Origin of the sequence: Streptomyces sp. NPDC048417 (assembly GCF_040651615.1) — a bacterium.
Lineage (GTDB): Bacteria > Actinomycetota > Actinomycetes > Streptomycetales > Streptomycetaceae > Streptomyces.
The window spans coordinates 1-113,442 of record NZ_JBEZKI010000025.1; the positions used below are offsets into that span (position 1 = coordinate 1).

General features: G+C 70.3%; 98 protein-coding genes, 4 tRNA genes and 5 pseudogenes (1 of these 107 only partly in view). 51 read left to right on the top strand and 56 right to left on the bottom strand.

The genetic code is table 11. From position 1 onward, the window contains the following. The 5 genes from AB0D59_RS34065 to AB0D59_RS34085 form a co-directional block, all read left to right on the top strand. On the top strand, positions 1–4,278 hold a 4,278-nt coding region (locus tag AB0D59_RS34065; RefSeq protein WP_362573943.1), incomplete at its 5' end, for a DUF6531 domain-containing protein. Positions 4,279–4,294: 16 nt separating this feature from the next. After that, the gene (locus tag AB0D59_RS34070; RefSeq protein WP_362573946.1) at positions 4,295–4,843 is read left to right on the top strand and encodes a hypothetical protein; all 549 of its coding nucleotides are present in this window, start codon (positions 4,295–4,297) and stop codon (positions 4,841–4,843) included. A 106-nt stretch (positions 4,844–4,949) separates the two neighbouring features. Continuing rightward, entirely contained in the window at positions 4,950–5,651 is a 702-nt protein-coding gene (locus AB0D59_RS34075) for a hypothetical protein (protein WP_362573949.1), read from the top strand. 97 nt (positions 5,652–5,748) lie between these two features. Further along, complete coding sequence (locus tag AB0D59_RS34080) at positions 5,749–6,231, top strand: Imm50 family immunity protein (RefSeq protein WP_362573951.1); 483 nt, start codon at positions 5,749–5,751, stop codon at positions 6,229–6,231. Then, complete coding sequence (locus tag AB0D59_RS34085) at positions 6,221–6,598, top strand: hypothetical protein (protein ID WP_362573953.1); 378 nt, start codon at positions 6,221–6,223, stop codon at positions 6,596–6,598. Before AB0D59_RS34080 ends, AB0D59_RS34085 begins: the two co-directional genes overlap by 11 nt. Here AB0D59_RS34085 and AB0D59_RS34090 read toward each other — a convergent pair. Continuing rightward, positions 6,595–8,019, bottom strand: coding sequence for an MFS transporter (locus AB0D59_RS34090; RefSeq protein WP_362573956.1), 1,425 nt, complete (start codon positions 8,017–8,019; stop codon positions 6,595–6,597). The two genes, AB0D59_RS34085 and AB0D59_RS34090, sit on opposite strands and share 4 nt — an antisense overlap. Before the next feature lie 67 nt (positions 8,020–8,086). Between AB0D59_RS34090 and AB0D59_RS34095 the strand changes: the two genes are divergently transcribed. The 4 genes from AB0D59_RS34095 to AB0D59_RS34110 all read left to right on the top strand — a co-directional run bounded on the left by AB0D59_RS34095 (position 8,087) and on the right by AB0D59_RS34110 (position 10,772). Beyond that, a complete protein-coding gene (locus AB0D59_RS34095; RefSeq protein ID WP_362573958.1) occupies positions 8,087–8,614 on the top strand; it encodes a helix-turn-helix domain-containing protein in 528 nt (175 codons plus the stop codon). A 47-nt stretch (positions 8,615–8,661) separates the two neighbouring features. Continuing rightward, positions 8,662–8,982: a DUF6412 domain-containing protein gene (locus AB0D59_RS34100; protein WP_362573961.1), complete on the top strand. Its 321-nt coding sequence runs from the start codon at positions 8,662–8,664 to the stop codon at positions 8,980–8,982. 98 nt (positions 8,983–9,080) lie between these two features. Next, on the top strand, positions 9,081–9,785 hold the full coding sequence (gene yidC, locus AB0D59_RS34105; RefSeq protein WP_362573964.1) for a membrane protein insertase YidC: 705 nt from the start codon (positions 9,081–9,083) through the stop codon (positions 9,783–9,785). Positions 9,786–9,914: 129 nt separating this feature from the next. Next, complete coding sequence (locus AB0D59_RS34110) at positions 9,915–10,772, top strand: fumarylacetoacetate hydrolase family protein (RefSeq protein ID WP_362573966.1); 858 nt, start codon at positions 9,915–9,917, stop codon at positions 10,770–10,772. Positions 10,773–10,880: 108 nt separating this feature from the next. On the opposite strand, the gene AB0D59_RS34115 is transcribed toward AB0D59_RS34110, so the two are convergent. Together AB0D59_RS34115 and AB0D59_RS34120 are read right to left on the bottom strand one after the other, a co-directional pair. Next, complete coding sequence (locus AB0D59_RS34115) at positions 10,881–11,381, bottom strand: heme-degrading domain-containing protein (RefSeq protein ID WP_362573969.1); 501 nt, start codon at positions 11,379–11,381, stop codon at positions 10,881–10,883. Beyond that, the gene (locus AB0D59_RS34120; RefSeq protein ID WP_362573972.1) at positions 11,381–12,451 is read right to left on the bottom strand and encodes a Gfo/Idh/MocA family oxidoreductase; all 1,071 of its coding nucleotides are present in this window, start codon (positions 12,449–12,451) and stop codon (positions 11,381–11,383) included. The genes AB0D59_RS34115 and AB0D59_RS34120 overlap by 1 nt, the downstream gene beginning before the upstream one ends. A 48-nt stretch (positions 12,452–12,499) precedes the next feature. Here AB0D59_RS34120 and AB0D59_RS34125 point away from each other — a divergent pair, with 48 nt between their 5' ends. From AB0D59_RS34125 to AB0D59_RS34160, 8 genes and pseudogenes are all read left to right on the top strand, one after another. Further along, positions 12,500–13,618, top strand: a complete 1,119-nt coding sequence (locus AB0D59_RS34125) for an ROK family transcriptional regulator (RefSeq protein ID WP_362573974.1) — start codon at positions 12,500–12,502, stop codon at positions 13,616–13,618. Between the two features lie 133 nt (positions 13,619–13,751). Next, positions 13,752–14,678, top strand: coding sequence for a hypothetical protein (locus AB0D59_RS34130; RefSeq protein ID WP_362573977.1), 927 nt, complete (start codon positions 13,752–13,754; stop codon positions 14,676–14,678). Positions 14,679–14,692: 14 nt separating this feature from the next. Next, positions 14,693–14,785 (top strand): annotated as a pseudogene (locus AB0D59_RS34135) (haloacid dehalogenase); the annotation flags it as partial. A gap of 55 nt (positions 14,786–14,840) precedes the next feature. Beyond that, a pseudogene (locus AB0D59_RS34140) lies at positions 14,841–15,006 on the top strand (2-aminoethylphosphonate ABC transporter substrate-binding protein); the annotation flags it as partial. Positions 15,007–15,145: 139 nt separating this feature from the next. Beyond that, positions 15,146–15,925: an HAD-IIA family hydrolase gene (locus tag AB0D59_RS34145; RefSeq protein ID WP_362573980.1), complete on the top strand. Its 780-nt coding sequence runs from the start codon at positions 15,146–15,148 to the stop codon at positions 15,923–15,925. Between the two features lie 130 nt (positions 15,926–16,055). Then, a complete protein-coding gene (locus tag AB0D59_RS34150; protein WP_362573982.1) occupies positions 16,056–16,622 on the top strand; it encodes a hypothetical protein in 567 nt (188 codons plus the stop codon). Between the two features lie 15 nt (positions 16,623–16,637). Further along, positions 16,638–17,309: a class F sortase gene (locus AB0D59_RS34155; protein ID WP_362573985.1), complete on the top strand. Its 672-nt coding sequence runs from the start codon at positions 16,638–16,640 to the stop codon at positions 17,307–17,309. A gap of 329 nt (positions 17,310–17,638) precedes the next feature. Continuing rightward, a complete protein-coding gene (locus AB0D59_RS34160) occupies positions 17,639–18,667 on the top strand; it encodes a glycoside hydrolase family 6 protein (protein ID WP_362573988.1) in 1,029 nt (342 codons plus the stop codon). 103 nt (positions 18,668–18,770) lie between these two features. Here AB0D59_RS34160 and AB0D59_RS34165 read toward each other — a convergent pair whose 3' ends face one another. From AB0D59_RS34165 to AB0D59_RS34175, 3 genes are all read right to left on the bottom strand, one after another. Further along, positions 18,771–20,708 (bottom strand): kelch motif-containing protein, encoded by a 1,938-nt coding sequence (locus AB0D59_RS34165; RefSeq protein ID WP_362573991.1) that lies wholly within the window; start codon positions 20,706–20,708, stop codon positions 18,771–18,773. Continuing rightward, complete coding sequence (locus AB0D59_RS34170; RefSeq protein ID WP_362573994.1) at positions 20,705–22,684, bottom strand: glycosyltransferase family 2 protein; 1,980 nt, start codon at positions 22,682–22,684, stop codon at positions 20,705–20,707. Before AB0D59_RS34170 ends, AB0D59_RS34165 begins: the two co-directional genes overlap by 4 nt. A gap of 461 nt (positions 22,685–23,145) precedes the next feature. Next, a tRNA-Lys gene (locus AB0D59_RS34175) sits at positions 23,146–23,219 on the bottom strand. Between the two features lie 186 nt (positions 23,220–23,405). Between AB0D59_RS34175 and AB0D59_RS34180 the strand changes: the two genes are divergently transcribed. From AB0D59_RS34180 to AB0D59_RS34200, 5 genes are all read left to right on the top strand, one after another. Then, a complete protein-coding gene (locus AB0D59_RS34180; RefSeq protein WP_362573997.1) occupies positions 23,406–24,707 on the top strand; it encodes a peptidoglycan-binding protein in 1,302 nt (433 codons plus the stop codon). Between the two features lie 48 nt (positions 24,708–24,755). Beyond that, positions 24,756–25,886: an SPFH domain-containing protein gene (locus AB0D59_RS34185; protein ID WP_362574000.1), complete on the top strand. Its 1,131-nt coding sequence runs from the start codon at positions 24,756–24,758 to the stop codon at positions 25,884–25,886. A 114-nt stretch (positions 25,887–26,000) separates the two neighbouring features. Further along, complete coding sequence (locus AB0D59_RS34190; RefSeq protein ID WP_362574003.1) at positions 26,001–26,606, top strand: lytic polysaccharide monooxygenase; 606 nt, start codon at positions 26,001–26,003, stop codon at positions 26,604–26,606. A 129-nt stretch (positions 26,607–26,735) separates the two neighbouring features. After that, positions 26,736–27,209 (top strand): DUF3592 domain-containing protein, encoded by a 474-nt coding sequence (locus AB0D59_RS34195; protein ID WP_362574006.1) that lies wholly within the window; start codon positions 26,736–26,738, stop codon positions 27,207–27,209. Between the two features lie 108 nt (positions 27,210–27,317). After that, complete coding sequence (locus AB0D59_RS34200; RefSeq protein WP_362574008.1) at positions 27,318–29,024, top strand: long-chain-fatty-acid--CoA ligase; 1,707 nt, start codon at positions 27,318–27,320, stop codon at positions 29,022–29,024. A gap of 53 nt (positions 29,025–29,077) precedes the next feature. On the opposite strand, the gene AB0D59_RS34205 is transcribed toward AB0D59_RS34200, so the two are convergent. The 6 genes from AB0D59_RS34205 to ehuB form a co-directional block, all read right to left on the bottom strand. Continuing rightward, positions 29,078–29,154, bottom strand: a tRNA-Lys gene (locus AB0D59_RS34205). A gap of 106 nt (positions 29,155–29,260) precedes the next feature. After that, positions 29,261–30,019 (bottom strand): IclR family transcriptional regulator C-terminal domain-containing protein, encoded by a 759-nt coding sequence (locus AB0D59_RS34210; RefSeq protein WP_362574011.1) that lies wholly within the window; start codon positions 30,017–30,019, stop codon positions 29,261–29,263. 269 nt (positions 30,020–30,288) lie between these two features. After that, a complete protein-coding gene (gene ehuA, locus AB0D59_RS34215) occupies positions 30,289–31,071 on the bottom strand; it encodes an ectoine/hydroxyectoine ABC transporter ATP-binding protein EhuA (protein ID WP_362574014.1) in 783 nt (260 codons plus the stop codon). After that, complete coding sequence (ehuD, locus tag AB0D59_RS34220; protein ID WP_362574016.1) at positions 31,061–31,711, bottom strand: ectoine/hydroxyectoine ABC transporter permease subunit EhuD; 651 nt, start codon at positions 31,709–31,711, stop codon at positions 31,061–31,063. The genes ehuA and ehuD overlap by 11 nt, the downstream gene beginning before the upstream one ends. Next, positions 31,708–32,424 (bottom strand): ectoine/hydroxyectoine ABC transporter permease subunit EhuC, encoded by a 717-nt coding sequence (gene ehuC, locus AB0D59_RS34225; protein WP_362574019.1) that lies wholly within the window; start codon positions 32,422–32,424, stop codon positions 31,708–31,710. The genes ehuD and ehuC overlap by 4 nt, the downstream gene beginning before the upstream one ends. Continuing rightward, on the bottom strand, positions 32,421–33,350 hold the full coding sequence (gene ehuB / locus AB0D59_RS34230) for an ectoine/hydroxyectoine ABC transporter substrate-binding protein EhuB (RefSeq protein WP_362574022.1): 930 nt from the start codon (positions 33,348–33,350) through the stop codon (positions 32,421–32,423). Before ehuB ends, ehuC begins: the two co-directional genes overlap by 4 nt. A gap of 47 nt (positions 33,351–33,397) precedes the next feature. Here ehuB and AB0D59_RS34235 point away from each other — a divergent pair, with 47 nt between their 5' ends. Next, the gene (locus AB0D59_RS34235) at positions 33,398–33,892 is read left to right on the top strand and encodes a DUF3830 family protein (RefSeq protein WP_362574024.1); all 495 of its coding nucleotides are present in this window, start codon (positions 33,398–33,400) and stop codon (positions 33,890–33,892) included. Positions 33,893–33,919: 27 nt separating this feature from the next. Here the strand turns inward: AB0D59_RS34235 and AB0D59_RS34240 are convergent, their stop codons facing one another. Then, positions 33,920–35,773, bottom strand: coding sequence for a glycosyl hydrolase family 28-related protein (locus tag AB0D59_RS34240; RefSeq protein WP_362574027.1), 1,854 nt, complete (start codon positions 35,771–35,773; stop codon positions 33,920–33,922). A gap of 116 nt (positions 35,774–35,889) precedes the next feature. Beyond that, positions 35,890–36,900 (bottom strand): LacI family DNA-binding transcriptional regulator, encoded by a 1,011-nt coding sequence (locus AB0D59_RS34245; protein ID WP_362574030.1) that lies wholly within the window; start codon positions 36,898–36,900, stop codon positions 35,890–35,892. 200 nt (positions 36,901–37,100) lie between these two features. On the opposite strand from AB0D59_RS34245, the gene AB0D59_RS34250 reads away from it, so the two are divergent. Then, the gene (locus tag AB0D59_RS34250) at positions 37,101–39,059 is read left to right on the top strand and encodes a hypothetical protein (RefSeq protein WP_362574033.1); all 1,959 of its coding nucleotides are present in this window, start codon (positions 37,101–37,103) and stop codon (positions 39,057–39,059) included. 30 nt (positions 39,060–39,089) lie between these two features. On the opposite strand, the gene AB0D59_RS34255 is transcribed toward AB0D59_RS34250, so the two are convergent. Next, entirely contained in the window at positions 39,090–40,514 is a 1,425-nt protein-coding gene (locus AB0D59_RS34255; RefSeq protein ID WP_362574036.1) for an amidase, read from the bottom strand. 20 nt (positions 40,515–40,534) lie between these two features. Further along, the gene (locus AB0D59_RS34260) at positions 40,535–41,488 is read right to left on the bottom strand and encodes a D-2-hydroxyacid dehydrogenase (protein ID WP_362574038.1); all 954 of its coding nucleotides are present in this window, start codon (positions 41,486–41,488) and stop codon (positions 40,535–40,537) included. Between the two features lie 130 nt (positions 41,489–41,618). Between AB0D59_RS34260 and AB0D59_RS34265 the strand changes: the two genes are divergently transcribed. The 3 genes from AB0D59_RS34265 to AB0D59_RS34275 all read left to right on the top strand — a co-directional run bounded on the left by AB0D59_RS34265 (position 41,619) and on the right by AB0D59_RS34275 (position 44,710). Then, on the top strand, positions 41,619–42,416 hold the full coding sequence (locus AB0D59_RS34265) for an aspartate/glutamate racemase family protein (protein WP_362574041.1): 798 nt from the start codon (positions 41,619–41,621) through the stop codon (positions 42,414–42,416). After that, positions 42,413–43,144: an aspartate/glutamate racemase family protein gene (locus AB0D59_RS34270; RefSeq protein ID WP_362574044.1), complete on the top strand. Its 732-nt coding sequence runs from the start codon at positions 42,413–42,415 to the stop codon at positions 43,142–43,144. The genes AB0D59_RS34265 and AB0D59_RS34270 overlap by 4 nt, the downstream gene beginning before the upstream one ends. A 468-nt stretch (positions 43,145–43,612) precedes the next feature. Beyond that, positions 43,613–44,710: an LLM class flavin-dependent oxidoreductase gene (locus AB0D59_RS34275; RefSeq protein ID WP_362574047.1), complete on the top strand. Its 1,098-nt coding sequence runs from the start codon at positions 43,613–43,615 to the stop codon at positions 44,708–44,710. Here AB0D59_RS34275 and AB0D59_RS34280 read toward each other — a convergent pair. Then, a complete protein-coding gene (locus tag AB0D59_RS34280) occupies positions 44,680–46,605 on the bottom strand; it encodes an EAL domain-containing protein (protein WP_362574050.1) in 1,926 nt (641 codons plus the stop codon). The genes AB0D59_RS34275 and AB0D59_RS34280 overlap by 31 nt on opposite strands. A 350-nt stretch (positions 46,606–46,955) precedes the next feature. On the opposite strand from AB0D59_RS34280, the gene AB0D59_RS34285 reads away from it, so the two are divergent. Next, complete coding sequence (locus AB0D59_RS34285; RefSeq protein ID WP_362574336.1) at positions 46,956–48,170, top strand: M6 family metalloprotease domain-containing protein; 1,215 nt, start codon at positions 46,956–46,958, stop codon at positions 48,168–48,170. A gap of 70 nt (positions 48,171–48,240) precedes the next feature. On the opposite strand, the gene AB0D59_RS34290 is transcribed toward AB0D59_RS34285, so the two are convergent. From AB0D59_RS34290 to AB0D59_RS34320, 7 genes are all read right to left on the bottom strand, one after another. Continuing rightward, positions 48,241–48,314: transfer RNA gene (locus AB0D59_RS34290), tRNA-Lys, on the bottom strand. Continuing rightward, entirely contained in the window at positions 48,305–48,913 is a 609-nt protein-coding gene (locus tag AB0D59_RS34295; protein WP_362574053.1) for a bifunctional DNA primase/polymerase, read from the bottom strand. The genes AB0D59_RS34290 and AB0D59_RS34295 overlap by 10 nt, the downstream gene beginning before the upstream one ends. A 130-nt stretch (positions 48,914–49,043) precedes the next feature. Beyond that, positions 49,044–49,409, bottom strand: a complete 366-nt coding sequence (locus AB0D59_RS34300) for a hypothetical protein (RefSeq protein ID WP_362574056.1) — start codon at positions 49,407–49,409, stop codon at positions 49,044–49,046. A 375-nt stretch (positions 49,410–49,784) separates the two neighbouring features. Then, on the bottom strand, positions 49,785–51,125 hold the full coding sequence (locus AB0D59_RS34305) for an AAA family ATPase (RefSeq protein ID WP_362574059.1): 1,341 nt from the start codon (positions 51,123–51,125) through the stop codon (positions 49,785–49,787). Further along, positions 51,122–52,711: a hypothetical protein gene (locus AB0D59_RS34310; protein ID WP_362574062.1), complete on the bottom strand. Its 1,590-nt coding sequence runs from the start codon at positions 52,709–52,711 to the stop codon at positions 51,122–51,124. Before AB0D59_RS34310 ends, AB0D59_RS34305 begins: the two co-directional genes overlap by 4 nt. Next, positions 52,702–53,928: a hypothetical protein gene (locus AB0D59_RS34315; protein WP_362574065.1), complete on the bottom strand. Its 1,227-nt coding sequence runs from the start codon at positions 53,926–53,928 to the stop codon at positions 52,702–52,704. Before AB0D59_RS34315 ends, AB0D59_RS34310 begins: the two co-directional genes overlap by 10 nt. Beyond that, a complete protein-coding gene (locus AB0D59_RS34320; protein WP_362574068.1) occupies positions 53,825–54,778 on the bottom strand; it encodes a phosphatase PAP2 family protein in 954 nt (317 codons plus the stop codon). Before AB0D59_RS34320 ends, AB0D59_RS34315 begins: the two co-directional genes overlap by 104 nt. A gap of 211 nt (positions 54,779–54,989) precedes the next feature. Between AB0D59_RS34320 and AB0D59_RS34325 the strand changes: the two genes are divergently transcribed. Continuing rightward, positions 54,990–55,586 (top strand): histidine phosphatase family protein, encoded by a 597-nt coding sequence (locus AB0D59_RS34325; protein WP_362574071.1) that lies wholly within the window; start codon positions 54,990–54,992, stop codon positions 55,584–55,586. 178 nt (positions 55,587–55,764) lie between these two features. Here AB0D59_RS34325 and AB0D59_RS34330 read toward each other — a convergent pair whose 3' ends face one another. After that, positions 55,765–57,243: a hypothetical protein gene (locus AB0D59_RS34330; RefSeq protein WP_362574074.1), complete on the bottom strand. Its 1,479-nt coding sequence runs from the start codon at positions 57,241–57,243 to the stop codon at positions 55,765–55,767. 255 nt (positions 57,244–57,498) lie between these two features. On the opposite strand from AB0D59_RS34330, the gene AB0D59_RS34335 reads away from it, so the two are divergent. Continuing rightward, complete coding sequence (locus tag AB0D59_RS34335) at positions 57,499–57,903, top strand: hypothetical protein (RefSeq protein ID WP_362574077.1); 405 nt, start codon at positions 57,499–57,501, stop codon at positions 57,901–57,903. A gap of 36 nt (positions 57,904–57,939) precedes the next feature. Next, positions 57,940–58,809, top strand: coding sequence for a fused MFS/spermidine synthase (locus tag AB0D59_RS34340; RefSeq protein ID WP_362574080.1), 870 nt, complete (start codon positions 57,940–57,942; stop codon positions 58,807–58,809). 144 nt (positions 58,810–58,953) lie between these two features. Here the strand turns inward: AB0D59_RS34340 and AB0D59_RS34345 are convergent, their stop codons facing one another. Then, a complete protein-coding gene (locus tag AB0D59_RS34345) occupies positions 58,954–59,385 on the bottom strand; it encodes a MarR family transcriptional regulator (protein ID WP_362574084.1) in 432 nt (143 codons plus the stop codon). Between the two features lie 210 nt (positions 59,386–59,595). Between AB0D59_RS34345 and AB0D59_RS34350 the strand changes: the two genes are divergently transcribed. Together AB0D59_RS34350 and AB0D59_RS34355 are read left to right on the top strand one after the other, a co-directional pair. Beyond that, positions 59,596–60,561, top strand: coding sequence for a quinone oxidoreductase (locus tag AB0D59_RS34350; RefSeq protein WP_362574087.1), 966 nt, complete (start codon positions 59,596–59,598; stop codon positions 60,559–60,561). Between the two features lie 213 nt (positions 60,562–60,774). Further along, positions 60,775–63,396, top strand: coding sequence for an FUSC family protein (locus AB0D59_RS34355; protein WP_362574090.1), 2,622 nt, complete (start codon positions 60,775–60,777; stop codon positions 63,394–63,396). Positions 63,397–63,557: 161 nt separating this feature from the next. Here AB0D59_RS34355 and AB0D59_RS34360 read toward each other — a convergent pair whose 3' ends face one another. Then, complete coding sequence (locus AB0D59_RS34360; protein ID WP_362574093.1) at positions 63,558–64,076, bottom strand: hypothetical protein; 519 nt, start codon at positions 64,074–64,076, stop codon at positions 63,558–63,560. Positions 64,077–64,174: 98 nt separating this feature from the next. Here AB0D59_RS34360 and AB0D59_RS34365 point away from each other — a divergent pair, with 98 nt between their 5' ends. The 3 genes from AB0D59_RS34365 to AB0D59_RS34375 all read left to right on the top strand — a co-directional run bounded on the left by AB0D59_RS34365 (position 64,175) and on the right by AB0D59_RS34375 (position 67,922). Beyond that, positions 64,175–64,885, top strand: a complete 711-nt coding sequence (locus AB0D59_RS34365; protein WP_362574096.1) for a response regulator transcription factor — start codon at positions 64,175–64,177, stop codon at positions 64,883–64,885. Further along, a complete protein-coding gene (locus tag AB0D59_RS34370) occupies positions 64,882–66,309 on the top strand; it encodes a HAMP domain-containing sensor histidine kinase (protein ID WP_362574099.1) in 1,428 nt (475 codons plus the stop codon). Before AB0D59_RS34365 ends, AB0D59_RS34370 begins: the two co-directional genes overlap by 4 nt. 131 nt (positions 66,310–66,440) lie before the next feature. Beyond that, the gene (locus AB0D59_RS34375) at positions 66,441–67,922 is read left to right on the top strand and encodes a cellulose binding domain-containing protein (protein WP_362574102.1); all 1,482 of its coding nucleotides are present in this window, start codon (positions 66,441–66,443) and stop codon (positions 67,920–67,922) included. Positions 67,923–68,247: 325 nt separating this feature from the next. On the opposite strand, the gene AB0D59_RS34380 is transcribed toward AB0D59_RS34375, so the two are convergent. The 4 genes from AB0D59_RS34380 to AB0D59_RS34395 all read right to left on the bottom strand — a co-directional run bounded on the left by AB0D59_RS34380 (position 68,248) and on the right by AB0D59_RS34395 (position 73,078). Beyond that, positions 68,248–69,666: a GH1 family beta-glucosidase gene (locus tag AB0D59_RS34380; protein WP_362574105.1), complete on the bottom strand. Its 1,419-nt coding sequence runs from the start codon at positions 69,664–69,666 to the stop codon at positions 68,248–68,250. 157 nt (positions 69,667–69,823) lie between these two features. Next, positions 69,824–70,726 carry a carbohydrate ABC transporter permease gene (locus tag AB0D59_RS34385; RefSeq protein WP_362574108.1) on the bottom strand — a complete coding sequence of 301 codons (903 nt, stop codon included), beginning with the start codon at positions 70,724–70,726 and terminating at the stop codon, positions 69,824–69,826. 10 nt (positions 70,727–70,736) lie between these two features. Continuing rightward, entirely contained in the window at positions 70,737–71,747 is a 1,011-nt protein-coding gene (locus AB0D59_RS34390; protein WP_362574337.1) for a sugar ABC transporter permease, read from the bottom strand. A 5-nt stretch (positions 71,748–71,752) separates the two neighbouring features. Then, positions 71,753–73,078, bottom strand: a complete 1,326-nt coding sequence (locus AB0D59_RS34395; protein ID WP_362574111.1) for an extracellular solute-binding protein — start codon at positions 73,076–73,078, stop codon at positions 71,753–71,755. Positions 73,079–73,418: 340 nt separating this feature from the next. Between AB0D59_RS34395 and AB0D59_RS34400 the strand changes: the two genes are divergently transcribed. Then, positions 73,419–74,474, top strand: a complete 1,056-nt coding sequence (locus tag AB0D59_RS34400) for a LacI family DNA-binding transcriptional regulator (RefSeq protein WP_362574114.1) — start codon at positions 73,419–73,421, stop codon at positions 74,472–74,474. Positions 74,475–74,974: 500 nt separating this feature from the next. On the opposite strand, the gene AB0D59_RS34405 is transcribed toward AB0D59_RS34400, so the two are convergent. Continuing rightward, the gene (locus tag AB0D59_RS34405) at positions 74,975–76,747 is read right to left on the bottom strand and encodes a dihydroxy-acid dehydratase (protein ID WP_362574117.1); all 1,773 of its coding nucleotides are present in this window, start codon (positions 76,745–76,747) and stop codon (positions 74,975–74,977) included. Between the two features lie 410 nt (positions 76,748–77,157). After that, complete coding sequence (locus AB0D59_RS34410) at positions 77,158–77,508, bottom strand: hypothetical protein (RefSeq protein ID WP_362574120.1); 351 nt, start codon at positions 77,506–77,508, stop codon at positions 77,158–77,160. Positions 77,509–77,926: 418 nt separating this feature from the next. Between AB0D59_RS34410 and AB0D59_RS34415 the strand changes: the two genes are divergently transcribed. Then, entirely contained in the window at positions 77,927–78,223 is a 297-nt protein-coding gene (locus tag AB0D59_RS34415) for a hypothetical protein (RefSeq protein WP_362574123.1), read from the top strand. A 157-nt stretch (positions 78,224–78,380) separates the two neighbouring features. Here the strand turns inward: AB0D59_RS34415 and AB0D59_RS34420 are convergent, their stop codons facing one another. From AB0D59_RS34420 to AB0D59_RS34445, 6 genes are all read right to left on the bottom strand, one after another. Continuing rightward, complete coding sequence (locus tag AB0D59_RS34420) at positions 78,381–78,701, bottom strand: hypothetical protein (protein WP_362574126.1); 321 nt, start codon at positions 78,699–78,701, stop codon at positions 78,381–78,383. Between the two features lie 76 nt (positions 78,702–78,777). Then, a complete protein-coding gene (locus AB0D59_RS34425; protein WP_362574129.1) occupies positions 78,778–78,921 on the bottom strand; it encodes a hypothetical protein in 144 nt (47 codons plus the stop codon). Positions 78,922–79,034: 113 nt separating this feature from the next. After that, positions 79,035–79,107, bottom strand: a tRNA-His gene (locus AB0D59_RS34430). A gap of 114 nt (positions 79,108–79,221) precedes the next feature. Continuing rightward, complete coding sequence (orn, locus tag AB0D59_RS34435) at positions 79,222–79,824, bottom strand: oligoribonuclease (protein ID WP_362574132.1); 603 nt, start codon at positions 79,822–79,824, stop codon at positions 79,222–79,224. 492 nt (positions 79,825–80,316) lie between these two features. Continuing rightward, positions 80,317–81,489: a helix-turn-helix domain-containing protein gene (locus tag AB0D59_RS34440; RefSeq protein WP_362574134.1), complete on the bottom strand. Its 1,173-nt coding sequence runs from the start codon at positions 81,487–81,489 to the stop codon at positions 80,317–80,319. 377 nt (positions 81,490–81,866) lie between these two features. Next, positions 81,867–82,223 (bottom strand): hypothetical protein, encoded by a 357-nt coding sequence (locus AB0D59_RS34445; protein ID WP_362574136.1) that lies wholly within the window; start codon positions 82,221–82,223, stop codon positions 81,867–81,869. Between the two features lie 363 nt (positions 82,224–82,586). Here AB0D59_RS34445 and AB0D59_RS34450 point away from each other — a divergent pair, with 363 nt between their 5' ends. Together AB0D59_RS34450 and AB0D59_RS34455 are read left to right on the top strand one after the other, a co-directional pair. After that, a complete protein-coding gene (locus AB0D59_RS34450; protein ID WP_360490588.1) occupies positions 82,587–83,114 on the top strand; it encodes a universal stress protein in 528 nt (175 codons plus the stop codon). A 154-nt stretch (positions 83,115–83,268) separates the two neighbouring features. Further along, complete coding sequence (locus tag AB0D59_RS34455; RefSeq protein WP_362574139.1) at positions 83,269–83,835, top strand: GPR1/FUN34/YaaH family transporter; 567 nt, start codon at positions 83,269–83,271, stop codon at positions 83,833–83,835. Positions 83,836–84,094: 259 nt separating this feature from the next. Here the strand turns inward: AB0D59_RS34455 and glmS are convergent, their stop codons facing one another. After that, the gene (gene glmS, locus AB0D59_RS34460; RefSeq protein ID WP_362574142.1) at positions 84,095–85,912 is read right to left on the bottom strand and encodes a glutamine--fructose-6-phosphate transaminase (isomerizing); all 1,818 of its coding nucleotides are present in this window, start codon (positions 85,910–85,912) and stop codon (positions 84,095–84,097) included. Positions 85,913–85,932: 20 nt separating this feature from the next. Further along, on the bottom strand, positions 85,933–86,190 hold the full coding sequence (locus tag AB0D59_RS34465; protein WP_362574145.1) for a hypothetical protein: 258 nt from the start codon (positions 86,188–86,190) through the stop codon (positions 85,933–85,935). A 165-nt stretch (positions 86,191–86,355) separates the two neighbouring features. On the opposite strand from AB0D59_RS34465, the gene AB0D59_RS34470 reads away from it, so the two are divergent. Next, positions 86,356–87,921, top strand: a complete 1,566-nt coding sequence (locus tag AB0D59_RS34470; RefSeq protein ID WP_362574148.1) for a metallophosphoesterase family protein — start codon at positions 86,356–86,358, stop codon at positions 87,919–87,921. An 87-nt stretch (positions 87,922–88,008) separates the two neighbouring features. Here the strand turns inward: AB0D59_RS34470 and AB0D59_RS34475 are convergent, their stop codons facing one another. Further along, positions 88,009–88,866: a DUF4429 domain-containing protein gene (locus tag AB0D59_RS34475; RefSeq protein WP_362574151.1), complete on the bottom strand. Its 858-nt coding sequence runs from the start codon at positions 88,864–88,866 to the stop codon at positions 88,009–88,011. A 168-nt stretch (positions 88,867–89,034) separates the two neighbouring features. Between AB0D59_RS34475 and AB0D59_RS34480 the strand changes: the two genes are divergently transcribed. Continuing rightward, on the top strand, positions 89,035–90,606 hold the full coding sequence (locus AB0D59_RS34480; protein ID WP_362574338.1) for a beta-N-acetylhexosaminidase: 1,572 nt from the start codon (positions 89,035–89,037) through the stop codon (positions 90,604–90,606). Positions 90,607–90,670: 64 nt separating this feature from the next. Here the strand turns inward: AB0D59_RS34480 and AB0D59_RS34485 are convergent, their stop codons facing one another. From AB0D59_RS34485 to AB0D59_RS34510, 6 genes are all read right to left on the bottom strand, one after another. Beyond that, positions 90,671–92,440 carry an IucA/IucC family siderophore biosynthesis protein gene (locus AB0D59_RS34485; RefSeq protein WP_362574153.1) on the bottom strand — a complete coding sequence of 590 codons (1,770 nt, stop codon included), beginning with the start codon at positions 92,438–92,440 and terminating at the stop codon, positions 90,671–90,673. Then, the gene (locus tag AB0D59_RS34490) at positions 92,437–92,982 is read right to left on the bottom strand and encodes a GNAT family N-acetyltransferase (RefSeq protein WP_362574156.1); all 546 of its coding nucleotides are present in this window, start codon (positions 92,980–92,982) and stop codon (positions 92,437–92,439) included. Before AB0D59_RS34490 ends, AB0D59_RS34485 begins: the two co-directional genes overlap by 4 nt. Beyond that, on the bottom strand, positions 92,979–94,256 hold the full coding sequence (locus tag AB0D59_RS34495) for a SidA/IucD/PvdA family monooxygenase (RefSeq protein WP_362574159.1): 1,278 nt from the start codon (positions 94,254–94,256) through the stop codon (positions 92,979–92,981). The genes AB0D59_RS34490 and AB0D59_RS34495 overlap by 4 nt, the downstream gene beginning before the upstream one ends. Next, positions 94,240–95,682: a lysine decarboxylase DesA gene (gene desA / locus AB0D59_RS34500; RefSeq protein WP_362574162.1), complete on the bottom strand. Its 1,443-nt coding sequence runs from the start codon at positions 95,680–95,682 to the stop codon at positions 94,240–94,242. The genes AB0D59_RS34495 and desA overlap by 17 nt, the downstream gene beginning before the upstream one ends. A gap of 125 nt (positions 95,683–95,807) precedes the next feature. Continuing rightward, entirely contained in the window at positions 95,808–96,677 is an 870-nt protein-coding gene (locus AB0D59_RS34505; RefSeq protein ID WP_362574164.1) for a siderophore-interacting protein, read from the bottom strand. Between the two features lie 50 nt (positions 96,678–96,727). Continuing rightward, complete coding sequence (locus AB0D59_RS34510; RefSeq protein ID WP_362574167.1) at positions 96,728–97,777, bottom strand: ABC transporter substrate-binding protein; 1,050 nt, start codon at positions 97,775–97,777, stop codon at positions 96,728–96,730. Positions 97,778–98,026: 249 nt separating this feature from the next. Here AB0D59_RS34510 and AB0D59_RS34515 point away from each other — a divergent pair, with 249 nt between their 5' ends. Continuing rightward, entirely contained in the window at positions 98,027–98,524 is a 498-nt protein-coding gene (locus AB0D59_RS34515; RefSeq protein ID WP_362574169.1) for a hypothetical protein, read from the top strand. 299 nt (positions 98,525–98,823) lie between these two features. Here the strand turns inward: AB0D59_RS34515 and AB0D59_RS34520 are convergent, their stop codons facing one another. After that, entirely contained in the window at positions 98,824–100,161 is a 1,338-nt protein-coding gene (locus AB0D59_RS34520; protein WP_362574172.1) for an FAD-dependent monooxygenase, read from the bottom strand. Between the two features lie 251 nt (positions 100,162–100,412). Here AB0D59_RS34520 and AB0D59_RS34525 point away from each other — a divergent pair, with 251 nt between their 5' ends. Next, a complete protein-coding gene (locus AB0D59_RS34525) occupies positions 100,413–100,556 on the top strand; it encodes a hypothetical protein (RefSeq protein WP_362574175.1) in 144 nt (47 codons plus the stop codon). Positions 100,557–100,713: 157 nt separating this feature from the next. On the opposite strand, the gene AB0D59_RS34530 is transcribed toward AB0D59_RS34525, so the two are convergent. Both AB0D59_RS34530 and AB0D59_RS34535 read right to left on the bottom strand, forming a co-directional pair. Next, on the bottom strand, positions 100,714–101,028 hold the full coding sequence (locus tag AB0D59_RS34530; protein ID WP_362574178.1) for a DUF6415 family natural product biosynthesis protein: 315 nt from the start codon (positions 101,026–101,028) through the stop codon (positions 100,714–100,716). Positions 101,029–101,208: 180 nt separating this feature from the next. Next, positions 101,209–102,411, bottom strand: coding sequence for a helix-turn-helix transcriptional regulator (locus AB0D59_RS34535; RefSeq protein WP_362574181.1), 1,203 nt, complete (start codon positions 102,409–102,411; stop codon positions 101,209–101,211). Positions 102,412–102,491: 80 nt separating this feature from the next. Here AB0D59_RS34535 and AB0D59_RS34540 point away from each other — a divergent pair, with 80 nt between their 5' ends. From AB0D59_RS34540 to AB0D59_RS34550, 3 genes and pseudogenes are all read left to right on the top strand, one after another. After that, entirely contained in the window at positions 102,492–103,160 is a 669-nt protein-coding gene (locus AB0D59_RS34540) for an HAD hydrolase-like protein (protein ID WP_362574184.1), read from the top strand. Between the two features lie 684 nt (positions 103,161–103,844). Continuing rightward, positions 103,845–104,054: pseudogene (locus AB0D59_RS34545) on the top strand (hypothetical protein); the annotation flags it as partial. A gap of 53 nt (positions 104,055–104,107) precedes the next feature. Beyond that, positions 104,108–104,359 carry a hypothetical protein gene (locus AB0D59_RS34550; RefSeq protein WP_362574187.1) on the top strand — a complete coding sequence of 84 codons (252 nt, stop codon included), beginning with the start codon at positions 104,108–104,110 and terminating at the stop codon, positions 104,357–104,359. A gap of 144 nt (positions 104,360–104,503) precedes the next feature. Here AB0D59_RS34550 and AB0D59_RS34555 read toward each other — a convergent pair whose 3' ends face one another. Then, a complete protein-coding gene (locus tag AB0D59_RS34555) occupies positions 104,504–106,753 on the bottom strand; it encodes a caspase family protein (protein WP_362574190.1) in 2,250 nt (749 codons plus the stop codon). Between the two features lie 241 nt (positions 106,754–106,994). Between AB0D59_RS34555 and AB0D59_RS34560 the strand changes: the two genes are divergently transcribed. The 3 genes and pseudogenes from AB0D59_RS34560 to AB0D59_RS34570 all read left to right on the top strand — a co-directional run. Next, positions 106,995–107,300, top strand: a complete 306-nt coding sequence (locus AB0D59_RS34560) for a transposase (protein WP_362574193.1) — start codon at positions 106,995–106,997, stop codon at positions 107,298–107,300. After that, complete coding sequence (locus tag AB0D59_RS34565; RefSeq protein WP_362574196.1) at positions 107,230–108,174, top strand: IS3 family transposase; 945 nt, start codon at positions 107,230–107,232, stop codon at positions 108,172–108,174. Before AB0D59_RS34560 ends, AB0D59_RS34565 begins: the two co-directional genes overlap by 71 nt. A 38-nt stretch (positions 108,175–108,212) precedes the next feature. Then, a pseudogene (locus AB0D59_RS34570) lies at positions 108,213–108,461 on the top strand (transposase); the annotation flags it as partial. Between the two features lie 467 nt (positions 108,462–108,928). Here the strand turns inward: AB0D59_RS34570 and snpA are convergent. Together snpA and AB0D59_RS34580 are read right to left on the bottom strand one after the other, a co-directional pair. Next, a pseudogene (gene snpA / locus AB0D59_RS34575) lies at positions 108,929–109,576 on the bottom strand (snapalysin); the annotation flags it as partial. 604 nt (positions 109,577–110,180) lie between these two features. Next, on the bottom strand, positions 110,181–110,819 hold the full coding sequence (locus AB0D59_RS34580; protein WP_362574199.1) for a TetR/AcrR family transcriptional regulator: 639 nt from the start codon (positions 110,817–110,819) through the stop codon (positions 110,181–110,183). A gap of 74 nt (positions 110,820–110,893) precedes the next feature. Between AB0D59_RS34580 and AB0D59_RS34585 the strand changes: the two genes are divergently transcribed. Next, entirely contained in the window at positions 110,894–111,607 is a 714-nt protein-coding gene (locus AB0D59_RS34585; protein WP_362574202.1) for a carboxymuconolactone decarboxylase family protein, read from the top strand. A gap of 333 nt (positions 111,608–111,940) precedes the next feature. On the opposite strand, the gene AB0D59_RS34590 is transcribed toward AB0D59_RS34585, so the two are convergent. Both AB0D59_RS34590 and AB0D59_RS34595 read right to left on the bottom strand, forming a co-directional pair. Next, a complete protein-coding gene (locus AB0D59_RS34590; RefSeq protein WP_362574203.1) occupies positions 111,941–113,101 on the bottom strand; it encodes an acyl-CoA dehydrogenase family protein in 1,161 nt (386 codons plus the stop codon). A 5-nt stretch (positions 113,102–113,106) separates the two neighbouring features. Then, positions 113,107–113,442, bottom strand: the end of a protein-coding gene (locus AB0D59_RS34595; protein ID WP_362574205.1) for a hydroxymethylglutaryl-CoA lyase. The gene runs 612 nt beyond the window's last position; only the last 336 of its 948 coding nucleotides appear in the window; the start codon falls outside the window, past its right edge; its stop codon occupies positions 113,107–113,109.

The following is a 113,442-nucleotide window of genomic DNA, read 5'->3' on the forward strand; positions in this document are numbered from 1 at the left end:
CTGGCCTCGGGACTGGACGACGCGGCGACCGCTGCCGAGCGTGCGCTGCGGGGCGTGGAGTGGGAGGGCAAGACCGCCAAGGCGTTCGACAAGCGTTCCAAGGCGGCCCGCAAGCAGGCCACGGAGATGGCGCACGCGCTGCGCGAGGGTGCCAAGGCGCTGGACGACTTCGCGGACAAGGCGCACGAGTTGCTGTCCGAGATCGGCGTGATGCTCGCGGAGATCGTCGAGTTCGAGATCGCGGGCCTCGCGTTGTCGGTGCTGACCGCGGGAGCCTCGGAGGTGGCGTCCACGCTGATGGCCGGGGAGCGGGCGCTGAAGGTGCTGGCGCTGGTCGGGCGGATCGAGGAGGAGGGCACCGCCCTCGGGACCGCCGTGCGCGGGATCATGGAGGTCATCCGGGGGGTGGAGCGGGCGCTGAAGGCGCTGAAGGAGATCCGCGGGGTCGCCGAGGTGGCCAGGCTGGCCAAGGAGGGCGCGACGTTCTCCGCGTTCAGCACGCTGCTGGAGGATCCGGGGGCGTTCAAGGACCCGGAGAAGCTGGCCGGCATCCTCGCTGAGGGCGCGGTGATGGGCGTCGGGTTCGGGGTGCTGGGCAAGGCGCTGGGCAAGGGGTTGAAGGCGCTGGGGCCGGCGGCGCTGGCCAGGCTCAGCAAGTCGATGGGGCTGGACTGCGCGGCCTTCGAGCGGCTGAAGCTGAACCCGGGATTCAACAAGCTGCCCGCCTCGATCCGCAACCTGATCAAGACGTTTGTGCGGGACCCGATCGACGTGGCGACCGGCGACATGGCCCTGTCCCGCACCGACGTGTCCCTGCCGGGTGTGCTGTCTCTGGTCCTGGAACGCACGCACGTCTCGTCGTACCGGTGGGGCGGTTGGTTCGGGCCCAGTTGGGCGTCCACGCTCGACCAGCGCGTCCAGGCGGACGAGGAGGGCTTCGTGTACGCGGCGGCGGACGGCGCCCGCCTGTGCTTCCCCGTCCCCGACCCGGAGACCAACACCCCCGTCCGCCCACAGACGCCCGGCTCGCGCCTGACCCTGTCCTGGGACACCGAGACCGACGGCGCGGTCCGTGTCACCGACCCGGACACCGGCCTGGTCCACGTCTTCCACTCCCCGGTCGCCGCGGCCGGCGAGACCGCCGTCGACCTGCCCCTCCAGCACATCCTCGACCGCAACGGCAACCGCATCACCGTCGAGTACAAGGAAGGCGACATCCCCGGCGCCGTCGTGCACTCCGGCGGCTACCGCATCGCCCTCGACCACGACCCGGCCCGCTCCCGCATCACCGGCCTGCGCCTGCTCGACCCCGGTCGGCCGGACCGGACCGGCACCACCCTGCTCACCTTCACCTACGACGAGCACGGCCACCTGGCCGGGGAGACCAACTCCTCCGGCCTGCCCATGCGGTACGCCTACGACGCGGACGGCCGCATCACCTCCTGGACCGACCGCAACGACACCACGTACTGGTACCGGTACGACGACCAGGGCCGCGTGATCGCCACCGGAGGCACGGGCAACGCCCTCGCCTCCACCCTCGCCTACGACGACGCCAGCCGCACCACCCGTGTGACCGACTCCCTCGGCCACACCCGAGTCTACGAACACAACGAGAACCTGCGTCTCGTCCGCGAGACCGACCCACTCGGCAGCAGCATCGCGCAGGAATGGGACGAGGACCTCCAACTCACCTCGGTCAGCGATCCGTTGGGTGCGCTGCGCCGGTACGGCTACGACGAGCACGGCCGTGTGACGTCCGTGGTGCGCCCGGACGGTCGGGACTTGCGTTCCGAGTACGACGCACTCGGCCTGCCCACCGTCATCACAGGACCTGATGGCGCGGTCTGGCGTCAGGAGTACAACGAGCACGGCGACCGCGTCGCGGTGACCGACCCGGCCGGTGCCACCACCCGCTTCACCCACGATGCCAGGGGGCGGCTGACCGCAGTCACCGATGCCTTGGGGCACACCACACGCGTGCGGTGCGACGGCGCGGGACTCCCCGTCGAGATCACCGACCCTCTGGGGGCGCTCACCCGATACACGCGTGACTCCTTCGGCCGCCCGGGCGTGATCACCGACCCTCTCGGGCACGTGACCCGCCAGGAGTGGACCGTGGAGGGCAAGCTCGTCCGGCGCACCGGCGCAGACGGATCCAGTGAGACCTGGGCCTACGACGCCGAGGGCAACTGCACCGCGCACGAAGACGCCGCCGGAGCGGTCGCCCGGTTTGAATACACCCACTTCGACCTGCTGGCCGCCCGCACGGCGCCGGACGGCGTGCGTCACACCTATGCGTACGACACCGAGCTTCGTCTTGCACGGGTCACCAACCCCCGGGGGCTGACCTGGAGTTACGTGTATGACCCCACAGGTCGGCTCGTGGCCGAGACGGACTTCGACGGCCGTACCGTCACCTACGAACACGACGACGCGGGGCGTCTCACCGCCAGCACCGATGCCCTGGGCCACACCAGCAGGTTCGAGCGGGACGTGCTCGGACAGGTCACGCGAAAGACCGCCCCCGACCAGGTCACGGAGTTCACGTACACCTCGACGGGCCGTCTCGCCGGCGCCGTCACGGCTGAAGCGACCCTGCTGCGGACGTACGACGTCGCAGGCCAGGTGCTGTCCGAAACCGTCAACGGTCGCACCATCGCCTACGAATACGACCTGATGGGCCGCCGCACGAGGCGTACGACGCCCACCGGGGTCGTCAGCACCTGGAACCACGACGCTGCGGGAAACTGCGTCCAGGCGACCAGCGGCGGGCACACGATCAGCTTCACGCACGACGCGGCAGGCCAGGAACTGGGGCGTACGGTCGGTACCACCACGCTGACCCGCTCCGTCGACGCACGCGGCCGCCTCACCGCTCAGTCCGTGCTCGACGCCGCCGGCGACGCGGTCCTGGCGAGGGGCTACGCCTACCGGGCTGACGGCCACCTCGTCCGCGTCGATGACCGACTGAACGGCACGCGCCACTTCGATCTCGACGCCGTCGGCCGTGTCACGCAGGTCCGCGCCCTGGAGTGGACGGAACGCTACACATACGACGCGGCCGGCAACCAGACCAGCGCCGCCTGGCCGGACACGCACGCAGGCCACGACGCCACGGGCCCGCGTAGTTACGTCGGTACGCGGATCACCCGTGCCGGGAGCGTTCGTTACGAGCACGACGCTGCAGGCCGCATCGTGTTGCGACGGAAGACCCGTATGTCCCGCAGACCCGACACCTGGCGCTACACCTGGAACACCGAAGACCGCCTCACCTCGGTCACCACGCCGGACGGCATCCAGTGGCAGTACCTGTACGACCCGCTCGGGCGACGCATCGCGAAGATGCGGCTGGCCACGGACGGCGTCACGGTCGTCGAGCGGACGACGTTCGCCTGGGACGGTGCCATCCTCTGCGAACAGACCACCTCCGCCGTCGAGTTGCCCCGCCCGGTCACCCTCACCTGGGACCACAAGGGGCTGCACCCGGTCGCGCAGATCGAACGCGTAGGCGCGGCCGAGGCGACGCAGGACGAGATCGACGACCGCTTCTTCGCCATCGTCACCGACCTTGTCGGCACCCCCACCGAGCTGATCGACGAAGCAGGCCGCGTCGCCTGGCGTACCCGAGCCACCCTGTGGGGCACGACGACCTGGACGTCCGGCAGCACGACGTACACACCCTTGCGATTTCCGGGCCAGTACTTCGACCCGGAGACGGAACTCCACTACAACTACCACCGGCACTACGACCCGGAGACGGCCCGCTACCTCACCGCCGACCCCCTCGGCCTCGCACCGGCTCCCAATCCGTCCGCCTACGTCGACAACCCGCACGCGTGGACCGACCCACTGGGACTCGCCCCGCGCTGCGAAGACCTGATTCCCGGATTCCGCAAACAGACGGACCATCCGCTCAGCCGACGGATCCACATCGGCGAGGACGGCAAGGTCACGATCACTGGCAAGGGAGCGCTGTACGTCAACCTCAGTGGGGACATAGGACACACGGTACGGTTCCGTGGTGAGAGCGGGCAGATCGTAGAATTCCAGATCTCGTCGGAGTTCCGGGAGCAGATCAGAAGGACGGCGATCCCCCAGAAACAGCCGGACGGGCTGGGGTTCACCAAGGACGAGTGGAAACAACTCAAGAGGATCTGCCCTGAGATCTCGGACCCCACGATGGGTGACGACCTCTATGGAATTCCCAGTGGCATGCTCGATGAGTTCAGGCGTGAAGTGGCGAAGTATCCGGGCAGAATAGTCCAGGAAAGCTGATGGAGATATCCCCGAAATGATTCACGAAATCGAGGACATCGAGCAGGAGAGAGCCAGGCTGTCGGACCGGCCGGCTCCGGAGGACGCGCCTCCTGTCCTGTGTGCCTTCGAGGTGCGCACCAGCGGTACGGTTCCGGAGTTCCACGAGAGGCTGTGCTCCGTCCTGGACCCCGCTCTCCGGCTGGCGCTGTCGCAGTCGTTCGACGGCGAGGACCTTCCCGCCGACGCGATTCCCGACTGGTTCGCCGCTGCCGGTGAGGGGGGCGCGGTGCCCGATTTCACGAGAAGAGGTATGGATCGTTATGCCTCCGCGATCGGAGGGGGGCGGTGGGAGCTTCAGGAATGGCTTTACCAGTTCGACCCCGAATCCGAATTCCGGGGGTGGGCCTGGTGGGATCTGACGTCCTCGGGCGATCGTGAAGCCGTCATCTGGGTTGACACATGGGGCGAGTCCTTCTTCGCTTGCGATGAGCTGCGCTGGCTGGCATACGTCTCCGGCGGTGAGGAGGTGAGCGGTCCGAGGCTTGTCGGGGCCGATGGCTGGGTCGCCGCAGTCACACCCTGAACTCGGCGTCGGATCCTCGTATGCATGCGCGTGGCCACCCGTCAGTAAGGTGGCTGCCAGACGAAGGTCACCGACGATGCGTCCGCACGGGGATATCGGAGAGACAGTGGACAACCCTTTCGCCCCGCCGCCTCCTTCCGGCAACGGGCCTTCACCTGCCTGGTCCGAGCTGGACGAGTATCTGTGGCACTCGTGCGACATCGTCGCCGACCTGATCGAGAGGCGGATCGATCGGCGTCCGCTGGTCGCCACCGTCGCCCGGCTCGAACCCGGTGACCGCGCACTGGCCGTCGGCCCTGCGCAGCGTCTGACCTGGAGGGCTGCCGGCGACGGCCGCTACGCGCACCAGAACGTCGTCGCCTTCGGCAGCCCCGCGTTCGTGATCGGCAGCATGGTCGGCTCGGCGATCGGCAACTCCGCCCGGCGCCGTGCGGCGGCCGACGACGCCCAACTCCGCTGGACGGCCGACGGATCCGGCGAAATCACCGTCACCACACGCAAGGTCTACTTCGGTCACCCGCACTGTCCGCTCGACCTCGCCTGGGGCGGCCTCGACACCATCGACCTCGTCGCACCGGACGTCTTCCAGACCAGCTTCCAGAACATCAACAACGGCCGGTATACGACGGTCCAGCTCCGCACCCCGTGGGCGTCCCTGCTGTTCGTCCTGGCCGCGATCACGGCGTTCCCCGCTCACCCACGGTTGCTGGGGCGAGGCTGGCTTCTGCCGGACTTCGAGAGCCGGTGCACACAGATCGGCCGGCCATGCCGCCCGGCAGCCCGCCTCCTGCTGGAGAGAACCGTTTGATCCGCGCGTACGTCGACAGCGTCGAAGCCTTCCGGCACAGACCGCTGTCTGAGATCTCCGAGGAGGCTGCGGTCTCGTGGCCCTGGACGATCACCTCGTGAATGCGCAGGTACTGCGGTCCCTCTACGGGGAGGGGCTCCCTGATGCGCTGGCCGGTGTACGGATCCGCTCCGTCAACCTCAACTGGCGTGGGCCGACTGTGCGGTTGCGGATCGATCTGCCGGGATTCCCGCGGACGCCGCCCGCGGAATGGGGCGATGCCGACACCGTGCAGTGTCAGTTGGAGTTTCTCGCCGTGGAGCCGATCGCGGTGGCGGAGTGGGAGCCGCCGGTCGTCGGGGACGTGCGGATGGTGCGGGCCGGGGACGCCGGTGCGCGGCGGATGCGGGTCGAGGTGGTGGGGAGAGGGGTGGATCTGCGGTTCGAGTGCTACGAGAGGGCGACCGTGCGGCATGTGAGTGCGTTCCGATGCGGGGGTGACGGGGGTGACGGCGGGCCTCATCGGTTCGTCAGCAAGGTCGACTCACGGCTGTACACCTTCCTTCCCGCCACCGATGAGAAGACCTTCTATGAGCACTGATTGGAGAGAGGTCCTCGATGCCTACGACTGGTCCCTGTCCTACGTCCATCTCGACGAGCGTGAGGACTCGGTGACCCTCGGGTTCGGGCGGAGGGCGGGCAGCGAGGGGCTCGAATTCCATGTGGTGTTCACGGGAGTCGAGGGCCTGCGGGTCACCGGGTGGGGGGCCACAGAGGCCCAGCGGGTGCGTGTGTCCGGGGTGGAGGAGGGCGGGTACGACGTGCTGCTCGGGCGGGAGGAGTCCGGGATCCGGTTCCGGGCCGCCGGTGCCCGTCTCGGTGGCCGCCGTTCCGGTCCGGTGGGGTCTGACCAGGCGGCCGTCGACGAGGACGCCCCCGCCCCGGGCCGGTCGTACCGCTTCCTCTAGCGCTCCCGCTCCCGCTCCCGCAGCCCCAGCACCGCCACCGCCGCCAGCAGCGCCAGTCCCGCCGACACCGCGAGGGCGGTGTTCGCGCCGTGGCCCGGGCCGCCGCTCGACGAGGTCACGATGGCGATCGTCAGGGCGACGCCCGCGCAGGAGCCGATGTAGCGGAAGGTCTGCTGGGCGCCGGAGCCCATGGCGGCACGGGCCGCCGGGACCGATTCGACCGAGAGCAGGGGCAGGGCGGCGTTCAGGAGGCCGCTGCCGATGCCGCCCAGGGCCAGGCCCGGCAGCAGGCGTTGCCAGGAGCCCGAGTCGATGGCGCCGAGCATGGTCAGGACGCCGGCCGCGTGGAGGGTGAAGCCGACCGCCAGCTGCCGGCGGGGCGGGACGCGGCCGGCCAGGCGCTTGGCCTGGAGCGCCACCGTGAAGGACAGGCCGGACCAGAGCAGGAACAGCCACGCCGTGTCCAGCGGGGTCAGGCCGAGCACCTGCTGGAACAGGACCGGCAGGAAGCTGAAGAGACCGATCACCGCGAAGCCCGTGAACAGGCCGCCGGCGGAGGAGGCCAGGAAGCTCGGGCGGCGCAGCAGGCTCAGGTCGATCATGGGGGTCGTGGTGCGGCGCTCCACCAGGACGAAGACGGCTATGAGGACCACCGCGGCCAGGAACAGCAGGCCCACCTCTGACCGTAGCCAGCCGTCGCGGCCCAGGGTGAGCGCGGCCACCAGGGAGACCAGCGCCAGGCCGAAGGTGAGGGCGCCCAGGATGTCGGGGCGGCCGCCCCTCGGGGAGCGGGATTCGGTGAGCGCCCGTGGTGACAGGGCCGCCACCAGCAGCGTCGCCGCGGCCAGGACGGCGTAGGCCACCCGCCAGTTGGGCAGCACGGTCGCCAGGAGCGGGCCCGTCGCGATACCGCCGCTGACAAAGGCACCCCACACGCCCGTCGCGTGCAGCCGGCCGCGTGGGCTCGGGAAGGCGTGCACCAGCAGGCCGAGGCTGCTCGCCAGGATCGCCGCACTGGCCGCGCCCTGGGCGACACGGGCCAGCGTGAACAGCCAGGTGGAGTCGGTCAACGCGCCGAGGGCGGTGGTGATGCCCAGCGTCAGCGTGCCGAGCAGGAAGATCCGGCGGCGGCCGAAGTCGTCGGCGAGGCTGCCGGCCACCAGGAGGAGGGCGGCCAGGCCGAGTGGGGTGCCGTTGATCAGCCAGGCCTGGGCGGAGACCGGGGTGTGCAGGTCGGCCGCGGTGTCGCGGAGGGTGACTACGGGCGCGGTGTACGTCATCAGGCTCACGGCGGTGGCCGCGCTGGTCAGGGCCAGGGTGGCGCGGGCGCGGGGCGTCGTGTCGGGGTGGGGTGCCGCGGGCTTGTGTCGGCCACTCGGCGCTTCGACCTCAGTGAGGGTTCGTTCATTGAACTCAGCCATGGCAGTACCGTAGCATCGTCGGTTCGTTCATTGAACCCAAGACTGGGAACTGACTAAGGTGGTCCCCATGGCACTGGGCAAGGACTATGTGACGCAGGAGTGCTCGATCGCCCGCGCGCTGGAGGTCGTCGGCGAGCGCTGGACGCTGCTCGTCGTCCGCGACGCGCTCTACGGCGTCCGGCGCTACAACGACTTCCTCGTCCACCTCGGCATCCCGCGCGCCGTCCTGTCGGCCCGCCTCAGGACGCTCACCGAGGAGGGGATCCTGGAGAAGCGCCGGTACCAGGAGTCGCCGCCCCGGGACGAGTACGTCATCACCGAGCGAGGGATCGCGCTCTTCCCCGCGCTGCGCGCCCTCGCCCTCTGGGGGCGCGAGCACCTCATGGACTGCCGGCTGCGCTACTTCCGGCACGCGGACTGCGGCACCGAACTCGGTCCGTACGGCGAATGTCCCGCCTGCGGAACCGTCGTGCCCGTCGCCGACGTTCTCATTGCGCCGGGACCGGGACTCGACCCCGACCCGGCCGATCCGGTCAGCCGGGCGCTCCTGAAGCCCAAGAGGCTCCTGGAGCCGCTGGAAACCGATCATGTATAAACGGCGGTGACAACAGGGGCAGTGACAACAGCGAGGGGGGAGCGAGCATGCGCGTGAACAGCCGCTGGGTGCTGCTGCCCCGTCCGGCCGCCGTCCTGCTGCTCCTCCTGCTCGATCTCCTGCTGCTCGACTCCGGCAGCCTCTTCACCACCGTCGCGCTCGCCGCGACCGCCGCCGTCGGCTCGGCCCTCGCCGTCGCCGCCTTCCGCGCGGCCCGCTCCGCACCCGCCGTGCCGCCCACCCGGGTCCGCACCGCGATCCGCGACCGGGCCCGGCGTACCGCCTTCCTGCCGCAACGCGACCCGGACGCCAAGGGCCGCAGCCGCCCCCGAGCCCCCGGACACGCCCTCCCGGCGACCACCGCGTAAGGCACCCGAGAGCCTGTTCCGGGTGACCCCGCGCGGGTCGTCATGCCGTCCCACCTCTTCACCCACGGCACGACGAGACCCCCGGAGGGCTCCCACCCATGTCCGTTTTCGCTGCCCTGGTCGAGCAACTCGCCGACCTGCTCCAGCCGTTCTTCCACGCCTCCGCGGCCGCCGCCGCGATCGTCCTGTTCACCGCCCTCGTACGACTGCTCGTGCATCCCCTGTCCCGTGCCGCCGCCCGCGGCCAGCGTGCCCGGGCCGCGCTCCAGCCGAGCATCGCCGAGCTGAGGAAGAAGCACGGCAAGGACCAGGAGGCGCTGCAGAAGGCCGTGCTGGAGCTGCACGCGCAGGAGAAGGTGTCACCGCTGTCCGGCTGTCTGCCCGGGCTGCTGCAACTGCCCGCGTTCTTCCTCCTGTACCACCTCTTCTCCAACTCCACGATCGGCGGCCGTGACAACAACCTGCTGAACCACTCGTTGCTGGGCGCCCCCCTCGGCGGGCGGGGTGTCGACGTCCTCGGCAACGGGGTCGGGGGCGCCGGGCCGGTCTATCTGGGGCTGTTCGTCCTCGTCGCCGCGGTCGCCACCTTCACCTTCCTGCGCACCAGGCGGACGACGGCGGCTGCGGTCCTGAGCGGCACGGAAGGCGAGCAGGTGCCGGGGCTCGGCGCGGTCACCAAGGTCACGCCCTACCTGTCGTACTTCACCCTGTTCACCGTGGCCGTGGTGCCGCTGGCCGCCGCGCTGTACGTGGTGACCAGCACGACGTGGAGCGCCGTCGAGCGTGCCGTGCTGTATCGATGAGGGCGGGAGTACGGTCCAGTACGTGAACAGGGTATTGCCCGCTGCAAGGTCTTCTCGGAGGATCGACCAGTCCTCCGATGGCTGCACCCATCGGCGGGGCGCCCGCTATCAAGGGAGATGGTGACGACCATGAAGCTGCTGCGAGTCGGAACGGCGGGGGCGGAGCGGCCCGCGCTGCTCGACGCCGAGGGGGTCCTGCGGGACCTGTCCGGGATCGTCGACGACATCGACGGAGCCCTGCTCGCCGACGAGGGCGCGCTCGGCCGGGTCCGCGCCGCCGCCGAGGCCGGGGAACTGCCCGCGCTCGACGCGACCGGGCTGCGGATCGGGCCGCCGCTGGGGCGGATCGGCAAGATCGTGTGCATCGGGCTCAACTACCACGACCACGCCCGCGAGACGGGCGCCGAGCCGCCGGCCGAGCCGGTCATCTTCTTCAAGGCCGCGGACACGGTCGTGGGGCCGAACGACACGGTGCTGGTCCCCCGCGGGTCCGTGAAGACCGACTGGGAGGTGGAGTTGGCGGTCGTCATCGGACGTACTGCGCGTTATCTGGCCGACGACGAGGATCCGCTGGCGTACGTCGCCGGGTACGCCGTCGCGCACGACGTGTCCGAGCGGGAGTTCCAGATCGAGCGGGGCGGGACCTGGGACAAGGGGAAGAACTGCGAGACGTTCAACCCGCTCGGCCCGTGGCTGGTCACGGCCGACGAGGTCGGGGATCCGCAGCAGCTGTCGCTGAAGCTCTGGGTCAACGGCGAGCTGAAGCAGGACGGGACCACCGGCGAGCAGATCTTCTCGGTCGCGGAAGTCGTGCGGTACGTCAGCCAGTTCATGGTCCTTTACCCCGGGGACGTCATCAACACGGGGACTCCGGCGGGGGTCGCGCTGGGGGCGCCCGAGCCGAAGCCGTTCCTGCGGGGCGGAGACGTGGTGGAGCTGGAGATCGCGGGGCTCGGTCGTCAGCGGCAGGAGTTCAAGGACGCGTAGGCGCTCCGCTGGGAGGCCGGGGAACTGCGGCGGTCGGTCGGCCGGCGGCCGGATCGGGCTGGTCGCGCAGTTCCCCGCGCCCCTAAAGGGGCGCACAGCTGACGGGGCTTACAGCTCCAGGAACTTCTCCAGGGCCTCCACCACGAAACGGTGGTCCTGGAGCTGGGGCAGGCCGGAGACCGTCACCGTCCCGATCACTCCCACGTTCTCCACGGTGATCGGGAAGGAGCCGCCGTGGGCCGCGAACTCGTCCGGGTCCAGGCGGGAGGACTCCTCGAACGTCGTGCCCTTCGCCCGGAAGCGGGCTCCCACCAGGTAGGACGCGGAGCCGTACCGCTCCACCACCCGGCGCTTGCGGGTGATCCACGCGTCGTTGTCGGGGGTGGAGCCGGGCAGGGCCGCGTGGAAGAGCTGCTGGCCGGCGCGGTGGATGTCGACGGCCACCGGGGCCTGCCGCTCCCGTGCCATCTCCACCAGCAGGGAACCGAGGGCCCACGCGTCGTCGTAGGTGAACTGCCGGAAGACCAGGAGGCGTTCCTGCTTCTCCAGCTCCTCCACCGACGGGGTGAGCTCGGGGGTGGACCGGGGAGTGATCTGCGGGTGGTGCATCAGAGGGTCACCGTCACCTTGTCTCGCGCCGAGCGGCGGGCTGCTTCCAGTACGTCCAGGGCGGCGGCCGCCTCCAGCGCGGTCACCGGGTTGGGGCCTTCGCCCCGCAGGGCCTCGGCCACGGCCGCGTAGTACGCGGGGTAGTCGCCGGGGAGAGTGGGAACGGCACGGCCGCCGCCGGTCACCGGGGACTCCCCGGCGCCGATCCTGCCGTACAGGGAGTCGGGCTCGACGCCCCATCCGGGGCCCGGCCGCTCGCCCTCGCGCAGCGCCGCCTCCTGCGGGTCCAGGCCGTACTTGACGTAACCCGCCTTCGAGCCCAGCACCCGGAATCGCGGGCCGAGCTGGGCCGCCGTCGCCGAGGCGTAGAGGTGGGAGCGGACACCGCTCGCGTGGGTGACGGCGATGAAGGTGTCGTCGTCGGTCTCGGCACCGTCCCGGCGGATGACCGACTCGGCGTACACCTCGGTGGCCGGGCCGAAGAGGACCAGGGCCTGGTCGACGACATGGCTGCCGAGGTCGTACAGGAGACCTCCGATCTCTGCCGGGTCGCCGGACTCGCGCCAGCCGCCCTTGGGCTGCGGCCGCCAGCGTTCGAAGCGGGACTCGAAGCGCCAGGGGTCGCCGAGCTCGCCCTGCTCGAGGAGGTCGCGCAGGGTGAGGAAGTCGTTGTCCCAGCGGCGGTTCTGGAACACCGAGAGCAGCAGGCCGCGCTCCTCGGCCAGGGCGGCCAGCTCGCGCGCCTCGGCCGCGGTGCCGGCCACCGGCTTGTCGACCACGACCGGCAGGCCGGCCTTGAGCGCGGTCGTCGCCAGCGGGACATGCGTCTTGTTCGGGGAGGCGATGACGATCAGGTCGAGGTCGCCGGACCGGTCGAACAGCTCGTCGGGGGTGGCGGCCGTCCGGACCTCGGGGAACTCGGCCTTCGCCTGCGCCTGCCGCTCGGGGTTCGAGGTGACCACCGTGTCCAGGGCGAGGCCCTCGGTGGCGGCGATCAGGGGGGCGTGGAAGACGGATCCGGCGAGGCCGTAGCCGATGAGGCCGACGCGGAGGGGAGTGGCAGCTGTCATGCCTCCCACTTTGGCAACGCTGTTGCTAAAGCGCAAGCGGTGGGGAGAATGGGTGGCGTGAACAGGACGAGGAGCGGACGACCGGGTGCAGCCGGAGCGAACCTGCCGGCCATGCGCAGCCACAACGCCGCGCTGGTGCTGGATCTGCTGCGTACGGCGGGGGAGGACGGCATCAGCCGGCTCGAACTGGCCGAGCGGACCGGGCTCACCCCGCAGGCGGTCAGCAAGATCACCGCCCGGCTGCGCGAGGGGGGCCTCGCGGCGGAGGCCGGACGGCGCGCGTCCACGGGGGGCAAGCCGGCCACCGTACTGCGGCTGGTGCCGGAGGCCGGGCACGCGGTCGGGTTGCAGCTCGACCGGGACGAGCTGCGTGCGGTGCTGGTCGACCTCGACGGCAGGGTCGTCGGCGAACGGCAGGGGGAGCTGGACCTGGGGGCCGGGGCGGCGGCCGTGCTGGGGGCCGCCGCGGAGCTGGTCGGCGAGCTGCGCGAGGAGGTGCCCGAGGAGGTCCTCGGGGTCGGGGTCGCGGCGCCCGGACCGCTCGACCACATCCACGGGGTGCTGCACCGGGTCACCGGGTTCCCCGAGTGGGACGGCTTCCCGCTGCGGGACGCGCTCGCCGAGCGGCTCGGGGTGCCGGTCGTCGTCGACAAGGACAGCAACGCGGCCGCCCTCGGACTCGCCGTCGGCGGCGAGGGCGGCTCCTTCGCCTACCTGCACCTCGGCACGGGGCTCGGCGCCGGACTGGTGATCGGCGACAGCGTGCACCGGGGGGCGCGGACCGGGGCGGGGGAGTTCGGGCACCAGGTCATCCAGCTGGACGGACCCCTGTGTCACTGCGGCAACCGGGGCTGCATCGAGGCGCTGTGCCTGGCGGCGGTGGGGCGCGCGGACCCGGACGAGGCGGCGCGGGTACTGGGCGCCGGGGCCGCGAACCTGGCCGCGCTGCTCGACATCGACCTCGTGCTGCTCGGCGGCCGTACGATCGCGGCCGCCCCGGGGACCTTCGTCCGCGGCGTCGCCGCCGTCCTGGACGCCCGCGCCCGCCGGGAGGGCAGCCTCGGTACGACCGTCCCCGTCCGGCTCGCCCCCGGCAGCGACCGGCGGGTCGCGGAGGGCGCGGCCCAGCTGCTGCTCGCCCCGCTGTTCGGCCGCGCGGACGGCTGATGGCGGACGGCTTACGGCCTGAGGGCTTACGGCTGACGGCTGACGGCAGGGGCGCAGGGGGCTGATCGAGCGGAGTTGGTGTGCCCTTGCGGAGTGGCACCGGTCCGGTCCCGGCGGTGCCCGGCATGATCACATGATCATGCGACTGAGCACGTCCCTGTCCCTCTGCGTGGCCGCAGCCGCCGTTCTCGCCCCCGTGCCGTCGGCGACCGCCGCGCCCCTGTCGTCGTCGGAGACCACCGCCGTCGCCGACACGTCCTGCGCGGGCGCCGACGAGCAGGGCTTCCCCCTCGCCACCCGCATCCACGACGGCCCCTCGTCCTACGAGGCCGGCGGCGGTTACGGCACCTGGTACCTGGACCTCACCAACACCACCGACCGCACCTGCACCGACGTCCACCCGGTCGTCGTCCTCGTCGACGACAAACGGGCCCTCAAGCCCTCCCAGACCGAGTTGGAGTTCTACGACGGCCCGCACACCCGCCCGGTGCCGCTGACCGAGACCGACGAGTCCGAGCTGGTCGGCGTGTTCGACGGGAACGACTTCCCGGGGTTCACCGTGGCGCCCGGGGCGACCGTCTCGGTCAAGGTCAGACTCGCCGTCACCTCCGACGCCGGGCCGAACGCGGTCACGGCCAACGCGGCCGTCGTACAGCGGCGGGGGTCGGACGGCGACTGGGTGGGTGAGTCGAACGACTACCGCTTCGGCATCGGCGGCGAACCGCCGCCCGCGAGCCTTGCCCCCGCGGTCCCCTCCATCGGCGCGGAGGTCGGCCCGGGAACCTCCCCGGGAACCTCCGCGGGGACCGGCCCGCACGCCACCCCCGGCAGCAGCCCCGACGCCAGCCCGGGGGCGACCCCCGAGGCCACCCCTGGGGGCACCCCCACCGCCTCCCCGGGCAGCGCCCTGCCCTTCGCCGAGGCGGCCGAGGAGGCCGGAGAACGCGCCCGCGAACTGGCCGGCACCGGCCTCGGCCTGGCCCACGGGCTGCTCGCGGCCACCGTCGCCCTGCTCGCCGTAGGGGGCAGCCTGTTCCTGCTGGCCCGCAGACGGCGGTGAAGCGGTGTCCGAGGCTGACCGGCGCGCACGACGCGGACGCGCTGCGGGCGGCCGGGGCGACCCATGTGCTGGACTCGGTCGCGCAGTTGCCGGGAGTGCTCGCATGACCAGCGGTATCCGCTTCGACTCCGTCACGGTCGCCTGCTTCGGGAACGTCGTCCCGAGAACGGCAGGAAGCTCCTCGACTTCATGCTCGCGGGCAAGCGGCAGCAGGAGGTCGGCTCGGTCGGCGGCGGCTTTCAGCGCCCGTACCGACGTGCAGGCCCTCGACGCCAACGCCGTCCTCACGTCGTACGTCGACGCCTGGAAGTCCGCCAGCGGCAGCTGAGCCTTGCGGCCCGCGGCGACCGACGGGGTCGCGTTCACGCGGTCCTGACTAGGCTGGGGGCGTCGGTACGCCGTGGTTCCGGCGCCCTCGCTCACGCATGTCCGCATGTACGCCATCCGCACGCCAGGAGACGCACCACATGGCAGACCGCAAGCCCATCGAGTCATGGCTCACCGACATGGACGGGGTTCTCATCCACGAGGGCGTCCCGATCCCCGGGGCGGACGCCTTCCTGAAGAAGCTGCGGGACTCCGAGAAGCCCTTCCTGGTCCTCACCAACAACTCCATCTACACCGCCCGTGACCTGCACGCACGGCTGCGCCGGATGGGCCTGGACGTGCCGGTGGAGAACATCTGGACCTCGGCCCTGGCCACCGCCCAGTTCCTGGACGACCAGCGGCCCGGCGGCAGCGCCTACGTCATCGGCGAGGCCGGCCTGACCACCGCGCTGCACGACATCGGGTACATCCTCACCGACCACGAACCCGACTTCGTGATCCTCGGCGAGACCCGCACCTACTCCTTCGAGGCGCTCACCAAGGCCGTGCGCCTGATCAACGACGGCGCCCGGTTCATCGCCACCAACCCCGACAACGTCGGCCCGTCCGCCGAGGGCGACCTGCCCGCGACCGGCTCGGTCGCCGCGCTGATCACCGCCGCGACCGGCAAGGAGCCGTACTTCGTCGGCAAGCCCAACCCGCTGATGATGCGGGCCGGGCTGAACGCGATCGGCGCCCACTCGGAGACCTCCGCGATGATCGGCGACCGCATGGACACCGACGTCCTCGCGGGCCTGGAGGCCGGGATGCGCACCTTCCTGGTGCTGTCCGGCGTCACCCAGCCGGACGACGTGGACCGCTACCCGTTCCGCCCCTCCGAGGTCGTGGACTCGATCGCGGACCTCGTCGACCGGATCTGAACCGCCGTTCGAGCCGCGTCTGACCGGCCGGGCACCAAACCCGATCTCACTCGTACGGAGCAACAAGGCGCCCCCCGGGGATGCGGGGGCGCCCGGTGCGGGGGAGCCTCCAGATATCTGGAGGTTCACGATGGGCTCACTTCGCCTCACTCTCTGTACCGGACTCCTGGCCTGCGCGGCCGGCCTCTCCCCGGCGGCCGCCCACGCGGCGGACGGCCAGGGGGTCACCGTGACCCCGGCCTCCCCGGCCCCGGGATCCGTCGTGGCGCTGCGGGTGAGCGGCTGCTCCGGTACGACCGGCACCGCCTCCTCGGCGGCCTTCGTCTCGGACGCCCGCGTCAGCGGCTACGACGGCACCCTGGCCGGCGAGAGCCAGGTCCGCTCCACGATCGGCGCCGGCACCTACGACGTGAAGGTCACCTGTGCCGGCGCCGTCGTCAACGGCACCGTCACCGTCGTAGGGCAGTCGCCCCTCGCACAGTCCCAGGCCGGGCAGCCGGACGGATCCGGCGTCCTGCCCGCCACGCCGGTCGCGCCCGTGCACGCGGGCGGCGGCGGCACCGCCCCGCTCGCCTCGGTCGAGCCCCGCTCGACCGGTCCCGACACCGCGCAGGCGGTCACCGGTCTCGTCCTCGCCGGGTTCGCCGCGGCCGCCGTCGCGCTGCTGGGCGGCCGGCGGAGCCGCGACTCACGCTGAGGAGACAGCACGACGATGTCCGACGACGACACCGAACCATCCGCCGGCACCGGGCGGCTGCTGACCGGCGTGGCCTGGGCGATCCTGCTGCTCGGGCTGTGGCTGTGGGGCCGCGGGGTGACCGAGGTGCCCGACGGCATATCCGGCCCCACCACGGGTGACGTGGCCGCCGTCGGCCGCCCCGCCGGCGCCGAACTCCCGCCCGCCGCCAAGCCGTTGGGCTCCGCACCGCCCGAGCGCATCGACATCCCCGACCTGGGCGTGCAGGCCCCCGTGGTCGCCCGCGGCCTCGACGGCAAGGGCGGGATCGACCCACCGCCCTTCGACCAGCCCGGCGTGGTCGGCTGGTACGGCTCCGGGGCCGAACCGGGCGCCGCCGGCACCGCGGTCCTGGTCGGGCACGTCGACACCGAGACCCGGCCCGCGGTCTTCTACAAGATCAGCGCCCTGCGCCCCGGCGAGACGATCCGCGTGGTCCGCGCCGACGGCACGGTCGCCGAGTTCACCATCGACGACGTGCGGGTCCTGCCCCGCGACCACTTCGACGCCCAACAGGCCTACGGCACCCGCGAGTCGGGCCGCGCCGAACTCCGGCTGATCACCTGCGGCGGCACCTTCGACCGGACCACCCACAGCTACACGGCGAACGTGGTCGTCTCCGCGTACCTCACCGGAACAGCCGTGTAGAAGCCGTACCGGACTCACCTGGCCCGGTCGACGGTCCGCTCCCCTGAGACCGTCGGCCGGGCCGGTCCTCGACCGCGCGCGCTCGGGCTGCGGGAGTAACCCGGGGGCGGGCACGGGAGGCTGGGAAGGCACGGCCGGGGGCCGGGCCGCCCCCGCAAGCGACTCTAGAGGGGAACCCGCGCCCGGGCCTAGGTTCGCGCTCGCCGGGCCTCTGCCTCGCCGTCGATCCGGGCTGTAACAGCTCACCGACAAGGCCGGGCGATCTCGTGGCGAGTGCGGTGGGTATGTCACGATTGGGGCCTGGCCAAGTGCACCCAGGGGGGAATTGGATGTACGACAGCAGGGGGGCCCGGCCGCCGGCCTGGACGTGGGCACTGGGAGCGGCACTGCTGCTCGCCGGCTGCTCCTCGGGCACAGGCGGCGACGACCGTCCGGACACCGCGGATCCGGGCGCGGCGATCACCCAACAGCCCAGTCAGGCGGACCCGTTCTGGGTGAACCCCGACTCCAACGCCGCCCGCCAGGTGAAGGCCTACGCGAAGGCCGGCAAGGACACCGACGCCGAGCAGATCCGCAAGATAGCGCAGCAGCCGACCGGTGAGTGGATCGGCCCGGAGAACCCGGAGCAGGAGGCGCGCGGTTTCACCGAGGCCGCGCAGAAGTCCGACCGTACGGCCCTGCTGGTCCTCTACGACATCCCGCACCGCGACTGCGGCCAGTACAGCCAGGGCGGCGCGGCCGACGGCGACGCGTACCGGGCGTGGATCGACGGGGTCGCCCGGGGTATCCAGGACCGCCCCGCCACGGTGATCCTGGAACCGGACGCCGTACTGCACCTCGTCGACGGCTGCACCCAGGCCCAGTTCGCCGAGGAACGCTACGACCTGCTGCGCTCCGCGATCACCAGGCTCAAGTCCCTCAAGAACACGAAGGTCTACCTGGACGCCGGGAACGCCGGCTGGGGCCACCCCGACCAGATCTACCAGCCCCTCCGGCAGGCGGGCATCACCGAGGCGGACGGCTTCGCGGTCAACGTCTCCAACTTCTACTCCACCGAGGACTCCATCGCCTACGGCAAGCAGCTCTCGGAGAAGGTGGGCGACAAACACTTCGTCATCGACACCAGCAGAAACGGCAACGGCCCGTACCAGGGCGGCAATCCGGACGAGCGATGGTGCAACCCGCCGGGCCGGGCCCTGGGCGAGACTCCGACGAAGAAGACGGCGGACGCCCTGGTGGACGCCTACCTGTGGGTCAAGCGCCCGGGTGAGTCGGACGGCACCTGCAAGGGCGGCCCGCAGGCGGGCAACTGGTGGCCGACCTACGCTCTGGAACTTGCCCAGGCTTCAGAAACCTAGGGGCGCGGGACGCTGTCCATATGCGGCTCCGCCGCGTGGGCGCGGCCCGCACAGCGCTCCCGCACCCAAAAGAATCACGTGCGGGAGCGCCACGGCGGAAAAGCTACGGCACCTTCACCCACCGCGCTTCACTCGGCGTCCCCTGATCGTCGTCCACGAACACCATGTACCACCCCGACGGCACCAGGTTCCGGTTCTTCGGTACCGTCACCGTGATCCGGTCCCCAGACGTCGTGAAGTCCAGCGCGACAGACCGCTGGTCCACATCCGTCACATGCGTGGTCGCACTCGGCCGGATCAACCGCACCTTCTTGATGGCCGAGGCCTGCTGGGACGTGAACGTCCCCGACCCGCCCCGGGCGATGGTCCCCGGCCCTCCGCTCAGGGACGGCCGGGAGTCCCGGTAGAGATACGGCGGGGTGTAGATCTCGATCCGCTGCTCGAAGACCCCCGGCTTGGTGTCGGCCTTGTCCGCGAACAGCGGGTTGGACCCGAAGAACATGACCCGGCCGTCGGGCAGCAGGATCGACCCGGAATGGTAGTTCCGTCCCACCAGCGGATCGGCCACCTTCCTGAAGGAGTTCGTGGCGGTGTCGTAGATCCGCGCCTGCCGGATGTCGGAGTCGCCGCGTCCCCGGTAGTCCTCGGAGCCGCCCGACACCAGTACGGAGTCGTCCGGCAGTACCGAGATCTGCGGGTAGCGTGTCCCCTTCTCCAGCTTGGGCCCGTCCACGAACTTCGGCTCGGCGTCCTTCAGGTCGATCAGCCGCGTCCTGTTCGTGGACAGCTTGGACTCGCCGACCCCACCGCCGCCGACGACCATGTACTTCTCGTCCTGCGCCGGCGGCAGCAGCACGGTCCCGGACGTCTCCAGCATGTTCGGGTCGCTGAGCCCGGACAGCTTGGTGAACTGGTTGGTGTCGACGTCCCAGATCCCGGGGTCACGCCCCACGTCGTCCGGCCCGTACCCGGCGTTGGAGCCGGAGTAGAAGAGCTTGCCGTTCTGCAGCAGGAACAGCGCCGGATAGGTCGGGAACTGGCGCTTGTACTTGGTGTACGTCCATGTCCTCGTCGCCGGGTCGAAGACCTCGTTCTTGCCCGGCACCAGCTGCCCGATGTCGTCGAGCCCGGAGACACTGAGGACCTTGCCGTCCGACAGCGTGGTGAGCGTCGGATACCAGCGGGCCTCGTTCATCGGGTCGACCTTGATGTACTTCTCGGCGACCGGATCGAACTCGTAGGCGTTCTTGATGCCTTCGAAGTCCCGCTTGTCCATGCCGAGTTTGTTGGCGATGCCGTAGGTGTTGCGGGCGTCGGCGCCGGTCAGTCCCTCGATGCCGTAGTTGTCCTGGGTGCCGGTCTCGTACTGGGTGCCCTCCTTCGGCGCCTCGACGACGACCCGTGCGTAACCGGGGTTGTTCCGCAGGAACTTGCCGGTCTTCTTGTCGAAGACCTTGGTCGCCCGCGGGATCAGCACCGAGTCGTCGGAGAGGAACGTCCTGCCGTTCCCTTTGCCGGTGAACCGGGTGCCCTTGGGCAGGGTCATCGGCTTGTCGGGGTTCTCGTTGTAGAGGATCATGACGCCGCCGGCCTTCTTGACGTCGCCCTTGAGCTTCTCGTACTGCTTGGTGCCGCCGGCGATCAGGATGTTGCCGTTGGCGAGCTGGGTGTGCCCGGTGCAGAACAGGTCGGCCGGGGTGGGCACCTTCTTGACGGTGCCCTTGACCGGGTCCCAGATCCGGCTGTCGTAGATCTTCGCGTCGAAGTTGTCCTGGTTGTTGCCCGAGCCCGCGACCAGCAGCACCTTTCCGGTGTGCAGGAGTACCGCGTGGATGGTGTCCTGGCGGTACTCCTTCGGGAACTCGATGACGTCCCAGTGGCCGTTCTCGGCCTTGTACTCCGGTCTGTTGATCTTGTACTGGTGATATTCCTCGGTTCCGAAGCGGTACACCCAGGGCCCGTTCATCCCGGCCAGGGCGAGAACCACCGCCGTGCCGATCGCGAGACGACGAGCCCGGCGGCCGCCGGCACTGTCGTTCATTCCTTACGTCCCCCCAGTCCGCCGAGCGCGATCCGCATGGTCTCCTCCGGGGTCCCGCCGCTGCCCGCGGGCGTCCAGCTGGGCCGCTGCTGCGGGGCGTGTGCCGCACGGGTGTAGCCGGGCGGCACCGCGTCCTCCGGCTCGGCGGCGACCGCGGGCGCCCTGCTCTCCTTGCGCAGCGTGTACTGCCAGGCGAGGATCGGGGCCGCCGTGATGAGCAGCGCCAGCGTCGCCCAGGTGAGCATCGCCGGGTGCGAGTGGCCGCCGACGAAGCCGGCGGCGAGCGAGCCGGCGAAGACCAGGATGAAGAACCAGTGGATCCGGAACGTGCCGAACAGCGTGTCCGGGCTGGCCGACTCGCCCTTGGGCGTCACCACGAACTTGCTCTTGCGGCGCAGCACGGCGTCCATCAGCGAGCGGGCGTAGATCGGCGCGGACAGCGCGGACATCACCATGCCGGCCACACCGCCGGAGCCCTCCGGTTCGTGCGGGGAGACGTTGTGCCGCCGGTTCCAGATGTACAGGCCGATCTGGAGCGCGGAGGCGTTGCCGTAGAGCATCAGCCACACGGTGGGGTCGATGTTCACACCCGAGGCGCCCAGGCCCAGGAACAGCGCGCAACTCAGGGCCGCGAGGATCCAGTTGAGGGCGGACATCGGGTAGAAGATGATCATCATCGTGTAGTTGAAGAACTTGCCCGGCGACAGCGTGAACAGGCCCTTCCAGTACTGCTTGAGGATCGTCTCGTACGTTCCCCGGGACCAGCGCAGCTGCTGGGTGAAGAAGTCGGTCCAGGCGTTCGGGCCCTCGCCGACCGCGAGCACGTCCGGGGTGTACACCGAGCGCCACTTCCGCCCCGTGGCCGGATTCTTCGCCCGGTGGATCTCGAAGCCGGTCGCCATGTCCTCGGTGATCGAGTCGTACAGGCCGCCGATCTGCTTGATCGCCCTGATGCGTACGGCGTTGGACGTGCCGACGAACATCGGGGCGCCGTAGCGGTTGCCGGCGCGCTGGATCAGGGCGTGGAACAGGAACTGCTGGGACTCGGCGGCCTTGGTGATGGGGTTGTCGTAGTTGCCGTACACCTGCGGGCCTATGACGAAGCCGACGTCCGGGTCACGGAAGTAACCCAGCATCCGCTCCAGGTAGTTGGGCAGCGGGACGTGGTCGGTGTCGACGGAGGCGAAGAAGTCGTACTCGTCGCCGTGCGCCTCCAGCCAGGCGTTGTAGTTGCCGTGCTTGGTCCTGGCGCGGTGCGGGCCCTTGGGCTGGTTCCACTTCTCGACGCCCTTGCGGGTGAAGTGGTGCACGCCCAGGCGCGCGCAGACCTGTTTCACCTCCGCGTCGTCGCCCTCGTCGAGCAGCCAGATGTGCAGCAGACCGCGATGGCGCAGCCGGACCGCCGCCTCCAGGGTCCGGGTGACCATGTCCAGCGGTTCCTTGCCGGGCACGAACGTGGTGATGAACGCGACCCGGGTGCCGGTCTCCGGGACCACCGGGACCGGGTCGCGGGCCACCAGGGTGGCGTGCGCGTTGGACAGCACGTTCATGCAGCGGAAGAACTCGATCAGGCCGATCGACACCAGCATCACGATGTCGAGGGCCGGCAGGAAGTCGTAGGCCGGGTAGTCGCGCTGGGTCCAGTGCTCGGGCTGCAGCAGCCAGGTCAGCAGCACCAGCGAGAGCAGCGGGGCCGCGCCCAGCATCAGGGCGGCGCGCAGGCGGTGCGGCTCCTGGGAGAGCAGTGAGCGGTACTGCACCTTGTACGGTTTGCTCGGATCGGGCTGGGTGAGGGGACCCGCGAGCCTGCTGTAGTGCTCGTAGTCGTATCTCGGCAGTGTCTTCTTGATCCGGCGCAGGGCGCCGGTGGTGCTTCGGTGTGCGGGTACGCGGAGCTGTGTGGTCTGTGACGGGTCGTATGTCTGTGACGGGTCGTGTTCCTGCTCCTGCCGGGCGCCCGTCGGCGTCGACGTCATGAGTCATCCCCCCACACGCGCAGATCGGCGCGTGTCTGTCGGTCCCACCGCCCGGTCGGATCCCCCTCGATCAGGCCGGGCGCGTCAATGGCGGGGCACAGTCGTTCCACAGATATGGACACGGACCGTGACCGTCCGGTTGCATGATGCCCCCCTCGGCACCGATTCATGACCGGGGCCCCTCACCCCGCAGATCTGGCAACCGGTTACCTACCCCCCAAGTGCCCCGAATCATCGGCACTTTGGACATCCAGGGTTCTACGGTGCCGAGCATGATCGCAAGAGCGAAACACGGTGTTTACCGGTCATAGGTGTTCATTGTGGAACCTGTGGTGATTGTGTGGACCGATCGTGTCGGTAGTTGACATAAAGGGGCACATGGTGTCGAAGTGACCGCATGTGGCCGGTGGGGCGTACGCCAGAAGGCCCCCCGCTGCTGCGGAGGGCCTTCTGGGTGTCTGTGCGCCGCCAGGGACTCGAACCCCGGACCCGCTGATTAAGAGTCAGCTGCTCTAACCAACTGAGCTAGCGGCGCGTGCTGACAGCGAGAACTCTACCCGACGGAGGACGCTGCTCCCGACCGGGCGGCCACCGGGGGACCCCCGTCCACCCCCTGCTGTACATCATTCGGACCGTCAGCATGCGCACCGGGACGACAGTTGGGAAACTGATCAATGTGCACAGTCCCGGACATATCCACCCGAAGTGTGAGGGGAATCGCATGCCGGCCCCGGTATTCGAGGAATTCGACCCCGCGAACGACTGCGAATGCCCCGGATGCGTCCACTGGCGGCGGGTCGGCCCGTACCCGCTGCCCGGGCGTTTCGGCGGGCACCCGGCCGCCCGGGGCGTCCTGGTCGTGGCCGCCGCCGCGTCCGCCGCCCTGGCCGCGAGCGCCCCGACGGCCGCCGCCCACAGCACCCCGCCCGCCCCCCACCGGCCCGCCGTCCCCGCGGACGGCGAGCCCGACACCCCGCAGGGCGCCAAGTCCCCCCTGCACGGCCCCGGCGGCAAGCCCGTCCACGGCCCGGTCACCACACCCCCCATCACCCGTACGGAGATCATCAACCGGGCCAAGATCTGGGTCGCCGCCAAGGTGCCGTACAGCATGTCCCTCTACTGGACGGACGGATACCGGCAGGACTGCTCCGGCTATGTCTCGATGGCCTGGGGGCTGACCGGGAACGAGTGGACGGGCAGCCTCGACCAGTTCGGCACGAAGATCACCAAGGCGGAGCTCCAGCCCGGCGACATCCTGCTCTTCCACAACCCGGACAACCCCGAGAAGGGTTCCCACGTCGTGATCTTCGGCGGCTGGACGGACTACACGCACACCTATTACACGGCGTACGAGCAGACACCCCCGAACGCCCGCCGCCAGTCCACGCCCTACGCCTACTGGAGCAACTCCGCCAAGTACGTCCCCTACCGCTACAAGGGCCTGATCGCGGACCCGGGCGCGGCCGGCGCCCAGGCCGCAAGGACAGCGGTGGCGTTCCCCGGCGCGGCCTACTTCGGTCCCGGCGCCGACAACAAGTACGTCACCCTGCTCGGCCGGCTGCTGATCGCCCGGGGCGGCGCCGGCCACTACCCCAAGGGCCCGGGCCCGGTCTGGGGCACCTCGGACCAGCGGGCCACCCGGGCCTTCCAGCTCGCCCAGGGCTGGACCGGCGCCGCCGCCGACGGCCTGCCCGGCCCGCGCACCTGGGAACTCCTCGCCAGCGGCAAGGGCAAGGACATCAAGCCCGCCACCACGGGCACGCCCGCCCCCGCCTCGCACGGGGTCCCGGGCTACCCCGGCAAGAACTACTTCCGTCCGGGCGCCACCAACGACTACGTCGTCCAGCTCGGCAGGCAGCTGGTCAAGAAGGGCTTCGGCCGTTTCTACACCGACGGCCCGGGTTCGGCCTGGGGCGAGGCGGACCGCAGGGCCGTCGAGGCGTTCCAGCGCACCCAGGGCTGGCGCGGCGGCGCGGCCGACGGCTACCCGGGTCCGGAGACCTGGCGCCGCCTGTTCCTGTAACGACCCGACGATCACGTGACGCATCTGGCGCGGAGGCTGGAGGCAGGCATGAGTACGACGACCGCACACACCCCTGAATCGGGCGACCCCCCGGACGGCGGGCCGCCCGCCCGTCCGGTCCCCCGGCTGATCCAGAACGAGGCCACCACCGAGATCCCCGTCCATCTGCTGTTCCGTGACGACCCCGACCCGGTGTCGGTCCCGCTGCGGCCCGCCGTGGTCGGCCGCCGGCAGGGCACCGGCGAACAGCCCCGGCTGCGCCGCCCGGCCCCGGCCAAGCCCCGGCCCGTCGCCGCCGTCGACCCCGAACTGGTGGAGCGCCCCGCCCGGGTGCTGCCCGGCGCGGCCGGGGTGGCCGCCGGGCTGGGCGGGATGGCCGGGGGGCTCGCCACCTCCTGGTGGGCTGGAGTGCTGCCCCCGCTCGCGGTGCACGCGCTGCGCCTTCCGGCGTACGCGGGCACGGGACTCGGCCCGGCGCAGTGGGCCGCGTACGCCGGAGCCGGCGCGCTCGGCCTGTTCGGCTTCGCCGGGCTCGCGCGCGGGGCGACCGGACGGGCCTGGGTGCTCGGCCTGTTCGGCCGCTACCGGGGGACGGTACGGCGCACCGGCCTGCTCTGGGTCAACCCGCTGCTGCTGCGCCGCCGCGTCGACGTCCGGCTGCGGCACTGGCGCAGCGAGGAGATGCCGGCGGCGGACGGCAACGGGGTCGCGCTGCGGGTCGTCGTCCTGGTGGTGTGGCGGATGCGGGACACCGCGCGGGCGGTGCTCGGTGTCGACGACCACGAGACGTATCTGCGGGAGTGCGTGGAGGCCGCGCTGCCCCGGGTGCCGGTGGAGGTGCCGGGCCGGATGCGGGGCTCGGTGGAGATGGCCACCGACGCGCTGACCCGGCTGGTGGCGACGGACGCGGCCGGGATCGGCCTGGAGGTGTTCTCCGTGCAGCCGGTCCGGGTGGAGTACGCCCCGGAGGTCGCCGCGGCCATGCACCGGCGCCGGATCGCCGCGCTCGACGCGCAGCAGCGGGCCGGGATGCTCGCCTCCGTCGTGGACTCCGTCGAGGACACGGTGACCCGGCTGACCATGCGCGGCCTGGTCGAACTCGACGACTACGAGCGCAAGGTGCTGGTGCGGGACCTGACGGTGGCGTTCTGCTCGGGACGCTCCGACTCCGCACCCTGACGGGAGCTGATAGGTCGTTGATATGGACACGGTCAACTGATGGCAATAATCTGGGACTTGGTCTAGACCTGCACGGCTCACAGAACCTCCCCCACGTTCTCCAGGAGCGGCAGCATGCGTAAACGGACCAAGATCTCGGCCGTCGTGCTCGGTGTGGCGACCGCCGGAGCCTTCGCGCTCTCCACCGGCGGCGCCAGCGGGCACGGCTACACCGACCTCCCCATCAGCAGGCAGAAGCTCTGCGCCAACGGCACCGTGACCAACTGCGGCGACATCCAGTACGAGCCGCAGAGCGTCGAGGGCCCGAAGGGCTTCCCGGCGGCCGGCCCCGCCGACGGCCAGCTCTGCAACGGCGGGCTGAGCCGGTTCGCCCAGCTCAGCTCGCCCAAGACCCCCGCGGGCGCGGCCTGGCCGACGACGAAGGTGACGGGCGGCCAGTCCTACACCTTCCGCTGGCAGTTCACCGCGATGCACGCCACGACCGACTTCAAGTACTACGTCACCAAGTCGGGCTGGAACCAGGACCACGCCCTCGCCCGTTCGGACCTCAACACCACCCCCTTCCTCACCGTCCCCTACAACGGCCAGCGCCCCCCGAGCACCGTCAGTCACAGCGGCACCCTGCCGTCGGGGCTGAGCGGTCACCACGTGATCCTGGCGGTCTGGACGATCGCCGACACGAGCAACGCGTTCTACGCCTGCTCAGACGTCACGTTCTGACCGGCGTCGTTCGACGACTGGGTAACATCCGGCTGATCTGAGCTTCGCTTGAGGACCCGCCGCAGCTCGCAGGGGTACGTTCCCGCCACACCGGTCAGTCGGACCGGTGTTCGGAATCGGGGGACTGCCATGGGCCTGCTGCAAGCGTTCTTCTACATCCTTCCCGGCATCTTCGTCGTCGTCGGGGTTCTCGGGATGGTCAGGACACTGAAGCGGTCGAGCCAGATCAGCCGGGCGTGGCGGCACGGCCGTACGGCCGAGGCGCGCTGTCTGCGGTCGTACACGACGACCAGCGGCGGCGGTGGCGACACGTCCGTGACGACCACGCTGCATCACGTGTTCGAGTTCACGACGGCCGAGGGTCGGACTGTCCGCATCGACGAGAGGAACGGGCGGTCCACCGTCGTCGAGGGTGACTTCGTCACGGTGTACTACCTGCCGGAGAACCCGGAGGGGGCCACGGCGCAGCCGCCCGCGCGAGGGAAGCTGGCCGCGGGGACCGGCTGCACGGTGGCGTTCTTCGCGGTGTTCATCGGGTTCGCCCTGACCTTCATGGGCGTGACGCATTTCTTCTTCTCGGTGGCGGACGGGTTCGCTCCGTGAGGGCGCGGTTCCGCCGTGGGCGGGTGCCGGCCGGTGGGGGGCTTGTCGCGCAGTTCCTCGCGCCCGTGGGGTGTTGATCTGACGGAGTGTCAATTAATCTGCCTCTTCATGGCCTTCGAAGGGCGCACCGTCGCTGAAGCCGTCGCCGCCCGGTGGGGCGATCACCGGCCCGGCCTGTGGTTCGAGGAGCAGGTGCTGACGCATCACGAGGTGGCCGGCGGTGCCGCCGCCCGTGCGGCCCTGCTGCGGGATCTGCTGCCGCCCGGTGCCGTGCCCCATGTGGGTGTGCTGCTCGACAACACCCCGGAGTTCCCGCTCTGGCTGGGGGCCGCCGCGCTCGCCGGGGCGGCCGTCGCCGGGGTCAATCCGACCCGGCGCGGGGCCGAACTCGCGCGGGACATCCGGCACGCGGAGTGCCCGGTCCTGGTCACCGAGCGAGCCCACCTGCCGCTCCTCGCCGGCCTCGAACTGCCGTGGGCGTCCCCCCGCGCGAGCGCGGCCGAGCGTGGGGGAGTCCGCCTCCTCGTCACCGACGATCCGGCCTACGGCGCGCTGCTCGAGCCCTATCTCGGCGCCTTCCCGGACGCCTCGCGGGCCGCCCCCGGTGACCGGATCCTGCTCTACTTCACCTCCGGTTCCACCGGCGCCCCCAAGGCCGCGCTCTGCTCCCAGGGCAGGCTCGCGGCGGCCGGCCGGTCGCTCGCCGGGCAGTTCGGGGTCGGGCCCGACGACGTGCACTACATCTGCATGCCGATGTTCCACGGCAACGCGGTGATCGCCGACTGGGCACCCGCGCTGACGGCCGGCGCCGGGGTGGCGTTACGGCGGCGGTTCTCGGCGTCGGGATTCCTCCCGGACGTCCGGCGGTACCGGGCGACCTACTTCACCTATGTCGGCCGTGCGGTGCAGTACATCCTCGCCACCGAGCCGAGCGCCCACGACCGGGACCATCCGCTGCGCCTCGGCTTCGGCACGGAGGCCGGCGCGGTGGACGCGGCCGCCTTCGAGGAGCGGTTCGGGGTGCGGCTGGTCGAGGGGTACGGATCGTCGGAGGGCGGGGCGGCGATCCAGTGGTCGCCGGGGACGCCCGACGGGGCGGTGGGGCGGGCGGCGCCCGGTCTCGTCGTCCTCGACCAGGAGACGGGGGCGGAGTGTCCGGCCGCGGTCTTCGACTCGGGGGGCCGGCTGCTCAACGGGGAGCAGGCGATAGGGGAGCTGGTGAACCGGGCGCCGAACCCCTTCGAGGGGTACTGGCGCAACCCGGAGGCGGAGGCCGAGCGGCGGCGGGGAGGCTGGTACTGGACCGGGGATCTCTTCTACCGGGACGGGGACGGCTATCTGTACTTCGCGGGGCGTGCCGACGACCGGATCCGGGTGGACGGGGAGAATCTGGCCGCCGCGATGATCGAGAACATCGTGGCACGGTACGAGGGCGCGGACGCCGTCGCCGTGTACGGGGTGCCGGACCCGGTGACCGGGGACCAGGTGATGGCGACCGTCGCCGGGCGGTTCGAGCCGTTGGACTTCGCCGAGTTCCTGCTGGCCCAGCCCGACCTGGGGACGAAGATGGCGCCCCGGTTCGTGCGGGTCGTGGAGCGGATGCCGGTGACGGCGACCAACAAGATCCAGCGGGCCGCGCTGCGCAGGGAAGGCGTGCGGTGCGCCGACCCGGTGTGGTGGCGGCCGCCGGGCGAGCAGACCTACCGCAGACTGACCGCCGAGGACGCCGAAGGGCCCCTCGTGTCCACGAGGGGCCCTTCGGCGGAGGGTGTGGGTGGCGGAGCCCCCACCGGGCGCGGCACAGCCGCGCGATAACAGCGAGGGCGAGCAACGTCCGCGCTTTCCGCGGACAAGGCTCGCCCTCGTCATGGTGCGCCGCCAGGGACTCGAACCCCGGACCCGCTGATTAAGAGTCAGCTGCTCTAACCAACTGAGCTAGCGGCGCATGACTCTCGCCGAACCGTCCGATCTGTGTCTCGCGGCCGACGACGAAGAAAATACTACCTGGTCCGCGGGGTGCTTCCGACCAGCCTCGGAGGCAGGCCGCCGGCTCAGATGGCGAGGGACAGCAGCACCGGGGCCGCGCTGCGGTTCAGCGCGTCGGCGGCCTGCCGGAGCCGGTGCGCGTGCTCGACCGGCAGGGACAGCGCCAGGCAGCCCACCGACGAGCCGGCGGTGATCGGCACCGCCGCGCACACCGTGCCGATCGCGTACTCCTGGAGGTCCAGGACCGGCACCGTCGGCGGCTGCGCGGCCAGCCGGGAGAGCAGCAGCTTGTCGCTGGTGATGGTGCGCGAGGTGAGGCGGGCCATCTTGTGCCGGGAGAGATGGTCGCGGCGGCCGTTGTGGTCGAGCTGGGTGAGCAGGCTCTTGCCGATCGCGGTGGCGTGCGCGGAGGACCGGAAGTCCACCCACTCGTTGACCGCGGGGGTGCCCGGGCCGGCCGCGTACGGGCCGATCCGCACCTCGCCGTCGACGTACCGGCTGAGGTAGACCGCCGCGCCGACCGAGTCGCGCAGCCGGTCGAGGACCAGCTGGAGCTGCTCGCCGAGAGCGCGCTCCCGGTCGTGCGCGGAGCCGAGGCGGCGCAGGGTCTCGCCGGTGACGTAGGCGCCGTCGGCGACCTGCTCGACGTAGCCCTCGCGGCGCAGCATGCGCAGCAGCGCGGTCAGCCGCTCGGGGTCGAGGCCGGTCAGGCGGGCCAGTTCGGTGTCGGTGACGCCGTCGGCGTGCCCCGCCACCGTCTCCAGGACGCGCAGCGCGTCCTGGGCGGAGTGGTACGGGGCGGTCGGCTCGTGCTTCAGCGCCACGGTGAATCCCCCTGCGCTCGCTCGGCGATGCTGCTTCAGCAGCACTGCTTGGGCCGTGTTCCGGACAACGGAACCTCTCCACGATAACGGGCAGCAGCCGGAAACGGAGGGGGTGTTGGCGAGATTCCGGACCTCCCAGCTGCGACGAAGACCCATTGGCATATGTCAGCGGAATGAGCTGACCGCTGGACCTCGGGTGATCGAGCGTTCACTTCATGTAATCATGACATCACGCGCGGAATCTTTTACGACGGTTTGCGCGGAGACGCTTACAGCACCGCGCTGAGGAACTCCCGGGTCCGCTCGTGCTCGGGTTCGCTGAAGATCCGCTCCGGCGGGCCCGCCTCGATGATCCGGCCCGAGTCGAACATCAGGACCTGGTCGGAGATGTCCCGGGCGAAGTTCATCTCGTGGGTCACACAGAGCATCGTGATGTCGGTGGTGCGGGCGATGTCCCTGAGCAGGTCGAGGACGCCCGCGACCAGCTCGGGGTCGAGCGCCGAGGTCACCTCGTCGAGGAGCAGCACCTTCGGCCGCATGGCCAGCGCCCGGGCGATCGCCACCCGCTGCTGCTGGCCGCCGGAGAGCTGGGTCGGCCGGGCGTCGCACTTGTCGGCGAGGCCCACCAGGTCGAGCAGCTCCCGGGCCCGCGCCTCCGCCTCGTCCTTCGGCAGGCCGAGCACGGTCACCGGGGCCTCGGTCAGGTTGCGCAGCACGGTCATGTTCGGGAACAGGTTGAACTGCTGGAACACCATCCCGATCTGCTTGCGGACCTCCCGCAGCTCCTTCTCCGACGCCGGGAAGAGCCGCTGCCCGTCGACGGTGATGGTGCCCGCGTCCGGCTTGGTCAGGGTCATCAGCAGCCGCAGGATCGTGGTCTTGCCGGAGCCGGAGGGCCCGATCAGGGTGACGTGCCGGCCCGCCTGCACGCTGAGGTCGAGGCCGTCGAGGACGGTGTTCTCCCCGAACCGCTTGGTCACCCCCTCGATGCGGATCAGCTCGGTGGACGTCGTATCGGAGGTACTCGGCTGCTTGCTGGTCTCAACGGACAAGGCGACGCTCCAGGGTGCGCAGAAGAAGGGAGGCGAGGTAGGAGATGACGATGAAGGCGACGCCGATCACCGTCACCGGCTCGGTGAACTGGAAGTGCTGCTGGGAGAAGAGCCGGGCCTGGCCGAGCATCTCCAGCACCGTGATCGACATCAGGATCGGCGTGTCCTTGAGCATCGAGATCACGTAGTTGCCGAGCGGCGGCACGACCCGGCGCAGCGCCTGCGGCAGGATCACCGCCGTCCAGGTCCGCCGCGCCGGCAGGTTCAGCGCCGTCGCCGCCTCCCACTGGCCGACCGGCACGGCCTCGATACCGGCCCGGTAGACCTGCATGGTGTACGTCGAGTAGTGCAGGCCGATCGCGAAGACACCGGTGGTCAGCGCGGAGAACGTCAGCCCCCACTCGGGCAGCACGTAGAACAGGAAGAACAGCTGCACCAGCAGCGGGGTGTTGCGGATGAACTCGGTCACCACGCCCACCGGCCAGCGCACCCACCTGGTCGGCGTCCGCATCAGCAGCGTCCACACGAGCCCCAGCGAGAACGAGATCAGCGAGCCGAGGACCAGCGCCTCGAGGGTGACCAGCAGGCCGTCCCAGAAGTGCGGCATGAACTCGCTGACGGCACTCCAGTCCCACTTCACGCGACACCACCGACCCCGGTCGTCTGCGCACGCTTGGCCTCACGTGCCGTCTGTTCGCTGCCCGGGTCCTTGCCGATCCCGGCCTTCAGCCGCTTCTCCAGGCCGCGCATCAGCCGGGTGATGACGAACGCGATCACGAAGTAGATGAGCAGCAGATACGTGTAGATGTGCGCGCTCTCCTGCAGCGCCAGGCGCACCAGGTTCCCGCTGAACGCCAGGTCGCCCATGCCGGTGATCGACACCAGCGCGGTGCCCTTGAGCAGTTCGACGAGCAGGTTGCAGAAGGAGGGGATCATCTCCGGCACCGCCTGCGGCAGCAGGATCAGCCGCAGCCGCTGCCAGGGCGTGAAGCTGAGCGCGATCCCGCCCTCCTGCTGCGCCGGGTCGACCGCGTTCAGCGCCCCGCGCACGATCTCCGAGCCGTACGCGCCGTAGGTCAGCCCGAGCGCGAGGGTGCCCGCCCACAGCGGCACCAGCTGCCAGCCGAAGGCGACCGGCAGCACGAAGAACACCCAGAAGATCATCACCAGCGCCGAGGTGCCACGGAACACCTCGGTGTAGAAGCCGGCGAGGAACCGGACGAACCAGTGCCGGCTCGTCCGCGCCACGCCCACCACGAAGGCCACCGCGGTCATCAACAGCCCGCTCAGCACGAGCAGCTGGACGGTGGTCCAGACGCCCTTCAGTACGAGGTCCCACAGTCCCGAGGTCATCCGCTCTTGCCTCCCCCGCACAGCTCCTTGGCCGTCAGGTCGGTCATCTCGGCCTGGGTGAAGCCGAACGGCCGCAGGATCCGGAACAGTTCGCCGCTCTTCTTGAGCTTGCGCAGTTCCACGTTGAAGGCGTCCCGCAGCTTCGTCTCGGCCGACCGGAACGCGAAGGCGCCCCCGTCCACGTGCGGTTTGCCGCCGACGAGCGGCGTGAACGGCTTGGTCGCCTCGGCCTTGGCGGACTTCTTGACCACCTCGCGGGTGGTGAGCGCGGTCCCGGCGAAGACGTCGACGCGTCCGGCCTCCACGGCGTTCAGCCCGGCGACCTGGTCCGGCACGATCAGGATGTCGCTCTCCTTGTACCCCGCCTCGACCGCGTACTGGATCTCCGCGTACCCGGTCCCGGTGGCGAACTTCGCCTTCTTGGCGACGACGTCCTTGTAGTCGTGCAGCCCCTTGGGGTTCCCCTTGCGCACGATGAACGAGTCGAGCATCTGGTAGTCGGGATCGGCGAAGATCACCTGTTCGCAGCGCTCGGGATTGACGTACATCCCGGCGGCCACGACATCGAACTGCTGCGAGTTCAGCCCCGGGATCAGCGAACCGAACTCGGTCGGCACCGGCTGCACCTTGTCGACCCCGAGCCGCTTGAAGATCGCCTTCGCCAGCTCCGGTGCCTCACCGGTGAGATGCCCGTCCTTGTCGATGTACCCGAAGGGGATCTCGCCGGCTATACCGAGCCGTACGACCCCCTGGGCACGCAGCCGTTGCAGCAGGTCACCGCCGTCGGTGCCGGCCGCGGTGGCCACGCGGGTGCAGCCGGCGGCGGCGAGCGCGCCGATGGCGGCGGCACCCGCGAGCACCGCGCGCCGGGTTTGTCTGGATTCATACCCAGATGTGTCTGTCTCGTTCCCAAGTGGTGGAGCCATGGCGGCGCGGCTACCCGAGGCCAATCGACTTATGCATCATGGAGGGCATGGCCGATCGATTCATCGAAGTCTCGCTGGTCACCCGCGGGGTCAGCGCCACGGCCCGGCTGCTGGACGACCGGGCCCCGGTGACCTGTGCCGCCGTCTGGGACGCCCTGCCGCTGGCCGGCGACGTCTACCACGCCAAGTACGCCCGCAACGAGATCTACGCTCTTTTCCCGCCATTCGCGGAGACGGAACCGCCCCTGGAGAACCCGACCGTCACCCCCATCCCCGGCGACCTCTGCTACTTCTCCTTCGCCGGCGCGGAGTTGGGCACGAAGGCCTACGGCTACGACCGCGAGGTGCGTCCCGGCACCACGGTCGTCGACCTGGCTCTCTTCTACGAACGCAACAACCTGCTGCTCAACGGCGATGTGGGCTGGGTGCCGGGGATCGTGTGGGGCGAGGTGGTGCAGGGCCTGCCGGACCTGGCCGAGGCCTGCAACGACCTGTGGCGGGCGGGGGCGGCGGGGGAGACCCTGGCGTTCCGCAGGGCCTAGCCGCCGCCCCCGCCCGACCGCCGTGCCTCAGTCGGTGACCACGGACGTGTTGAGGCCCTTGGCGTAGTGGTTGTGTGCGATCCGGATGCCCGAGCTGCCGTGGAAGACGAACAGCGGGGAGGTGTACGGCGGCTGGTCCGCCCCGTCCAGCCGCCGGACCGTGTTGCCGGTGAAGGCGAACCCGCCGACGCTCTTGGCGTTGACCACGGTCACGTCACCGATGTCGAACGAGTTGTGCTCGACCGAGATGTTGTGATGCACCGGGTTCGCCGGGTCGACGACCTGGTTGGTCGGCTCCACGAAGATGACCGGGCCAGTGGGCCGCGTGAACGAGTTGTCGCGGATCGTGAGGTCGGAGACCGGCCCGGACTCGTACCACTGGTAGGCGTCGGCGGAGACGTAGATGCTGGCCATGGACATCGCGTCGAACCGGTTGCCGGTGATCAGGACCGGCTTGCGGGTGGTGACCAGGATGCCGCGGGTCGGCACGTTGCGGAACACGTTGCCGGAGATGAGCACCGACGGGGTGGCCGTGATGTTCTCGACGACCGTGCCGTTGATCTCGGTCCCGGCGGGGACCGGCCGGTCGAAGGTGACGGTCATCGTGGTCAGCGGCTTGTCGTGGTCCATCCCGCTCGGCCCGTCGACCGCGGTGACCTTCGCGTGCGCCGGTGACAGCTGGGTCATCGTCCGCTTGGTGGTGAACTCGACCTCGTCACCCGGGGCGAACTGCGGGAACCCGGCGGTCTGCGGGTGCTCGTAGGCGAGGGTGAGGGTGTTCGGCCCGGGTTGCCCGACGACTTCGAGATAGGTGCCGTGGATGTTGATCGGGTCGTCGTGCGGGCCGTCGAAGACGCTCCGGGTGATCGAGACCTTGCCCTTGACGCCGGACATCTGCACGAAGTCCGCGAACGAGGCCGTGGAGCGGCCGGACTTCGGGTCGGGCGCGAAGTTCACCTTGTCGATGGAGATGTTCTCGCTGAACTGCCCCACCACACCGAAGGACTGGAGGTAGTAGGCGTTCATCGAACGCATCGTGACGTTCTTGGACTCCCAGATGAAGGCGCCCGGCTCGGTCCGCTCGATGAGGCGCATCTGGTAGACGAGCCCGGCGTCCGTCGGCTGTGACGAGCCGTTGTAGTCGATCCGGATCCGTCGGCCGCCGAGGTCGGTGACGGAGGCGACGTCGTTGAACAGGGGGTTGTCCGCACGCCAGGTCTTCTGTGCCTCGGGGTCGTGGATCTGCGTGTACTGGAGTCCGTCGGTGCCCGACCAGTACGGCTGCCCGGTGGCCGGGCTCTTCTCGCCGAGCCAGGTGATGTGCGTGCCGTTCACCTCGTACGGGCTGCCGGCCGGGATCCTCAGGACGCGGTAGGCGTGACCGTCGCGCACGCCGGTTTCGGCGACGGTCGCGTCGATGACCTCGGGGGCCGCGTAGTCGAAGGAGAAGTTCGTGAAGGTCACGTTCGTCGAGCGGATCGACGCGAACGCCGTCTGGAGGCCGTGGTATTCGAGCTTGGCCCCGCCGCCGTCGACGGTGACGTCGTGCATGTCCTCGACGAGCAGCCCGATCTTCTTGTCCCGGTAACGCTGGTCGGCGCCCACGGTGTTGGACACGTACAGCTCACGGGTCTCGGCCCGCTCGGGATAGAGCTGGTAGGTCCCCTTCGAGAAGACGATCCTGACCGGCCGGTCGAGGCTCCTGGCGTGCCGCAGCGCCGCCGCGACGGCGGGCGCCGAGTCCGTCCGGCCGGTGGGGTCGGCTCCGTAGTCGTCCACGTCGACCACCACCGGTGCCGCCTTCGGCGCCGCGGCGACAGGAGCGGCCGCCCCGCCGCCGAGCAGCGCGAGCGCCACCCCGAGAAACGCGAACCGAGACATGGGCATAGTCCCTCCGGAGCATGCGTGAGCGATGAAATACCCGATGAATAGCGGGAGTTACCGCCGATGCTCTGGTCGGATCTCCGTGCGGAGTCTGCATAGATCCGATGTCTAGGTCAATGGTCCGGGCGAACAGGCGCCACCGCCGCCGTGCTGGCGCGGATCACCAGCTCGGGGTCGAAGAGGAGTTCGCCGACGGGGACCTCGCGGTTGCCCACCAGGGCGAGGATGCTGCGGGCCACCTCCGCGGCCAGGCGGTCGGCCGGCTGGCGGACCGTGGTGAGCGGGGGGTCGACGAAGTCCATGATCATGGCGCCGTCGTAGCCGACGACCGACACGTCGCCCGGGACGTCGTACCCCTGGCGGCGCACGCCGCGGATCGCGCCCAGGGTCATGTAGTCGCTGGCGGCGACGATGGCCGTGGCGCCCCGGCCGAGCAGCGAGATCGCGGCGGACTGGCCGCCCTCGACGGTGTAGGACTGCCGGACCACCCACTGCTCCGGATCCTCGACCCCGCGTCGGGAGAGCGAGGAGACGAAGCCGCTGACCCGGCGGTCCGCCGGGCGGTTGCCGACCGGGCCCGACGCCATCCCGATCCGGCGGTGGCCGAGGCGGTACAGGTGGTCGACGGCGAGTTCGGCGGCCAGCAGGTCGTCGGTGGAGAAGACCGGCACATCGCCCACGCCCTCGAACTCGCCGTTGACCCCGACGAACGGGATCCTGCGGGAGCGCAGCAGTTCGTACGCCGCCGGGTCCGCGCCCTCGATCGTGTTGCTGGCCGACAGGAAGACCACGGCGGCGACGCCCCGGTCGGCGAGCGAGGTCACGAAGTCCAGCTCCTGCACCCCGCCGGGGAAGCACGGGCACAGGACCGTCTTCAGACCCTGCGGGGCGAGAGTGGACTCGATCCGTTCGCAGACGTCGGCGAAGAACGGGTTGGAGACGAACTCGGTGATGACCGCGATGAGCTGCCCCCGGGTCTGCCGCTCGTACCCGAGGTCGGCCATCGCCTGCTCGACCGCCTCGCGGGTCTTGCGCGCCACACCCTGACGCCGGTTGATGACCCGGCTGACGGTGGCCTCGCTCACCTGCGCCCGCTCCGCGACCTCGGTGATGCCGACCTTCATAACGGTTCCCGCCCTGGCTCGCTTGCACGAAAACGATGAAAACTTTCAGCGCATCATGCCATGGAAGATTGCAGTGAGTCTGCGTTTCTTGCAGGTTTCTTCCGCATGACCATTGAAGCGCCTCTCCGGGCCCTGTTAGCTTGCGGCCACCGCTCGGCCGTTCCACCCGCCCGACCGCAGTGATCGAGACCGGAGACCCGATGAAGCCCTCAAGGCTCATGCTGCTCACCGCCGTTGCCCTGCTCGCACCGATGGCCCCCGCTGTGTCGGCCGAGGCGGCACCGGGCCCCCGGCCCCAACTCGCCATCCCCGACCCCGGCTTCGAGAACGGCGGCACGGGCTGGACCTTCGGCCCGGGCACCGGGGTCGGCACCGGCAACCGGCACGGCGGCACCCACTTCCTCTACCTCGACGCCGGAGCCGGCAAGAGCGCCGAACTCACCCTCGTGGCACCCCGGAACGGCAGCTACGACTTCTCCGCGTGGATCGGCAGCGCCGGCACCGGCGGCACGTACACCGTCCGGCGCAACGGCGAGACCGTCGAGACGATCACGCTGCCGCAGCACGCCGGCTACGCCCGGTACACCATCAGCGACGTCGCGTTGAAGACCGGCGACCGGCTGCAGATCGAATTCGGCTCCGGCAGCGCCTGGGTCAACGCCGACGACCTGATGATCTCTCCCGCCGCACCGGCCGACCCGAAGGTCACCTCGTCCGACCCTGAGGTCGCCGAGATGTTCGCCTGGGCCCAGAAGAAGGCCAACAGCTGGGTTCAGCTGCCCGGCACGACAGGCCCGATCAACGTCGACGAGAACCAGACCGGCGGCACCGGCAGCGCGTCGTACGAGCCCACCTACTGGGCCGGATACGCCAACCGCAGCGCCTACTACTCCCGCGACATGACCCACCAGCTCGCCGGCGCCCACCTCATCGGCCTCGACGCCGAGAACGAGACCATGCTCCGCTCCTACGCGCAGTCGGCCACCGCCGAGCACAAGTACTTCCCGGTGTGGTCCCTCAACTTCGACGCCAGGACCTACCTGAGCATCGACTACAAGAGCCCGGACAATTTCGTCCGCGAGGTGCCGGCCACCTTCGAACTCGTCGAGAAGGCGGCCCAGGCCTACCTCTGGACCGGCGACCGCAGATACGTCGACGACCCGGTGCTGTGGGACTTCTACCGGCACGCCACCGAGCAGTTCATCGACCTGCACAACTCCGCCAAGGACAACGGCAAGGTCAAGGTCGCCGAGGGCACCGGCCAGGGCATCTTCGAGGGCGCCGCCAGCTACAACGAGCAGGACGGCGACGGCCTCGCCGAGGCCGGCGACGGCATCGCCTCCGAGTACCAGGCGTACCTGGCGATGGCGGTCCTCGCCCGTGGCAAGGGCGACACCGCGCTGGCCAGGACCTACGACAAGCGTGCCGCCGACCTGAAGACGTACTTCAACGACGACTGGAGCGGCACCGGCAGCGGCGCCGACATGGTCCGCGCCTACACCCTGTCCGGCACCCCGGTCACCGGCTGGGGCAAGGAGAACAGCGTCTTCATGCCGATGAAGCAGATCATCGACCCCGGCCCGCGCAACGACGCCTATCTCGACTACATCGAGAAGCAGGAGCTGGGGCCGGAGGGGTCGCCCAACATCGAGTCGACGACCTACCTGCCCGACATGTTCTTCAAGAACAACCGCAACGACACCGCCTGGCAGTGGATGCAGAAGATCTACGGCGAGCGGGAGACCCAGCACGTCAACTCCAGCCAGGGCCCCGACGGGGACTACCCCGAGGTGTCGTTCACCCTGGTCAGCCAGACCGTTCAGGGCCTGATGGGCATCACACCGGACGCCCCGAACCACAAGGTGACCACCCAGTCGCGGCTGCCGTCCGGCATGAAGTGGCTCCAGGCGGCGGACGTCCCCATCGGCACGGGCACCGTCACCGTGCGGCACGACGGCGCGACCAGGACCACGCTGACGAACAACTCCCGCAAGGCCTCCTACAGTTGGGAGGCCCGTTTCCCCGGCGTGCACAAGAGGATCGAGGTCGACGGCGTCCCCCAGCGGGTCCGCACCAAGAAGGTCGACGGCGTGACGTACACGTACGCGACCCCGACGGTACGGGCCGGACGGACGGCGGTGGTCCAGGTGACCGGCTGACGCGCACGCCGCTCCCCGACGCGCACTCCGTCAGACCACGACGGCGCCGACCGGCGGTAGCGAAGCCGCCCCCGCCTCGTACAGCGCATGGGCCGCCCGAAGCACCAGATCGTCCCGGTGCCGGGCGGCCACGAGCTGCAACCCCACCGGCAGCCCGTCCTCGTCCACCCCCACCGGGACGGTCGCGGCCGGCTGCTGGGTCAGGTTGAAGGGGTACGTGAACGGCGTCCACCCCGTCCAGCGCCGGAATCCCGAGTTCTTCGGCACCTCCGCCCCCGCCTCGAACGCGGTGAGCGGCAGCGTCGGCGTGACCAGCAGGTCGTACCGTTCGTGGAAGAGGCCCATGCGGCGCCCCAGGTCCATCCGGACGTCCACCGCCGCCAGATACTCCAGCGCGCTCAGCCGGGCCCCCTGCCCGCAGATCTCCCGCAGCCCCGGATCGAGCGACTCCCGCTGCTCGGGGGAGAAACGCTGGATCACCCGGGCCGCCCCCGCGAACCACAGCGCGTGGAACGCCTCCACCGGGTCGCTGAAGTCCGGGTCGGCCTCCTCGACGTACGCCCCCAGCCCGGCCAGCTCCGACACCGCCCGCCGTACCGCCGCCGCGACCCCCGGCCGGACCGCCACCTGGCCGCCCAGCGTCGGTGAGAACGCCACCCGCAGTCCGCGCACGCCCCCCGAGAGGCCGGCCGTGAAAGGCCCCGGGGCGGGACCCAGCGCCGACCAGTCCCGGGCGTCCGGTGTGCCGATCACGTCCAGCAGGAGTGCCGCGTCGGCCGCGTCCCGGGTCATCGGGCCCACGTGCGACAGCGTGCCGAACGCGCTCGCGGGGTACAACGGCACCCTGCCGTACGTCGGTTTCAGGGCGAAGATCCCGCAGAAGGCCGCCGGGATGCGCACGCTGCCACCGCCGTCCGTGCCCAGGGACAGGGGCCCGGCCCCCAGGGCGACGGCCGCCGCGCTGCCGCCGCTCGAACCGCCCGCGGTGCGGGACGGGTCGTACGGGTTGCGGGTGATCCCCGAGAGCGGGGAGTCGGTCACGCCCTTCCAGCCGTACTCGGGGGTGGTGGTCTTGCCGATGAACACCGCGCCGTGCTCGCGGAGTCGGGCGACGGAGGGGGCGTCCTCGTCCCAACTCCCGGCCGGCGAGATGGTCCTGGAGCCGCGCAGAGTCGGATGGCCGCGCATCAGCAGGATGTCCTTCACCGTCACCGGGACGCCGTCGACCAGGCCCTTCGGCTCGCCCCGCCGCCAGCGCTCCGCCGACTGGGCCGCCTGCGCCAGGGCGTCCTCCTCAGTGAGGCGGACGAAGGCGTTGACCTCCGGCTGGATCAGGGCCGCCCGTTCCAGGGCCGCCCGGGTCGCCTCCACCGGGCCGAACCCGCCGGTGCGGTAGCCGTCGAGGAGCTGTCGGGCGGTGAGGCCGGTGAGGCCGGTGAGGTCGGTGAGCTGCATGAGGGGCACCCTCCCGGGAGTCAGTGACCGGGCACGTAACCGCGCTTCTTGTCGACCACGTTCAGCAGAGATCTGCCCGCCGCCCACCGCTCGTACAACTCCACGAACTGATTGCCCAGTTCGTCCCGCCAGCCGATCGTGTCCCCGCTCATGTGCGGCGAGACGATGAGGCCCGGCGCGTCCCACAACGGGCTGTCGGCGGGCAGCGGCTCGGCGGTGAAGACGTCCAGGGCCGCGGCGGCGATCCAGCGCCGGGTCAGCGCCCGCACGAGCGCGTCCTCGTCGACCAGCTGGCCCCGGCCGACGTTGATGAAGCAGGCCGACGGCTGCATCACGCCGAAGCGGTGCGCGTCGAACATGCCCTGCGTCTGCTCGGTCAGCGGCGCGGCCGCGATCACCCAGTCCGCGCGGGACATCAGCCGATCGAGGTCGTCGGGGCCGTGGATGCCGGTGCGCGGGACGCGGCCGACCAGCGCGGTGGTGATGTCGAGCGCCTTGAGGGTGCGGACGATGGCCCGGCCGATCGGGCCGGAGCCCACCACGCACGCGCGGGTGCCGCCGACCCGGCGCGCCTCGCGGTGCCGCCAGGTCCGCTCCCGCTGGAGGCCGAGGGTCTCGGGGAGGTCCTTGGCGATCGCCAGGACCAGCGCGGCCACGTACTCGGCGATGGGCTGGTCGAAGACCCCGCGCGCGTTGGTGACGACCGTGTCGGACGCGGCCAGTTCGGGGCACATCAGATGGTCGACGCCCGCGCTGGCGGTGTGCACCCACCGGGGCCGCGGTCCCGTGCCCGGCCAGGCCTCGCGGACGGCATGCGAGGCGAAGTCCCAGACGAGCAGGACGTCCGCCTCGGGCAGCCGGGCCGCCAGGCCCGCCGCGTCCGTGTGCACGATCCGTGCGTGGCCGGTGAGCCGGCCGAGCCGCGGGGGCGGGTCGGCGTCGAGGATCAGCACGGTGGGCGGGGCCTGCGTCATCGCGGGGACGGCTCCCTACGTCTGGCATGCGCGGATTGACCACGCTCGCACCCCAACCTACCGTCGTCAACACGGACGTACCCGCCGACCGTTGCCCCCTCCTCTCCTGACCTGAGGCCGGTGACTTCCCATGGACGTCTCCTTTCTGGGCGGACCTCGCCCACAGCGCGGTGTCGGCGTCGTGGCGCCCTTCGACTTCGCACTCGATCGTGAACTGTGGCGCTGGGTGCCCGACGACGTGTCCCTGCACCTGACCAGAACCCCGTTCGTGCCGGTCGAGGTCAGCCTCGACCTGGCCCGGCTGGTCAGCGAGCACGAGACACTCGGCGACGCGGTGCGCGCGCTGACCGCCGTCGCACCCGAGGTGGTCGCCTACGCCTGCACCTCCGGCAGCTTCGTCGGCGGCATCGCCGGGGAGCGCGCGATGTGCGAGGCGATGACCCGGTCCGGCGCGATGCCCGCGCTCACCACCTCCGGTGCGCTGCTCGACGCACTGACCGAGCTGGGCGTGCGGCGGCTCGCGCTGGTCACGCCGTACACGGTCTCGGTGACGCGGGTGCTCGAGGAGTACGTGGCGGAGGCGGGCGTGCAGGTCGCCGGAGTCGCGTTCATGGGGCTGACCCGGCACATCTGGCAGGTGCCGTACCGGGACGTGGTCGCCATGGCCCGGCAGGCGGTACGGCCCGGGGCCGCCGACGCCCTGTTCATCTCCTGCACCAACCTGCCCACCTACGACGTCATCCCCCAGCTGGAGGCCGAACTGCGCGTCCCCGTCCTGTCGGCCAACCAGGTCACGATGTGGGCGGCGCTGCGCAGGCTGGGTACCCGAGCCGTTGGGCCCTATCAGACGCTGATCGGTCATCGGGACGGATCGGCGCCACGGGAGTGGCCCGTACTGCCGGAAGAACAGCAGGAAGGGTGGACATGACAGCGCTCGGAATCCTCTATCCGGGGCACTCCGCGGAGGACGACTACCCGCGCATCGAACAGCTCCTCGGCAGCGACATCCGGGTGGACGTCGTCCACACCGACATCGGCGAGGACGCGCACCGGGTGGACGCGCTGCTGGAGATGGGATCGGCCCGGCGGCTGGCGGCCGGAGTGGACGAACTACGGCTCGCGGGCGCGGACGCGGTGGTGTGGGCGTGCACCAGCGGCAGCTTCGTGTACGGCTGGGAGGGCGCCCACCAGCAGATCCGTGACCTCGCCCAGGCGGCCGGGCTGCCGGCGTCGTCCACGTCCTTCGCGTTCGTGCACGCGGCGCGGGAGCTCGGGGTACGGCGGGTGGCGATCGGCGCGACCTACCCGGACGACGTGGCGCAGCTCTTCGCGGACTTCCTGCGGGCCGGAGGCCTGGAGGTCATCGGGGTCCGCCCGTCGGGGATCGTCACGGCGGCGGAGGTGGGGACCTGGGGGGAGGAGGAGGTGCTCACCCTGGCGCGGACCGCTGACGCGGAGGATGCCGAGGCGGTGCTCCTTCCGGACACGGCACTGCACACGGCGGCGCATCTTCCACTCCTGGAGAAGGCGCTGTCCAAGCCGGTGCTCACGGCGAACCAGGTGACCGTGTGGGAGGGACTGAGGCTGGCCGACCGCCGGGTGAACGAACCGGCGCTGGGCACCCTGTTCACCCGCCAACCGATCGTCCAGGTCTGACGGACCCCCGTACCAGGGGGCTCCGCCCCCCGGACCCCCGTGCCCCTGCCCACCCACCACCCGGCTCGGCCGGCTCGAAGGTGCCGTCCGGGGCGGAGGCGTCGGCTCGATCGGTGTGGAGGAGCCATATGGGGTGGGGGTTGTGGGGTCGGTCGGTGTGGCGGGGCTGTCTGGGGTGAGGGTTGTCGGTTTGGTTGGTGTGGCGGGGCTGTCTGGGGTGGGGGTTGTGGGCTCGGTTGGTGTGGAGGGGCTGTCTGGGGTGGGGGATGCCGGTTTGGTCGGTGTGGCGGGGCTGTCTGGGGTGGGGGATGTCGGCTCGGTCGGTGTGGCGGGGGCGTCTCGGGTGGGAGGGGCTCGGTCGGTGTGGAGGGGGCCGGGGGCCTTCCAGCGGTGTCAGGAATAACCGGAGCCATCCTCCTGTTACCGCCCACCAGTACAGCTCACGGTCGCAAACAGGAGGCTCTCACCGTGTCGGCAGACGAGATCCGGGGCATCACGCACGGGACCGCCCCCGTCCCCCTCTCCGTACTGGACCTGGTGACCGTCGGCACCGGCAGTACGGCAAGCGACGCCCTGCGCACCAGCGTGGAGCTCGCGCGGCTCTCCGAGGCGCGCGGTTTCCAGCGGTTCTGGGTCGCCGAGCACCACTCCATGCCCGGTGTGGCCTCCTCCTCGCCCGCCGTGATCCTCGCCCACCTCGCCGCCCACACGGAGCGCATCCGGCTGGGTTCGGGCGGGGTCATGCTGCCCAACCACGCGCCGCTCGTCATCGCGGAGCAGTTCGGCACGCTGGAGGCGATGGCCCCGGGGCGGGTCGACCTGGGCCTCGGCCGGGCGCCGGGCACGGACGGGGCCACCGCGGCCGCCCTCCGCCGTACCCAGACCCTCAACGAGGGCGCCGACGACTTCCCCCAGCAGCTCGCCGAGCTCACCCGGTTCCTGGACGACGACTTCCCGGAGGGGCACCCGTACCGCCGGATCCACGCCATCCCCGGCCCCGTCCAGAGCACCAGCCCCGGCGGTGTGCAGTCCCCGCACCGGCCGGTCGTCTGGCTGCTCGGCTCCTCCGGCTTCAGCGCCCGGCTCGCCGGCATGCTCGGGCTGCCGTTCGCCTTCGCGCACCACTTCTCCGCGCAGAACACCATCCCGGCCCTGGACCTCTACCGCGAGTCCTTCACCCCGTCCGCCGTCCTCGACGAGCCCTACGCCCTCATCGGCGTCTCCACGCTCGCCGTGGACGAGGAGCGCGAGGCCCGGCGCCAGGTTCGGGCCGGCGCGGTGAACATGCTGCGGCTGCGCACCGGGCGGCCCGGTCTGTTCCCGGACCCGGACGACGTCGAGAACCACGAGTTCTCCCCGATGGAGGAGGAGTTCGTGCACTCCTGGACCGCCAACATCGTGCACGGCACCGCCGACGAGGTGCGCGCCGGTCTCGACGACCTCCAGAAGCGCACCGGCGCCGACGAGCTGATGCTCACCACGCATGCCCACCGCGGCGAGCTGCGTCTGCGCTCCTACGAACTGATCGCCGACGCCTACGGTTTGCCGACCGGGGTGTCCGCGTAGGTCCGGGTGCCCAGCAGCTCGGAGATACGATCCGGCGCCACCGGCCGGGAGTACAGCCACCCCTGGCCGGTGTCGCAGCCGATGTGGCGCAGCCGGGAGGCCTGCGCCGAGGTCTCCACGCATTCGGCGGTGACGGTGAGGCCGAGCCGGTGGGCCAGCTGGATCATCGCCTCCACCACGACCTCGTCGGCGGGGTTCGGACGGTCGCCCGGGTCGTCGTACTGGAATCCCCGGACGAAGGAACCGTCCAGCTTGAGGACCGAGACCGGGAGCCGGCTGAGGTAGGCGAGGTTGGAGTAGCCGGTGCCGAAGTCGTCGATGGCGATGCGGACGCCCATGTCGCTGAGGGCCTGAAGCGCCTGCAGCGGCCGGCCGGCCGAGCCCATCACCGCCGACTCCGTCAGCTCCAGCTGGAGCAGATGCGGCGCCAGGCCGGTCTCGGCGAGGGTCTGCGCCACGTCCGCGACCAGGTCGGAGTCCCAGACCTGGCGCACTGCCACGTTCACGCTCACGAAGATCGGTGGCTCGTCGGGGTGGTCCAGCTGCCACCGGCGGGCCTGCCGGCAGGCGGTGGTCAGGGCCCAACGGCCGAGCGGGACGATCGAGCCGTCCTCCTCCGCCAATCCGATGAACCGATTCGGCGCTAGTGTGCCGAACTGCGGATGATTCCATCGGACCAGCGCTTCGACCCCGCTCAGCCGCCCGTCCTCCATGCCCACCAGCGGCTGGTACTCGAGCACGAACTCGCCGCGCTCGATGGCCGGGCGGAGGGTGGAGGAGAGCGCCTGGCGGGTGACCAGGTGGGCGTTGCGTTCCGGGTCGAAGAGCGTCCAGCGGGACTTGCCGTCGGCCTTCGCCCAGTAGAGGGTCGTGTCGGCGGCCTGCATCAGACCGGTGGCCGTCGTACCCGCCGCATGGCGCTCCACCACCCCGATCGAGGCCGACAGGGAGAGTCGCTGGCCGGCCAGGTCGAACGGCGCCTGGAGAGCCGCCAGCGCCGACTCGGCCAGATCGGCCAGCTGCTCCGTGCCCGTCGAGTCCTCGACCAGCAGGGCGAACTCGTCGCCGCCGAGCCGGGCCACCAGCGGCGCCCCGGCCCGCGCGAAGCCGGCCTCGTCGGCGACTCGGGTCAGCCGTTCGGCGACGGCGGCCAGCAGCCGGTCGCCCACCCGGTGGCCGAGGGTGTCGTTGACCGCCTTGAAACCGTCAAGGTCCAGGTAGCACAGGCCGATTCGGCCGGTGCCGCCCTGCTCGTACGACTCCGCCTCCAGCGCGGCCGAGAGACGCTCGAAGAACAACGTCCGGTTGGGCAGCCGGGTCACCGGGTCATGCATCTGCAAGTGCCGCAGCCGGGCCTGGAGTTCGCGGCGCGCACTGATGTCGGAGACCGACAGCAGCACGCCCGGGGCGTCCTTCGCCAGCGGGGATACGGTGACCTGGACCCACAGTGAGTGCCCGTCGGGGTGCTTGAGCCGGCGGGTGCAGCGCAACTTGGCCTGCCGGCCGCGCAGTACCTCGCGATAGGCGTGCCAGGTACGGGCGTCGGAGGCCAGGTCCACCAGATCCGCGGCGATCCGCCCGGTCAGGCCGGCCGGCTCGCTGCCGATCAGGGTGCCGAACGCCGCGTTGGCGGTGCTGACCAGCCCTTCGCGGTCGACGACGGCCAGGGGCAGCGCGGCGGCCGTGAAGGCGTGCTCGTATGTCTTCGGATCCGGCATCTCGCCTGTCGGCTGTGCCGGCTGTGCCGGCTGTGTCGTCTGTGTTGTCTCTGCTGTCTCGCCTGTCTTCGGGTCGGTCGTCTCGTTGTACGACTTCCGACTGATGTTGTCACTCTCTGTGACGGCGGACCGGTCGAGGTCTGCCGCGGGCGTCGGCCCTTCGGACGTTCCGCTCACCGCTCGCTCCCGCAGTGCACTCGATCTCTGTCCGTGCAGGAAAGTGTGCCGATCATAGAGGCTGGCCCGAGGGCCTTCCAGCCACTGTCCAGTGTCCACGATGAAGCACCGGTTCTGACAGATCGTTTCTGCCCGCACCTGGACGGGTTCTTGAGCCGCCTGGCCACTTGTGACGTTCCGTGAGTTTCCCGGGGTGTCGGCCGTTCGGGTTCCTCACCCTTCTGGTGCAGGTAAACAGGTCATATGAGGACAAACTCGCACAGGCTGGGTGGCGGTGTCCCGCGAACCGCCCCGGAGGTCCTTCCGTGCCGCGTCTCCTGCTGCGCAGCTCCGCCGCCGTGTTCACCACGATGTCGGCGCTCGTCGCAACGACGATCCTGACCGGACCGTCGGCCGCCGAGCCGTTCTCCACGGCTCCCTGCGCCCTGCACCGCACCGACGCGCACCACTCCGAGGGCGTCGACACCTGGAACGCCGGCTACACCCGCCCCACCCACCCGCTCTCGGCCGTGATGGTGTTCCTCTCCTTCCCGGACGCGCCCCCGCGCACCACCCCCGCGGAGCTGGCCGCCGACCACTTCCCGGCCACCAGCCGCTACTTCGACCAGGCCTCCTACGGGAAGTTCACCATCCGGCTGCACCCGCTGACGCACTGGCTGCGGATGCCCCGGCCCTCGGTCGCCTACGGCATGAAACGCGACTGGAACCTGGTGCTGCGGGCCGCCTACCTGCGGGACGCGTTCGCGGCGGCCGATCCCGAGGTCGACTTCTCGCGCTACGACGTCGTGTACCTGGTGGCCGATCCGGACGCGCCGGGCGTCGACTCCGACGCCACGAAGGTGGTCAACCTGGACGTCCCCGTGCACGTCGACGGCACGGACATCCGCCGGGTCGTCACCGTCTTCGAGAGGCACCCGCCGGACCGGCTGGTTCTCGCCCATGAGACCGGGCATGTCTTCGACCTCCCCGACCTCTACCACCGCCCGGTGGACGGCAAGGGCGACTGGGACACCTACGTCGGCGACTGGGACCTGATGGGCAGCCAGTTCGGGCTGTCCCCGGACCTCTTCGCCTGGCACAAGTGGAAGCTCGGATGGCTGGATCCGCGCCAGGTGGTGTGCGTACGGGGGACCCGGCCGACCCGGCTGACCCTGGAGCCGCTGTCGGCGGGACCGGGGGTGCCGGAGGCGGGCGCCGCGGGCGCGCCGGCCTTCGGGCTCGGCGACGGCACCAAGCTGGCGGTGGTGCGCACCGGGCCCGACAGCGTGCTGGCCTTCGAGGCGCGGGGCGCGTCCGGGAACGACAGCGCGGCCTGCCGGCAGGGCGTCCTCGTCTACCGGGTCCGCGACGAGACGGCCTCCGGCGGCGGCCCGATCGAGGTGGTCGACGCCCATCCGCGCACCGAGGCCTGCTGGGAGAACTCCGTCTACCCGCCGCTCGCCGACGCCCCGGTCGCCCTCGGCGAGAGCTTCACGGTCCCGGGGGACGGCGTGCGGGTCGAGGTGGAGGGGCGGACGGCGTCCGGCGCGTGGAACGTGAAGATCACGCCGAGGGAGCTGGACTGACACGCGGGCGAAGGGCGCGGAAACACGAAAGGCCAAGCTCGCAAGAGCTTGGCCTTTCGCCTACTTCGCGTGCGCCGCCAGGGACTCGAACCCCGGACCCGCTGATTAAGAGTCAGCTGCTCTAACCAACTGAGCTAGCGGCGCCTGCTGACGTCGTAGACCTTAGCATCCTGATCGGTGGGAGGAAAAATCGATATCCGCACGGCCGAGCGGGCCGCCCGCACCGCCGCCCAGAGCAGGATTTCCGGTCCGGGGAGCCAGGGCTGCCGGGTGTCCGGGCCGACCAGCCAGCGCGCGCCGGCCGGGGCGGGGGAGCGGTCGCCGTTCAGTGCGGGGACGGTCACCGCGTCGCCGGTGCCGTGGTACAGCAGCGGCGGTACGGCCTGGCCGCGGCCGCCCCACTCCTCCCAGCCCAGGAGTGTCGGCAGCCGGGCAGCGGTGCCGGGGGCGGCGAACAGGAGCATCCGGCCCCGGAACACCGCGACCGGCCCGGAGCCCGGCCCCTCGTCCCACAGCCGGTCCAGCATGCGGCGGCCGAACACCGCCGGGGCGTTCACCACGTCGAACACCGAGCCGCAGGGCAGGACGACCGGGGCGTCCGGGTACTCCTCCCACAGGGCGAGCGTGCTCCGCGGATACGTTCCTGCCGAGGCGAGCCAGGTGGCTCCGTCGGGGGTGACCCCGGCGGCGTCGGAATGGCCGCCAGGGCCGTGGAGTGGCGTCTCGTGCGGTGTGCTGCTCATAGGGAATTGATACCCATCGTGAGCCGGTGCTCGCCGTGAGTTGCGGAAAACCGGGACGGGAGGGAGCGGAGGGGGGTATCTTGCCCGGCTGGCATATGCCGCGGGCGGTCCCGCTCCGCGGAGGCGGCTACTAGACGGGCTCCGCCGGCTCCGCGTCCTCGCTGCCCTTCAGCAGGTCCCGGCCGAACTCGACCATCTTCTTCGCGTAGTCCTCGGTCCACTCGGCCTGCGCGGCGATGTCGGCCGGGGTCAGCCGGTCGAAGCGGCGCGGGTCGGCGAGCTGGGCGGCGGCCATGGCCTGGAACTCCACCGCGCGGTCGGTGGCCACACGGAACGCCTGGGTCAGCTCGGTCGCGCGCGCCAGCAGCGCCCCGGGGTCCTCGAGCGACTCCAGGCCGAAGAAGTGCTCCGGGTCGGCGACCGCCGCCACCGGCTCGAAGAGCAGGTGCGCGGGGCGTAGCCGCGGCTCGTTCCGACGCGGCGTGGGCTCCGCCATGTCTGGTCCTCCTCGTACGGTTCGGTGCCTACGGTTCGATGGCCACCGTCCATTCTCTCGCGCCCGCGCAACCCCATCCCAAGGCCGTCGGCTGACTCTCCGCTCGGCCTGGCCCCCGAGAACACCCGGCCCCGGGCCGGGCGGGCCGGTCACCGCGTGGTTCACTTTCCAGCCGTCGGGGCGGTATGTGTCGGCCGCCTCCGCCAGACGGGGGGTGAGCGAGGCCTTCGTCAGGGCCGCCGGCTGACTCGGTGTTCGGCCGGGTGGGCCAGGACCGCGTGGTTCGCCTCCCAGCCGTCCGGGCTGTGTTTGTCGGCCGTCTCCGGCGGTGTGCCGGACTCCGTCCGGCGGACGGAGTGGTGGGCGGGGTGTTCGTCAGGGCCGCCAGGCCACTCGGTGTTCGGCCAGGTGGGCCAGGACCGCGTGGTTGGCCTCCCAGCCGTCCGGGAATTTGACGAGCGTGCCCAGCTGGACCGGTTCTGTCGACGGGTAGTCGTCCAGGAGGTCGGTCACGCCGGCTCGGCAGATCACGATGCAGGCCTGGCGGTGCCGGGAGGCCAGGACGCACAGGCGGCCGGTCTCCAGGTGGAAGGCGGTGGCGTCGGGGCGGCCGGAGAGCGGGTGGAGGACGACCGTCACGTCGTACTCGCGGCCCTGGAGGCGATTCGCGGTGTCGACGGTGATGTCCGTCACGCCCAGCTCCGCCAGGGCCGCGCGGACCGCCGCCGCCTGGTCCCGGTGGGCCGTGCCGACGGCGATCCGGTCGGCGGTGAGGGGGGACGGGTCGGGTGAGCGTTCGGACAGAGCCGCTCCGCCCCGGTCGAGGAGTCGTCGTACCACCGTCGCCACCGCCCGGACCGCCTCCGGGTCGGTGCGCGGGGTGTGCCGGGCGGGCAGTTCCAGCAGGCCCCAGCCGGACTCCGCCGCTTCGTCGATCACCCGGTCGGGTCCGGAGCCGTCGGAGGCGACGGCGAAGGCCAGCCGGCGGTCACCGTGGTCGGTGCCGCTGCGGAACGGGGTGTACGGGTAGAACGCGCCCGAGACGAGCGGGGCGGCGGAGGCGGGCAGGCGCCAGGAGACCGGGAGCCGGTGCTGCGGGAGGCCCGGGTTGTGGGCGAGGAGGGTGGAGACGGCCGAGGCCGAGGGGTCGTACGACAGGCCCGCCCACTGATCGCTGCCCACCGTCGCGAACGGGTCCAGCTGGCCGGGGTCGCCCACGAACAGCGCCCGCTCGAACAGCCCGGCCACGGCGAGCAGCGAGTCCGAGCGCATCTGGTACGCCTCGTCGACGATCGCGTGCCGCCAGGGCTCGTCCACCGTGACATGCGCCCACTTCGCGGCGGTGGACAGCACCACCGGCGCCTCCCTGAGGTCGGCCGCCTTCGCCGACTTGCGGACGTTCGGCAGGTCGTCCAGCGCCTTGTCGTACGGGTCGGCGTCACTGCTGTGCAGCCGGCCGACCGGCAGCTCCGGGTTCTTCTCGGCGAGCCTGAGGACCAGGTCGTCGACCTGCGCGTTCGTCTGCGCGACCACCATCAGCGGGCGGCCCGCAGCGGCGAGTTCGAGGGCCGCGCGGACCACCAGCGTGGACTTTCCGGCACCCGGCGGGGAGTCCACGACCACGCCCCGGTCGGTGCCGTGCAGGGTGTCGTGGAGGATCGCGTCGGTGGCGCGGGTGGCGGCCGCACCCGGGTCGAAATCGACGTCGGCCGTCACAGCACGTCCTCCTCGGTCACCGTGTCGGCCGCCTCCGAGGCGGCCTCGCCCGGCGGGCCGCCGTGGGTCCACGGGGTCGCCTCCGGGTCGGGCAGCTTCGCCCCGCCGCGCTGCTCGTGTTCGAACAGGGTGAAGATGAGCCGGTCGCCCTTCTCCGGGACCGACCCGACCTCCGGCTCCTTGCCCCGGCCCATCTTGTCCAGGACCCGGAGCACCAGGACCCCCTCGGCCTCGTACCCGACGAACTCCACGGACTGCGGCTTGCCGCCCAGCGAGCGGTACGCCTTCGCGCGCTCCCCGAGATGCGGCCGGTCCTCCGTGCGCAGGGTCACCAGCGGGCGCGGGCTCGGCCGCTTGCCCTCGCTGTACGCCATGACGACATCGAGGACCTCACCCGCGAACGCCTCCCCGGTCAGCCGCCGCCCGGCCATCACCAGCGGGTCGTCCAGCGCCTCCTGGGCGTCCAGCCGGGCCTGTTCGCGCTCGCGGGTGGCCAGCTTGTTGGCGGCGGTGACCGCGTCGTCCCGGCGCGGCTGCGGCGGCTCACCGGCCAGCACCCGGTCCCGGTGGCCGGTGAACGACCAGCGGTCGCGGGTCCACCGCTCCTCGACCCGGGCACCCTCCGGCAGCCGGTGCAGCAGATCAAGGCCGCGCCAGACCGCGTCCCAGGTGGGCCGGGTCCGGCTGGCGACGAGGTCGCGGATCTCCTGCTCGGCGGCGGTGAGGATCGCCAGCCGGTCGTCGGCCTGGAGGCCGTCCTCGGCGGCGGCCAGGGCGGTACGGGCGCGGTCGTACCGCTCGAAGGCGGGGGCCAGCAGCTTGTTGTCGAACGCCGGGTCGGTGGCCGGACCGGCCGGCGGGCACAGCAACTGACCCTCGCCGTCCCGGGCCAGTTCGGCCACGCGCGCCGCCGTCGCGCCCGTGCTGCCGTCCGGAGGGCTGATCCAGGCGAGCAGCGCGCCCAGGTGCTGGTCCTCGACGCCGGACTGCCCGGTCGCCCAGTGCCGGGAGAGCAGGTCCGTCATGGCGAGGAGGAGGGAGGAGCCGGGGACGCGGGCGCGCTCGCCGAAGTGGGTGAGCCAGCGGCCGAGCAACGGCACCCGGGGCGGGGCCGGGTAGGGCGCCTCCGGGTCCTGCTCCGCCGTGCGCCGGAAACGCGTCGACCGCCCCAGCAGCCGTACGTACTCGATGCCCGTGCGGCCCGGGACGATCAACTGGGGTGCGTCCGCGCACAGTTCCACCTCGACCTTGACCCGCTTGCCGGTCTCCGGGTCGGTCTCGGTGCGCTCGGCCGCCTCGACCGAGCCGGCGTAGGAGTCCAGGTACGGCAGGACGACGTCGGCCAGCTCGGCGAGGAACGCGAACCGCAGATCGCGGTCGCGCGGCTGCGGTACGACCAGCAGGCGCGGAGCGTCCCGGTCGGTGCCGACCAGGGCGCCGAGCGGCGCACCCGCCTCACCCGAGGTGGTGAGCGGCACGAAGACGAGGGGGTGCCCGGACAGATGCCGGTGGCGGACGGTCGCGGCGGGCTGGGCGGTGCCCGTGCTCACGGCTTCGAGCCGGGCGAGGGTGGTGATCAGGGACACGCGGCCCCCTGGGCGCTCAGCGCTTCGGCGCGCAGGGCCGCCGCCCGGCGCAGGGCTGCCACCGCCGGGTCGTCCGGGTCGCCGCTCTCGCCGCGCGCCGCCGACAGCACGTCCTCGACGGTGGCCAGCCCGCCCAGCTCGGCCCGGACCGCGCGGCCGAGCGTGGTGACCTCGTCGGCCGCGCGGGAGCGCTGCCGGCAGTGGAAGGCCAGTTCGCAGGCGGACAGGCACTCGGGCGCGTAGGCCGCAGGGACCGCCTCGACGGCCGCCGTCAGCTGCTCGGCGGGCAGGCCCGGCGCGAAGCAGGTGCCCTCCGGGAGGGTGTCGGCGATGTCCTGGATGCGGGTGAGCCGGGCCAGCTGGCGGGCGGTGACCGCGCGCTGCTTGCGGACGTCGACGGCGGCGGCGGTGGGCAGGTTGGAGAAGTCCTTGGGGCAGACCAGCAGCACGTCGTGCCGCACCCGCGGGGCGGGGTCGAGCCGGGCCGCGACCTCCTCGAGGGCCAGTACGTACACCGCCGCCTGCCGGGCCGCCGCCCCCACCTTCGCCGGGTCCGCCGAACCGTCCAGCATCGGGAAGGACTTGATCTCCACGACCGTCCAGCTGCCGTCGGGGTGCACGACCACCGCGTCCGGCTCCAGGAACGCCGGCGAACCGGCCACCTGGAGGGCCAGCATCGGATGGTCCAGGAGAACCCAGCCGCCCGCCTCGCTGTCCCGCTCGCCGTCTCCCCCGCCGTCCGTGTCGCCTGGCGCGGCAGCCTCGCGCAGCGCCAGTGCCGTACGGGCCGTACGCCCCTCGGGGCCGATCGCGGACAGGTCGGGCACGGCCGCCCGCTCGGCCGGCTCGGCGCCCGGGTCGAGGTGTTTGCGCACCAGCCGCAGCAGCTCCGCCCCGCCGTCCGCCTTCACCTTCGCCTCGAAGGCGTTGCCCCGGGTCAGCGCGAACTGCGACTGGCCGAAGCCCGACGGTGCGCCGAGGGCGCTCGCCAGCGCGGTCTTGTCCACCCCGGCGCCGTCCAGGATCGCCCGCCTTCGGCAGCCCGGGTTCGCGGCGAGCGCCGCGAGGGCGCGCGCGTCGAGGGCCTTGGCGGGGACGTCGGGGCCGCGCAGCTCAGCGAGCTGGTGCCGGAGCGCCTTCCCCCGCGTCGGTGGGGGAGGCGTTCGGTTCGGCTCCGGAGGCGAGCCGGGACTCGCGCTGCGATGGAATGCGCTCACCCGCCGAAGTCTGGCATCCGCCACTGACAATCGGGGAAACTGCGCCGCCGGAGCGTGCTGCGACCAGTGAGGTGCCCCGGGTCACCCGGACCCGGACGAATTCCGCGGCCCGCGTCACATACGGCGTGAGCAGGTAGCCGACGCCCATCACGAACACGCCCGCGACCGCGTCCAGGAAGTAGTGGTTGGCGGTGCCCATGACCACGAGCGCGGTCAGCAACGGGTAGGCCACACCGAGCACCTTGGTCAGGCGGTTGCCGCCGTGCCGCCACAGCATGACCCCGCACCACAGCGCCCAGCCGCAGTGCAGGCTCGGCATCGCCGCGTACTGGTTGGTCATGCCGCCGAGACCGCGCGGGGCGCTGGCGTCGCCGCCCCACCAGCCGTACGAGCTGTACTGCGCCATCGTGTCGACGAAACCGTGGTTCGCGTCCAGCAGCCGGGGCGGGCAGGTGGGCAGCAGGGTGAAGCCGATCAGGCCGATGAACGTGGACGTCATCAGCCAGGTGCGGGCCCGCCGGTAGACCTCGGCGCGCTTGCGGAACAGGAACACCAGGATCAACGGGGTGACCAGGTAGTGCAGCGAGGCGTACCAGAAGTCGGCCGGTATGCCGAGCCACGCCTCGCGGGTGAACAGGCGGTTGAGCGGGTGCTCCGCGTTGAGGTGCAGGGCCTTCTCGATGCGCAGGATCGCCAGACCGTGGTCGACGGCGGTGGTGGTGTCCCCGCGCGCGAGCAGGCGGCCGGCCGAGTAGCAGCCGTACACCAGCAGGATCAGCGGCAACTCGGTCCACCAGCGCAGTCGGGTTGGCGCAGTCACCTCGGTGCCCGGTTTCTCGGTCTGCGGCATCCGACTGCCTCCCCCTTCTCGTCCCTGTCTGCGCGGCACCCGGCGGGCCGACCGTGACACTTTACGTTGCGCGCATTCCCGCCCATGCAGGGCGCTCAGCCCTCAAAGACGCGGAGACCGCCCGCCGGGTTGCCCGTTCCCGGCGGGTTCCCAGCGTGGGTGATGATGGAGGTGTCCCGCCTCCGAATTTCTCCCGAAAGGTTCTCCCTCCATGGCACCGCGCATCCTGCTGGCCCGGCACGGACAGACGGAGTGGTCGCTGTCCGGCAAGCACACCGGCAGGACCGACGTACCGCTCCTGGAGGAGGGCCGGCGGGGCGCCAAGCTGCTGGGCGAGCGTCTGCACCGGCCGCCGTACGACGGTCTCGCGGACGCCGAGATACGCACCAGCCCGCTGGCACGCGCGCGTGAGACGTGCGAACTCGCCGGGTTCGGCGAGCGGGCCGAGCGGTGGGACACGCTGATGGAGTGGGACTACGGGGCGTACGAGGGCCTGACCCCGGCGCAGATCCAGGCGGTCCGGCCGGGCTGGCTGATCTGGCGGGACGGGGTGCCCGGGGGCGAGTCCCTGGCGGAGATGACCGCGCGGGCGGACGAGACCGTCGCCTGGGCCCGGTCGGCCGATCGGGACGTACTGGTGTTCGCCCACGGGCACATCCTGCGGTCGATCGGGGCGCGGTGGCTCGGGCTGCCGCTGGACTTCGCGGCACGGATCCGCCTGAACCCGACATCGCTGTCGGTGCTCGGGTGGGCCTACGGGGAGCCCGCGATCGAGAGCTGGAACGACTCGGGGCACTTGGCGGGCTGACCGTGGGTGGGGCCGGGTTTCGCTTACCGGCGCAGGCTGGGTCGGCTGACAAGACGCCCGCGGCTACAGCGCCCCTTCAGGGGCGCGGGGCCGTGTCAATGTGCGGCTACCGCCGCGTGGGGGGCGACCAGCCCCCACGCACCCGCAGCCGCACGACCACCTGTGGACCCCCTCGGCCCTACACAACCCTCGGTGTCGACGCGTGCCGGTCCAGGAACTCCTGGACCCCACTCGCCCGCCGATGCGGCAGCAGCACCCGCGCCGTGCCCGCCAGCATCCCCTGGATCCGGGACGACTGGACCTGGCCCAGCAGGTCCAGGACCCGCAGCCCCGCCATCGCCGCCTCGTCGGGACGCCCCCCACGGGCGAGGTCGTCCGCGAGCTCGGCCGTGTACAGCGCGATGTTCCTCGTGAAGTGCGGATCCTGCAGCTCGGCGGCCCTGCGCGCATGCCGCGAGGCCCGCCGCCAGTCGCCCAGCGTGGACCAGCACTGCGCCTCCAGGCCCTCCAGCTCGGCCTCTCCGTAGAAGCTCATCCACTCGGGGTCGGCGTCCGAGTGGCCTCGCTCGAAGAGGGCCTGCGCCCGGACCAGGGCCTGCTCGCAGCCGGTGCGGTCGGCGAGCCCGGCCCAGCCGCCCGCCTCACGCAGCGCGAGCAGGGACATCAGGCGGGCCGAGCCCAGCGGCCGGCCGACCCGCTGTGCGGCCTGCGCCGCGCGCACCGCTTCCCGTGGCCGGCCCGCGTCCCGCGCGAGGAACGCCGTGTTGCAGAAGGCGTGCGCCTCCAGCCCCGGGTCCCCGGTCATCCGCGCCGTCGCCAGTGCCTCCGCGTAGTGCGAGCGGGCGTCGTCGAAGCGGCCGGAGTCGTGGGCCAGCCAGCCCACCGAGATGGCCAGTTCACCGGCGCCCGAGTGCAGGCGGTCGGCGGTCGTCTGCCGGGTCGCGCCGGCGTCCAGCAGCGCGTACGCCGCGCGCAGCGGAGCCGCCGCGCGCCGGTACAGTCCGTCCGCGCCGTGCCGGTCGTCGAGCAGGCGGATCCGGCGTACGGCCTCCTCCAGGGCGGCCGCGTGCGAGGATCCGGCACGGTGTAGCGGCCGGTCCGCCGCCATGGCGTCGATGGTGGACCCCAGGGGGCCCAGCGTGGCGGCGGCCACTGTGGCGCCTCCGCCGGTCATGAATAGGCGACGCAGCACGTCGCTCTCCTCGTAGTTGTCGTGCGTCTCGTACGTGTTCTGCGGGTGATGCGTGTCATGCGGTTGAAACCCGTCCGGCGGCTGAAATCCGTCCGGCGGGTCATACGGCTCGACGGCCTCTTGCGTCTCACCTCTCACGAGTGCGAGGGGCGTGTCCCCGGGCGGCCGTGCCCCGCGTCCGCGGACGGACGAGCGGGGCGCGAAGCCGAGGTCGGCGAGCGTACGACCGGGGAACATGTGCAGGAACACCCGTTCGTACGCGTAGTTCGGGCAGCGGATCTCACCCGCCTCGACCCGGCCGATGTAGCGCGCGTCACAGCTCACCCGCTCGCCGATCTCGCGGGCGGCACGCCGAACCAGCGCGGCGAACTCGGCCGGCGAGTGCCGGCCGCGCAGTTGCCGGAAGGCGAGGTTCGGCCGTACCGGCCGATCGGGCTGCGACGGGGTCGTGGTTGACGACGCCATGGCCGGGTCCTCTCGTGCGAACCGTCGAACCATGCCGGACTCGTGGTGAGTTGTCCGAGTGGACCCTTGATTCCGGCGGGCAAGAACGTACCTGCTGTGTCGGACTCGTGACGCTGGGTTTGGCTACAAACCGGATATCTCATGCACGATCTGCCATGAACTGCCATCCTTTGCGGCTGACTTCCGCCGTAGCCGTTGACGCGGTGGCGCGTTGGACGTCATGGACTGCAAGAGGGCTGCGCGGTGGAGGCCGGGATGGAGACCAGCCAGAGCAACGATCCTTGTACGCCGTCGACGACTTCGGCGGCAGACGATGCGGGGTGCGACCTCGTGACGGTGCCGGCCCGGCAGGGCCTGGAGGCGGTCGACATCCTGCGCCGGGGGGCCGGGGAGGCGGTGGGGCCCGTACTGCACGACGACGGGGGCGACACCCTCGGCTTCGTGGTGCCGGCCGGTACGGCGGCGGGCTGGGACGTCCCCGGCAGCACCTGTACCGGCACCGACGGGCGCGGGTTCCGGCTCAACCCCCAGCCGCCGGTCGAGGGCTCCGACTGGCTGCTGCCGCCGGGCGAGGCCGATCTCGCGACGGACCCGGCGGTGCTGCGCCGGGCGCTCGGGGAGGCGGCCAGGCTGATCAAGGCAGCGGACGGCTGCTGCTGAATTTCCGGTACGGCCGCCGCCTGCGAAAATGGTGGAATGGCCAAGTCCAGGAACTCGCGGCGCCGGTCGGCCGCCGCCGAGGCCGTTGTCGAGACCGTCGACGGCGGTCTCGCCCAGCTCATACCCGACCCCGAGCGCGGCCGTGCCTGGACCCTGCTCATCGACGGCGCCCCGCAGTCACACGTAGACCTGGACGATCCCGCGTACCTCTCCTTCGAGTACCAGCGCCGCCTTGGCCATGTGATCGACCTGGTCGCGCCGCCGGGCAGACCGGTGCAGGTGGTGCACCTCGGGGGCGGGGCGTTCACGCTGGCGCGGTACGTCGCGGCGACCCGGCCCCGGTCCACGCAGCAGATCGTCGAACGGGACGCGGCCCTCGTCCAACTGGTCCGGCGGGAGCTGCCGCTGGATCCGAACGCGCGGATACGGGTGCGGTCCGTGGACGCCCGGGAAGGGCTGGGCAAGGTGCCGGAGGGGTGGGCGGACCTGGTGATAGCGGATGTGTTCAGCGGGGCGCGCACGCCGGCGCACCTGACGTCCACGGAGTTCCTGGACGAGGTCCGCAGAGTCCTGCGGCCGGGAGGTGCCTACGCCGCGAACCTCGCGGACGGGCCGCCGCTCGCGCACCTCAGGGGGCAGATCGCCACGGCGGGGGCGCGGTTCGCGGAGGTCGCGGTGGTGGCGGACGCGGGGGTGTGGCGGGGCAAGCGGTTCGGCAACGCGGTGCTGGTCGCGGCCGATGTGCCGTTGCCCGTTGGTGAGCTGACTCGGCGTAGTGCTTCCGATCCGCACCCTGGGCGGGTCGAACACGGCCGGGGGCTGAGGGACTTCACCGGTGGTGCGGTTGCCGTGACCGACGAGGCGGCGGTGGCTTCGCCCGCTCCGCCGGCATCGGCTTTCCGCTGAGGCTGACGGCCGGCGCGGGCTGGGTGCGTACCTGCGGCGGTGGCCGCATGGTCGACACCGCGCGGGGACGGGGATGACCTCCGAGGCGTCGGCAGGCCAGGACCGCCCGGTGCGCGCGGGCTCCACCGTGCCCCACTCGCCCGGCTATTGGTCGAGCACGCGCCGGAGCAGCTTTTCGAAGGTGGTCAGCTGGGTGGGAGTGGCCGTGCCGATCGCGGTGAGAAGCCGGGCGGTGCCCTCGTTGAGCTGCTTGACGGTATCGGCGCCCGCGGTGGTGAGTGAGATGCGCTTGGCGCGAAGGTCGTCGGGGTCGGGTTCGACGGCGACGAGGTCGCGTTCGCGCAGTCGCTGCACCACGCCCGTGAGATTGGACGGGTCGCAGCCCATGCGCTGGGCCAGTTCACGGATGGAACCGGGCTGGGCTGCGGTTCCGAGAAGGATGGCCTGGGTCCGGGTGAGGCCGAGTTCGCCGGCGTGGGAGTCCATCTCGTGCGCGTAGGTCGCGACGAGCAGCCGCATCAGTTGCTGGACGGCCGCCAGCTGGGCGCTGGTGTCCTGTGCCTGCCTGGTTCCCATGGGTTGGCTGTCCTCACGTCCCCTTGCCGGTCGAAGAACCATGGTAACCGGGTGCCGGAAGGCGCAGAAGCATGGTTCCACTCGAGCAGGATTACATGAAGACATCATGCGTAGTCGGACCGTTTTGCATGAGGTCTTCATGTATGTAACCTACAGCCTCACAGAGCCCCGCGGTGCCTCGCGCCGCCATCTGAACGAGGAGGACCTGCCTTGCGCGCCATTTTCGTTACCGGTTTCGGATCACCCGACGTTCTTCGCGTCGAGGAGCGGCCCGTCCCCGAGCTGTCCCCGGGCGAGGTGCTCGTCGAGGTCAGGGCTGCCGGCGTCAATCTCATGGACAGCTACATGCGTCGCGGCCTGGTGGAAGGTGTCGTACCGCCGGTGCCGCTGGGAGTCGACGGCGCCGGGGTGGTCATCGCCGTCGGCGCCGACTCCACGGCCCGGATCGGCGACCGGGTCGCCTGGCAGTTCGTGCCGGGCAGCTACGCCGACATGGTGGCGGTCCCGCACGAGCGCCTCGTCCCGATTCCCGACGACGTGACCTTCGAGGCCGCCGCGGGTGGGCTGATGCAGGGGCTGACGGCACAGCACCTGTCCCACGACGCCGTTCCCGTTCCCAGCGGCACGGTGGCGCTGGTGCACTCCGCCGCCAGCGGTGTCGGCCGCATGCTGACGCAGTTGATCACCGCCCGCGGTGCGCGTGTGATCGCCACGGTCTCCCGCGCCCACAAGGCACGCTCGGCTGCGGAGGCGGGCGCCTGGAGGGTGCTGGTCCGTGACGAGACCGCGGACCTGGGTGCTGCCATCCGGGAGCTCACCGACGGTGAGGGCGTGGACTTCGCGTTCGACGGCACGGGCAGGAGCCTGTTCGACGTCAGCGTCTCGTCGCTGCGCCACAAGGGCGTCTTCGTCCACTACGGGCGCGCGGGGGGAGCCATTGAGCCGCTGGATCTGTGGGAGCAGCCCGACGGTGTCCACCTGGTCCACGTCCGGGGCGACGCCCCTCACGAGTCGACCCGCCAATGGCGGCAGCGTGCGTCCCAGGTGATGCGGTGGATCAGTGACGGCACACTCGATGTCCTGATCGACCGGACGTACCCCTTGGAGGACGCCGCCCAGGCGCACCGTGACCTGGAATCCCAGGAGACCGTCGGCAAGCTGCTGCTCATTCCGTGACCCCGCTGGGCAGCCACCCCGGGACCGCCGTTGCCCCCCCGACTGTGGTGTCCGTCCATTCACATGCATGAGGTATTCAAGTACTTTGCGTGAGGACCTCATGTATGTAGTCTGCGGTGGAAGTCGACATGTGATCGACGGCGAGCCGCTCCGCGCCACGACTGACCATCATGAGGAGAACCACGTGCATCCGCTGACTTCGGTAGGTCGGCCATGGCGATGATCGACGCCGTCGATCGTTATCTCGGGTCCGACCCGGGCGGTGAGCGCGTCCGGACGGCGACGAACGGGGCGATCGCTGTTCTGGCGGCGATCGGAGCCTCCGCGCTGCTCGATGCCCGCTTCCCCATGTTCGAAGTGGCCGCGTCGGCCCCAGGGGCCGGGGTCGTCGATCATCTCGCCTCGCTGCTCGTGCTGATCCTTGGCGCGTCGGTTGCGCTGACGGCGTCGTTCGTCGTGGGCGAGCGGACCGTGCGCGCGCGTGCGCTGACGACGCTGATCGCCTGCCTCGGCATGTGGGCCGGCCTGTCCCTGGCGATAGCCGTACACCCCCATCGGCTCGTCGGCCTGGTCCTGCTGGTCGCCGTTCCGGCCGTTGGCGCCTGGTTCCGACGCTACGGGGCACGTGCGTTCGCGACCGGGTTCCCGATCCACGTCGGCTATCTGATCGGTTTCCTCGCCGGCGGCCAGATCAGCGTCGACCAGCTCGCGTGGCCCGGCGCCGTCATCGGTGTGGCCGGCGCGGCGACCTTCGTCGTCGGTCTGGCGTTGTTGCCGGGCTACGCGCATGCGACCGCGCGGATGCAGCGCTCCTACCGCGCCCGTGCCCGCCGGGTTCTCGCTGTGACCGGCGCGTTGATGGACGCCCCCGTGCACACCCCCGCCGATCACCGGCTCGCGCGACGGCTGCGGCGACTGGTCGTACGTCTCAACGAGACCGCGCTGGTGCTCGACACCCAGTTGGCCACCACGTCGGCCGACGGCAACGACACGGCTGCCAGGGACCGACGCCGCTCACTGTTCGACCACGAGCGCGCCGTGGTCACCCTGGCGCGGCTCGCGCAGCGACATGCTCACCGTCAGCTGAGCGGTGCGGCACGGGCTGACGCCCGAGCGGTCGTCACCGCCGCGCGCGAGCTCGATCTCGCCGCTCTCGAAAAGGCCGCGTACCGTTTCCGGCGCTACCGGCCGGCCGACCCCGTGCCGGGCTCCGGGAGCCGTGAGGACCGCGGTATCGGCGCAGTCGGCGGGGCCGGGGGTGCCGGAGAGATCGCCGAGCGCTACCACGAGGCGGCCTGCGCGCTGGTGTCCGCCATCAGCAGCACCGACGGGGACCCTCATGCGCAGCAGGAACCCCGTCCCGCGGTGCACCTGATCGGCGGTTGGCTGCCGGGTTCGGGGATCGTGAACGCGACGGCATCGTCCAGTCAGGGCACAGCACGGGTGGACCGGATCTCGCTGACCGTGAGCACCCGGGTCTCGCTGCAGCTGGCCGTCGCGCTCGGGCTGGCGGTCTTCTTCGGCGACATGCTCAGTCCGTCGCATCTGCTGTGGGCTGTCGTCTCGGTGTACGTCACGTTCCTCGGTTCCTCCAGCGACCGCGAACAGCTGCGCAAGTCCGTGTTCCGCGTACTCGGCACGTTGGTCGGCGTGGTGGCCGGTGACGGCCTGGCCCGGCTGACCGGGACGCAGCCGGTGGCATCGATGGCCGTGGTCGTCGTGGCGGCGTTCCTGATGTCGTACTTCGGCAGGATCAACTACGCCCTCGTCGTCGGCGCGGCCACCCTGGGGGTCGCGCAGTTCTACGCGCAGGCCGGCGAACTGACCTCCTCGTTGCTGGCCACGCGTGTCGAGGAGACCGCTCTGGGGGCGGCGTGCGCGATCGTCGTCGGGCTGGTCGTTCTGCCGCTGCGCACGACACACGCGGCCCAGGTCGGTCTGGCCGGCTATCTGCGTGCGCTGGCGCAGGTACTCGACGGACTTCTCGCGCCCGACGGGCCGACCGCCGGGCACAGCGCGCGGACCGACACCCGCGTCCTCGACGCCGGTTTCCACGCCGCGACCGCGACGATCCGCCCGCTGGTCAGGACATTCCTCGGCACCGCCAACCACCGATGCCCGGAGACGCTACGGCTGGTGGACCTGTCCCACGAACTCGGTCGCACCATCGTGCACGACAGTTCGGTGCTGGCGCACCGCGGAAACGACCTGACGGAACTGGCCGGAATCACCCACCGGGCGGCATCGGCCGCCCGGGCTGTGGCGGACGACCTGGACGGCCATGAGGTCAGCCCGCCCGCCCCTTCCGGCACCGCCGCGCTGGAACCGGTGCGCCCCGGACGGCAGACGTCGGTCACCGGCAGCCTGCGCTCCGAGCTCGAGGACATCGAGGGCGTGCTCACCGAGCTGGCCCTGATGCGCGGGCTGGCGATCCCGGACGTCGCGGTGGCCGCGCCCGGGAACGGCCGCCCTCGAACCGGACGGGTCGCCGTCCCGACCCGGCCCGCCGGGAGGGCCGGTGCGCCAGTCCTCCAGCCGGTCACCGCCACGCCGAGCCTTTCCCGAAACGCCGCCACGGCGACCGTCAGCGGCGCGCTGCGCTGCCCGCTGCACCCCGACGGCTGCGAGGCATGGATCACCGTGGTGGCCGACCGGGGCAACCGCTGGACGCAGGCCAGGGCGGAGAACGGCCATTACCGGATCACCGGACTGCCGCCGGGCGGCTACACCCTGATCGCCTCCGCCGCACAGCACGCCCCCTATGCCGCATTCCTGTTCGTGGAGCGGGCCGGCCGAGAAATCAGCCGTGACATAGCACTGGACCCCGCCCGCTGACCGACGTTCGCGACAGACAGAAGACAGAGGTGCGTCCGGCGTGCCGACCGACTCCGGCACCTCACCGGAGATCGCCGTCGCCGCCCTCGCGTCACGGACGGGCGACCTGCGGGTGGGCTCCGGTGCCGTGCGCCGCGCATGACGAAGCACCGCCAGGTCGTTCAGTAGGTCTCGACCTGCACCTGCGGCGGCCCGTCGTGCCAGGTGCAGAACACCGACACCCGGTCCGTGCTTCTGCTGAACTCGATGCGGATCCAGGACTCCGTCTTCCACACCTGCATCGACCAGCCGGTCCCCGGGGTCGCCGACACCAGCGTCGCGCTGGTCCTGCCCAGGTCGAAGACCGCCCGGCCGCCGTCGGTGTCGTAGCCCTTGACCTCGCCGGTCGTGGCCGCGGACGGGGCCGGAGTGGGCGTCGGGGTGCGAGACGGCGTCGGAACGGGAGTCGCCGACGGTCGCGAGGAGACGGTCCGCGAGGGGCTCGGCGGGCGGGACGTCGAGGACGCCAGCGGCTTGGAGCCCTGCGTCGTCGGGTCGTCGTCCGTCGCCGTGATGGGCAGGGCGCGCGGCGGGTCGTAGGCCGTGCCCGCCATCACGGTGTGGACACCCCACCACGACAGCGTGACCGCCGCGCCCGTGGCGAGCAGCCAAGCCAGTACGTGTACGAGTCCTCTGCGCATCGCGGGCCATACTGCCTCAGGGGTACCGCCGTGCGCACTCGACCCGAGTTATCCACAGGCTCCGACCGGCGCCTGCCGCATGGCGTACGGTGCGGCGCATGGCAAGTGTGCTCGTGGTCGAGGACGACCAGTTCGTACGCTCGGCGCTGATCCGGCATCTCACCGACGCCTCGCACACCGTGCGCAGCGTCGGCACGGCGCTGGAGGCGCTGCGCGAGGTCGCCCATTTCCGTTTCGACGTGGTCGTCCTGGACCTCGGACTGCCGGACCTGGACGGCTCCGAGGCCCTGAAGATGCTGCGCGGGATCACCGACGTGCCAGTGATCATCGCCACCGCCCGGGACGACGAGACGGAGATCGTCCGGCTGCTCAACGCCGGCGCGGACGACTATCTGACCAAGCCGTTCTCCGTCGAGCACCTGTCGGCGCGGATGTCCGCCGTGCTGCGCCGGGCGCGGTCGGGCGGGGGCGAGGTGGCGCCGTCCAGCGTGCTGCGGGTCGGCGGGCTGACCGTCGATCCGCTGCGCCGGCAGGCCGAGTTGGACGGGGCACGGCTGGACCTGACCCGGCGCGAGTTCGATCTGCTGGCGTTTCTGGCCGGGCGGCCCGGGGTCGTCGTACCGCGCAAGGAGCTGCTGGCGGAGGTGTGGCAGCAGTCCTACGGGGACGACCAGACCATTGACGTGCATCTGTCGTGGCTGCGGCGGAAGTTGGGGGAGACGGCGGCCCGGCCGCGTTATCTGCACACACTTCGGGGGGTCGGTGTGAAGCTGGAGCCGCCGGGCGGGGAAGCGAGGCCGGTCGGATGAGATGGGCACTGGTCAAGGTCTGTCTGGCGGTCACCGCGATGGTCGTGGTCGCCTTCGCGATCCCGCTCGGCCTGGTCGTCAAGGAGATGGCCCGGGACCGCGCCTTCTCCAACGCCGAGCGGGAGGCGGCCGCCGTCGCCCCCGCCCTGTCCATCACCACCGACCGGGACAAGCTGGAGCGGGTGGTGGCCTCGGCCGGCGCCGACCGGGGCATGGCCGTGCACATACCCGCGTCCGGAGACGGCGCCGCCGTCGACATCGGCCGGCAGCGCGCCGCCGACCGGGACATCGCGACCGTCCGGAAGCTGGGGCGTGCCTCCACGACCGGGGTGGCGGGCGGCTCGACCCTGTTGCAGCCCGTGGCGCTCGGCTCCGGTGCCATCGCGGTCGTCGAGGTGTACGTCCCCGAGTCCGAGGTGACCAACGGCGTCTCCACGGCCTGGGCGGTGCTCGCCGCCGTCGGCCTGGCGCTGATCGTCGGCTCGGTCGCCGTCGCCGACCGGCTGGGCGTACGGATGGTGCAGCCGGCCCAGCGGCTGGTCGAGGGCGCGCACGAACTGGGGGAGGGCAAGCTGGGGTCGCGGGTGCCCGAGGAAGGACCGACCGAACTGCGGCTGGCGGCGGCGGCGTTCAACTCGATGGCCGATCAGGTCGTACAACTGCTGGCGAACGAGCGGGAGCTGGCCGCCGATCTGTCGCATCGGCTGCGGACCCCGCTCACCGTGCTGCGGCTCAACGCGGCCTCGCTCGGGGACGGGCCCGCCGCCGAGCAGACCCGGGCCGCGGTCGCCCAGCTGGAGCGGGAGGTCGACACCATCATCCGGACCGCCCGGGAGGCCAAGCCGCAGACGGCGGCCGCCGGGCCGGGCGCCGGGTGCGACGCGGCCGAGGTGGTGCGGGAGCGGATGGGGTTCTGGTCGGCGCTCGCGGAGGACGAGGGCCGCAAGTGGCGGGTGGCAGGCGTCGACCGGCCGGTACGCATACCCGTGGCCCGCGCCGATCTGGCCGCCGCGCTGGACGCGCTGCTCGGAAATGTGTTCCGGCACACCGCCGAGGGCACCGCCTTCGCGGTCGATGTGCACAACGCGGAGGACGCGGTGATCGTGCTGGTCTCGGACGCCGGGCAGGGCATCCGGGATCCCGAGGCGGCGATGGCCCGGGGGCGGGGTTCAGGGGCGACCGGGTCGACCGGGCTCGGCCTGGACATCGTGCGCCGGCTCGCCGAGACGACCGGCGGGGACGTGCGGATCGGCTCGTCGGTGCTCGGCGGTACCGAGGTGCGGATCTGGATCCAGCTGGACGGCGGGAAACCGGAGCGGAAGGGGCATCGGGGGTCGGTGCGCAGACGCCGTTCCCACCGGCAGCCGGGGGAGGCGGGCAGGAGGGGAGCCGGGGAGACCAAGAAAATTGGTCTCGACCTTTAATCGGTCCCGATCCCTTCCTTAAGCGCGCCCTAAGATCCCCAACGCCCGTCCCTATCAGGCCGTTTGTCCGATTCCCGGTCGCTAGCGTGCTGCCGCACCCCCCCAATCGGCAGGCGAAGGCAGGCACGCGCATGAGTACGCACCGGCGCAGCATCAGTGGCAGGAACAAGGCGATAGGCGGTCTGGTCGCCGCGGCCGTGGTCGGTGGCGGGGCGATCCTGTTCACCGGTATCGCGCAGGCGGCCGGGGCCGGCGCCGCGTACACCAAGACCAGCGACTGGTCGACCGGGTACAGCGCGCAGTACGTCGTCACGAACAACAGCGGTGCCACGGAGAAGGACTGGACGCTGGAGTTCGACCTGCCGGCCGGTGCGAAGCTCAGCTCGCTGTGGAACGCCGAGTCCACGGTCAGCGGGCAGCACGTCACCGTGAAGCCGGCGAAGTGGGACACGGACGGCCTCGCGGCCGACGAGTCGGTCACCGTCGGCTTCGTGGTCAACGGCAGCGGGGACCCGACCGGTTGCCGTATCGACAACGCGAGCTGTTCGGCGGACGGCACGGCGACCCCGGAGCCCAGCGGCCGCCCGACGGAGTCCACCACGCCGACCGCGACCCCGACAGCCACGACCCCGACGGCCACGGCCTCCGCCACCTCCACCCCCACCGCGACGGCCACCCCCACCGCGTCCCCCACCCAGAGCAGCGGTACCGGCACCACCGCCTCCGCCGGCTTCGCCCCGTACGTCGACACCTCCCTCTACCCGGCGTTCGACCTCCTCGCGGCGGCCGACGCGACCGGCGTGAAGAACTACAACCTCGCCTTCGTCACCGACGGCGGCGGCTGCACGCCCAAGTGGGGCGGGGTGACGGACCTGGCCAGTGACGGCGTGGCGTCCCAGATCGGCGCCCTGCGCGCCAAGGGCGGTGACGTCCGGGTCTCCTTCGGCGGCGCCTCCGGCTCGGAACTCGCGACCACCTGCTCCTCGGCGGACGCGCTGGCGGCGGCGTACGGCAAGGCCGTGGACGCCTACAACCTGACCAAGGTCGACTTCGACGTGGAGGGCGGCGCGCTGCCCAACACCACGGCGAACACCAACCGCGCGAAGGCCATCGCCAAGCTCCAGGCGAGCCACCCGAACCTGGACGTCTCCTTCACCCTCCCGGTCATGCCGGAGGGCCTCACCCAGGACGGCGTGAACCTGCTGTCCGACGCCAAGGCCAACGGCGTGAAGATCGGCACCGTCAACATCATGGCGATGGACTACGGCCCCGCGTACAACGGCGACATGGGCACCTACGCCACCCAGGCCGCCACCGCCACCCAGGCCCAGGTCAAGAGCGTCCTCGGCCTCTCCGACTCCGCCGCCTGGAAGACGGTCGCCGTCACCCCGATGATCGGCGTCAACGACGTCTCCGTCGAGGTCTTCAAGGTGGACGACGCCACCCAGCTCGTCGACTTCGCCAAGTCCAAGGGCCTCGGCGGGCTGTCGATGTGGTCGGCCACCCGCGACCAGCAGTGCGCCGGCGGCACCAAGCCCACCGCCGACGCCACGTGCAGCTCGATCGCCCAGGACAAGTACGCCTTCTCGAAGGCATTCGCGACGATCGGCTGACGCGACGGGGACCGGGACCGCGACCGCGACTGCGACCGCAGCCGCGACCGAGACAGCGACCGCAGCCGCGACCGAGACAGCGACCGCAGCCGCGACCGCGATCAGCGACCGTGACACACCTGCGGTCCGGGCCGTTCGAACCGGCCCGGACCGCAGGTGCCCGCCGCACCATCCGCCGCACCGTCGGCCGCACCGCTGGAGGATCCCCGGCCCGCCGAAGTTCCCGTACCCGTCGTGGTGGCGGAACCCGCAGATCACTGACTGAGCGGCCCCTGCGTGACGGGCGCGGCACTCCCCTCCGGGTGCCGCGCCCCGTTTTCTCGTGTCAGGCCGCAGGCCGGGCCGGCGGCAGCGTCCCCGTGCGGGCCGCCTCCGCGTACCAGTGGGCGCTCGACTTCGGGGTGCGGGCGAGGGTCGCGTAGTCGACGTACACCGCCCCGAACCTCTTGCCGTAGCCGTACGCCCACTCGAAGTTGTCCATCAGGGACCACAGGTAGTAGCCCCGCACGTCCGCGCCGTCGGTGATCGCGCGGCGCACCGCCGAGAGGTGGCCGTGCAGATAGGCGATGCGCTCCGGGTCGTGGACCCGGCCGTCCGGGTCGGGCTTGTCGTCGTAGGCCGCGCCGTTCTCGGTGATGTAGAGGGGCAGGCCGGGGGCCTCGGCGGTGTACCGCATGATCAGGTCGTGCAGGCCGGTCGGGTCGATCGTCCAGCCCATCTCGGTGCGCTCGCCGGGGGTCTGGTGGAAGGCGATGTCGTCGGCGCCCGGCCAGGGGGAGTGGGCGCTCGCGCCGTGGCCGTCCGACCGCGGTCCGGTCACCGCGTCGGCCGCCGCCGACACCAGGGCGGGCGTGTAGTAGTTCAGCCCGAGGGCGTCCAGCGGCTGCTGGATGGCGGCGAGGTCGCCGTCCAGGACGTACGACCAGTCGGTCACCGACGCCGTCGCCGCGAACAGCGACTGGGGGTACGCGCCGTGCAGGATCGGGCCGTGGAAGACGCCGTTGGCCAGGTCGTCGATGGTCCGGACCGCCGCCAGGTCGGCCGGGTCCTGCGAAAGCGGCCGTACGACGGCGGAGTTGAGGCTGATCGCGATCTGGTTGCGGGCCGGCATCGCCGTGCGCAGCGCCGAAGTGGCGAGGCCGTGCGCGAGGTTGAGGTGGTGCGCGGCGCGCAGGGTGGCCGTCGGGTCGGTACGGCCGGGGGCGTGCACCCCGGAGCCGTAGCCCAGAAAGGCGCTGCACCAGGGCTCGTTGAGGGTGATCCACTGCTCGACGCGGTCGCCGAGCGCCGCGCCGAGGATCTGGGCGTACTCGGCGAACCGGTACGCCGTGTCCCGCTCCGGCCAGCCGCCCGCGTCCTCCAGCTCCTGCGGCAGGTCCCAGTGGTAGAGGGTGACGGCGGGCTTGATGCCCTTGGCCAGCAGCTCGTCGACCAGCCGGCGGTAGAAGTCCAGGCCGACCTGGACCGCCGGGCCGCGTCCGGTCGGCTGGACGCGCGACCAGGAGACCGAGAACCGGTAGGAGTTCAGGCCGAGGTCAGCCATCAGCGCCACGTCGTCGCGGTAGCGGTGGTAGTGGTCGACAGCGATGTCACCGGTCTCGCCGCCGGCCGTCTTGCCCGGCGTATGACTGAAGGTGTCCCAGATCGAGGGGGTGCGGCCGTCCTCCCGCACCGCCCCCTCGATCTGGTACGCGGAGGTCGCGGCGCCCCAGAGGAAGGCGGGAGGAAAGGTCACGGAAGTCATGGGTTCAGGCATGGAAGCGCTCCCATAGGAGGTCGTGGAGACCGACGGGTAGATGAAGGGACAGAGGGAGGGGCGGCGGGGGCGGGAGGGGCAGAGGGATGGGAAGGGCGGAGGGGCCGGGACGGCGGTGACCCGGCCCCCGTCGTTCCGCGGGCGGTCAGCCCTTCACCGCGCCCTGCATGATGCCGCCCACGATCTGCTTGCCGAAGATCGCGAAGACGAGCAGCAGCGGCAGCGTGCCCAGCAGCGCGCCCGCCATGATCAGGGACTGGTCGGGGGTGTAACCGCGGCCCAGGCCCGCCAGGGCGACCTGCACGGTCGGGTTGCCGGTCTGCGTCAGGACCAGGAACGGCCACAGGAAGTCGTTCCAGGCCTGGACGAACATCAGCATGCCGAGCACCGCCATGGCCGGCCGCGCCGCCGGGAACACGACGTGCCACACCACCCGCCAGCTGCTCGCGCCGTCCACTCTGGCCGCCTCGATCAGCTCGTCCGGCAGTGCCTGGATGAGGTACTGCCGCATGAAGAACACGCCGAACGCACTCACCAGCGACGGGAAGATGACCGCCTGCAGCTGGTCCGCCCAGTTCAGCTTGGCGACCATCATGTAGAGCGGGATGATGCTGAGCTGCGGCGGCACCATCATCGTGCCGATCACCATCAGCATCAGGATGTTGCGGCCCCGGAAGCGCAACTTGGCGAAGGCGAACCCGGCGATCGTCGACAGCGCGACGATGGTCACCGCGGAAGTCCCGGCCACGATCGTGGTGTTGAGGAACGCCTTGCCGAGATTGGCCTCGCTCCAGGCGATGTCGAGGTTGTGGAAGAGGTTCCCGCCGAACCAGAACGGCGGCGGGGTCTCGGCCAGCCGGTTGTTGTTCCGGGAGGCGGCGATCGCCGTCCACACCAGCGGGAACAGCGAGCCGATGGAGAACAGCACGAGGACCGTGTAGGCGATCGGGCCCGCGTGCATGGTGCCGCCCGCACGCGCGGACTTCGAGCGCCGCACGCGCTTGGGTTCGGCGTCGGACGGGGTGGTGGTCAGGGTTGTCGTCGTCACGGCCGGTCTCCTAACTACTGGCGCGCAGCCGGCGCGAGATGACGTAGTTGACGAGCCCGATCACGATGAGGATCAGGAACATCGTCCAGGCGATGGCGGAGGCACGGCCCAGGTGCTGGTTCACCCAGCCCTGCTCGTACAGGTACAGGCCGAGCGTCTGGAACTGGTGCTCCGCGCCGCCCGACGCCCCCTTGTTGGCGTCGAAGATCAGCGGCTCGCCGAACACCTGGCTCGCCCCGATGGTGGACACGACACAGGTGAACAGGATCGTCGGCCGCAGCTGCGGCAGCGTCACATGGAAGAACTGCTGCCAGCGCGAGGCACCGTCCAGGGCCGCCGACTCGTACAGGTCCTGCGGGATCGCCTGCATCGCGGCCAGGTAGATCAGCGCGTTGTAGCCGGTCCAGCGCCAGATCACGATCGTCGACACCGCTATCTGGGACGGCCACTTGTCGTTCTGCCAGTCGATGTGGCCGACGCCGAAGAAGTGCAGCGCCCAGTTGATCATGCCGTAGTCGCGGCCGAACAGCAGCACGAAGACCAGCGAGGCGGCCGCGATCGACGTGGCGTACGGCGCCAGCATCACGACCCGGTAGAAGATCGAGGCGCGCAGCCGGTAGTTGAGGATGTGGGCGAGCCCCATCGCCATCAGCAGCTGCGGAACCGTCGAGATGATCCCGATGGTCAGGGTGTTCCGGGCCGCGTTCCAGAAGAAGTCGTCGCCGAAGATCCGGGTGTAGTTGTGCAGCCCGGCCCACTGCATGTCGGTGGGCGCGGTCAGCTCCACCGTGTGCAGGGAGGCCCAGCCCGTGTAGATGAGCGGGAAGAGCCCGAAGGCGACGAAGAGCAGGAAGAACGGCGAGATGAAGCCGTACGGGCTCCACTTGATGTCCCGCTGCCAGCGGCGCGAGAGACGGGTGCGGCGCCGCAGCTCCGCCTCCGTGGGAGCGGCGGGCGGGTGGACCGGGGCCGCGCCCCCCTCCTTCGCGAGGGGGGCGGCGGTGTCGTGCCGGGTGGCCATGGCGGTCACTTGTCCAGGCTGTTGTCGATGGTCTTGACCGCCGTGTTCCACGCCTCCGCGGCCGACTTGCCCTTGGTGACGAGGACGACGCCGTTGTTGGCCAGACCGTCCTGGATGATCTGGTCCTTCGCGCCGATGACCTGCACCGGGCTGCTCTTGGCGGCCGCGGCGAAGATCGTGCCGATCGGGGCGTCACCGGTCATGTCGTTCTTGGCGCCGGTCACCGCCGCCGAGGTGTACGTCGACGGCGCGCTCGGGAAGGAGCCCTGCACGCTGAAGAGCTTGGCCTGCTGTTCGGGTGCGGTCAGCCAGGCGACCAGCTTCTCGGCCTCCGCGACGTTCTTGCCGCTCTTGGGCACGGCCAGGAAGGAGCCGCCCCAGTTGCCGGCCTTCGGCGCCTGGGCCACGTCCCACTTGCCGGCCGCGTCCGCCTTCGACTGGCCCTTGATGTAGCCGAGCATCCACGGCGGGCAGGAGATCGCCGCGAACTTGTTGTTGGCGATCGTGCTGTTCCAGGACGGCTGGAACTGGGTCTGCGCCTGGACCAGCCCTTCCTGCGCGGCCTTCGCGGTCTGGTCGAACGCGGTCTTCACGGCCGGGTTCGTCTTGTAGATGATCTTGCCGGAGGAGTCGTAGAACTTGCTGCTCTCACTGGACAGGATCGCGTTCAGGAGACCACCGGGGGAGTCCATGAAGGTGGTGCCGGAGGGCGCCTTCTTCTTGTACTGCTCTCCGGCCTGGATGAACTTGTCCCAGCTGCCCGCCCAGAGCTTGCTCACCGCGTCGCGGTCGGTGGGCAGACCGGCCTTCTGGAAGAGGTCCTTGCGGTAGCAGATGCCGAGCGGACCGACGTCGGTGCCGAGCCCGATGGTCTGGCCGCCGCTGGTCGTGGCCTGCTTCCACTTCCAGTCCAGCCAGTTGCTCTCCGAGACGCCGCTGACCTTGGACAGGTCCTCCAGCTTGTCGGCGAAGGTGCTGGTTACCTCGGCGATGTTGCTGACCTCGACGGCCTGGATGTCCATCAGGCCGCTGTTGGTGGTCAGGTGGTTGACCAGCGCCGGGTAGTAGTTCGCGTTCTGCTCGACCGAGGTGTCCTTGATGACGATGTTCGGGTGGAGCTTCTCGTACTCCTTGTAGAGGCCGGCCTCCTTGAAGCCGAACGTGCCGAACAGGCCGAGCGTGATCGTCGTCTTGCCCTTGCCACCGCCGCTGGTGTCGTCACTGCCGCCACCACTGTCGTCGGCGCAGCCGGCCAGCAACGCTCCTCCCAGCGACACTACGGCCGCCAGGATTACCGCCTTGCGGGAGGCGGTTCGGGTACGTGCTCGCATTACGTCCTCCTGTTGCCCTGACGCCGACCCCCCGGCCAACTGCATTGTTGGGCCCGTCTGTTTCTCGCTGCGGCTCGGGCGGGGAACGTGCGGGATGTGTATGTGTCAGGTACTGTGGGAGCGCTCCCACCGGTGATGTGTTGAAGGTTCGTCGGTTCGGGGCGGGGTGTCAAGGGAGCGGGCGCGGCGAACCGCGTTCAGTTATCCGGCCGTTAGCTAACTCCGGTCCGCGCCGCGAAAAACCATATATGTCATGACAAAACGGCCGCGGCTACGGCGGCGGACGGCACTGTTAGATTCCAGGCCAGCGAGTTGTACGTCGGCGAGAAGGGCGGGGCCCATGGCAAGCCACGGAGCGCGGGGGCGTAGTGGTGGTCGGCCCACCCTCGAAGAGGTCGCCGCCCGGGCCGGGGTGGGGCGGGGAACCGTGTCGCGGGTGATCAACGGCTCGCCCCGGGTCAGCGACGCCACCCGGGCCGCCGTCGAGGCCGCCGTCGCGGAGCTCGGTTACGTCCCGAACACCGCCGCCCGCGCCCTCGCCGCCAACCGGACCGACGCCATCGCCCTGGTCGTCCCCGAGCCGGAGACCCGGTTCTTCGCGGAGCCGTACTTCTCGGACATGCTCCGCGGTGTCGGCGCCGAACTCTCCGAGACCGAGATGCAGTTGCTGCTGATCTTCGCCGGCAGCGACCGGGAGCGGGAACGGCTCGCCCAGTACCTCGCCGCCCACCGGGTGGACGGCGTCCTGCTGGTGTCCGTCCACGCCGACGACCCGTTGCCCGACCTCCTCGCACAGCTGGAGATCCCCGCCGTGATCAGCGGCCCGCGCTCCGCCGCCGAGACGCTGACGTCCGTCGACTCCGACAACTACGGCGGCGGGCGCTCCGCCGTCGAGCACCTGCTGGCCGGCGGCCGCCGGACGATCGCGCACATCACCGGCCGCCTCGACGTGTACGGCGCCCAGCGCCGTGTCGACGGCTACCGCGACGCCCTGCGGGACGCGGGCCGGGAGGTGGACGAACTCCTTGTCGTCCCCGGCGACTTCACCGAGGAGGGCGGCCGCCGGGCCATGACCCTGCTGCTGGAGCGGCGTCCCGACCTGGACGCCGTCTTCGCCGGCTCGGACGTGATGGCGGCGGGCGCCCGCCAGGTGCTGCGCGAGCTGGGCCGCCGTATCCCCGACGACGTGGCGCTGGTCGGGTACGACGACTCGGCCATCGCCCGCCACATGGACCCGCCGCTCACCAGCGTCCGCCAGCCCATCGAGGAGATGGGCCGCGCGATGATCGACCTCCTCCTCGCGGAGATCGCCGACCGCCGCCCGGCCGTGTCCCGGGGCCTGGAGCGCCGGCACGCGGTCCTGCCGACGGAACTGGTGCCCCGCGCCTCCTCGTAGGACCGGTCCGGACGATCATGCCCTTGTCCACGGGCCGCTGTTGGTTCGGGTCGCTGCGCATGTGGGCGAAATCGGGGCATAAGCGTGACGGGCGATTACGCCGCGTGACGCTGCGAGGCATTCGGTGGGGCCACCGCCGAACGCTCAGCCGCGCGGCGGCAAGCCCCGCATAGAGCACCGCGCCGACCGCCGGCCACGCGACACCGGTCACCGCTCCCGGTCGCGGGCCATGACGAATGTGGCCCGGGAGGTGACCATCACCAGGGCGTTTGGTGCCGCCGTGAGGGTCAGCAGCGCGCAGCCGAGCGTCAGTCACCGCGGGGGCTGTCTGCCGAACCTCATGCCCGCGTCGGCAAGCGGCGAGGAGGAGGCCAGGACGTCGGCCGGGGCTGTGCCGAAGGAAACGCGGGGGGTGGCACATCGAGCTCCGGTTGTCGCAGGAGACCCGGCAGTCGCCTGTGACAACCGGAGCTTCGGCGTTCAGGATGCGCAACGCGCGCCTATTCCCGGGATTCGGTGGCCACGCCCTCCGACACCCCGCCGCCTTGGAGCGGGGGAAGGGCACTGGCGCGCATCCTGCGGAGCAGCCGGGTGCTGACCGGCCGAACCCGTGGGTGCGTCCCGCCGTTGCGGTCCCTTTCGGCCTGCCACCGCGCACGGCGCTCGGCCGCTGTCGCCGCGTCGTTGAGCTCGAGGCAGTCGAGAGTGTCCTGGTTCACATCCACGACGATCGTGTCACCGTCCTCGATGAAGGCGATCGGCCCGCCCTGCGCCGCCTCGGGCGACACGTGACCGATCACCAGCCCTACCGACCCGCCCGAGAAGCGGGCGTCGGTCATCAGCGCGATGGTGATGCCGCGTTGCCGACAGAGGGCCGTGATCCTTGAGGTGGGATCGAGCATCTCCGGCATGCCCGGCGCTCCGCGCGGCCCCTCGTAACGGATCACCACCATGTCCCGGTCCTGGAACTCCTCCGGCGCCGTCCTCAGCGCATCGAGCAACGCCTGCTCGCTGTCGAACACACGCGCACGGCCGACGAACCGGCCGTTCTCCATTCCGCCCTCGACCCCGGCGATCTTGATGACGGCACCGCCTTCGGGGGCGAGATTGCCGCGAAGCAACCTCAGGCCGCCTGTCGGCTTGAATGGCGCCGAAAGCGGATGGATGACGTCCCCGTCGGGTACGACCGGGCTGAGGCGCGCGACTTGTTCGGCGAGCGTCTCACCCGTGCAGGTCATGCACGTGCCGTCGAGCATTCCCGCGGCGAGCAGTTCGTGCACGATCACCGGCAGGCCGCCCTTGGCGTCGATGTCGACCATCGAGTACCGCCCGAAGGGCCACGCGTTCACCAGTACGGGCAGCCTGCGCGCCATCCGATTGAACTCGTCCTGGGTGATCACCTCGCGCCAGTAGTCGATGCCCGCGGCGCGGGCCAGCTCGGGCGCGTGCAGCACAACGTTGGTGGAGCCGCCCATCGCGATGGCCACCAGGGTGGCGTTGCGCAGCGCCGACGGGGTGACGATGTCCCGCGGCCGGATGCCGCGCTCTGTGAGCAGTTGCAGTGCGTCGAGCAGCTGGGCGGGGAATTCCCTGATACGGCGCGGATCTTCGGAGGCCGGACTCACCATGTGCAGTGGCTCCATGCCACAGGTGGCGATGAACGACTGCATGGTGTTGTACGTGAACATGCCGCCGCAGCTGCCATGACCCGGAGAGGCCTCCAGCGCCACCCGCCGCCGCTCGGCCGGCGGCTCTGCCGCCGCCTGGTAGCAGGTGATGATGTCGATCGGCTCACCGGTACGGGAATCGATGCCAGGGCGGATCGAGCCGTCGGACATGATCACCGCGGGGACGTTACGCTCCAGGATCGCGGCGAGGGTTCCCACCGGGGGCTTGTCGCAGGCGACCACCGCGATCACGCCGCGGACGTCGCTCCCCTCCAGATGGAGGCACACACCGTCGTTGGTGGTTTCCCGGCCGATCAACGAGTAGCGCATCTGGGGCGTGCCATTGCGCTGCCCGTCGGAGATCCCACCCGCGAAGTTGGGCGCGATCACCCGCACCGGGAGGCCGTCATCGACGACGCGGCGGCCCAGTTCGGCCTGGATCGCCTCAACCTTCGCGGGGACTCCGGCGTAGCAGATGCTGTCACCCAGGTTGCCGACGACTCCCCAGGCGGGACAGTGGATCTTGTCCGGGTCCTGTCCCAGTAGTCGCGCCGTCGCGACCATCTGAGTATCCTGCCCCGGCTTCCATTCCTCCGCCTCGTGCACCGTAATCCTCCGTAGCACACGCCCGATGTCGACATCGGGGCGTTCGAAAATTCTCGCGTCAGATGCGATAGACGGAGAGTGATGGCGGATGGGTGGGGACGGTCTCATTCTAGAGTCTGCTCGGCTGCGCCTGATCGCCCACCGCCCCGCAGTCAAGGCTCAGTAGAACGCCCCGGCCGCCACACACTCAGGCAACCGATGCGCTTCACAGCGAGGTTGGGCGGTTGCTGGCGTAATGATCTGCGAAGGCCTGTCCTTGGGTAAGCCCGCGTGTGTTCACCGTTGTTGCCGCCGAGTCCCCCGTGAGTCCCCGTCCGTTCTGGCACGCGAGTGGCACGACCACGCTCCTCCGTGGCACCCGCCTGTGGCGGACTCCGGGGGGTGCCCTCCACCCTTGCGGGCAACGAACGCTACTCGCCCGGGTCGCAGCTGTCGTCGACGGACTCGTAGGCCTTTTGATATGCGAATTCGTAGGCGGACTCGTAAGCCTTGTAGTCCTTCGCCTTCTTGTAGGTGCTCTTCATTGCTTCGGGATTATCGCGCTGCCCCCAATTGCAGTGCTTGCCATCCTTAAGCCCGGCCGCCGCCCCGTCCAGGTTGCCCTGTTTGCTCGGGCTCTTGGCTGCGGGGGCCTGCGGGGCGGACGTTGCCAGCGCTTGGGCGGTGTCGGCTGCCGCCTGCGTCGTCAGCGCCGGCGAGAATGTCAGTGCTGTTGCGGCGAGGGGAGCCGCCATGACCGTGATGAGTCGCTTCGCGCGCATAGCTTTCCTCTCCTTCGAGATGGAGCGCGTACATGGCGCCTCGAACTGGCCAGGGCAGTCCCACGTGTGGATTGTCCAGGGAGCGGTATCTGCACCGCGATGCGGTGGGCGCCATGCGGGCCGGTGGATTCCGGCTTGCGACGCCAACTTCCCCGTACGCAGACTTGGACTGCTCCTGCACTTGTGGCGCCTCTAGGTCGACCGTAGCGAGCGGTGCGCGTTGTGTCCACTTATGGCCTAGTGTGCGCGGTTGACCCCTCAACTGCCGTGAGGGGCAGGCGATGGCCGGCAGAAAACCGCGAGTTCGCATGGGTGCCTGCGGCGGTCATCAAAACCTGATGGGCGACCTGGCATTCATGGACACCTGGACTCGGCCATCGAGACCCTGAGGGACGGGCAGACCCGGTGGGAGGTCCGCGTGGAAGCGTACGAGCAGGACCTGGTGGCGGAGGATCCGGCGACAGCGGCCGGCCGCGTCATGACGGAGTCCTGGCGCGCGGTCCGCAAAGCGCTTGAGCGGATGGAATTCCTTGGACCGCTCCGAGTCGACCACTGCCTGGGCGCGTCAGCCGCGCCCGCAGTCCACGGCCGGCTCCTCGCCCGCCGCCAACCTCTCGACGGCGCCCAGGGCGTACCGGTGGTGTCGGCACAGCGCAAGGCCCGCCGCGCGTACGAGAACCGCGTCAACGCCCTCACGAGGTCAGTCGGGCCGTGAAGAACGGCTTGGTGCCAACCGCTTTACCCAGGACCCGGAACCGCTGCATCAGCACCGCCGACTCGCGATGCTCCGACGGGTCCTCAACGACGACTCCCTGCCCTGCGGGCCCGGGTGACTCGGGGCAGGCGGCTGTTGGCGCAGCAGTTCTTGGTCCTCAACGGGGGGCCTCGATCGCGGCCTGGACGACGCACCACAGGAGACCGTGCCGGTTGGCTATGGACTCGGGAGCGGCAGGCCGCCGGATCCACCGCCCGGTCTCCGGATCCTGCTGGCCGGCCTCCTGGAGCCGGATCCAGTCCTGCACGTCGTCCGCCGTGATGTTGCCGATGGTGGCAGGCGTGACCTGTCCGGCCTGCATTGTGTGCACGAAGAGCGAGAGGTGGCGGTCCACCTCGCGGACGTAGTCGTCGCGGGTCCGTTTGTCGATGCCGGTGAGACGCTCCACGCAGCGGCGTGACCATGCGACGAGCGGCACGTCGTTGGGGTCCTGCTCGGGTTCGACGAAGCCCTGGCCCGGGACCCAACCGAAGGGCCACTGCTGGCTGTGGGCGTCAACTGAGCTTCTTGAAGGCCTCTGCCTCGGCCAGCTCCCCGAACCTCTCGGACTCCCACGAACCGCCGCGCCCTCCCTGGAGCCAGCGGACCTGGAAACTTGCCGTGCCGTCCTTGCGGATTCGATTCCTGATGGTCGCCATGGGACCGGACAGTAGATCGAAAATCCGGCCGCGTTTGGCCGCTGTTTGGCCAAGCCGGGACATCGAAGGGCCCCGGACCCGCGTTTCCGCAGGTCCGGGGCCCTTCATGCAAGGGTGAGTGACGGGACTCGAACCCGCGGCATCCTGGACCACAACCAGGTGCTCTACCAGCTGAGCTACACCCACCATGACCGGCAGTCGTTCTGTGGCTTCTCCGACCGGCCGAGAAAAAGTGTACAGGGTCCGAAGGGGTGCTCGCGCACGGCTTTCCGGGCGCCCCTTCGGGGGCCTCCTGAACGCCTATTCCGCAGGCAGGACGTGCTTGGCCGCGATCGTTCGCGCGGTGTCCGAGTCCGGGCCGGGCTGCGGTACGAAGACGGCCTCGCGGTAGTAGCGCAGTTCGGCGATCGACTCGCGGATGTCGGCGAGGGCGCGGTGGTTGCCGTTCTTCTCCGGGCTGTTGAAGTACGCCCGCGGGTACCAGCGCCGGGCCAGCTCCTTGACGCTGGACACGTCGACGATCCGGTAGTGGAGGTAGCCCTCCAGGGCCGGCATGTCCCGGGACAGGAAGCCGCGGTCGGTGCCGACGGAGTTGCCGCACAGCGGGGCCTTGCCGGGCTCCTTCACGTGCTCCCGGACATAGGCCAGGACCTGCTCCTCGGCTTCGGCCAGCGTCGTGCCGCCGGCCAGCTCGTCGAGCAGGCCGGACGAGGTGTGCATCTGGCGCACCACCTCCGGCATCGTCTCCAGTGCCTTGGCCGGCGGACGGATGACGATGTCCACGCCCTCGCCGAGCACGTTCAGCTCGGAGTCGGTGACCAGCGCGGCCACCTCGATGAGCGCGTCGTCTGACAGCGAGAGGCCGGTCATCTCGCAGTCGATCCACACCATGCGATCGTTCATGCGACCACCCTAAAGCTGACGTCGGCGTTTGGGTGCCCCCGGTACGGCACGGACGTCTCCGAAGGCTGCCGACCCCGGCCCGCCACGCCATCGGCCTCCGACCTCGCCCTCGAACGCCGGACGGATTGAGCGGACGGCTGAGCGCGGTTGTCCTGAAGCTCCGGGCGGATTGAGCGGACGGCTGAGCGCGGTTGTCCTGATGCGCCGGGCGGGCTGAGTGGATGGCTGAGCGCGGTCGTCCCGAAGAGCCGGGCGGGCTGAGTGGATGGCTGAGCGCGGTCGTCCCGAAGAGCCGGGCGGGCTGAGTGGACGGCCGAGCGCGGTCGCCCTGATGCGCCGGGCAGGCTGAGTGGATGGCTGAGCGCGGTCGGCTGCGACGGCAGCCGGGTGCCCTTGTCTTCTGCCTCGTCCCTTGTCCTACCGAGTCGGGTGGTGGGTGGGCGAGGCGCTTGGGCCCGCCCACCCGAGGGTGTCGGGTGGGCGGGTGGACGGTCAGCTGCCCGTGCGGGGGCCCGGCAGGCTGGGCGACAGGCCTACCGCCGCTGACCTGCGGGTCTGCATCGGCAGTACGCCCTCGGGGTACGGCACCGACAGCGCGGCCGCCGGTGCCAGCTGCGCCGGTTCCGGCGCGTCGGCACGCTCGGCCTGCGGTCGTCGCGCCCGGTAGGCCGCCCGGTACGCCGCCGGGGACGAACCCAGCTGGCGGCGGAAGTGGCCGCGCAGGGCGACGGGGGAGCGGAAGCCGCAGCGGCCCGCCACCTCGTCCACCGAGTAGTCCGACGTCTCCAGCAGGCGCTGCGCCTGGAGGACCCGCTGCGTGATCAGCCACTGCAGCGGGGCGCTACCGGTCAGCGAGCGGAAGCGGCGGTCGAAGGTCCGGCGGCTCATGTAGGCGCGCGCCGCGAGCGTCTCCACGTCGAACTGCTCGTGGAGGTGCTCCAGCGCCCAGGCGACGACCTCGGCGAGCGGGTCGGCGCCGATCTCCTCTGGTAAAGATCGATCGAGGTAGCGCTCCTGACCGCCCGAGCGGCGCGGGGGGACCACCAGGCGCCGGGCGAGCGCACCGGCCGCCTCGTTGCCGTGATCCGTCCGCACGATGTGGAGACAGAGGTCGATTCCGGCCGCCGTACCGGCGGACGTCAGGACGTCGCCGTCGTCCACGAAGAGTTCGCGTGGGTCGACGTGCACCGACGGATAGCGCTTGGCCAGCGTCGGCGCGTACATCCAGTGGGTGGTGGCCGGGCGGCCGTCCAGCAGTCCGGCGGCGGCCAGCACGAACGCGCCGGTGCACAGCCCGACTATGCGGGCCCCTTCTTCATGGGCGCGGCGCAGCGCGTCCAGCGCTTCTTCGGGCGGTGGCGCGGTGATCGAACGCCAGGCCGGTACGACGACCGTGCCGGCGCGTGAGATCGCCTCCAGCCCATGCGGCGCGGTGAGTTCCAGGCCCCCTGTGGTCCGCAGCGGGCCTTCCTCGCCACCGCACACCAGCAGTCGGTAGCGCGGTACGCCGGCGTCCTGGCGGTCTATCCCGAACACCGACAGCGGTATGGAACTCTCGAAGATGGGGCCGCCGCTGAACAGCAGCACCGCGACGATCTCCTTGCGGCGTCGCCCGGAGAGTTTCCGGGCCGCGGCTTCCGGCGCGGCAGTGGAGTCGTGGCTCATCCTGCTAAGCCCCCCTCGGTGGTCGCGGCTCCTCGGTTGTGTCGCTCCTGCACGTTTCCCCTCGGTCCTGCACGAGTCCCCCGCCGTAAGACGTCAAGATCGAATCTACTGGTTTCCGCGGTGTCGCGGTGACCAGTTCGACACGCCGTAGATTGTCGACATGACAACTTGGCGTGAAGCATTCGATCACGAAGCGTTGCACTCACGGGCCGTGCAGGGAAGTACGCCTCGTGGCAGTGGCCAATCCGCGTAGGGTGCGAAGGGTCCCCTGGACCCTTTTCGTGCAGGTGGAACGGGGGTTGGGGGGTGGTCGCGGTGTCACTTGCACAGGGTCGGGAAGTTGGCTGAAAAGAAGCGTTCCCGTGCGCGGAAACCGGTCAGTCGACCGGTGTAGTGCCCCTAGTGTGACGTCCGCCTCCCCGGACCGCTCCGCGGGGTGCCCGGTGCGGTGTTCGATGCGGTGCCCGGTGCGGTGCTCCGCGGTGGGTGCCATGGGGTGTGCCGCGCGGTGTGCCGCGCGGTGCCGTCCCGCGCTCCGAGCGGCGCAGCAGGTACCGGCAGACGGCGGTGACGGCGGCGAGCCCGAGGGCGGTGCCGGCGGTGCCGGCCAGCGAGGTGCCGTACCAGAGCAGCACCACGGGGACGAGGACACAGGAGAACGCGGCCCAGCGGACGACGTCACCCGCGCTGTCCTGGGCGGCGTGCGGGTCGGGTTTCGGGCGCGGTCCGGACATGTGTGTATCTCCCTGGTCTCCCTGGCGGTGTTGCGCCCCTGCCGGCCCCTTGGTGGTGCTGCCGCCGGGTTCAACGCCCGTTCGAGCGGTCGGTCACCGTGCGTGGACCCTGCTCCTGTCCGAATCCTGTGCAAACCGCCTGTACGGGGCAGCAACCATTGCGTTACGGGCGCGGCTCGTGCATGCTCCCTGGAACCCCTAACCGACTCCGGGGACGGTCCCCTACGGAGAGTGCGCGGGATCTGGGCTGAGGAGGCGTGCCGCCGTACCCTTGGGGGTATGGGGTGGGGAAGATGTTTCCCGGACACAGCTCCGCCGCACACTGTCGTCCCTCCCACAAAGGATCACAACGCCGAGACAGCCATGGCCGGTCACGAATTCTTCGATCCAGCGGACCGCAAGCGGCCGGTCGCCGACCCCACGGCGGCCGATGCGCTGGCGGCGGAAGAGCCACGCCCTTCCTGCGATCCTGCCTTCAAACACGGAGTGGTCGTCGGCTTCGACGGCTCCACCTCCAGTGAGCGCGCCCTCGCCTATGCGATCGGGATGGCACATCGCTCCCGCGCAGGGCTGATCATCGTCCACGTCGCCAACCGACTGCCGACCACCGTGTGGGCCGGCTGCGAGCCACCCGTCTTCGTCGACGTGCCGGACCACCGCACCGAGGTGCTCGGTCTCGAACTCGCCTGTGCCGACTATCTGTCGGAGGTGCCCTGGATCCTCGTCGAGCGCGGCGGTGACATCTGCCACGAACTCGAAGAGGTGGGGCAGGAGTACGAGGCCGACGCGATCGTCGTGGGGTCGACCCACGGCATCGTCGGGCGGATCTTCGGCTCCGTCGCGGGCAGACTCGCCAAGCGGGCCAAGCGGCCCGTCGTTGTCATTCCGTAACTCCGCGTCCTCCCAGGTGAGATGCGCCGTGGGTACGGTCCGGCTCCCTTTGTGCCGTGCGTAAATCTACTCGTGCGTAGAGGTGTTTGTGCCCTTGTGAAGGGCATATATCGGTCACCGCGCACAACTGCACAAAGCATGAAGGGAGCCCGCCGTGGACAACGACGTCTCTGCGGGAAATGGAACCACTACCGTGGCCGGCCGACTCGCCCTGGGGATCACCCTGTTGGCGTTCGGCCTCGGCACCACCGGCGTGATCGACGATGTCACCACGTCCGACGCCGTGTCAGTCGCCCACTACGTGGGCGGAGTCGCGCTCTTCCTCGTCGGCCTGCTGGCCTTCCGTGACCGTGACACCGTGAACGGCACGGGCTATGTGGCCCTCGGTGCCCTCTGGTTCACCTGGGCCGTCTCGTCCGGATCCAACGCCTCGGCCAACGCGGCCGGGCTCTTCCTGCTCCTCTTCGCCCTCGTGGCACTGTCGTTGACCCTCGCGGGCGGCGACACGCTCGGACAGGCCCTGCACGCGCTGCTGTTCCTGTCGATGCTGCTCCTCGCCGTCGCGAACTTCGCCGACAGCTCCTCGCTGGTCAAGGTGGGCGGCTGGGTCGCCGTGGCGGCGGGGGCGGTGGCCTGGTACGCCGCGACGGCCGCGCTCGCGCACTGGCCGACGGCACTTCCGAGGCGGGCTGCCGGCCGGGGGGTGACGGCCACCGGCTGATATGGCAGCCGACGCCGGGGAGTTGGGCGGCCCCGGCGATCCAATGAGCGGACCCCTTCGTGGCCTGACGGCACACGTGGGGGTCCGTTCGGTTGTCCGGGCCCGTGCGGGGCGGTGGGGGCTGGTCGCGCAGTTCCCCGCGCCCCTGAAGGGGCGCATGCTGCAGTGCTCCTTCTTCCAGGGGCGCGGGGCTGTGTCAACGTGCGGCTCCGCCGTGTGGGCGCGGCCTGCACCCACCGGCCCGCACAGCCGAACGGCCCTACTCCACCGTCACCGACTTCGCCAGGTTCCGCGGCTTGTCGATGTCGCGGCCCAGCGCCTTCGCCGTGTGGTAGGCGAGGAGTTGGAGGGGGATGCCCATGAGGATGGGGTCGAGTTCGTCCTCGTTCTTGGGGACGACGATCGTGCGGTCCGCCTTCTCCTGGTGCTGGTGGGCCACCGCCAGGATCTTGCCGCTGCGGGCCTTGATCTCCTCCAGGGCCGCGCGGTTCTTCTCCAGCAGGTCGTCGTCGGGGACGATCGCCACCGTGGGCAGCGCCGGCTCGATCAGGGCCAGCGGGCCGTGCTTCAGCTCGGACGCCGGGTAGGCCTCCGCGTGGATGTAGGAGACCTCCTTGAGCTTCAGGGAGGCCTCACGGGCCACCGGGTAGCCCCGGACGCGGCCGATGAAGAGCATCGAGCGGGCGTCGGCGTACTCCTTCGCCAGCTTCTCGATCTCCGCCTCCTGGGCGAGGATCTCGGCGATCTGGGCGGGCAGCCTGCGCAGGCCGTCGATGACCCGCTTGCCGTCCCGGACCGAGAGGTCGCGGGTGCGGCCCAGGTGCAGCGCGAGCAGGGCGAAGGCGACCGTCGTGTTGGTGAAGCACTTGGTCGAGACCACGCAGACCTCGGGGCCCGCGTGCACGTACATGCCGCCGTCCGCCTCGCGGGCGATCGCCGAGCCGACCACGTTCACCACGCCCAGCACCCGCGCGCCCTTGCGCTTCAGTTCCTGGACGGCGGCGAGCACGTCGTACGTCTCACCGGACTGGGAGACCGCGATGTAGAGGGTGTCGGGGTCGACCACCGGGTTGCGGTAGCGGAACTCGGAGGCCGGCTCGGCGTCCGCGGGGATCCGGGCCAGCTCCTCGATCATCTGGGCGCCGATCATGCCCGCGTGGTACGAGGTGCCGCAGCCGAGGATCTTCACCCGGCGCACGGCACGCGCGTCGCGGGCGTCCAGGTTGAGGCCGCCGAGGTGCACGGTGGAGAAGCGGTCGTCGATCCGGCCGCGCAGCACGCGGTCGACCGCCTCGGGCTGCTCGCAGATCTCCTTGTGCATGTAGGTGTCGTGGCCGCCCATGTCGTACGACTCGGCCTCCCACTCCACGGTGGTCGGCTCGGCCGTCGTCCGGGTGCCCTCGGTGGTGTATGTCCGGAAGTCGTCGGCCTTGAGGGTGGCCATCTCGCCGTCGTCCAGAGTCACTATCTGGCGGGTGTGGGTCACCAGGGCCGCGATGTCGGAGGCGACGAACATCTCCTTGTCGCCGATGCCGAGGACGACCGGGGAGCCGTTTCGCGCCACCACGATGCGCTCGGGGAAGTCGGCGTGCATCACCGCGATGCCGTAGGTGCCCTCGATCAGGCGCAGCGCCTGGCGGACCCGCTCCTCCAGGGTCTCCGCCTGGGAGCGGGCGATCAGGTGGACGAGGACCTCGGTGTCGGTCTCGGAGAGGAACTCGACGCCGTCCGCCTCCAGCTTGCGGCGCAGGTCCGCGGCGTTGTCGATGATGCCGTTGTGGACGAGGGCGACCTTGTGGTCGGCCGACATGTGCGGGTGGGCGTTCACGTCGGAGGGCGCGCCGTGGGTGGCCCAGCGGGTGTGGGCGATACCGGTGGTGCCCTTGAAGCGTGCCGGGACCTTGGCCTCCAGGTCCCGGACCCGGCCCTTGGCCTTGACCATCTTCAGGCCGGCCGCCTTCGGGGAGGTGACGACGATGCCCGCCGAGTCGTAGCCGCGGTATTCCAGCCGCTGCAGCCCCTCCAGGAGCAGGGGAGCGACATCACGCTTACCGATGTATCCGACAATTCCGCACATATATAGGTGTTCCGTATCCCTCAGCCGTAGACCATGCGGCGCAGCTGCCGGAGGGTGAGCTCCGGCGGGGCGACCGCCCTGTACTTCAGATCCGCCTCGATCCGTTCGAAGATCTCCGCGTTCACCAGGCCTTCTGCCTGCAGTTCGCGGTGGCGGCGCCGGACGTAGTCCCCGGCCGTCTCGTCGAAGTAGGCGAGCACGTCCTGTATCACCCGCAGCGCCTCGCCCCGGCTCAGGGGCGTGGACCGCGTCAGATGATCAACAAGTTCGTCGTGCACCCGTAGATCCTGGAGTACGGAACAGCGGTTTAGCAAGAATCCTGCCCGATTCCGGGCAACGGCCTGTTGAATCTCTTATGGGGTTCTGTTCGCAGCCTGTCCATCCTGTGTCTTGCGCCACGTTGCTTGTGGAGACGAGTTTCAGACGCCATGGACATTCCTCGTATGGGAGTACCCGAGAAGCTCGCCGAGCGCATGAGCATGGCCGAGCAGCACGAGTACCTCCGCGCCACATTCTCCCGGCGGTCGATGATCAGAGGCGGCGCCGTGACGGTCGGCGCCGTCACGGGCGGCTCGTTCGTGCTGGGTGGCACCGCTCAGGCGGCCGTCCCCACCCAGTCCTCCGCCCCCGCCACCCAGTACGTCGACGGTGCCTTCGTGGCGCCCTTCGGCCGTCACCTCGCCTACGGCAACGACGCCAGCACGGAGATGACGATCTCCTGGCAGGTCCCGGTCGCGGTGAAGAAGCCCTTCGTTCGCATCGGCACCCACGCCTCGCACCTCTCGGTCAAGATCGACGCCGAGATACGCACCCTGTACACCCCGGCCGGCATCGGCGCCAGCGGCAACCACACCCAGTACTACGTGCACGCCAAGCTGGCCAACCTCAAGCCGGGCCGCACCTACTTCTACGGCGTCGGCCACGAGGGCTTCGACCCGGCCTCGCCGCAGTTCGCGAGCACCATCGGCACCTTCACCACCGCGCCCTCGCACAAGGAGCCGTTCACCTTCACGGCCTTCGGCGACCAGGGCGTCAGCTACCACGGCCTGGCCAACGACAGCCTGATCCTCGGCCAGAACCCCAGCTTCCACCTGCACGCCGGTGACATCGCGTACGCCGACCCGGCCGGCGCGGGCAAGACCGCCGACGCCGGCTTCGACTCGCGCGTGTGGGACCAGTTCCTGGCCCAGACCGAGTCGGTCGCCAAGTCCGTGCCGTGGATGGTCTCCTACGGCAACCACGACATGGAGGCCTGGTACTCGCCCAACGGCTACGGCGGCGAGGAGGCCCGCTTCTCCCTGCCCGACAACGGGCCGGACAAGAAGAACCTGCCGGGCGTCTACTCCTTCGTCCACGGCAACACGGCGATCATCTCGCTGGACCCGAACGACGTCTCCTTCGAGATCCCGGCCAACCTCGGCATCTCGGGCGGCACCCAGACCAAGTGGTTCGAGGCGCAGCTCAAGAAGTTCCGCGCCGCGAAGGACATCGACTTCATCGTCGTGTTCTTCCACCACTGCGCCTACTGCACCTCCACGGCGCACGCCTCGGAGGGGGGCGTGCGACAGGAGTGGGTGCCGCTGTTCGAGAAGTACACGGTGGACCTGGTCATCAACGGCCACAACCACCAGTACGAGCGCACCGACGTCATCAAGGGCGACAAGGTCGTCAAGAAGCTCCCGATCGGCGAGACGGCCTACTCCGAGACCGAGGGCGTCGTCTACGTCACCGCGGGCGCGGCCGGCCGCAGCCTCTACGCGTTCACCGCCCCGGACTCCTACGAGGGCCACCTGAACGAGGTCGACTCCGTCGCCTCCTTCATCAACACCAAGGACGGCAAGGTCAACGAGACCGTCACCTGGTCCCGGGTGCGCTACCTCAACTACTCGTTCCTGCGCGTGGATGTCGAGCCGGCGCCGCGCGGCCAGTACGCCAAGCTGAAGGTGTCGGGCATCGCCGAGACCGGCGACCGCATCGACCACTTCACGGTGGCGCGCAAGGCCAAGTAAGGCCCGGCAGGGCCCAGCAAGGCACGGACGGGTGGTCCTCGGGCCGTACGAGGATCACCCGCTCCGTCCTTTCCCGTCCCCGTCGGCTCACATCCTCTTCAGCACCGCCTGTTTGGCCATCGCGAACTCCTCGTCCGTGAGCACGCCCCCGCGATGCAGCTCACCCAGTTCGCGCAGGCGCCGCAGCAGCGCGTCGTGATCGGCCTCGGGCTCCTCGGCCGTCCGGGGTGCCTCGGGCGGCGTCGCCGACGGATGCGGCAGCCGCGCCTGCACCGCCGCCGCGACCAGCGCCATCAGCGGGTCCCGCTTGAACCCCCACAGTTCCACCGCGTTGGGGTCGTACTTGGCCCGCGCCTCGGCCGGAGCGCCGCGCACCCGGAACCGCAGATGGCCGTTCTCCAGTCCGGCGGAGGGCTGCCACTCCACGGCCAGGATGTCCGCCAGGGCCAGCGTGCGGGGACCGGAGGCCGCCTTCGTGTCCTCCGTCTTCCAGTTCCACTCCAGCCGCACCCGCTCGCCGTCGAAGCCGGCCGTGCCGTCCCCGGCGGAGACCGACAGCGGCAGCCGCGGACCCGGCAGCAGGTACCCGGTCACCGGCGTGCCCGGGACCTGCTCCAGCAGCAGCGCGTCGCGCACCTCGTCCGTGAAGTACTCGGCGACGCCGTACCGGTCCGGCTCCACGGTCAGCTGGTAGGGGTCGTGGGTCTCGACGAGACGGCCGCCGGTGGCGTGCAGCAGCGGATCGGCGCCGTCCCGCAGCCGCAGCCTCAGCCGCCCCGACCTACGGCCCTGCTCGAACGAGATGCCCGCCAACGCGCCCAGCGGGACGACCAGTTCACCCAGCGTCCGGCGCAGCACACTGACGTTCCTGTCCCGCCCGGGAGTCAGTCGCAGCGCGTCTTGGTCGAAGGCCCAGATGCCGTCCTTCTGGATGATTTCCGCCATGCGGGGATTGTTCCACCGGAAGTACGGCCTGATGGTCTCGACCAATCCCGGTCTCTGGTGAATCCTCTCTGGTGACTCCTTCGCCGAGTCACAGTCGAGAAGGGAGCGCATGTGAGACGGCACCACAGAACGACTCCCGGAAGTTCCCGCACCTCCCCCACCTCCCGCGTGGCCCGCGCGCTCGGGTCCCTGCTGCTGGTCGCGGCGGCCGGCGCCTTCACGGTCGGGGCCACCCCGGCGGCGCCGCGGTCCGTCCCGGCCCCGCTCGACCGGGTCGTCCCGGCGCCCGCCTCGGTCAGGGCGGCCGGAGCGCCGTACCGCATCACCCGTGACACGGCCATCCGCGTCGACGGCCCCCGGGAGGTGCGCCGGGTCGCCGAGTACCTGGCGGACCTGCTGCGCCCGCCCACCGGCTACCGGCTGCCCCTGACCACGCACGGCACCTCGGGTATCCGACTCCGGCTGGCCGACGGGCCGTTCGGCGCCGAGGGCTACCGCCTCGACAGCGGCCGCGACGGCGTCACCCTCACCGCAGCCGAGCCCGCCGGCCTCTTCCACGGCGTCCAGACCCTGCGCCAGCTGCTCCCCGCGGCCGTCGAGAAGGACACCGTGCAGCCCGGCCCCTGGCTGGTCGCGGGCGGCACCGTCACCGACCGCCCGCGCTACGCCTACCGGGGCGCGATGCTCGACGTCTCCCGGCACTTCTTCACCGTGGCCCAGGTCGAGCGGTACATCGACGAGCTGGCCCTCTACAAGATCAACGAGCTGCATCTGCACCTCAGCGACGACCAGGGCTGGCGGATCGCCATCGACTCCTGGCCCCGCCTGGCGGCCTACGGCGGCTCCACCCAGGTCGGCGGCGGCGAGGGGGGCCACTACACCAAGGCGCAGTACGAGGAGATCGTCCGGTACGCGGCCTCCCGCTACCTCGAGGTCGTCCCCGAGATCGACATGCCCGGCCACACCAACGCGGCCCTCGCCTCCTACGCCGACCTCAACTGCGACGGCACCGCACCGCCGCTGTACACCGGCACCGAGGTCGGCTTCAGTTCGCTGTGCGCGTCGAAGCAGGTGACGTACGCCTTCGCGGCCGACGTCATCCGCGAGCTGGCCGCCCTCACCCCGGGCCGCTATCTCCACATCGGCGGCGACGAGGCGCACTCCACCAGCCACGATGACTATGTGGCGTTCATGGACCGGGTGCAGCCGCTCGTCGCGAAGTACGGCAAGACGGTGATCGGCTGGCACCAGCTGACCGGCGCGCATCCGGCCAAGGGCGCGATCGCCCAGTACTGGGGGCTGGACGACACGAGCGCGGACGAGAAGGCCCAGGTGGTCAAGGCCGCCCAGAACGGCACCGGGCTGATCCTCTCGCCCGCCGACCGGGTCTACCTCGACATGAAGTACGACGCGGACACCCCGCTCGGCCAGGACTGGGCCGGCCTGGTGGAGGTGCGGCGGTCGTACGACTGGGATCCGGGCGACTACCTTGCCGGTGCGCCGAGTTCGGCGATCCGGGGGGTCGAGGCGCCGCTGTGGACCGAGACCGTCGTGACCGGCGCCGACATCGACTACATGGCCTTCCCGCGGCTGCCGGGGGTGGCCGAGCTGGGCTGGTCGCCGGCGGCCACGCACGACTGGGACGCCTACAAGGTGCGGCTCGCCGCGCAGGCGCCCCGCTGGGACTCCCTCGGCATCGGCTACTACCGCTCGCCGCAGGTGCCCTGGCCTGCGAAGTGAGCTGAACCGGAAAGACCGACGGGCTCCCCCGAGGACCGTACTCGGGGGAGCCCGTCGGCCTGGATCAGAACCCCGCGACGGGATTTTTCAGGGTTCCGACCAGCTGGAGGGCGCCCGACGGGTCCGCCAGGTCCACCATCTGCTTGTTGTTGCGCAGCTGGAGCCGGTTGAGGCAGGACAGCGCGAACTCGGGCGCGAACATGTCGTACCGCGTGAACTTGTCGGCGAGTTCGGGCGCCGACTCCTGGTACGCGCGCGTGACCTCCGCGACCGTCCGCCAGAAGTCGTCCTCCGTCAGGACCCCTTCGGCCGCGAGGTTCGCGGCGAGAAAGCGGAAGAAGCAGTCGAAGACGTCCGTGAAGATCGACAGCAGCTTCTTGTCCTCGGGCACCTCGACGCGCAGCCGCTCGACCGTCGGCGGCAGCACCGCGTCCGGGTCCATGACCGCGATCTCCTCGGCGATGTCCTTGTAGACCGCCCGCTGCACCACGCCGTCCTTCAGGACCAGGACGACGTTCTCGCCGTGCGGCATGAACACCAGGTCGTAGGCGTAGAAGCTGTGCAGGAGCGGGGTGAAGTAGGCCTTCAGATAGGCCCGCAGCCAGTCCTTCGGGGTCAGCCCGCTCCGCTCGATCAGCGCGGCGGCGAAGGACGCGCCCTCGTGGTCCACATGGACCAGGGAGGCCATCGTCGCGAGCGACTCGCCCTCCTGGAGGGACGGCACCGGGCTCTCCCGCCAGAGCGCGGCCAGCATCTTCCGGTACGGCGAGTAGCGGTCGGTCGCCCGCTCGTACTCCAGGTGCCGGTAGCCCACGGCCGCCCGCTCCCGGATGATCGACAGGCCGGTGGACTTGAGGACCGGGTCGTTGTCGATGAGCTGGGCCAGCCAGTCGTTGATCGCCGGGGTGGCCTCCATGTAGGCGGCCGAAAGACCGCGCATGAAACCCATGTTGAGGACCGACAGGGCGGTCTTCACGTAGTGCTTCTCGGGGTGGCTGTTGTTGAAGAAGGTCCGGATGGACTGCTGGGCCAGGTACTCGTCGTCGCCCTCGCCCAGACACACCAGGTGACCGCGCGCCACCTCGGCGGCGAAGGTGACCGTGAGCTTGTTCCACCACTGCCAGGGGTGGACCGGGATGAAGAGGTAGTCGGCGGGGTCCAGGCCCCGGTCGCGCAGGACGCCGTGGAAGCGCTCCACGGTCTCCTCGCCCAGCTCGTCGCGGACGAAGGACTCGTACTCGATACCGACGCCCGCCGTGAACGCGGCCCGCGAGGTGTGGGCCGCCAGCCAGACCAGCCGGATGGGGCTCGCGGTCTCGGGGGCGTACGACAGGTACTCGTGGACGCCGAAGCCGAGCCGGCCGTTGTTGGCGACGAAACAGGGGTGGCCCTCGGTCATCCCGGTCTCGATCGCCTGGAAGCCGGCGCGTGCCAGCTCGGCGGCCGGGATCGGCGGCTTGGTGAGCTTGTAGCAGGTGCCGGAGAGGGTGGAGGAGATCTCCTCCAGGTAGACCGGCAGGATCTCGTCGCTCAGGCCCAGCGAGTCCTTCAGCTCGATGAAGAAGTCCAGTGCGGCGAGCGGGAGTTCCGCGCCGTCGCGGACCCGGCCGATGGAGTCGGCGTCCACCTGCCAGTGGTCCAGGGCCCGGCGGACGGCGGTGAAGCGGTACCGGGTGAGCCCGTCGTCGCTGCGGACGACGTAACCGGACCCCTCCTCCTCCGGGGTGATCAGGCGCTCGTGCGCGAACTCCGCGAGCGCCTTGCGTATCAGGAGCCGGTTGGCCTTCTCCCAGCGCTCGGGGGAGAGATGGGCGACCGCGTCTGCGAGGGTCATACGGACACCGCCTTCTCGAACCGCTCCCGGGTGCAGATGCTCAGCAACGCCTTCTTCTCCGGCTTCTGGATCTCGCCCACGGGCACGAACCCGACGGCCTCGTTCAGCGCGTGCACGGCCGTGTTGTGCACGTCCGGCTCGACGACGATCCGGCGGGCCGCCGGGTCCTCGAAGAGGTGCGCGACCACGGCGGTGATCACGGCCCTGGTGAACCCGTGCACGGGTGTGTCGGTCGCCGGGGTCAGGAAGTGCATCCCGACGTCCCCCGGCTCGGGCTCGTACAGCCCGACCAGCTCACGGTGGACGGGGTCGTACGTCTCCATGAGGAAGGCGGGCTCACCGTCCTCGCCGAGCCCCAGCAGCGCGTGATGGTGCTCGTCGGCGGCGATCTCCATGTACGCCCGCTCGACGTCCTCCAGTCTCGCGTCCTGCATCATCCAGTAGGCCGCCTTGGGGTGCGTCACCCAGCGGTGCAGCAGTTCGGCGTCCTCGATCGGGTCGAGGGGCCGGAAGGCGAAGGTCGGGGTGGCGGTGGCGCTCATACTGCGAACTCCTGGAAGGCGATGGTCTTCTCCACCGGGTAGTACTCCGAGCCGAGCAGCTCGCGGATGATGTACGCGTTCCGGTAGGGGCCCATGCCCAGGTCGGGGCTGGTGATGCTGTGGGTGTGGACGCCGGCGTTCTGCAGGAACACGCCCCGGCCCGTGACGTCGACGGCGTAGTTGCGGGCCACGTCGAAGTTGCCGTGCGAGTCGTAGCGCAGCCGGTTCCGGACGGGCCTGAGGAACTCGGGCTCGGCGTACTTGTAGCCGGTGGCCAGGACCAGGCCCTGGGTCTCCAGCTCGTACTCCTTGCCCTGCTCCTCCTGACGGAGGGAGAGGGTGTAGGTGCCGTTGTCGTAGGCCGCCGCGGTCAGCGCGGAGTTGGTGAGGAGCCGGGTGGGGACCGGGCCGCCGAGGTTCTTCTGGTAGAGCAGGTCGAAGATCTCGTTGATCAGGTCGCCGTCGATCCCCTTGAACAGGCCCTTCTGTTCGGCGGTCAGCCGGTAGCGGGTCGCCTCGGGCAGGGCGTGGTAGTAGTCGATGTACTCGGGGCTGGTCATCTCCAGCGTGAGCTTGGTGTATTCGAGCGGGAAGAAGCGCGGGGAGCGGGTGACCCAGTTCAGGCGGTAGCCGTGGACGTCGATCTCGCTGAGCAGGTCGTGGTAGATCTCGGCGGCGGACTGGCCGCTGCCGACCAGCGTGATCGACTCCTTGGACTGGAGTTCCTGCTTGTGCCTCAGGTAGCGCGAGTTGTGGATGAAATCGCCGCCCAGGCCCTGGCAGGCCGCCGGGATGTGGGGCGGGGTGCCGGTGCCGAGGACCAGCCGGCGGGCGCGGTAGGTGTCACCGGCGGCCGTGGCGACGACGTACAGCCCGTCCTCGTACCGGACCTCCGTCACCGTGGTGCTGAAGCGGACGTTGGTCAGCTTGTTCGCGGCCCAGCGGCAGTAGTCGTCGTACTCCACCCGCAGCGGATAGAAGTTCTCGCGGATGTAGAACGAGTACAGCCGGCCCTTCTCCTTCAGGTAGTTGAGGAAGGAGTACGGCGAGGTGGGGTCGGCCAGGGTGACCAGGTCCGACATGAACGGGGTCTGGAGATGGGCGCCGTCCAGGAACATGCCGGCGTGCCACTCGAAGTCGGGCTTGGAGTCCAGGAAGACGCCGTCCAGTTCGGCGATCGGCTCGGTCAGGCAGGCGAGGCCGAGGTTGAAGGGGCCGAGCCCGATGCCCACGAAGTCATAGGTCTTGTTCGGGTTTTCAGGACGCGCGGTCAAGGGACTCTCCCAGGTACTGCTCGGCGTGGCCGGCGATCAGAGCGAGGACGGCGGCGATGTCGGCCGTCGTGGTCTCGGGGTTGAGCAGGGTGAACTTGAGGTAGTGGCGGCCGCCCACCTTGGTGCCCGCGACCACCGCGTCGCCGGAGGCGAACAGGGCCTTGCGGGCATACAGGTTGGCGCGGTCGATCTCGGCCGGGTCGGTGATGGCCGCCGGGATGTAGCGGAAGACGAGGGTGGACAGGGACGGCTGGACGACGACGTCGAAGCGGGGGTCGGCGGCGAGCAGCCGCCAGCCCTCCGCGGCCAGGTCGCAGACCTCGTCGAAGAGCTGTCCGATGCCGTCGGCGCCCATGGTGCGCAGCGTCATCCACAGCTTGAGGGCGTCGAAGCGGCGGGTGGTCTGCAGGGACTTGTCGACCTGGTTGGGGATGCGCTCCTCGACCATCCGGCGCGGGTTGAGGTACTCCGCGTGGTAGGTGGCATGGCGCAGGGTCGCGGCGTCCCGGACCAGCACGGCGGACGAACTGACCGGCTGGAAGAAGGACTTGTGGTAGTCGACGGTGACCGAGTCGGCGCGCTCGATCCCGGCGATCCGGTCCCGGTGCCTGAGGGAGGCGAGCAGACCGCAGCCGTAGGCCGCGTCCACGTGCATCCACACGCCGTACTGCTCGCACAGTTCGGCGATCTCCGGCAGCGGGTCGATGGAGCCGAAGTCGGTGGTGCCGGCGGTGGCGACGACCGCCATGGGCACCAGGCCGTCCTTCGTGCAGCGCTCCAGTTCGCGGGCGAGGGCGACGGTCTGCATCCGCTTGTCCTGGCCGACGGGGACGGAGACCACCGCGTCCTGGCCGAGGCCGAGCAGTTTCGCCGACTTCTTCACGCTGAAGTGGCTGACCTCGGAGGCGAAGATCCGCAGTTTCGCCAGGGAGTCGGTCTTGCTCTCCTCGCGGGCCAGCAGCAGCGCCTGGAGGTTGGACTGGGTGCCGCCCGAGGTGAACACGCCGTCGGCGGCCTCGCCGAGGCCGATGCGGGCGGTCGTCCAGTCGATCAGCTTCCGCTCGATGAGGGTGCCGCCGGCCGACTGGTCCCAGGTGTCCAGGGAGGAGTTGACGGCGGTGAGCACCGCCTCGCCGAGTACCGCCGGGATGACCACCGGGCAGTTGAGGTGGGCGAGGTAGCGGGGGTGGTGGAAGTAGACGGCGTCCCGGAGGTAGACGTCCTCCAGCTCGTCCAGGACCGCGGTGGTGTCGTGCAGCGGCTGGTCGAGGTCGATGCCGTCGATGAGAGGGGAGAGGGCGTCGACGGTGATACCCGTGAACGGTCGTTCGGTGGTGGCGAGTTTGGCCGCCACCCGCTCTACTCCTTCGGTCACGGAGCGGCGGTAGTGCTCCGCGGTCAGGTCATTGAGCAGGTGCGAGCGCATGTGGGGGTCCTCCGGGGACGATCCGTGCGGGGGAAGGGAGCGATTGGCTCCAACTTAGGTTAGCCTAACCTAACTAACGGTGGAAGCGCTGCCCTCCGGTGAAAGCCGTCACTTCGTCCTCGCAACTACTCGCCGGCGGCCCGGAGCTGCTCCTCCGTCAGGCCCTGCCGCCAGTAGCCGACGAAGGTGACCCGGCGCCGGTCCACCCCCCGCTCCCCGACGAAGTGCCGGCGCAGCTCCTTGACCCGCCCGGACTCGCCGGCGATCCAGACGTACGGGCGCTCCGCGGCGGGCAGCAGGGCACCCCGGATCGCCGCCTCGGCGGTGCCGCCCACCACCCAGTCGATCTCCGCGTCGGCCGCGGTCGCCACGTCCTGGACGTCCCCGGCGTGCGGCACCTCCAGCCAGGCGCGGACCCGGGTGCCGGCGGGGAGGGATTCGAGGATGGCGGTCGCCGCGGGTACGGCGGTCTCGTCGCCCCAGATCAGCACCAGATCGGTGTCCTCGGGCGGCCGGAAGCGGATCGCCCGGTTGTCGGCGACCGCCGGGCCGAGCAGGAACACCCGGTCCCCGGCGGCGGCCCGCGAAGCCCAGCGGGAGGCCGGCCCGGCCGGGGATGGGGGTCCCCCCGCTCGAGCGGAGCCGAGAGTGGGGGAGGCCCCGGGCCCGACACCGTGCAGCGCGAAGTCGATGTCGACCTCGTCCGGGTTCCTGCGCAGTTCCCGGAGCGTGTACGACCGCATCACGGCCCGTACGTCGTCCGGGAGTTCACGCCAGCCCTGCCACCAGCCCTCGCCCAGCTCGACGGGGACGGCGGGCTCGGTGCGGCCCTCGGCCGGGATGAACAGGGAGAGGGACTGGTCGCGTCCGTGGGAGTGGAAGTGCTCCAGATCGGCGCCGGCGAAGGTGACCCGGACCAGAGACGGACCGAGCCGCCTCGTCCGTACGACCTGGAGGGAGAAGAAACGGAACGGGGCGGCTACGGCCGTCGTCATATGAGCTCCTGAGACTCAGGAAGTTGTGTGGACGTACTCGGGAGCGGAGGTCAGCTGACCTTCTTCGCCGTCTCCAGCGCCTTGGCGAGGTTCTCCACCATCGCGACGCACTTGTCGTAGGAGAAGATCGGCTCGGGGGAGCGGGCGATGACCTGGCCGGCCTTGACCGCGGGGAGCTTCTTCCAGGTGGCCTGGGTGATGTCGGCCGGCTGGATGGTCGCCGAGCGGTCGTCCATCATGATCACGTCGGCCTGGTACTTGTCGACGTTCTCCCAGCTCAGGTCCTCGTACCAGCCGCCGCTCTTCCTCAGCACGGACGCCGACGGCTCGACGAAGTTGACCCCGAGGGCCTTGAAGTACTCCAGGTCCACCGAGAGGTTGGAGCCGGAGACGTAGAACAGGTCCTGGGCGGCCGAGCCGGCCAGCACCTTGATGTCGGGGTGCGCCTTGGCGGCGGCGCGCAGCCGGCTGGACGCCTCCTCGAAGCGCTTCTTGGCGTCCGTGACCTTGCTCGCCGTCATGTCCGCGCCGAGCGACTCGGCGAGGGCCCAGACGCGCTGGAGCGGGACGGTCAACTGGCGGTCGTAGGCCGAGATGCCGACGCTCGGGGCGAGCTTGGCGATCTTGTCCTTGGACTCGTCCGGGACGTACCAGAGGGTGCCGGCGCCGTCGAACATCGTGGTGATGAGGACCTCGGGGGCGAGGGCGGCGTACTTCTCGACGTTGAACTGGCCCCAGGTGTTGCCGAGGACGGTCACCTTGCTGATGTCCATGTCACCGGCCTGGACGTCGGCCTTGCCGTCCTTGGTCTTCGTCGGGCCGAACACGCCCTTGACGTCGATGCCGTAGTCGTACAGCGCGGCGGCGACCCCGGTGAACGCGACGATGTTCGCCGGGACCTTGTCCAGCTTCACCGTGGTCCCACGGTCGTCCTTGAAGGTCCAGGGACCGGACTTGGCGGCCGTCGTCTCCTTGTCGGAGGAACCACCGCTTTTCGCGTCGTCGTCCCCGCAGGCGGCGAGCACGGTACCGAGGCCGAGGGCGCCACCGGCGGCGAGGATGCCGCGGCGAGTGAGGTGGGCTGCTCTGACGTTGGACATAGGTGTGGCTGCTTTCGGACGTGCGGAAACACCGCCGGACAGGTCGTGAATTAGGTTAGCCTAACCTCAGATCTTGTCCAGAGCTCCCCCCTTGGGCCCTCCTCTCGAGCAAGCCTCACTGGCCTCAATTCCCGCGCGTGCGCCGCTCCTTGATACCTCTGTCGGCCCTGTGAGTACCCGACTCTTGATGCCCGCTCGTCGGCGTGCTCACTTGGTGGAGTGACTTACGGCTGGAGCAGACGTTCGCTCGTGTCCCTCTTCCTGGTCTCCGTGGGAGTTCCGGCGGTGCTCGTCCTCGGAGCCGTCACGGGCTGGACTCACTCTGCGATCGGTACACCGACCTGGGCGTCGTGGACGATCGCGGCGCTGGCGATCTGCATCGGCCTGCCGTTTGCCTGGGCCTCCACCCCGCTGGGTACGAGAGGCGCCACGCACCTCCTGCTCAATGCCTATCGGCGTGAGGGACTGGAGACTGCCGAACGGCAGTATCTGTCCAGGCTGGCCCCTCGCAGGGCTGGGCTTCAGCTGTTCAACCTCGCACTCGCCCTCGATCGCGCGGGCGATCGGGATGGCGCCCACGCGGTCTACCGGCGCGTGGCGGAGTACGGATTTCCGCCGGCCATGGCGAATCTGGCGTACGGCCTGAGCCTGCGTGGTGAGGAGGACGAGGCGCAGGACTGGTACCGCCGTGCACTGGAGGCGGGGTACAAGCCTGGTGGTGTGCAGGAGGAGGTGAACGGCGAGTAGGAGACGGTGCGTTGCCGGATCCGGTGCCCCTGGGCGCGCCGTCCGATCGCGAATGCGGGCCGCACCGAAGCCGGAGTACGAGGGCTGCTTCGGGCAGCTGATCCTCGGCGCTGACGCTCTTGTGGAGATGGGCGAGCGCAAGGTTGTCCGGCGTGCCGCGAGGGAGGCGGGACGGCGCCTCGCCTGGAAGACGACCACGCATCTCACCCTCGCCCTCACCCTCACCCTCACCACCGCCTTCGCCGAGGCGGAGGCCACTGGTCCTCCGCTCAGCGTCTGCCGTGGTCCGGTCGGCGTGCTCAGCGTCCGCCGTGTCGCAAGACCGAGAGGAGGACCGACGGAGCGAAGAGCCGCGTCGGCGGGGCACAGAGCGCCAGGACGTCCAGGAGGGCGTAATTGGCCGTCACGTCGGCCGTCGCCGCCCGTTGGACACGGTCGAGGTAGGCGTGTTGCAGCCGGTGCAGCGGTGTCCGGTGCCCGCCCGTGGTCCCGGGATGCCGGAGGTCCTCGGCCTCTGCGATCTTCCACGGACCGGTGGCCTCCGCCGCGACAGCACGTTGCACACGCCTGGTGAAGCCGGGGCTCGTGCCATGGTCCGTGAGAACGCCACGTAGCGCCAGCGCCTGGCGCACCGCGACCGTCATCCCCTGCCCGTAGACGGGGTTGAAGGTGCACACGGCGTCGCCGACCACGACGAACCCCTCGGGCCTGCGGGCGGTCCGGTCGAAATGCCGGCGTCTGCTCCCCGGCGGGCGGAAGCCGCGCAGCGGCGAGTCAGGGACAGCACTCGCGAGGAACCCGGCAAGGGCAGGTGACGCGAGGGTGGCGGCGAACGCGGCAAAGCCCTCCTGATCCGTGGGGGGTTCGTGTCCGCGCAGGCCGCCGACCGCGACGATCCACCGGTCGCCCTCCACCGGCAGCGCGATGCCGAAGCGAGGCAGACTCGTGCCTGACACCTGCAGATACACGCCCCTGGCAAGCCCGGGCACCGGGGCGGTCCGCCGGAAGAGGCCCGTGGTGTAGGCGATGGCGGCGTCCACCGTTTCCTCGGCGGGCGCCGGGAACCCGGCGTCGACCAGCCATGCGGGCGCCGCGGACGAGCGTCCCGAGGCATCCACGACCAGGGCGGCGGGGATCACGTCACTGGTGTCACCGCAGCGCAGTCGCAGTCCGGTGACCGCACCCGCCGACGTCTCCAGCCCGATGGCACGGGCGCCCTCGCGGAACGAGATCCGCGGATCCTGCGACACCCTGCGTCGCACCGTCCAGTCGAGCACCGGCCGCGTGCAGCTGAGGACGGTGCGCCGTGCGGGGAAGCGCGGAATCACTCCCGCGGGGCCCACCCACTCCAGGTCGCCGGGGAGCCCGAGCGACACGGCGCCGGCCTCGCGAAGCTCGGACCGGATGCCGGGCAGCAGCTCCTCGACCCCGGTTTCGCCTCGCTCGAACAGCAGATGGGTGTGATGGGCCTGGGGTATGCCGGCCCGGGCGTCGGGGCCGGCTGGAAGACGGTCGCGTTCGACGACGGTGACGTCGTAATCCGCGCCGGCGAGTACCGAGGCGGCCAGCAGACCCGCCAGCCCGGCTCCGACGACGACGGCGTTGCGCGGTGTCGCTGAGCTGTCTTCCCCGCTCAAATGTCTTTCCCTCCGTGCCCCGTGGGCAGCCCTGCCCCCCGACTGGGTGCGCCTCGGTCATGCCGAGAACGATGCGTGCGGCTGGTCGAGGGCATCATGGCACCCGTCGAGCCCGGTTCTGTTGGACCAGCCTCTCAGAAGTTGTTGTCCGTCCGGACTTGAGACCGCGTTTTCGCTGGTCGCGCATAAGCTGCAGGCGCTTGCGGACCAGGCCCGGTTTCATCAAGGGCGTCTGACCTGCCAGGAGCTCCATGCAGGGCGTCGGAGCGGCCGCCCTTCCGGCTCCGGCACGCCGGCTGCGTCGGGAGACGGCGTGGGAGTTGGCCGACGAGCCGGACACCTACTCGACCCACTCGATGCCGTGGGCGTCGCCGAGCCTCTTCCGGCCGTTGTAGTAGTCCATGTGCCGACGGTCGTCGTGCGGCCGTCTGGTGCAGGACGCTCCGGCGTCGGGATGGACCAGTGCGCAGTAACCGGCGGCGCGGGCACCGGATTTGGCGGCTTCCGCCTTTCGCGTATTCAGGCTCTTGGGCTCCCCTGGAGCCGAGGCCGTCACCGTGGGGCCAACCGGTCGTAGTGCCAGCACAGCGATTTCACGGAGCGGGCGAGTCTGGCGGCGACGGCGCCCCGCACGGCGTCGGTGTCGCCGTTCCCCATCTGCACGTGGCCTTGCGCCTCGTCGATGCATGCCAACGCTGCGGTGCGGTCGGCAGGGGTCTGAGGGAGAACGCAGGCCCTGGCCCGGACCATGGGGACGAGGGCCCGGATGTGCTCACGGAACTCGCCCGCGATCCTCTCCAGCTCAGTGCTCTCGAAGTGGTCCTCGGGCCGCTCGGCGGCGAGCACGAGCAGGGTGCTGGCGCGCATCGCTGGGATGCTCAGGGGGCGGCCGTCCGCCTCTGCCGTCCCAGCATCGGCGGTAGTCGCGGGATCGCTCGGCATGGGTCTCCCCTCTACGGTCACGGTGATCCGTCTTCACTCACGTGACCGTAGGGAGGTCTCACCAGTCTCACCCGAACTGTCAGCTCGGTTGACCTACACGCTCGCTCAGACGAGCCCGATGCGTTCCGCGAGCTGTTCCGCCCGGCGGGCGTGCATGGCCCGGGCCCGGCGAATGACCGTGAGAACCAGTTGCCGGGCGAGCGGTGTCCGGGCAAGGTCCTCGGGCGCGATGGCCTCCAGTCCCAGCAGCGCGAGCAGAACCGCAGCGTCGTCGCGGCGCTGGCTGTGGCAGGCGGCGACTTCCAGGCCGAACGTGAACTCCCGCTCCAGTGACGGCAGGGGACTGGTGTCGATGGCGTCCGCGGTGTGCAGGGCCTCCCCGGTTTCGCCGGCCTCCATGTCGATGCTCAGGGCGTGCAGCGCCACGTTGGTGGGCCCGAACACCGTCCACGCCACGTTGGTGCCGTCGGGCACCTGGCGGGCGGCCGGCGCCGCGTGCTCTTGCAGCCGCTCGCGTGCGTCCCACCATCGTCGGCACCGGGTCTCCCCGACGACCGCGACGAGCTGGAGCGCGCCGCCCATCGCTGCCTTCTCCATCTCCGGGATCTGCTCGGCGGCCACCTGCTCGGCGGCGCGCAGTGCCAGTTCCTCCGCCTCGGCGGGCTGGCGGGCGGCGAGGAGTACGTGCCCCAGATTCCACTGGGCGGCGGCGATGCGGAGCGGGTCATCGGCGTCCTCGGCTGCACGCATGGCCCGGTCAGCGGCGAGGGTGGCAAGGTCGACGCGGCCGGTGCGCCGCAGGTACGAGCGGAGCAGGCAGTACAGGTCCGCTGCTGCCCGGAGGACGGCCCGCCGCTCGGCAGCGTCCGTCCCAGTACGGGCGGCCCGGACGGCGTGTTCGGTATCGGCGACCAGGACGGGCAGGACGTCGGCGGCCTGGGTGAACCGGTCCCCAGCGGTCTGCCAGCTCTGCCACGCCGCCTCCACCCGGTCCCTCAGCAGGGCCGCGGCCACCGGCTCGGCGCTTCGGGCGGGCCCGTACCCGAGGAGTGCGCGGCCCACCGCAGCCTCCGCGGTGTCGGTCGCCGCCTCCTCGACCGGGGCCGGCTCGGACAGCAGGGCGGCGGCCGGCACACCCAACTCCTGCGCGAGCGCGTACAGGATCGGCAGCGAAGGGACCTTGATGCCGCGTTCGATCTGGGACAGGTAGTCGGGTGCGATCCCGACGAGGCCGGCCACTGCGTCCTGGCGGCGCCCGCCGCGGTAGTGCCTGATCCGGTCCCCGATGGGGAGGTCTGCTGCAACCATGCGCCCACTCCTCGCTGCTGTGCTTCGAGCGTAGGGTTCCTGGCGGGCAGGGACGCGGGGTTCGCAGAGAGGGGTTGTCGGTGCCGGAGCTGGTGCTGTGGGACATCGACCATACGCTGATGGCCACCAGGGGCCTCGGCGGCCAACTGTGGGCGGCCGCCTTCGAGCAGGTGACAGGTGTGGCGTTGCGGAAGCAGGCCGACGTGACCGGGTCGACGGAACGAGTGATCCTGCGGGAGACCACCCGCCTGCACGACATCCCCTACAGCGACGAGCTGTTCACCCGGTTTGCTGACGCCCTCGGCGCCCAGCACGTGCAGCGGGCAGCCGAGCTGCGCGAACGCGGGCACGCGCTGCCCGGCGCCGCCAGCATTCTCACCGCCCTCTCGGACCGAGGTATCCGCCAGTCCGTGGTGACCGGCAACGTCCGCGCGGCCGCCGAGGTGAAGCTCGCCGTGTTCGGTCTGGACTCGTACCTCAGCCTGGACGACGGCGCCTACGGCGAGGACGGCGACGAACGCCCCGAGCTGCTGCTCGCGGCTCTGGAGCACACGGGTGTGGAGGCCGGCAGCGCGGTGTTCCTCGGCGACACTCTCGCCGACGTCGCCGGCGGACGCGCGGCCGGCGTCCGGGTGGTCGCCGTGGCCACGGGCCGGACCCCGGCGGCTGACCTGTTCGCTGCGGGCGCCAGTGCCGTACTGGACGATCTGTCGGACACCGCCGGCGCGCTGGCGGCCATCGAGGCGTGACCGAGCCCGGACATGACGAACGGCCCCGCTCTCCCGGAGGAGAGCGGGGCCGCCTGTTGTTCTACAGCTTCCGGAAGGAGGCGGTCGTGGCGAGTGTGGCGAGGCCGAGCAGGCCGGTGGGGGTGGGGCTCGGGTCCGGTGCGCCGTCCCGTCGGCAGACGAGGGCGTCGGTCCCAACTGGGTGCCTGGAGGCTGTAGCCGTCGGGCAGCTGGGGCCGTCCGGCTGGCCTCTGTTCGCCTCGCTCGCCCTCGGGTCCCTGGGGTCCTTGGAGTCCGGGGACGGTGGAGTCCGCACCCGGTTCCCCCTGCGGGCCCTGGTGTCCGGCCGCCCCGGAGGCGCCGGGCGAGGGGGTGATCGTGGGTGCGGCCTTGCCCGGGTCGCCCTTGTCACCCTTCGGCCCGGGCGGCCCGGGAATCGGCACCGGCACTGGCACCTCGGCCCGGCCGGGCGGGTTCTTGACTGCCTTGGCTGGGTCGGGGCGGCCGGGGTGCCGCCTTTCGCCTTGATCTGGGCGCGCAGTACGCGGACGTCTCCGGCGAGCGTGGTGACGGCGTTGCCGCGCAAGTCGGCCTCGTCGGCGAGCTGGTCGGCGTGCGTGGCCTCGGCCTGAACACGCACGTACACCAGAGCACCGCGCCGGTGAGGGCCAGCAGGAACGCGAGGAGGGCGATGGGCTTCCACCGTCGCACGAGGTCTGGGCATGGCTCCACGACGGCCGTGCAGAAACACGACGAGCCTTGCTGCGCTGAGAGCCCTGCACGGTGTCAGTCAGCCAGGCCACCACCCGCATCACATGGACGATCCGGCCGGTCGCCTTCCTGCCGCCGGCCCACCGCCAGGTCGCCGAACTGCCAGCTTGTGTGCACGACTTCAAGCCACATAGGTTCAGTTGATGCTTGAGGGTCCGGCGTCTCTCTTGGGCTGGACCTCAGGCATGCTCATCTGCATGAGTGCCTACAGCAGCGACCAGGACTTGAACGTCAGCGACGTTACTGGGACTGGCGTCGAGGTAGACGTGGCAACCAACCTGCTGAACGGCACCGTCCGGCTGTCAGTGCTCTGGACCGATGAGATCTACCTACGTCCGGATGACGCTGAACATGTGGCCCATGCCTTGCTGCGAGCCGCCGAACACGGCCGCCGCATCGCCGAGGATCGAAGCTCAGAACCGGACGGCAGTACCGCTACCAGCCAGTGAGTTACAAAATTTCTCTACTGGTTCAAGGCGGCTCGCTCCGCTCACCGCGCCCGACCCCGGCCGGCCTGCGCTCCTGTCTCGGCCCCGCTCCAGCCCGGCCAGCGCCCGTGCCGCGCTGGAGCACCCGACTCCATCGGCCGTCTGCTAAGACTCAAGGACTCCAAATACGCCGCGCAGTGCTTCCGCAAGGTCTATTGCGTCACTCCGCACCATGCGATCGGGGAACCACTCTATGAAGACCTCATAGGTGCCCTTACGGCCGTCATATCGTCGTGCTCTACCCCTCTCGGTTGACAGTGCTTGCTCCACCCTTCGATTGAGGATTTTCCGCATCCGCTCGTTCTTTACATTCTCCAAAGACGCGCGGCTCGTCGACTCAAGACGAAGGACGAGAAGGGGCTCGAAATTTTTGCCCCTGAGCTTCTCCTTCCATTCGATCGAAGCCTGCCAACCTCCGGAAGCATTAGTGAAGGATGTGACGTCATTTCGTCGTTGAAATTCATGAGTCAACTGATAGATGACTTCGTTGATATATTGAGATGCTGTCAACAGCTTCTCAAGATCAGTATGCGCAAGCTCCGAGCCAATCTCTCTCAATCGGGAAACAACTTCCGAGAAAGTCTGAATCCGCCCCCTCGGCTCAAATTTGGCGCAGCCTTCATAAAGGGCCACGAGCTTCACAACTGTCTCATTTGGGCAAACCGCACCCACCTTGCGAGACAGCGTCTCTGCATTTCCCGCGATATTGAGAGGGTCGGGGTCACGGTCGGCGAAGCAGAAGAACATCAACTGGCCGAAGGAGAAAACGTCAAGGGTGGGATTACGGCTGTGTGCAGCCCTAGGGTCAAAGGAAATATACTGCTCGGGGGCGGCGTAATAGACGACACCCATTGCGCTTTTCGTGGCCCTCTGGGTTTGGGTACTAAACCATGCGAGATCGAAGTCTGTTAGGTACGGCCGGTAGATGCCCTCCTGCGAGTATTTGCAAACAATATTCTCGGGCTTGATGTCGCGATGAATAACCCCGTGATCGTGGGCGTGTTCGATCGCTTCTGCGGCCTCCAGGAGAAGATTTATAATGTCGCCTGGAACCATGAAAGTGGCTGGGCGAAGCTTCCGCAAATCACTGCCATCGACATAGTCCATGACAAATCCCGTTGGGCATGTACTGTAGCGAGATACTTTGACGATGCGCGGGTGCGAAAGCAGTTTCATCGCTTCGTAGCCGTTTCGAAAGCGTTTCACCTTCTCGCGGTCATGGAGCTCGTAAGGATGATAGACCTTGTAGGCGCAATCTTTCTCTTCGCCCTCGATCCGGACCTTCCACACGGTCCCGAATCCGCCCGCACCAATCTGAGATTCAACTACTCCTTCCCGCATTTTAGTGCCTACCTCGATCAGTCCAAGCTCTGTCTGGTACCTCGTCAGCGTATCGCGTGCTTGCTTATAGAGAGGGCGAGTAGGGAGCCCTTGAATTCTGTCTTTCTCGTCAAACCATTTCGAAATATTCTCCAGCCTTCGCGACGCTGCGTAATGCCCCTCCGTCCGCCATGACGAAATATCGTAGCTGGACTTGAAGCGATTATAGTCGTCTAGGAACTCCCGGGCCTCCGCCTCAAACCTTGCATACTCGGACTCGATCCTCGGGGGTGCCAATTGGGGAGTGAAGCCTCGACCAATTACCAACTCTCCCTGGACTCGCCCGCCAAATACTGGGTGCTGCTCTCTGCCCTCCCTCTCGGACATTCCACGCGAAATTACGCTATAGACGCTGTGAGCAGTCACTAGCCCTGCGTGATCAGCTGCGCCACCAGCCAGGGCAGAAATCAGGTAATAGGTGAATACGCCATGTCCCAGGTTGTTAACCTCCCAAGCGACTTGGTTTTCAGTACAAGCCGCAATGACAGCCGATGAGGGATTTGCCTGTCGTACCGTCTGAGTGACTTCGGAATTCTTCAAATTCTCCACACGGAGAGCAGACTTTTCCTTTCCTGTAAGGGCCCCTCCGGCATGGCAGCAGTCCAAGAGTACGAGTACCTGCGTGCTGGACTCCTCTGAGGGCTCCAAAATTCTAAGAATATCCGACAGTGGGATTCCCTCGTCGAATTCCCTATTGTCGTGGGTTACCAGGAAATTCCCAAGATCAGTGGAAGCTCCATGCCCTGAAAAGTAGAATAGAATCTTGTCCGCGCCAGAGTTTCGGGCTTCAAGTAGCCATCGCAGAATGGATGACTTGGTGGCTTCCTCGTTCACCAAACGACTGACCGAAAAATCATATTCCGGCATTGTAAGTATCTCTGCCACCTGGTCTACGTCGTGCTCGGCGCTGGGGAGAGAAGTCCACCGGTCGCGGTAAGCAGTGATACCGACTGTCAGTGCTAGCGCAAGCCCCACAGGCCCCCCTTGTGGTGTAGGTCACTGGATCTTAACGCCTTCCTGGCACGGCTACCGCAGTTCCAACGGGTTTACCCAAGGTCATCTTCTGGTCTCCCATCGCGAGGGCACCAATCGATCGAGAAAGGTGCCCACATCCCCCTCGTTACCCGAGATCGAATGAGGTCATCAGGGTGAAGCTTTCCCTTGATGTTGGACACCTGGAGACTGGGACGTGAGGTTCCAGAGGAAGTAGTGCCAGGTGGGAAGCAAGAGCAACCGCAGTAGGCGGTACCCGGAGGAGTTCAAGCGCGACGCGGTCGCGCTGGTCCGCTCCTCCGGCAAGACCGTCACCGAGGTGGCCCGGGAGATCGGGGTCAGCGCCGAGGGCCTGCGGAAGTGGGTCGAGCAGGACACGATCGACCGCGGGCAGGGGACGCCGGGCGAGCTCACGAGCGCGGAGCGGGAAGAACTGCGTCGGCTACGACGGCAGAACCGTGAGCAGGCCGAGACGATCGAAGTGCTGCGAAAAGCGGCGGTCTTCTTCGCGAAGGAGAGCGATCGATGAACGACGTGTATGCGTTCATCGAGGCGGAGAAGACCACCCACCCAGTCGCTCTGTGTGCCGGCTGCTGAAGGTGGCCCGCTCCTCCTTCTACGCCTGGATGGCCGGCGAGCAGGCCCGCGCCGCCCGCCGGGCCGCGGACGACGCCCTGGCCCACGAGATCACCGTCTTGCACATCGCCTCCCGGTGCACCTACGGAGTGCCGCGCATTCATGCCGAACTGCGCAGGCTGGACCGGCGGGTCAACCGCAAGCGAGTGGAGCGGATCATGCGTGAGCGCGGCATCACCGGGGTCACCCGGCGCAAGCGCCGGTCGCTGACCCGTCCGGCGAAGAAGGCGGTGCCCGCTCACGACCTGATCGGCCGCGACTTCACGGCCGCCGCTCCGGGGCGGAAACTGGTCGGTGACATCACCTACATCCCCACCGACGAGGGCTGGCTGTATCTGGCGACGTGGCTGGACCTGGCGACCCGCGAGATCGTCGGCTACTCGATGGCCGACCACCACCGCGCATCCCTGGTGGTCGACGCACTGACGATGGCCGCCGGCCGCAGCGGCCTCCAGCCCGCCTGCATCGTGCACTCGGACCGCGGAGCGGAGTACACCGCTGACGAACTCCGTCGGGAAATACGCCGGTTGGGGCTGCGGCAGAGCATGGGACGAACCGGCTCGTGCTACGCTAATGCCGCCGCCGAGAGCTTCTTCGCGCTGATGAAAGCCGAGATCGGCACCCGCCGCTGGCCCGACCGGACCACTGCCCGCGCCGAGATCTTCACCTCCATCGAAAGACCCTGTTGCCCAATTCGAGGGAATTTGCGTCGATCACTCGGTCGGAGGCAGGCGGCGAGACGGATCCTGCTGGTCAGGGGCGCGTGAATGGGGTCGCCCTACGACAGGGGGTGGCGGCTGTGTCGATGGGATCGGCTTCTGTCGGTGTTCCGGATGGAACGAGTGCGGTCGCACATGCTGCGTTCCCGAAGGGGTGTCTTGCCATGCGGATCCGTGACCAACTCGGGTCAGTCTTCTCGAACGAGGAGTTCCGCGAGGCGTTCGGAGACCGCGGTCGGCCTGGCATCTCGCCAGGACAGCTCGCCCTGGTAAGCGTGCTGCAATTCGTTGAGAACCTGACGGACCGACAGGCAGCGCACGCGGTGCGGGCCAGGGGAGGCTGGCTATCGCGCCAAGTGGATGCTGCATCCCTTTCCCGTCGGCCTGGTCCAGGAGCTCCGCAGGCTGCATCTGCGTGACGACGCCTGCGCACTGCCCCACGACCTGTCCTGCCTCTGATGGTCTTCCGCCCATGAACCCCGGTGGCCGCCCCCGAGCGGCGCCCACCACCCCACGACCACACGAGCGGCTTCGCCCTCCGAGGACAGCCGTACGAAGCACCAGCTGAAGCCGTCCTCGGCAGCGAGCCGCCTCCCACGTGGGAACGCGATCAACTCCAGGGCATGCCGGGGAACGGGCGCCCCGGACCGCCTCCCGGCACGGTCAGTACCGGCGGCACGGTCAGTACCGGCGGTGAGGTCAGTACCGGCGGTGAGGTCTGTACCGGCGGTGAGGTCTGTACCGGCGGTGCGGCGCTCGGCTGCTCGGCCGGCTGGTTCGCCGTGCCCGGGGCCTGCGCCCCTCCGGTGGACCACAGCTGGTCGACACGCGAGCGCTCGGCGGCGTCCGGGTAGCGGTTGGTGCAGGACGGGCCGGCGGTGCCGCCCGACATCAGCTCACTGCACGGGCCGCCGTAGTCGTCCGCCAGGCCCAGCACGTGCCCGGTCTCGTGGGTGGCGACGCGGATCGAGTCATACTGCCGGCTCTGGGAGTAGTCGAGGAAGACGTAGCCGCTGCCGTGGCCGTTGGTGGAGGCGTGCGACCCGCGCTGGTCGTTGCCCTCGTAGTAGGAGAAGTCGGCGGCGGCGCCGCTCGACGCCTCCTGGAGTTTGACGTGGGACTCGGAGCTGTTCCATATCGAGGCCGCGCTCGCTATCTGCGAACGGAAGCTCGGTGCCCGGGAGGCGTCGTAGTAGATGGTCACCGCCTGCGCGTCGGGCTGGGCGGCGCGCCTCTCGGCGACCGACTTGAGCACGGCCGCGAAGAACGCCTTGTTGCCGGCGGCCTCCTCGGACGACCCGTCGTACCGCGCCACGGAGGTCCCGGCGGAGGCGGACGGGGTGGCGGCCGTCCGGGCGCTCGCCGGCACCGCCGCGCCCAGCGCGCTGGAGGCCAGACCGAGGCCGAGAGCGAGAGTGAGGAGTCTCGCGGACGTTCGGGACGACTTCATGTGGGGGGCTCCTACTCACTCGGTGACGCCGAGCGCCCGGTGCGCGGTCGAATCTGCGGGAAACACCGGTTCCGAACTGCGGCGACGTCCTGTGAGTCGACATTCTTAGAACGGCTTGACAGGGAGCGCAAAGGGTCCCGTCAACTAGGTCGCCTAGTAGGTGCCAGGACCTCGCCAGGGCAGTGCGCGGGTCTTTGGTCCGCATATGGCGGCCGGCGGCAAAGCTGTCGCGACGTCAGAAGCCCTGCCCCGCAGGGCAGTGAGCGTGCCGGTCGGCCGGGCGGAATTCCCGGACGCGCATCGGGATCCACATCTGGTCCAAGACGGACAAATGCTTAAATGTCTTCCACGTCGTGTCTACTATGTACGACGGTGGATTGATGGAGCGCTGTGACTGACGTCATAGAACATGGGCTTCTGGGTGGCTTCGCGACTATGCGGGCCGGGTCGTCGCCAGTCGGGTCAAAGTGATGCATATCGGGTGGTGGAGCGCCGCCTGTGTCGGTATGTCAGGTCACCCGTCTGCGGCGCCTCCGCCGACGGCTCGCCGAAGGTGCGTCAGGCCCCGCGATGCCGGGCCGTCTCGCCGCACGTCACGCCGCCGTCACCCTTCCTTGGGTCGGATGCCGACCAGTTTCACCAGGAACCGGTCCACCTGTTCCTCCAGCGGGGGCCAGGGCAGCTCGGGCTGATTGACGCGCAGCGAGACAGCGCCGTGGACGGCGGTGCGCAGGTCCAGGGAGACGGTCTCCGCGTCGCCGCGGGGCGCCAGCCCGGCGTCCATGCAGCGGCGGATCGCCGCGGTCGTGCGCTTGGCCATCTCGTCCTTGAAGGACATGTCCGTGCGCCGGTTGAGCGTGCTCTCGTGCAGCACCTTGTACAGCCCCGGGTGCTCGCCCGACCACACCCCGAGCAACGCAGTCCGGGCGCGCAGCGCGGCCACTGGGTCGGCGGCGCCTGACTCCGCGTCGTCCACCGCGTGCAGCAGGCCCGTGTGGCAGTGCTCCAGCGCGGCCAGTACCAGCGCGTCACGGTCGGCGAAGTGGATGTAGACGGAGGTCGCGGCGATGCCTACTTCGCGGGCGACCGCACGCAGCGACAGGGCCTGGTCGTCGGCGAGTTCGTCCAGCAGTCGCAGCGCCGCGTCGACGATCTCGGCGCGCAGTCGCTCGCCCTGGCCGCGCGGGTTGCGGCCGCGCGGCGCCGTGCGGGCGGGCTTCGGGGCCGGGGTGGTCGCATCCATGATTCGGCATTGTAGGCGCCGGGCTGTAGGGCTACAGTTGTAGCCCTACAGTCGTTCACTCAAGGGGAGTCACCATGACGCTGCCGACCCAGACCACGGTCAAGGACCTGGACCCCGTGTTCGCTGAGATGGCCGCCGCAAGCTTCCAACTCGTCGGAAACGGAACGGCGCTGACGCCGCGAGAGCGGATCCTGCTCAACCTCGTGGCCGACGTCTGCGAGCAGGTCCTCGGCATGCCTTACGAACTGCACGTGCGAGCCGCCCTGGACAACGGCCTCGACGCCGACGACCTGCGCGAGTTGCTCCGCTTCATCTCCTACGACAGCGGCTACCCGGCGGCGCTGGCCGCCCTGGAGCGGCTGGCTGAGATCGAGCGCGAGTACGGCCTGCCCGGGCCGACCGGCCAAGGCCATGAGGTGAACGCGGACGGCACGGGCAGCCCCATGCCCGCCGCGATGCGCGCCGAGGTGCGCACCCTCGATCCGGGCTTCGCCGACTACATGGACCTGCAGTCGCGGATGCGCGCCGGCATGTCCCGGATCAGTGTCCGCGAGCGGGCGTTCGCCACCCTGACCGTGGACGTCCTGTACCAAACCCTCCAGGAGAGTTTCCGCGCCCACGTCGGCCGTGCGCTGGGCGCGGGGGCGACGCCCGACGAGGTCCGCGCAGCCGTACGCGCCACCGCAACGTTCGGGATGACGCGGACCTGGCGCGCCATGAACGTCCTCGACGCGCTGCTGGCCGACCAGGAGCAACCGCAGGGTGAGCAGATGGCCTGGGGCGCCTGACCGCCTGCCGCCTCCCCCCGGGGGCCCTCACCGCCCTGTGCGACCAGTACGAGCAGATCGGCGGCGCCTCGTGACCGCGACAACCGATACGTCACTCGGGGGCTGGGAACACTCACGGGACCCTCCTGCGGGGGGAGAGACATCCGCGTCCCCCCGCAGGGCGCCACGGCCCTAACACCATGCCGTACGGGCCCGGCGCCTTGCCCGGATGGCCCGCACCCGGTCGTCAGCCACGCCACTGGCCGGGGCGGGCGGGCTGTCTCCTCCGGATCATTCCCGGCGCACGCGGCCCGGCATCGCACCCCCGTTCCGGCTCTCCGGGGCGGGACAGGCTCAGCCGACCAGCCCCAGCTCCCGTGCGATCAGCATCCGCTGGACCTCGCTCGTGCCCTCCCCGATCTCCAGGATCTTGGAGTCGCGCCACATCCGGGCCACCGGGTACTCGTTCATGAAGCCGTAGCCGCCGTGCACCTGGGTGGCGTCGCGGGCGTTGTCCACGGCGACGGTGGAGGAGTAGAGCTTGGCGAGCGCCGCCTCCTTCTTGAACGGCTCCCCGGCGACCAGCCGCGACGCCGCGTCCCGCCAGGCCAGCCGGGCCGTGTGGGCCTTCATCTCCATGTCGGCGATCTTGAACTGGATGGCCTGGTTGGCGCCGATCGGCCGGCCGAAGGCGTGGCGTTCCTTCGCGTATCGCACCGACTCGTCCACGCAGCCCTGGGCCAGGCCGGTCGCCAGGGCCGCGATGGCGACGCGGCCCTCGTCGAGGATGCGCAGGAACCCGGCGTAGCCGCGGCCCTCCTCGCCGAGGAGGTTGGCGGCGGGGACCCGGACGTCGGCGAAGGACAGCTCACGGGTGTCCGAGGCGTTCCAGCCGACCTTGGAGTAGGGCGCGGCGACCGTGAAGCCGGGGGTGCCCGAGGGGACGATGATCGCGGAGATCAGCGGCTTGCCGTCGGGCTTGCGGCCGGTGACGGCGGTGACGGTGACCAGCCCCGTGATGTCCGTGCCCGAGTTGGTGATGAAGCACTTGGTGCCGTTGATCACCCATTCGTCGGTCGCGGGGTCCAGCCTGGCCGTCGTACGGGTCGCGCCCGCGTCGCTGCCGCCGTCGGGTTCGGTGAGGCCGAACGCGCCGAGGATCTCGCCCGAGCAGAGGCGGGGGAGCCATTCCCGCTTCTGGTCCTCCGTGCCGAAGAGGTGGATGGGCATGGCGCCCAGCGAGACCCCGGCCTCGAGCGTGATCGCCACCGACGAGTCGACCCGGGCCAGTTCCTCCAGGGCGATGCCGAGCGCGAGATAGTCGCCGCCCATCCCGCCGTACTCCTCGGGGAACGGCAGCCCGAACAGGCCCATGCGGCCCATCTCGCGGACGATCTCGTACGGGAACTCGTGCCGCTCGTAGAAGTCGCCGATCTTCGGCGCCACGACGTCGTGGGCGAACTCCTCCACCGTGCGGCGGAGTTCGTCCAGTTCGGGGGAGAGGCGGTGGTCCATGGTCGTCACTCCTGGTGGGAGAGGGCGCGGACGGTACGGGACGGGCTGGGTCGGCCCAGTTGTTCGGCCATCCACACGCTGGTGGCGGTGAGTCTGCCGAGGTCGACTCCGGTCTCGATGCCGAGGCCCTGGAGCATCCAGACCAGGTCCTCGGTGGCGAGGTTGCCGGTGGCGGACTTGGCGTACGGGCAGCCGCCGAGGCCGCCGGCGGACGCGTCGACCGTCGTCACGCCGTGTTCCAGGGCCGCGTAGGTGTTCGCGAGCGCCTGGCCGTAGGTGTCGTGGAAGTGCACGCCGATGACGTTCGTCGGCACGCCTTCCTCGTTGAGGAGGGAGAGGAG

What these genes read in the sequence shown, in the direction of transcription:
- AB0D59_RS34070 (WP_362573946.1), top strand. Translation starts at nt 4,295, where the DNA reads ATGATTCACGAAATCGAGGACATCGAGCAGGAGAGAGCCAGGCTGTCG.
- AB0D59_RS34085 (WP_362573953.1), top strand. Translation starts at nt 6,221, where the DNA reads ATGAGCACTGATTGGAGAGAGGTCCTCGATGCCTACGACTGGTCCCTG.
- AB0D59_RS34090 (WP_362573956.1), bottom strand. Translation starts at nt 8,019, where the DNA reads ATGGCTGAGTTCAATGAACGAACCCTCACTGAGGTCGAAGCGCCGAGT.
- AB0D59_RS34095 (WP_362573958.1), top strand. Translation starts at nt 8,087, where the DNA reads ATGGCACTGGGCAAGGACTATGTGACGCAGGAGTGCTCGATCGCCCGC.
- AB0D59_RS34100 (WP_362573961.1), top strand. Translation starts at nt 8,662, where the DNA reads ATGCGCGTGAACAGCCGCTGGGTGCTGCTGCCCCGTCCGGCCGCCGTC.
- yidC (WP_362573964.1), top strand. Translation starts at nt 9,081, where the DNA reads ATGTCCGTTTTCGCTGCCCTGGTCGAGCAACTCGCCGACCTGCTCCAG.
- AB0D59_RS34110 (WP_362573966.1), top strand. Translation starts at nt 9,915, where the DNA reads ATGAAGCTGCTGCGAGTCGGAACGGCGGGGGCGGAGCGGCCCGCGCTG.
- AB0D59_RS34115 (WP_362573969.1), bottom strand. Translation starts at nt 11,381, where the DNA reads ATGCACCACCCGCAGATCACTCCCCGGTCCACCCCCGAGCTCACCCCG.
- AB0D59_RS34120 (WP_362573972.1), bottom strand. Translation starts at nt 12,451, where the DNA reads ATGACAGCTGCCACTCCCCTCCGCGTCGGCCTCATCGGCTACGGCCTC.
- AB0D59_RS34125 (WP_362573974.1), top strand. Translation starts at nt 12,500, where the DNA reads ATGGGTGGCGTGAACAGGACGAGGAGCGGACGACCGGGTGCAGCCGGA.
- AB0D59_RS34130 (WP_362573977.1), top strand. Translation starts at nt 13,752, where the DNA reads ATGATCATGCGACTGAGCACGTCCCTGTCCCTCTGCGTGGCCGCAGCC.
- AB0D59_RS34145 (WP_362573980.1), top strand. Translation starts at nt 15,146, where the DNA reads ATGGCAGACCGCAAGCCCATCGAGTCATGGCTCACCGACATGGACGGG.
- AB0D59_RS34150 (WP_362573982.1), top strand. Translation starts at nt 16,056, where the DNA reads ATGGGCTCACTTCGCCTCACTCTCTGTACCGGACTCCTGGCCTGCGCG.
- AB0D59_RS34155 (WP_362573985.1), top strand. Translation starts at nt 16,638, where the DNA reads ATGTCCGACGACGACACCGAACCATCCGCCGGCACCGGGCGGCTGCTG.
- AB0D59_RS34160 (WP_362573988.1), top strand. Translation starts at nt 17,639, where the DNA reads ATGTACGACAGCAGGGGGGCCCGGCCGCCGGCCTGGACGTGGGCACTG.
- AB0D59_RS34165 (WP_362573991.1), bottom strand. Translation starts at nt 20,708, where the DNA reads ATGAACGACAGTGCCGGCGGCCGCCGGGCTCGTCGTCTCGCGATCGGC.
- AB0D59_RS34170 (WP_362573994.1), bottom strand. Translation starts at nt 22,684, where the DNA reads ATGACGTCGACGCCGACGGGCGCCCGGCAGGAGCAGGAACACGACCCG.
- AB0D59_RS34180 (WP_362573997.1), top strand. Translation starts at nt 23,406, where the DNA reads ATGCCGGCCCCGGTATTCGAGGAATTCGACCCCGCGAACGACTGCGAA.
- AB0D59_RS34185 (WP_362574000.1), top strand. Translation starts at nt 24,756, where the DNA reads ATGAGTACGACGACCGCACACACCCCTGAATCGGGCGACCCCCCGGAC.
- AB0D59_RS34190 (WP_362574003.1), top strand. Translation starts at nt 26,001, where the DNA reads ATGCGTAAACGGACCAAGATCTCGGCCGTCGTGCTCGGTGTGGCGACC.
- AB0D59_RS34195 (WP_362574006.1), top strand. Translation starts at nt 26,736, where the DNA reads ATGGGCCTGCTGCAAGCGTTCTTCTACATCCTTCCCGGCATCTTCGTC.
- AB0D59_RS34200 (WP_362574008.1), top strand. Translation starts at nt 27,318, where the DNA reads ATGGCCTTCGAAGGGCGCACCGTCGCTGAAGCCGTCGCCGCCCGGTGG.
- ehuC (WP_362574019.1), bottom strand. Translation starts at nt 32,424, where the DNA reads ATGACCTCGGGACTGTGGGACCTCGTACTGAAGGGCGTCTGGACCACC.
- ehuB (WP_362574022.1), bottom strand. Translation starts at nt 33,350, where the DNA reads ATGGCTCCACCACTTGGGAACGAGACAGACACATCTGGGTATGAATCC.
- AB0D59_RS34235 (WP_362574024.1), top strand. Translation starts at nt 33,398, where the DNA reads ATGGCCGATCGATTCATCGAAGTCTCGCTGGTCACCCGCGGGGTCAGC.
- AB0D59_RS34240 (WP_362574027.1), bottom strand. Translation starts at nt 35,773, where the DNA reads ATGTCTCGGTTCGCGTTTCTCGGGGTGGCGCTCGCGCTGCTCGGCGGC.
- AB0D59_RS34245 (WP_362574030.1), bottom strand. Translation starts at nt 36,900, where the DNA reads ATGAAGGTCGGCATCACCGAGGTCGCGGAGCGGGCGCAGGTGAGCGAG.
- AB0D59_RS34250 (WP_362574033.1), top strand. Translation starts at nt 37,101, where the DNA reads ATGAAGCCCTCAAGGCTCATGCTGCTCACCGCCGTTGCCCTGCTCGCA.
- AB0D59_RS34255 (WP_362574036.1), bottom strand. Translation starts at nt 40,514, where the DNA reads ATGCAGCTCACCGACCTCACCGGCCTCACCGGCCTCACCGCCCGACAG.
- AB0D59_RS34260 (WP_362574038.1), bottom strand. Translation starts at nt 41,488, where the DNA reads ATGACGCAGGCCCCGCCCACCGTGCTGATCCTCGACGCCGACCCGCCC.
- AB0D59_RS34265 (WP_362574041.1), top strand. Translation starts at nt 41,619, where the DNA reads ATGGACGTCTCCTTTCTGGGCGGACCTCGCCCACAGCGCGGTGTCGGC.
- AB0D59_RS34270 (WP_362574044.1), top strand. Translation starts at nt 42,413, where the DNA reads ATGACAGCGCTCGGAATCCTCTATCCGGGGCACTCCGCGGAGGACGAC.
- AB0D59_RS34285 (WP_362574336.1), top strand. Translation starts at nt 46,956, where the DNA reads ATGTCGGCGCTCGTCGCAACGACGATCCTGACCGGACCGTCGGCCGCC.
- AB0D59_RS34295 (WP_362574053.1), bottom strand. Translation starts at nt 48,913, where the DNA reads ATGAGCAGCACACCGCACGAGACGCCACTCCACGGCCCTGGCGGCCAT.
- AB0D59_RS34300 (WP_362574056.1), bottom strand. Translation starts at nt 49,409, where the DNA reads ATGGCGGAGCCCACGCCGCGTCGGAACGAGCCGCGGCTACGCCCCGCG.
- AB0D59_RS34320 (WP_362574068.1), bottom strand. Translation starts at nt 54,778, where the DNA reads ATGCCGCAGACCGAGAAACCGGGCACCGAGGTGACTGCGCCAACCCGA.
- AB0D59_RS34325 (WP_362574071.1), top strand. Translation starts at nt 54,990, where the DNA reads ATGGCACCGCGCATCCTGCTGGCCCGGCACGGACAGACGGAGTGGTCG.
- AB0D59_RS34330 (WP_362574074.1), bottom strand. Translation starts at nt 57,243, where the DNA reads ATGGCGTCGTCAACCACGACCCCGTCGCAGCCCGATCGGCCGGTACGG.
- AB0D59_RS34335 (WP_362574077.1), top strand. Translation starts at nt 57,499, where the DNA reads ATGGAGACCAGCCAGAGCAACGATCCTTGTACGCCGTCGACGACTTCG.
- AB0D59_RS34340 (WP_362574080.1), top strand. Translation starts at nt 57,940, where the DNA reads ATGGCCAAGTCCAGGAACTCGCGGCGCCGGTCGGCCGCCGCCGAGGCC.
- AB0D59_RS34345 (WP_362574084.1), bottom strand. Translation starts at nt 59,385, where the DNA reads ATGGGAACCAGGCAGGCACAGGACACCAGCGCCCAGCTGGCGGCCGTC.
- AB0D59_RS34355 (WP_362574090.1), top strand. Translation starts at nt 60,775, where the DNA reads ATGGCGATGATCGACGCCGTCGATCGTTATCTCGGGTCCGACCCGGGC.
- AB0D59_RS34360 (WP_362574093.1), bottom strand. Translation starts at nt 64,076, where the DNA reads ATGCGCAGAGGACTCGTACACGTACTGGCTTGGCTGCTCGCCACGGGC.
- AB0D59_RS34365 (WP_362574096.1), top strand. Translation starts at nt 64,175, where the DNA reads ATGGCAAGTGTGCTCGTGGTCGAGGACGACCAGTTCGTACGCTCGGCG.
- AB0D59_RS34370 (WP_362574099.1), top strand. Translation starts at nt 64,882, where the DNA reads ATGAGATGGGCACTGGTCAAGGTCTGTCTGGCGGTCACCGCGATGGTC.
- AB0D59_RS34375 (WP_362574102.1), top strand. Translation starts at nt 66,441, where the DNA reads ATGAGTACGCACCGGCGCAGCATCAGTGGCAGGAACAAGGCGATAGGC.
- AB0D59_RS34380 (WP_362574105.1), bottom strand. Translation starts at nt 69,666, where the DNA reads ATGACTTCCGTGACCTTTCCTCCCGCCTTCCTCTGGGGCGCCGCGACC.
- AB0D59_RS34390 (WP_362574337.1), bottom strand. Translation starts at nt 71,747, where the DNA reads ATGGCCACCCGGCACGACACCGCCGCCCCCCTCGCGAAGGAGGGGGGC.
- AB0D59_RS34395 (WP_362574111.1), bottom strand. Translation starts at nt 73,078, where the DNA reads ATGCGAGCACGTACCCGAACCGCCTCCCGCAAGGCGGTAATCCTGGCG.
- AB0D59_RS34400 (WP_362574114.1), top strand. Translation starts at nt 73,419, where the DNA reads ATGGCAAGCCACGGAGCGCGGGGGCGTAGTGGTGGTCGGCCCACCCTC.
- AB0D59_RS34410 (WP_362574120.1), bottom strand. Translation starts at nt 77,508, where the DNA reads ATGCGCGCGAAGCGACTCATCACGGTCATGGCGGCTCCCCTCGCCGCA.
- AB0D59_RS34425 (WP_362574129.1), bottom strand. Translation starts at nt 78,921, where the DNA reads ATGGCGACCATCAGGAATCGAATCCGCAAGGACGGCACGGCAAGTTTC.
- orn (WP_362574132.1), bottom strand. Translation starts at nt 79,824, where the DNA reads ATGAACGATCGCATGGTGTGGATCGACTGCGAGATGACCGGCCTCTCG.
- AB0D59_RS34440 (WP_362574134.1), bottom strand. Translation starts at nt 81,489, where the DNA reads ATGAGCCACGACTCCACTGCCGCGCCGGAAGCCGCGGCCCGGAAACTC.
- AB0D59_RS34445 (WP_362574136.1), bottom strand. Translation starts at nt 82,223, where the DNA reads ATGTCCGGACCGCGCCCGAAACCCGACCCGCACGCCGCCCAGGACAGC.
- AB0D59_RS34450 (WP_360490588.1), top strand. Translation starts at nt 82,587, where the DNA reads ATGGCCGGTCACGAATTCTTCGATCCAGCGGACCGCAAGCGGCCGGTC.
- glmS (WP_362574142.1), bottom strand. Translation starts at nt 85,912, where the DNA reads ATGTGCGGAATTGTCGGATACATCGGTAAGCGTGATGTCGCTCCCCTG.
- AB0D59_RS34470 (WP_362574148.1), top strand. Translation starts at nt 86,356, where the DNA reads ATGGGAGTACCCGAGAAGCTCGCCGAGCGCATGAGCATGGCCGAGCAG.
- AB0D59_RS34475 (WP_362574151.1), bottom strand. Translation starts at nt 88,866, where the DNA reads ATGGCGGAAATCATCCAGAAGGACGGCATCTGGGCCTTCGACCAAGAC.
- AB0D59_RS34485 (WP_362574153.1), bottom strand. Translation starts at nt 92,440, where the DNA reads ATGACCCTCGCAGACGCGGTCGCCCATCTCTCCCCCGAGCGCTGGGAG.
- AB0D59_RS34490 (WP_362574156.1), bottom strand. Translation starts at nt 92,982, where the DNA reads ATGAGCGCCACCGCCACCCCGACCTTCGCCTTCCGGCCCCTCGACCCG.
- desA (WP_362574162.1), bottom strand. Translation starts at nt 95,682, where the DNA reads ATGCGCTCGCACCTGCTCAATGACCTGACCGCGGAGCACTACCGCCGC.
- AB0D59_RS34505 (WP_362574164.1), bottom strand. Translation starts at nt 96,677, where the DNA reads ATGACGACGGCCGTAGCCGCCCCGTTCCGTTTCTTCTCCCTCCAGGTC.
- AB0D59_RS34510 (WP_362574167.1), bottom strand. Translation starts at nt 97,777, where the DNA reads ATGTCCAACGTCAGAGCAGCCCACCTCACTCGCCGCGGCATCCTCGCC.
- AB0D59_RS34525 (WP_362574175.1), top strand. Translation starts at nt 100,413, where the DNA reads ATGCAGGGCGTCGGAGCGGCCGCCCTTCCGGCTCCGGCACGCCGGCTG.
- AB0D59_RS34530 (WP_362574178.1), bottom strand. Translation starts at nt 101,028, where the DNA reads ATGCGCGCCAGCACCCTGCTCGTGCTCGCCGCCGAGCGGCCCGAGGAC.
- AB0D59_RS34535 (WP_362574181.1), bottom strand. Translation starts at nt 102,411, where the DNA reads ATGGTTGCAGCAGACCTCCCCATCGGGGACCGGATCAGGCACTACCGC.
- AB0D59_RS34550 (WP_362574187.1), top strand. Translation starts at nt 104,108, where the DNA reads ATGAGTGCCTACAGCAGCGACCAGGACTTGAACGTCAGCGACGTTACT.
- AB0D59_RS34580 (WP_362574199.1), bottom strand. Translation starts at nt 110,819, where the DNA reads ATGGATGCGACCACCCCGGCCCCGAAGCCCGCCCGCACGGCGCCGCGC.
- AB0D59_RS34585 (WP_362574202.1), top strand. Translation starts at nt 110,894, where the DNA reads ATGACGCTGCCGACCCAGACCACGGTCAAGGACCTGGACCCCGTGTTC.
- AB0D59_RS34590 (WP_362574203.1), bottom strand. Translation starts at nt 113,101, where the DNA reads ATGGACCACCGCCTCTCCCCCGAACTGGACGAACTCCGCCGCACGGTG.